The 115,343-nt window shown below is 64.4% G+C and carries 102 protein-coding genes and 7 tRNA genes (2 of these 109 cut by a window edge); 46 read left to right on the top strand and 63 right to left on the bottom strand.

Annotated elements, in window-relative coordinates; all coding sequences use genetic code 11:
* Both speB and AZ34_RS07910 read left to right on the top strand, forming a co-directional pair.
* Positions 1-790, top strand: the 3' portion of a protein-coding gene (speB, locus tag AZ34_RS07920) for an agmatinase (protein WP_035606798.1). The gene continues 152 nt to the left of window position 1, outside the view; the window shows 790 of its 942 coding nt (coding positions 153-942); its start codon lies off the left edge, out of view; it ends in the stop codon at positions 788-790.
* Between the two features lie 506 nt (positions 791-1,296).
* A complete protein-coding gene (locus AZ34_RS07910; protein WP_155831744.1) occupies positions 1,297-1,974 on the top strand; it encodes a hypothetical protein in 678 nt (225 codons plus the stop codon).
* A 78-nt stretch (positions 1,975-2,052) separates the two neighbouring features.
* Here AZ34_RS07910 and glmM read toward each other — a convergent pair whose 3' ends face one another.
* From glmM to AZ34_RS07890, 4 genes are all read right to left on the bottom strand, one after another.
* Positions 2,053-3,414 (bottom strand): phosphoglucosamine mutase, encoded by a 1,362-nt coding sequence (gene glmM, locus AZ34_RS07905; protein WP_035606791.1) that lies wholly within the window; start codon positions 3,412-3,414, stop codon positions 2,053-2,055.
* Complete coding sequence (gene folP / locus AZ34_RS07900; protein WP_035606789.1) at positions 3,411-4,259, bottom strand: dihydropteroate synthase; 849 nt, start codon at positions 4,257-4,259, stop codon at positions 3,411-3,413. The genes glmM and folP overlap by 4 nt, the downstream gene beginning before the upstream one ends.
* A gap of 168 nt (positions 4,260-4,427) precedes the next feature.
* Positions 4,428-6,350: an ATP-dependent zinc metalloprotease FtsH gene (ftsH, locus tag AZ34_RS07895; RefSeq protein WP_035606786.1), complete on the bottom strand. Its 1,923-nt coding sequence runs from the start codon at positions 6,348-6,350 to the stop codon at positions 4,428-4,430.
* A gap of 179 nt (positions 6,351-6,529) precedes the next feature.
* On the bottom strand, positions 6,530-7,189 hold the full coding sequence (locus AZ34_RS07890) for an RlmE family RNA methyltransferase (protein WP_035606784.1): 660 nt from the start codon (positions 7,187-7,189) through the stop codon (positions 6,530-6,532).
* 20 nt (positions 7,190-7,209) lie between these two features.
* On the opposite strand from AZ34_RS07890, the gene AZ34_RS07885 reads away from it, so the two are divergent.
* On the top strand, positions 7,210-7,686 hold the full coding sequence (locus tag AZ34_RS07885; protein ID WP_035606781.1) for a YhbY family RNA-binding protein: 477 nt from the start codon (positions 7,210-7,212) through the stop codon (positions 7,684-7,686).
* 57 nt (positions 7,687-7,743) lie between these two features.
* Here the strand turns inward: AZ34_RS07885 and AZ34_RS07880 are convergent, their stop codons facing one another.
* The 24 genes from AZ34_RS07880 to rpsB all read right to left on the bottom strand — a co-directional run bounded on the left by AZ34_RS07880 (position 7,744) and on the right by rpsB (position 33,256).
* Positions 7,744-8,187 carry a DUF4149 domain-containing protein gene (locus AZ34_RS07880; RefSeq protein WP_035606778.1) on the bottom strand — a complete coding sequence of 148 codons (444 nt, stop codon included), beginning with the start codon at positions 8,185-8,187 and terminating at the stop codon, positions 7,744-7,746.
* 32 nt (positions 8,188-8,219) lie between these two features.
* The gene (gene greA / locus AZ34_RS07875) at positions 8,220-8,696 is read right to left on the bottom strand and encodes a transcription elongation factor GreA (RefSeq protein ID WP_035611182.1); all 477 of its coding nucleotides are present in this window, start codon (positions 8,694-8,696) and stop codon (positions 8,220-8,222) included.
* A gap of 132 nt (positions 8,697-8,828) precedes the next feature.
* Positions 8,829-9,557 carry an alpha/beta hydrolase gene (locus AZ34_RS07870; RefSeq protein WP_035606775.1) on the bottom strand — a complete coding sequence of 243 codons (729 nt, stop codon included), beginning with the start codon at positions 9,555-9,557 and terminating at the stop codon, positions 8,829-8,831.
* A gap of 152 nt (positions 9,558-9,709) precedes the next feature.
* Positions 9,710-10,681, bottom strand: a complete 972-nt coding sequence (locus AZ34_RS07865) for a helix-turn-helix domain-containing protein (RefSeq protein WP_035606772.1) — start codon at positions 10,679-10,681, stop codon at positions 9,710-9,712.
* A 139-nt stretch (positions 10,682-10,820) separates the two neighbouring features.
* Positions 10,821-14,087, bottom strand: coding sequence for a carbamoyl-phosphate synthase large subunit (carB, locus tag AZ34_RS07860; protein ID WP_035606769.1), 3,267 nt, complete (start codon positions 14,085-14,087; stop codon positions 10,821-10,823).
* Between the two features lie 14 nt (positions 14,088-14,101).
* On the bottom strand, positions 14,102-14,779 hold the full coding sequence (leuE, locus tag AZ34_RS07855) for a leucine efflux protein LeuE (RefSeq protein ID WP_035606766.1): 678 nt from the start codon (positions 14,777-14,779) through the stop codon (positions 14,102-14,104).
* Positions 14,776-15,951 (bottom strand): glutamine-hydrolyzing carbamoyl-phosphate synthase small subunit, encoded by a 1,176-nt coding sequence (gene carA, locus AZ34_RS07850; RefSeq protein WP_035606763.1) that lies wholly within the window; start codon positions 15,949-15,951, stop codon positions 14,776-14,778. The genes leuE and carA overlap by 4 nt, the downstream gene beginning before the upstream one ends.
* Positions 15,952-16,178: 227 nt before the next feature.
* Complete coding sequence (aceA, locus tag AZ34_RS07845; protein ID WP_035606761.1) at positions 16,179-17,498, bottom strand: isocitrate lyase; 1,320 nt, start codon at positions 17,496-17,498, stop codon at positions 16,179-16,181.
* 270 nt (positions 17,499-17,768) lie between these two features.
* A complete protein-coding gene (locus AZ34_RS07840; RefSeq protein ID WP_035606758.1) occupies positions 17,769-18,584 on the bottom strand; it encodes a TrmH family RNA methyltransferase in 816 nt (271 codons plus the stop codon).
* On the bottom strand, positions 18,581-19,171 hold the full coding sequence (gene rnhB / locus AZ34_RS07835; RefSeq protein ID WP_231495487.1) for a ribonuclease HII: 591 nt from the start codon (positions 19,169-19,171) through the stop codon (positions 18,581-18,583). Before rnhB ends, AZ34_RS07840 begins: the two co-directional genes overlap by 4 nt.
* 37 nt (positions 19,172-19,208) lie before the next feature.
* A complete protein-coding gene (gene lpxB / locus AZ34_RS07830) occupies positions 19,209-20,348 on the bottom strand; it encodes a lipid-A-disaccharide synthase (protein WP_035606752.1) in 1,140 nt (379 codons plus the stop codon).
* 11 nt (positions 20,349-20,359) lie between these two features.
* Entirely contained in the window at positions 20,360-21,148 is a 789-nt protein-coding gene (lpxA, locus tag AZ34_RS07825; protein ID WP_035606749.1) for an acyl-ACP--UDP-N-acetylglucosamine O-acyltransferase, read from the bottom strand.
* Positions 21,149-21,185: 37 nt separating this feature from the next.
* Positions 21,186-21,653, bottom strand: a complete 468-nt coding sequence (gene fabZ / locus AZ34_RS07820; RefSeq protein ID WP_035606746.1) for a 3-hydroxyacyl-ACP dehydratase FabZ — start codon at positions 21,651-21,653, stop codon at positions 21,186-21,188.
* A 24-nt stretch (positions 21,654-21,677) separates the two neighbouring features.
* Positions 21,678-22,721 (bottom strand): UDP-3-O-(3-hydroxymyristoyl)glucosamine N-acyltransferase, encoded by a 1,044-nt coding sequence (gene lpxD / locus AZ34_RS07815; RefSeq protein ID WP_035606743.1) that lies wholly within the window; start codon positions 22,719-22,721, stop codon positions 21,678-21,680.
* 26 nt (positions 22,722-22,747) lie between these two features.
* Complete coding sequence (locus AZ34_RS07810; RefSeq protein ID WP_035606740.1) at positions 22,748-23,272, bottom strand: OmpH family outer membrane protein; 525 nt, start codon at positions 23,270-23,272, stop codon at positions 22,748-22,750.
* Complete coding sequence (gene bamA, locus AZ34_RS07805) at positions 23,272-25,590, bottom strand: outer membrane protein assembly factor BamA (protein WP_051509615.1); 2,319 nt, start codon at positions 25,588-25,590, stop codon at positions 23,272-23,274. The genes AZ34_RS07810 and bamA overlap by 1 nt, the downstream gene beginning before the upstream one ends.
* 53 nt (positions 25,591-25,643) lie before the next feature.
* Positions 25,644-27,035: an RIP metalloprotease RseP gene (gene rseP, locus AZ34_RS07800; RefSeq protein WP_035611178.1), complete on the bottom strand. Its 1,392-nt coding sequence runs from the start codon at positions 27,033-27,035 to the stop codon at positions 25,644-25,646.
* An 8-nt stretch (positions 27,036-27,043) separates the two neighbouring features.
* Entirely contained in the window at positions 27,044-28,252 is a 1,209-nt protein-coding gene (gene ispC / locus AZ34_RS07795; RefSeq protein WP_035606738.1) for a 1-deoxy-D-xylulose-5-phosphate reductoisomerase, read from the bottom strand.
* A 30-nt stretch (positions 28,253-28,282) separates the two neighbouring features.
* On the bottom strand, positions 28,283-29,152 hold the full coding sequence (locus AZ34_RS07790) for a phosphatidate cytidylyltransferase (RefSeq protein WP_035606735.1): 870 nt from the start codon (positions 29,150-29,152) through the stop codon (positions 28,283-28,285).
* 72 nt (positions 29,153-29,224) lie between these two features.
* On the bottom strand, positions 29,225-29,986 hold the full coding sequence (gene uppS / locus AZ34_RS07785) for a polyprenyl diphosphate synthase (RefSeq protein ID WP_035606732.1): 762 nt from the start codon (positions 29,984-29,986) through the stop codon (positions 29,225-29,227).
* 35 nt (positions 29,987-30,021) lie between these two features.
* Positions 30,022-30,585, bottom strand: coding sequence for a ribosome recycling factor (gene frr, locus AZ34_RS07780; protein WP_035606730.1), 564 nt, complete (start codon positions 30,583-30,585; stop codon positions 30,022-30,024).
* Between the two features lie 73 nt (positions 30,586-30,658).
* Positions 30,659-31,381, bottom strand: a complete 723-nt coding sequence (pyrH, locus tag AZ34_RS07775) for a UMP kinase (RefSeq protein ID WP_035606725.1) — start codon at positions 31,379-31,381, stop codon at positions 30,659-30,661.
* A 118-nt stretch (positions 31,382-31,499) separates the two neighbouring features.
* Positions 31,500-32,396 (bottom strand): translation elongation factor Ts, encoded by an 897-nt coding sequence (gene tsf, locus AZ34_RS07770; RefSeq protein WP_035606723.1) that lies wholly within the window; start codon positions 32,394-32,396, stop codon positions 31,500-31,502.
* 110 nt (positions 32,397-32,506) lie between these two features.
* On the bottom strand, positions 32,507-33,256 hold the full coding sequence (rpsB, locus tag AZ34_RS07765; RefSeq protein WP_006298655.1) for a 30S ribosomal protein S2: 750 nt from the start codon (positions 33,254-33,256) through the stop codon (positions 32,507-32,509).
* Between the two features lie 246 nt (positions 33,257-33,502).
* Between rpsB and AZ34_RS07760 the strand changes: the two genes are divergently transcribed.
* The 5 genes from AZ34_RS07760 (at position 33,503) to AZ34_RS07740 (ending at position 39,653) form a co-directional block, all read left to right on the top strand.
* Positions 33,503-34,858 (top strand): amidase, encoded by a 1,356-nt coding sequence (locus tag AZ34_RS07760; protein WP_051509614.1) that lies wholly within the window; start codon positions 33,503-33,505, stop codon positions 34,856-34,858.
* A 133-nt stretch (positions 34,859-34,991) separates the two neighbouring features.
* Positions 34,992-36,296, top strand: coding sequence for an FAD-dependent oxidoreductase (locus AZ34_RS07755; RefSeq protein WP_035606720.1), 1,305 nt, complete (start codon positions 34,992-34,994; stop codon positions 36,294-36,296).
* A gap of 77 nt (positions 36,297-36,373) precedes the next feature.
* Complete coding sequence (locus AZ34_RS07750; RefSeq protein WP_035606717.1) at positions 36,374-37,237, top strand: HDOD domain-containing protein; 864 nt, start codon at positions 36,374-36,376, stop codon at positions 37,235-37,237.
* 37 nt (positions 37,238-37,274) lie between these two features.
* Positions 37,275-38,159, top strand: coding sequence for an MBL fold metallo-hydrolase (locus AZ34_RS07745; RefSeq protein ID WP_035606714.1), 885 nt, complete (start codon positions 37,275-37,277; stop codon positions 38,157-38,159).
* Positions 38,160-38,177: 18 nt separating this feature from the next.
* The gene (locus AZ34_RS07740) at positions 38,178-39,653 is read left to right on the top strand and encodes a bifunctional ADP-dependent NAD(P)H-hydrate dehydratase/NAD(P)H-hydrate epimerase (RefSeq protein WP_035606711.1); all 1,476 of its coding nucleotides are present in this window, start codon (positions 38,178-38,180) and stop codon (positions 39,651-39,653) included.
* A 72-nt stretch (positions 39,654-39,725) separates the two neighbouring features.
* On the opposite strand, the gene rnr is transcribed toward AZ34_RS07740, so the two are convergent.
* Positions 39,726-42,125: a ribonuclease R gene (rnr, locus tag AZ34_RS07735; protein ID WP_035606708.1), complete on the bottom strand. Its 2,400-nt coding sequence runs from the start codon at positions 42,123-42,125 to the stop codon at positions 39,726-39,728.
* A 19-nt stretch (positions 42,126-42,144) separates the two neighbouring features.
* Between rnr and AZ34_RS07730 the strand changes: the two genes are divergently transcribed.
* Positions 42,145-42,229: transfer RNA gene (locus tag AZ34_RS07730), tRNA-Leu, on the top strand.
* A gap of 171 nt (positions 42,230-42,400) precedes the next feature.
* Positions 42,401-42,485: transfer RNA gene (locus tag AZ34_RS07725), tRNA-Leu, on the top strand.
* Between the two features lie 79 nt (positions 42,486-42,564).
* On the opposite strand, the gene clpA is transcribed toward AZ34_RS07725, so the two are convergent.
* Together clpA and clpS are read right to left on the bottom strand one after the other, a co-directional pair.
* A complete protein-coding gene (gene clpA / locus AZ34_RS07720; RefSeq protein ID WP_035606705.1) occupies positions 42,565-44,907 on the bottom strand; it encodes an ATP-dependent Clp protease ATP-binding subunit ClpA in 2,343 nt (780 codons plus the stop codon).
* A gap of 149 nt (positions 44,908-45,056) precedes the next feature.
* Positions 45,057-45,437, bottom strand: a complete 381-nt coding sequence (gene clpS, locus AZ34_RS07715) for an ATP-dependent Clp protease adapter ClpS (RefSeq protein WP_035606702.1) — start codon at positions 45,435-45,437, stop codon at positions 45,057-45,059.
* A gap of 196 nt (positions 45,438-45,633) precedes the next feature.
* Between clpS and AZ34_RS07710 the strand changes: the two genes are divergently transcribed.
* Complete coding sequence (locus tag AZ34_RS07710; RefSeq protein WP_231495486.1) at positions 45,634-46,173, top strand: DUF192 domain-containing protein; 540 nt, start codon at positions 45,634-45,636, stop codon at positions 46,171-46,173.
* Between the two features lie 143 nt (positions 46,174-46,316).
* On the opposite strand, the gene AZ34_RS18890 is transcribed toward AZ34_RS07710, so the two are convergent.
* From AZ34_RS18890 to xseA, 4 genes are all read right to left on the bottom strand, one after another.
* Positions 46,317-47,909, bottom strand: a complete 1,593-nt coding sequence (locus AZ34_RS18890; RefSeq protein WP_051509613.1) for a methyl-accepting chemotaxis protein — start codon at positions 47,907-47,909, stop codon at positions 46,317-46,319.
* A 134-nt stretch (positions 47,910-48,043) separates the two neighbouring features.
* Entirely contained in the window at positions 48,044-50,269 is a 2,226-nt protein-coding gene (locus AZ34_RS07700; RefSeq protein ID WP_035606699.1) for an NADP-dependent isocitrate dehydrogenase, read from the bottom strand.
* Between the two features lie 150 nt (positions 50,270-50,419).
* Positions 50,420-51,001: a superoxide dismutase gene (locus AZ34_RS07695; RefSeq protein ID WP_035606696.1), complete on the bottom strand. Its 582-nt coding sequence runs from the start codon at positions 50,999-51,001 to the stop codon at positions 50,420-50,422.
* Positions 51,002-51,117: 116 nt separating this feature from the next.
* Positions 51,118-52,473: an exodeoxyribonuclease VII large subunit gene (gene xseA / locus AZ34_RS07690; protein ID WP_051509612.1), complete on the bottom strand. Its 1,356-nt coding sequence runs from the start codon at positions 52,471-52,473 to the stop codon at positions 51,118-51,120.
* Between the two features lie 539 nt (positions 52,474-53,012).
* Between xseA and AZ34_RS07685 the strand changes: the two genes are divergently transcribed.
* The 6 genes from AZ34_RS07685 (at position 53,013) to adk (ending at position 57,122) form a co-directional block, all read left to right on the top strand.
* Positions 53,013-53,684: a MotA/TolQ/ExbB proton channel family protein gene (locus tag AZ34_RS07685; protein ID WP_035606694.1), complete on the top strand. Its 672-nt coding sequence runs from the start codon at positions 53,013-53,015 to the stop codon at positions 53,682-53,684.
* Between the two features lie 26 nt (positions 53,685-53,710).
* Positions 53,711-54,160 (top strand): ExbD/TolR family protein, encoded by a 450-nt coding sequence (locus AZ34_RS07680; RefSeq protein ID WP_051509611.1) that lies wholly within the window; start codon positions 53,711-53,713, stop codon positions 54,158-54,160.
* 58 nt (positions 54,161-54,218) lie between these two features.
* Complete coding sequence (gene lpxK / locus AZ34_RS07675) at positions 54,219-55,274, top strand: tetraacyldisaccharide 4'-kinase (RefSeq protein WP_051509610.1); 1,056 nt, start codon at positions 54,219-54,221, stop codon at positions 55,272-55,274.
* Between the two features lie 34 nt (positions 55,275-55,308).
* Entirely contained in the window at positions 55,309-55,491 is a 183-nt protein-coding gene (locus AZ34_RS07670; RefSeq protein WP_035611164.1) for a Trm112 family protein, read from the top strand.
* A gap of 56 nt (positions 55,492-55,547) precedes the next feature.
* Positions 55,548-56,327, top strand: coding sequence for a 3-deoxy-manno-octulosonate cytidylyltransferase (gene kdsB, locus AZ34_RS07665; protein WP_035606690.1), 780 nt, complete (start codon positions 55,548-55,550; stop codon positions 56,325-56,327).
* Positions 56,328-56,465: 138 nt separating this feature from the next.
* Positions 56,466-57,122: an adenylate kinase gene (gene adk / locus AZ34_RS07660; RefSeq protein ID WP_035606687.1), complete on the top strand. Its 657-nt coding sequence runs from the start codon at positions 56,466-56,468 to the stop codon at positions 57,120-57,122.
* 172 nt (positions 57,123-57,294) lie between these two features.
* Here the strand turns inward: adk and AZ34_RS07655 are convergent, their stop codons facing one another.
* Positions 57,295-57,615 carry an H-NS family nucleoid-associated regulatory protein gene (locus tag AZ34_RS07655; protein ID WP_035606683.1) on the bottom strand — a complete coding sequence of 107 codons (321 nt, stop codon included), beginning with the start codon at positions 57,613-57,615 and terminating at the stop codon, positions 57,295-57,297.
* 376 nt (positions 57,616-57,991) lie between these two features.
* On the opposite strand from AZ34_RS07655, the gene AZ34_RS07650 reads away from it, so the two are divergent.
* The gene (locus tag AZ34_RS07650; protein WP_035606680.1) at positions 57,992-59,359 is read left to right on the top strand and encodes an MFS transporter; all 1,368 of its coding nucleotides are present in this window, start codon (positions 57,992-57,994) and stop codon (positions 59,357-59,359) included.
* A gap of 56 nt (positions 59,360-59,415) precedes the next feature.
* Here AZ34_RS07650 and AZ34_RS07645 read toward each other — a convergent pair whose 3' ends face one another.
* Genes AZ34_RS07645 through AZ34_RS07635 form a run of 3 tightly spaced genes read right to left on the bottom strand, consistent with a single transcriptional unit; the run spans position 59,416 to position 61,449 of the window.
* A complete protein-coding gene (locus AZ34_RS07645; RefSeq protein ID WP_035606677.1) occupies positions 59,416-59,880 on the bottom strand; it encodes a DUF6152 family protein in 465 nt (154 codons plus the stop codon).
* Between the two features lie 50 nt (positions 59,881-59,930).
* Complete coding sequence (locus tag AZ34_RS07640) at positions 59,931-60,362, bottom strand: hypothetical protein (protein ID WP_035606675.1); 432 nt, start codon at positions 60,360-60,362, stop codon at positions 59,931-59,933.
* Entirely contained in the window at positions 60,352-61,449 is a 1,098-nt protein-coding gene (locus AZ34_RS07635; RefSeq protein ID WP_035606672.1) for an asparaginase, read from the bottom strand. Before AZ34_RS07635 ends, AZ34_RS07640 begins: the two co-directional genes overlap by 11 nt.
* A 72-nt stretch (positions 61,450-61,521) precedes the next feature.
* On the opposite strand from AZ34_RS07635, the gene lexA reads away from it, so the two are divergent.
* The 9 genes from lexA (at position 61,522) to AZ34_RS07590 (ending at position 70,307) form a co-directional block, all read left to right on the top strand.
* Positions 61,522-62,214, top strand: a complete 693-nt coding sequence (lexA, locus tag AZ34_RS07630; protein WP_035606669.1) for a transcriptional repressor LexA — start codon at positions 61,522-61,524, stop codon at positions 62,212-62,214.
* Between the two features lie 10 nt (positions 62,215-62,224).
* Complete coding sequence (locus AZ34_RS07625) at positions 62,225-62,452, top strand: hypothetical protein (protein WP_035606666.1); 228 nt, start codon at positions 62,225-62,227, stop codon at positions 62,450-62,452.
* 127 nt (positions 62,453-62,579) lie between these two features.
* A complete protein-coding gene (locus AZ34_RS07620) occupies positions 62,580-63,608 on the top strand; it encodes a D-2-hydroxyacid dehydrogenase family protein (protein WP_035606662.1) in 1,029 nt (342 codons plus the stop codon).
* A 105-nt stretch (positions 63,609-63,713) separates the two neighbouring features.
* Positions 63,714-65,255 (top strand): 3-hydroxyacyl-CoA dehydrogenase, encoded by a 1,542-nt coding sequence (locus tag AZ34_RS07615; RefSeq protein ID WP_035606659.1) that lies wholly within the window; start codon positions 63,714-63,716, stop codon positions 65,253-65,255.
* A gap of 37 nt (positions 65,256-65,292) precedes the next feature.
* A complete protein-coding gene (locus AZ34_RS07610) occupies positions 65,293-66,072 on the top strand; it encodes an oxepin-CoA hydrolase, alternative type (RefSeq protein ID WP_035606656.1) in 780 nt (259 codons plus the stop codon).
* 102 nt (positions 66,073-66,174) lie between these two features.
* Positions 66,175-66,906, top strand: coding sequence for a Crp/Fnr family transcriptional regulator (locus tag AZ34_RS07605; protein WP_035606653.1), 732 nt, complete (start codon positions 66,175-66,177; stop codon positions 66,904-66,906).
* A gap of 57 nt (positions 66,907-66,963) precedes the next feature.
* Positions 66,964-68,097 carry a phosphotransferase gene (locus AZ34_RS07600; protein ID WP_035606650.1) on the top strand — a complete coding sequence of 378 codons (1,134 nt, stop codon included), beginning with the start codon at positions 66,964-66,966 and terminating at the stop codon, positions 68,095-68,097.
* Between the two features lie 103 nt (positions 68,098-68,200).
* Complete coding sequence (locus tag AZ34_RS07595) at positions 68,201-69,502, top strand: acyl-CoA dehydrogenase family protein (protein WP_035606646.1); 1,302 nt, start codon at positions 68,201-68,203, stop codon at positions 69,500-69,502.
* Between the two features lie 94 nt (positions 69,503-69,596).
* Positions 69,597-70,307 carry a glutathione binding-like protein gene (locus AZ34_RS07590; protein ID WP_035606643.1) on the top strand — a complete coding sequence of 237 codons (711 nt, stop codon included), beginning with the start codon at positions 69,597-69,599 and terminating at the stop codon, positions 70,305-70,307.
* A gap of 70 nt (positions 70,308-70,377) precedes the next feature.
* Here the strand turns inward: AZ34_RS07590 and AZ34_RS07585 are convergent, their stop codons facing one another.
* The 13 genes from AZ34_RS07585 to AZ34_RS07525 form a co-directional block, all read right to left on the bottom strand.
* Positions 70,378-71,613, bottom strand: a complete 1,236-nt coding sequence (locus AZ34_RS07585; protein ID WP_035606640.1) for an HD-GYP domain-containing protein — start codon at positions 71,611-71,613, stop codon at positions 70,378-70,380.
* 144 nt (positions 71,614-71,757) lie between these two features.
* Complete coding sequence (locus tag AZ34_RS07580) at positions 71,758-72,384, bottom strand: DUF6806 family protein (RefSeq protein WP_035606637.1); 627 nt, start codon at positions 72,382-72,384, stop codon at positions 71,758-71,760.
* 22 nt (positions 72,385-72,406) lie between these two features.
* Positions 72,407-72,498: transfer RNA gene (locus AZ34_RS07575), tRNA-Leu, on the bottom strand.
* Positions 72,499-72,557: 59 nt separating this feature from the next.
* Positions 72,558-72,633, bottom strand: a tRNA-Gly gene (locus AZ34_RS07570).
* Positions 72,634-72,643: 10 nt separating this feature from the next.
* Positions 72,644-72,717 (bottom strand) — tRNA-Cys (locus AZ34_RS07565).
* A 72-nt stretch (positions 72,718-72,789) separates the two neighbouring features.
* Positions 72,790-72,865 (bottom strand) — tRNA-Gly (locus tag AZ34_RS07560).
* Positions 72,866-72,940: 75 nt separating this feature from the next.
* The gene (gene lon, locus AZ34_RS07555) at positions 72,941-75,376 is read right to left on the bottom strand and encodes an endopeptidase La (RefSeq protein WP_035606634.1); all 2,436 of its coding nucleotides are present in this window, start codon (positions 75,374-75,376) and stop codon (positions 72,941-72,943) included.
* A gap of 269 nt (positions 75,377-75,645) precedes the next feature.
* Positions 75,646-76,911, bottom strand: a complete 1,266-nt coding sequence (gene clpX, locus AZ34_RS07550; protein ID WP_035606631.1) for an ATP-dependent Clp protease ATP-binding subunit ClpX — start codon at positions 76,909-76,911, stop codon at positions 75,646-75,648.
* A gap of 134 nt (positions 76,912-77,045) precedes the next feature.
* Positions 77,046-77,693 (bottom strand): ATP-dependent Clp endopeptidase proteolytic subunit ClpP, encoded by a 648-nt coding sequence (gene clpP / locus AZ34_RS07545; RefSeq protein ID WP_051509609.1) that lies wholly within the window; start codon positions 77,691-77,693, stop codon positions 77,046-77,048.
* A 158-nt stretch (positions 77,694-77,851) separates the two neighbouring features.
* Complete coding sequence (tig, locus tag AZ34_RS07540; RefSeq protein ID WP_035606628.1) at positions 77,852-79,165, bottom strand: trigger factor; 1,314 nt, start codon at positions 79,163-79,165, stop codon at positions 77,852-77,854.
* A gap of 73 nt (positions 79,166-79,238) precedes the next feature.
* Positions 79,239-79,325 (bottom strand) — tRNA-Leu (locus tag AZ34_RS07535).
* Positions 79,326-79,497: 172 nt separating this feature from the next.
* Positions 79,498-82,647, bottom strand: coding sequence for an efflux RND transporter permease subunit (locus AZ34_RS07530; protein WP_035606624.1), 3,150 nt, complete (start codon positions 82,645-82,647; stop codon positions 79,498-79,500).
* A gap of 7 nt (positions 82,648-82,654) precedes the next feature.
* Positions 82,655-83,809 (bottom strand): efflux RND transporter periplasmic adaptor subunit, encoded by a 1,155-nt coding sequence (locus AZ34_RS07525; RefSeq protein ID WP_035606621.1) that lies wholly within the window; start codon positions 83,807-83,809, stop codon positions 82,655-82,657.
* Between the two features lie 87 nt (positions 83,810-83,896).
* Between AZ34_RS07525 and hpnC the strand changes: the two genes are divergently transcribed.
* Positions 83,897-84,805: a squalene synthase HpnC gene (gene hpnC / locus AZ34_RS07520; protein ID WP_419670204.1), complete on the top strand. Its 909-nt coding sequence runs from the start codon at positions 83,897-83,899 to the stop codon at positions 84,803-84,805.
* A 43-nt stretch (positions 84,806-84,848) separates the two neighbouring features.
* Here the strand turns inward: hpnC and AZ34_RS07515 are convergent, their stop codons facing one another.
* Positions 84,849-85,784, bottom strand: a complete 936-nt coding sequence (locus AZ34_RS07515) for a LysR family transcriptional regulator (RefSeq protein WP_035606614.1) — start codon at positions 85,782-85,784, stop codon at positions 84,849-84,851.
* Positions 85,785-85,942: 158 nt separating this feature from the next.
* Between AZ34_RS07515 and AZ34_RS07510 the strand changes: the two genes are divergently transcribed.
* Complete coding sequence (locus tag AZ34_RS07510) at positions 85,943-86,728, top strand: SDR family NAD(P)-dependent oxidoreductase (RefSeq protein WP_231495485.1); 786 nt, start codon at positions 85,943-85,945, stop codon at positions 86,726-86,728.
* Positions 86,729-86,885: 157 nt separating this feature from the next.
* Here the strand turns inward: AZ34_RS07510 and AZ34_RS07505 are convergent, their stop codons facing one another.
* The 6 genes from AZ34_RS07505 to AZ34_RS07480 all read right to left on the bottom strand — a co-directional run bounded on the left by AZ34_RS07505 (position 86,886) and on the right by AZ34_RS07480 (position 93,354).
* Entirely contained in the window at positions 86,886-88,340 is a 1,455-nt protein-coding gene (locus tag AZ34_RS07505) for an aldehyde dehydrogenase (RefSeq protein WP_035606608.1), read from the bottom strand.
* Positions 88,341-88,349: 9 nt separating this feature from the next.
* Positions 88,350-89,180 carry an ABC transporter ATP-binding protein gene (locus tag AZ34_RS07500; RefSeq protein ID WP_051509608.1) on the bottom strand — a complete coding sequence of 277 codons (831 nt, stop codon included), beginning with the start codon at positions 89,178-89,180 and terminating at the stop codon, positions 88,350-88,352.
* On the bottom strand, positions 89,177-89,962 hold the full coding sequence (locus tag AZ34_RS07495; RefSeq protein ID WP_035611158.1) for an ABC transporter ATP-binding protein: 786 nt from the start codon (positions 89,960-89,962) through the stop codon (positions 89,177-89,179). The genes AZ34_RS07500 and AZ34_RS07495 overlap by 4 nt, the downstream gene beginning before the upstream one ends.
* 103 nt (positions 89,963-90,065) lie before the next feature.
* The gene (locus tag AZ34_RS07490) at positions 90,066-91,094 is read right to left on the bottom strand and encodes a branched-chain amino acid ABC transporter permease (RefSeq protein WP_035606605.1); all 1,029 of its coding nucleotides are present in this window, start codon (positions 91,092-91,094) and stop codon (positions 90,066-90,068) included.
* Positions 91,095-91,124: 30 nt separating this feature from the next.
* Entirely contained in the window at positions 91,125-92,015 is an 891-nt protein-coding gene (locus AZ34_RS07485) for a branched-chain amino acid ABC transporter permease (protein WP_035606601.1), read from the bottom strand.
* Positions 92,016-92,151: 136 nt separating this feature from the next.
* On the bottom strand, positions 92,152-93,354 hold the full coding sequence (locus AZ34_RS07480) for an amino acid ABC transporter substrate-binding protein (protein WP_035606598.1): 1,203 nt from the start codon (positions 93,352-93,354) through the stop codon (positions 92,152-92,154).
* Between the two features lie 180 nt (positions 93,355-93,534).
* Here AZ34_RS07480 and AZ34_RS07475 point away from each other — a divergent pair, with 180 nt between their 5' ends.
* Positions 93,535-94,521, top strand: coding sequence for a helix-turn-helix domain-containing protein (locus tag AZ34_RS07475; protein ID WP_035611156.1), 987 nt, complete (start codon positions 93,535-93,537; stop codon positions 94,519-94,521).
* A 22-nt stretch (positions 94,522-94,543) separates the two neighbouring features.
* Here AZ34_RS07475 and AZ34_RS07470 read toward each other — a convergent pair whose 3' ends face one another.
* Entirely contained in the window at positions 94,544-96,184 is a 1,641-nt protein-coding gene (locus AZ34_RS07470) for a methyl-accepting chemotaxis protein (protein WP_035606596.1), read from the bottom strand.
* Between the two features lie 232 nt (positions 96,185-96,416).
* On the opposite strand from AZ34_RS07470, the gene hpnD reads away from it, so the two are divergent.
* The 4 genes from hpnD (at position 96,417) to hemH (ending at position 102,355) form a co-directional block, all read left to right on the top strand.
* The gene (hpnD, locus tag AZ34_RS07465; protein WP_035611154.1) at positions 96,417-97,310 is read left to right on the top strand and encodes a presqualene diphosphate synthase HpnD; all 894 of its coding nucleotides are present in this window, start codon (positions 96,417-96,419) and stop codon (positions 97,308-97,310) included.
* Between the two features lie 49 nt (positions 97,311-97,359).
* Positions 97,360-98,685, top strand: a complete 1,326-nt coding sequence (hpnE, locus tag AZ34_RS07460) for a hydroxysqualene dehydroxylase HpnE (protein ID WP_035606593.1) — start codon at positions 97,360-97,362, stop codon at positions 98,683-98,685.
* A 94-nt stretch (positions 98,686-98,779) separates the two neighbouring features.
* On the top strand, positions 98,780-101,317 hold the full coding sequence (locus tag AZ34_RS07455) for a penicillin acylase family protein (RefSeq protein WP_035606590.1): 2,538 nt from the start codon (positions 98,780-98,782) through the stop codon (positions 101,315-101,317).
* Positions 101,318-101,344: 27 nt separating this feature from the next.
* Positions 101,345-102,355 (top strand): ferrochelatase, encoded by a 1,011-nt coding sequence (gene hemH, locus AZ34_RS07450; protein WP_051509607.1) that lies wholly within the window; start codon positions 101,345-101,347, stop codon positions 102,353-102,355.
* A 46-nt stretch (positions 102,356-102,401) separates the two neighbouring features.
* Here hemH and AZ34_RS07445 read toward each other — a convergent pair whose 3' ends face one another.
* Together AZ34_RS07445 and AZ34_RS07440 are read right to left on the bottom strand one after the other, a co-directional pair.
* The gene (locus tag AZ34_RS07445; RefSeq protein WP_035611152.1) at positions 102,402-102,962 is read right to left on the bottom strand and encodes a cysteine hydrolase family protein; all 561 of its coding nucleotides are present in this window, start codon (positions 102,960-102,962) and stop codon (positions 102,402-102,404) included.
* A 50-nt stretch (positions 102,963-103,012) separates the two neighbouring features.
* Positions 103,013-103,675 carry a glutathione S-transferase family protein gene (locus tag AZ34_RS07440; protein WP_035606582.1) on the bottom strand — a complete coding sequence of 221 codons (663 nt, stop codon included), beginning with the start codon at positions 103,673-103,675 and terminating at the stop codon, positions 103,013-103,015.
* Positions 103,676-103,971: 296 nt separating this feature from the next.
* Here AZ34_RS07440 and AZ34_RS07435 point away from each other — a divergent pair, with 296 nt between their 5' ends.
* The 12 genes from AZ34_RS07435 to AZ34_RS07380 all read left to right on the top strand — a co-directional run bounded on the left by AZ34_RS07435 (position 103,972) and on the right by AZ34_RS07380 (position 115,324).
* Positions 103,972-104,394 (top strand): RNA-binding S4 domain-containing protein, encoded by a 423-nt coding sequence (locus AZ34_RS07435; RefSeq protein WP_035606579.1) that lies wholly within the window; start codon positions 103,972-103,974, stop codon positions 104,392-104,394.
* A 253-nt stretch (positions 104,395-104,647) separates the two neighbouring features.
* Complete coding sequence (locus tag AZ34_RS07430) at positions 104,648-105,574, top strand: MerR family transcriptional regulator (RefSeq protein WP_035606576.1); 927 nt, start codon at positions 104,648-104,650, stop codon at positions 105,572-105,574.
* A 4-nt stretch (positions 105,575-105,578) separates the two neighbouring features.
* Positions 105,579-106,658, top strand: a complete 1,080-nt coding sequence (locus AZ34_RS07425; RefSeq protein WP_051509606.1) for an SAM-dependent methyltransferase — start codon at positions 105,579-105,581, stop codon at positions 106,656-106,658.
* An 84-nt stretch (positions 106,659-106,742) separates the two neighbouring features.
* Positions 106,743-107,291, top strand: coding sequence for a DUF2878 domain-containing protein (locus tag AZ34_RS07420; protein WP_035606572.1), 549 nt, complete (start codon positions 106,743-106,745; stop codon positions 107,289-107,291).
* Positions 107,284-108,072, top strand: coding sequence for a DUF1295 domain-containing protein (locus tag AZ34_RS07415; RefSeq protein ID WP_035606569.1), 789 nt, complete (start codon positions 107,284-107,286; stop codon positions 108,070-108,072). Before AZ34_RS07420 ends, AZ34_RS07415 begins: the two co-directional genes overlap by 8 nt.
* Entirely contained in the window at positions 108,069-108,779 is a 711-nt protein-coding gene (locus tag AZ34_RS07410; RefSeq protein ID WP_155831743.1) for a DUF6134 family protein, read from the top strand. Before AZ34_RS07415 ends, AZ34_RS07410 begins: the two co-directional genes overlap by 4 nt.
* A 29-nt stretch (positions 108,780-108,808) precedes the next feature.
* The gene (locus AZ34_RS07405; RefSeq protein WP_035606566.1) at positions 108,809-109,369 is read left to right on the top strand and encodes a lipocalin family protein; all 561 of its coding nucleotides are present in this window, start codon (positions 108,809-108,811) and stop codon (positions 109,367-109,369) included.
* Positions 109,369-110,325 (top strand): acyl-CoA desaturase, encoded by a 957-nt coding sequence (locus AZ34_RS07400; protein WP_081767124.1) that lies wholly within the window; start codon positions 109,369-109,371, stop codon positions 110,323-110,325. Before AZ34_RS07405 ends, AZ34_RS07400 begins: the two co-directional genes overlap by 1 nt.
* Positions 110,322-111,572, top strand: a complete 1,251-nt coding sequence (locus AZ34_RS07395; RefSeq protein WP_035606563.1) for an NAD(P)/FAD-dependent oxidoreductase — start codon at positions 110,322-110,324, stop codon at positions 111,570-111,572. The genes AZ34_RS07400 and AZ34_RS07395 overlap by 4 nt, the downstream gene beginning before the upstream one ends.
* Entirely contained in the window at positions 111,565-112,368 is an 804-nt protein-coding gene (locus tag AZ34_RS07390; protein ID WP_035606560.1) for a DUF1365 domain-containing protein, read from the top strand. The genes AZ34_RS07395 and AZ34_RS07390 overlap by 8 nt, the downstream gene beginning before the upstream one ends.
* Entirely contained in the window at positions 112,365-113,633 is a 1,269-nt protein-coding gene (locus AZ34_RS07385) for an SAM-dependent methyltransferase (RefSeq protein WP_081767123.1), read from the top strand. Before AZ34_RS07390 ends, AZ34_RS07385 begins: the two co-directional genes overlap by 4 nt.
* Before the next feature lie 50 nt (positions 113,634-113,683).
* Entirely contained in the window at positions 113,684-115,324 is a 1,641-nt protein-coding gene (locus AZ34_RS07380; RefSeq protein ID WP_035606557.1) for a methyl-accepting chemotaxis protein, read from the top strand.
* Here the strand turns inward: AZ34_RS07380 and AZ34_RS07375 are convergent.
* Positions 115,305-115,343, bottom strand: partial view of an FAD-binding monooxygenase gene (locus AZ34_RS07375; protein WP_035606554.1) — the 3' portion only. The gene runs 1,887 nt beyond the window's last position; only the last 39 of its 1,926 coding nucleotides appear in the window; its start codon lies off the right edge, out of view — the gene reads right to left on this strand; its stop codon occupies positions 115,305-115,307. The two genes, AZ34_RS07380 and AZ34_RS07375, sit on opposite strands and share 20 nt — an antisense overlap.

Below are 115,343 nucleotides of genomic sequence, written 5' to 3'. Positions count from 1 at the left end.
CCACATGCTGTGCGACGCGATCCACCCCCACTTCGATGTCACGCCGCTGGGCAAAGTTGGAGAAGCGGGAGATCTGCCCTTGCCCAACACCAGCCTGTCGGCCATGCGCGCCGCGATGGTGCCGCTGGTCGACCCGCTGCTGCGTGCCCACCACATGTGCTGGCTGGGTGGAGACCATTCCATCACGCTGCCCCTGTTGCGCGCTTACCGCGAGTGGCTAGGTCGACCGCTGGGGGTAATCCATTTCGACGCGCATTGCGACACCTGGCAGGACCATTTCGGGGAACCCAGCGGCCATGGGACCTGGGTATATGAGGCGATCCAGGAAGGACTGGTCATCCCGGAATGCTTCACACAGATCGGCATCCGATCCTCGGGCGCACGAGCCGCGCGTGACTACGTGCGCGAACAAGGCGGGCAGATTTTCACGGGTCGGGATCTGCGCGGGCTGGAAAGCCCGCGCCAGTTGGCCCCCTTGCTGGCCGCGATCCGGGAGCGTCTGGCCCAGCATGACCATCCACCGATGTACCTGACGCTGGACATCGACTGTCTGGACCCGGCCTACGCACCTGGCACTGGCACCCCGGAACCTGGCGGCATGAGCAGCAACCAGGTGCTGAGCATCCTGGAGGAACTGGCTGATCTCCCCTTCGTCGGCATGGATTGCGTGGAAGTCGCTCCGCCCTACGACCACGCGGAGCTGAGCAGCCAGGCCGCCGCCGCTTTTGTCTGGACCTACCTGTGCGGACGCATCGCCCACGAGGGCGGTGCAAAAATACAACTCCGCTAAGCCGCCCTTTCGCTTCTCGCGTGCCCCCTACGCAAGCGGGGTCCATCCAGGTCTCTGGTTTTACGGACCGCTTACGCTACGCACGAAGGAACTGCATGGTCTATCTCGGTAGGGGGTATGCCTCCCCAATCGTACCCAGCCCCTGAAAGACATAGCCCTCCCAGGTATGCATTTCTCCGCGTGCGTACTGCACAAAGTCAGGGTGTTTTTTTCCAGCCTCTGAATCCAAAAAAGTACCCTGAATCAGCCGCCGGAAAAACCCTCCATTAATGCAAAAAACAATACGGCAATCCTGATGAATTCGGATGACCGGGGTTTTTCTTGCCCGTTGTTGCGGAAAAGTTGACGCACCGCTACTCTATCGATAACAGATATGCCAATCTGTTTTATAAACTGAATACTCAAAAAACTGGCCCACAGTTTTCGCAGGTCGTTCGTTGGTGTCCGCCGCGTGTCTGTCATCAGGCACGCGACTTCATTGCACGCAGGGAAAGGAGCAACACACCATGGACAGAAGCGAAAAAAACGTGGAAGAGAAACTGGAACCAGGCAAGGTCTATCGCCGAGAGGATCTGGTTTGTGATCTGGTTTTCACGGACCACCGAATTCGACAACTCGTTGCACAAGGTGCGCTGGAAAAAATCACCCAAGGCCTCTACCACTACCGAGGCGCCTCACCCAGAAACTACTCCCCCTTGACCAGCAAGTCGCTGCTGGAGGGTTTTCTGGGCATCCACGATTTTCTGCTGCTGCCCTGGCAGGAATACCTTACGCTGGGTTTGAACCTGACGCCCAAGTTCGATATGCACCTGGTCTACAACCGCAAGCGCCATGGCATATTCCGCCTGGGCGAGGTGACCTACGACATCCGTCGCCGCTCGCGCTACCCTGGGCAAATCACGGCGGAGTTCCTGTTGATCGATCTGCTGAACAACACGGACTTCTTCACCGAAGAAACCAGCACGATTCAGCGGGACGTCCGCGCCTTGATCCACAAGTTCGACGCTGGCGCATTGCTGAAGATGGCGCAGGACTACGGCAAGGTGTCCACCTACAAGTACATCAGCTCCTGGCTGACGGAAATGCAGACCATGATGTCCGTGCGCTCCTTCAAGAGCGATGAATTGAGCGCCGCGTTCTTCGGAAATTTCCACAACAGCGCGGAACAGCCCACCCCCGACTGACCCCGTTCCGGCCGCCCATGCCCGGCGCGCCCTGGACGCTGGGCATGGCGCCGGACAGCCTGGCGTCAATCAGGTCCATCAAACCTGAAAGGCCGCCGCGATGCGTTCGGCACAGGACAGGGCCTGCGTCGCGTCACGCGCCTCGACCATCACGCGCAGGAGCGGCTCGGTGCCACTGGCGCGGATGAGCACGCGACCTGTCTCGCCCAATTCCAGCTCGGCGGCCCGTTGCGCGGCCAGCAAGCCCGCATGGGTTTTCCAGGCCGTCTTCCAGTCGGGCATGCGGCGGGGATCCATGCGGACATTGATCAGCGTCTGCGGGAACAGGCGCACCTCCGACAACAACTCCGACAGTTGCTTGCCGCGCGCGCAGGCTTGCAACACCTGCAAGGCGCTCACCAGTCCGTCCCCGGTGGTCTGCTTATCGAGCGCCAGTAGATGCCCCGAGCCCTCGCCACCCAGCAGCCACCCGCGCGCGAGCAGTTCCTCCAGCACATACCGGTCCCCCACCTTGGCGCGCACGAACTGCAGACCACGCTGCTTGAGCGCGACTTCCACGGCCATGTTCGTCATCAGCGTGCCCACCACACCGGGCACCTGTTCCCCTCGGCTCAGGCGTTCATTCACCATCAGGTAAAGCAACTCGTCGCCGTTGTAGAGACGGCCTTGCGCGTCCACCATCAGCAGGCGGTCCGCGTCCCCATCGAGGGCGACGCCGTAGTGGGCACCCTGCTCCTGGACGGCAGCCACCAACGCTTCCGGATGGGTCGCACCCACGCCCTGGTTGATGTTGAGACCATCCGGGTTGCCGCCGATGGTGCTGACCTCCGCGCCCAATTCATGGAATACCTTGGGCGCCACCTGGTAGGCCGCTCCGTGCGCCGAGTCCACAACGATCTTGACGCCCTTGAGCGTCAGATCGCCCGCGAAGGTGCTTTTGCAGAACTCAATGTAGCGCCCCGCCGCGTCCTCCAGGCGCCGCGCGCGCCCCAGGCGAGAGGAATCCACCCACTGCGGCGGTTCTTCCAGGGCCGCCTCGACTTCGGCCTCCCATTCATCGGGCAGTTTGGAGCCCGCAGCGCTGAAGAACTTGATACCGTTGTCCGGATAGGGGTTGTGGCTGGCGCTGATGACCACGCCCAGGCTCGCACGCTGCGCGCGGGTCAGGTAAGCCACTCCCGGGGTGGGCAAGGGCCCGAGCAGGAGCACGTCCACGCCTGCGGAGTTGAAACCCGACTCCAGCGCGCTTTCCAGCATGTAGCCGGAGATGCGCGTGTCCTTGCCAATCAGCACCAAAGGACGCGTGGCGGCTTCAGGTTCATGGCGTTTGAGCACGCGCCCCACGGCGTGGGCCAGGCGCAGGACAAAATCCGGCGTGATGGGAGCTTGGCCCACGGTGCCACGTATGCCATCGGTTCCAAAATATTTTCTGTTGCTCATGGTTGTCCTTTGATTTCCTGGGCGCGCATGGCCGCCCACACCTGCAAGGCCTGCTTGGTTTCTCGCACGTCGTGGACGCGCACGATGGCTGCGCCGCGCTCCACGGCCAACAAGGCCGCGGCAACGCTGGGAACCAAGCGTTCGGCCGCCGCAGCCACGCCAGTCACCGTACCCAACGACGACTTGCGCGACCAACCCGCAAGCCACGGGTAGCCGAGCGCGGACAACTCGGCCTGGCGGGCGAGCAATGCGAAGTTCTGCCCCACGGTTTTACCGAAGCCGATACCAGCATCCAGCACAATGCGCTCGGGCGCGACTCCCCGCGTGCGCAGTCGGCGGGCGGTTTCCGCCAGGAACGCTCGCACCTGGGGCACCACGTCGCCTTCCATGGGCGCGGTCTGCATGGTCTGAGGGTCACGGTGCATGTGCATGAGGCAAAGCCCACAGGAGGGGTGACGCACCACCAGTTCCTCGGCGCCCTCTTGGCGCAAGGCCCAGATGTCGTTGAGGATGTCCACCCCCAGGTCCAGCGCCACCCGCATCACCTCGGGCTTGTAGCTGTCGACCGAAATCGGAACCCCCAGCGTGAGCGCGCCGCGCAGCACGGGCAGCACGCGCGCCAACTCTTCTTCCAGGTGTACGGATGGACTGCCAGGACGGGTCGATTCACCACCGATGTCGAGAACATCGGCACCGTCCTTCAGCAGACGTTCACAGTGCCGCAGTGCCGACTGAGCATCCGCATGACATCCGCCATCCGAAAAGGAGTCGGGCGTGACGTTGACGATACCCATGATCCGTGGCGCCGACAGATCAATGCGATACCGGGTGGTTTGCCAGAACATGAAGATCAAAAATACAAACGGGGCGGAAACCTGGGTTCCCTGCCCCGTCGACGATTATCGCCTCAGCTGTCAGCCTTGCACCATGGTCCAACCGTGGTCCACCCAAGGCGGCACACCACTTGAACTTGCGATCGCTGGCACCTCACTGAACTCCATGCACGGCCTCGCTCATGCGACCGTGGGTGCGTGCTGCGAACCGACGGCAGCACCGCCCGCATCACCACCGTCGGACTGGGCCGCATCCTTGGTCTTGGGCGTCCAGTCCTTGGGCGGGCGGGGCTCCTTGCCAGCCATGATGTCGTCCAGTTGCTCGGTATCGATGGTTTCCCAATCCAGCAAAGCCTTGGCCATGGCGTGCATTTTGTCGGCGTTGTCCTCGATCAGCTTGCGGGCCAGCTTGTACTGTTCGTCGATGATGCGGCGCACCTCGGCGTCGACCTTCTGCATGGTCTGCTCGCTGATGTTCGTGGTCTTGGTGACCGAGCGGCCCAGGAAGACCTCGCCCTCGTTCTCAGCATAGACCATGGGGCCCAGCGCATCGCTCATACCGTACTTCATGACCATATCGCGTGCCAGGTTGGTGGCGCGTTCGAAGTCATTTGAAGCGCCAGTGGTCATCTGGTTCATGAACACTTCTTCAGCGATGCGGCCGCCGAACAGCATGCTGATCTGGTTCAGCATGTACTCACGGTCGTAGCTGTAGCGATCCTTCTCGGGCAGGCTCATGGTCACGCCCAGCGCACGACCACGCGGGATGATGGTCACCTTGTGCACCGGGTCACACTTCGGCAGCAGCTTGCCGATCAGGGCGTGACCGCTTTCATGGTAGGCCGTATTCCTGCGCTCTTCCTCGGGCATGACCATGCTCTTGCGCTCGGGGCCCATGAGGATCTTGTCCTTGGCCTTCTCAAAGTCCTGCATTTCCACGTTGCGCGCGTTGCGGCGCGCCGCCATCAGCGCGGCCTCGTTGCAGAGGTTGGCGAGATCGGCACCGCTCATGCCGGGCGTACCGCGGGCGATGATGGCAGGCGCCACATCCTGGCTGATCGGAATCTTACGCATGTGGACGTTCAGGATCTGCTCGCGGCCGCGAATGTCGGGCAAGGTCACATAGACCTGGCGATCAAAACGGCCTGGCCGCAGCAGAGCGGAATCCAGGATGTCGGGCCGGTTGGTCGCGGCCACGACAATGACACCAAGATTGGTCTCGAAACCATCCATTTCGACCAGCATCTGGTTCAAGGTCTGTTCGCGCTCGTCATTGCCACCACCCAGGCCGGCGCCACGCTGACGCCCCACGGCGTCGATTTCGTCGATGAAGATGATGCAGGGCGCATTCTTCTTGGCGTTCTCGAACATGTCGCGCACCCGGGCCGCGCCCACGCCCACGAACATCTCCACGAAGTCCGAGCCCGATATGCTGAAGAACGGAACCTTGGCTTCGCCGGCGATGCCCTTGGCCAGCAGCGTCTTGCCCGTGCCCGGGGGGCCAACCAGCAACAGGCCACGCGGAATACGCCCACCCAGCTTCTGGAACTTTTGAGGGTCCTTGAGGAAGTCCACCACCTCGGTCACTTCCTCCTTGGCTTCGTCGCAACCCGCCACATCGGCGAAAGTCACCTGGTTGTTGCTCTCGTCCAGCATGCGCGCCTTGCTCTTGCCGAAGCTGAAGGCGCCGCCCTTGCCGCCGCCCTGCATCTGGCGCATGAAGTAGATCCACACGCCGATCAGCAGCAGCATCGGGCCCCAGCTCACGAGCAGGGTCATCAGCAGCGAGCCTTCCTCGCGCGGTTTGACGTCGAACTTCACATCGTTATTGATGAGGTCGCCAATCAGGCCACGGTCGAGGTAGGTGGCCGTGGTACGCACCTTGCGATCGTCCGTCGTGGTGGCGAGGATCTCCGTGCCACTCGGGCCTTCTTGGATGATGGCACTCTTGATGCGGTTGGCCCGAACTTCCTCGAGAAAATCGGAGTAACCCATGGAGGCCGTGGCCCCCGAGCCACGAGAGTCAAACTGCTTGAACACGGTGAAAAGCACCAGTGCCACCACCAGCCAGACGGCGAGTTTGGAAAACCATTGATTGTTCAAGTGTGACTCCTGAAAGGGATATCCTGCGGGGAACTAGTTTGGATTCATTTTAGGGCTTTCAAGCCACCGCCCGATAGCCAATCACCGAGACGGCCATTGACTGCGCAGGGGCTTCATCGCCCCCGCTTAGGCACGGGATTCCCGGGCCATGACCGGTTTTGGTGATGCATACCGACTATTCAGCCCGATTTCAGGCCCGTACCGATCAGAAATGTCTCGGATGACCGGTCACGGGAGGCCTTGGGCTTCAGCGGCTTCACGGTCTTAAAGTTGTTTTTGAACAAAAGCAGCAGTTCGTTGTAGCCACTACCGTGGAACACCTTGGCCACCAGACTGCCCGTGGGTTTGAGGTGCGCGCGACAAAAATCGATGGCCAGCGTCACCAATTCCTCCACCCGCGCTGTATCCACCGAGGCCACGCCGGACAGATTGGGCGCCATGTCGGAGACGACCAAGTCCACGGGGCGCCCCTGAAGCAGCGCCTCCAGCTGCGCCACCACCTCGGCCTCTCTGAAATCTCCCTGGATGTACTGCACGCCTTCGATCGGCTCCATGGGCAACAGGTCCAGGCCGATCACGCTGCCATTCAGTTCCCCCACCGCCGCACCTTGAGGCGCCAGACGACGCCGCAGGTACTGACTCCATGCACCCGGCGCGCAACCCAGATCGACGATGACCTGCCCAGGTTTCACCAGGCGCAGGGTTTCATCGATTTCCTTGAGTTTGTAGGCCGCGCGCGCGCGATAGCCCTCTTTCTGAGCAAGCTTGACGTAAGGGTCATTCACATGGTCGTTGAGCCATGCCTTGTTGACCTTTTTGCTCTTGGTCTGTACTTTCATATCCAAGGGATAATAGCCTCATGCCAGCCATTCAACTTTCTGTCGCCCAACGCAAGGAACACCGCGCCGAGGCCCATCACTTGGATCCCGTGGTCATGATCGGTGGCGACGGCCTCACGCCTGCCATCAAGAAGGAAACCGACGCCGCGCTCAAGGCCCACGGTCTGATCAAGGTCCGGGTCTTTTCCGACGACCGTGCTGAACGCGAAAGCATGCTGGCCACCCTGGCCGACGAATTGAACGCGGCGCCGATCCAGCACATCGGCAAACTGCTGGTGCTCTGGCGCCCCATCCCCGAGAAGGAGCGAACCATAGACGAGGACCGTCGACCGGGTCCGCGCGATGTGAAGGTGCTCAAGTTCAGCAAGAAGGGCGGACAACGCCCTGAGGTGAAGGTGCTGCGCGTGCTGGGCAACCAGCGCCTGACCCCGGGCGGCAAGATCAAACGGGCCAAGAAACCGCGCCCGGCCAGTGTGAAGAAACGCAGCCAGACCTGAGCCGCACTCACACTGCATGCAGCTGCGCGGGACAGCGCCCAGGCCCAACCCACCCACTTAGCCCGAATGGATCGAGAGGGGTCGGCTCATGCGCCAAAACGTCCACCCCGCGCACAGCCACTGCAGAACATAAAAACCGGTGCCCAGACGGTGCCACAGTGCCAGGTTCTCGCGTGCGACGATGCGGGGCGCGACCACCAGCTCGACCAACAATGCCAGCAGCAGACCCGCAAGAATGGGTAAGCGCGCCGATGCCAACGCAGACTGCGGCGCCGACCTACCCTCATCGCCGCGCGTCCGGGACGCCAGGAGCAAGAAGAGTGTGCAGGACACGGACACCCAGGTCTGTGCCGTGAACAGGCGGGCAGCCATCCGTCCCGCGATGGCGGGCGTATCCAGATGCAGGAACAGCAGGGGCACAACCAGAAAGCCGATGGTGGTCAGGCTGCCCCACCACAAGGCAGCCGCCCAGGCCGGAAGGGAAAACAGAAGGCGTTGCATGACGGTCACAGCTGGTTCGTTGCGTACCAGGTTCAGCGGTAGGACACCGCCACGATTTCGTAGCGCTTCACCCCCCCCGGGGCTTGGACTTCCGCCGTGTCACCCTCCTCCTTGCCGATGAGCGCGCGCGCGATCGGACTGCTGACGTTGATCAGGCCTTGCTTCAGATCAGCCTCGTCCTCGCCTACGATCTGGTAGGTCACGCTGTCGCCGGTGGCCTCGTCTTCCAGTTCCACGGTGGCGCCAAAAACGACCTTGCCCCCAGCATCCAGTCCGGCGGGGTCGATGACCTGGGCCGCCGACAGCTTACCCTCGATCTCTTGGATGCGACCTTCGATGAAGCCTTGCCTGTCCTTGGCGGCTTCGTACTCGGCGTTTTCGCTCAGATCACCCTGGGCACGGGCCTCGGCGATGGCATTGATGACGGCAGGGCGATCGACGGTCTTCAGGCGATGCAATTCGGTCTTGAGCTTTTCCGCGCCGCGCAGGGTGATCGGAATGGTGGCCACGTCGTACTCCGTTTTCATCAAGAAAAAAGCAAACCGCCGGGCGTTGCCGCTCGGCGGTCTCGAACCGGAATTATGCCGTGAATGACAGCGGATACAAGCCCGGGGAAGGCCAGGCCGCGATCAAGGGAGCCCTCAATCTCGCCCCGCTTCCATCATCTTGGTGGCCAGCCGCTCGGGAGCCGTGAAACACAACTCATGGCTGCCTTCGCACTCAACCAGGCGGAACAGCCCCAGCCGTTCCGACAGACGCGGATGCCAGGGCAGGCTGTGCGGCATCGCGATGTCCTGGCGGCCATTGAGGTAACTCTTGCCCATCGGCAGCGCGGCCAAAGGCGTGCGCAGTGCGATCGGCTCCGTGAAGGTGCGATAGGGGTGCGGATTGAGTTGGGCGTAACTGCGCTCGGCCAGCATCGCGTCGGCATCGTTGATGAAGGCCTCGCGCCAAACGGGATAGGGCAGGCGTACCGCGCCCCCGCTTTCGGCCGCGATGCCGTCGAACAAGGTGCGGTAGTGCGGCGGCGTAAGGTCGTTCAAGCATTCGCCATCCAGGGGCACGAAGGCATTCCAGTACACCAGCCGCCGGATGCGTTCTGGCATCAGATCCGCCACCTTGCTGATCACCATGCCGCCGTAACTGTGACCCACCAGGCGGATGTCGCTCAGATTGCGTTGCACCAGGAAGTCCGCCAGTGACTGCGCGGCTTCACTGAGGCCGGTGCGTGCGCGGTCATCACCGGGCCGATTGCCTGCCAATGTGGGACAGTGCACCACATGCCCCTGGGCCCGAATGTGTTGCGCGACGGGTTCCATCAACTCGCCCGTGTGCCAAGCCCCATGAACCAGAACGTAGGTATCCGCCATAACCATCTCCTCGTCAATGATGCAGTCGCGATGTGCAACCGCAGAACCCCAGCTTAGGCAAGCTGGCAGGGCGGCAATGGCTTGAAAGCGCCAGTCGAATTGCTCGTGCGCGCCAGCGCACCCTACCTTGGGCAGAGGATGGGCGAAGGGTGTCAGCCGTGCGTCGTGCGACGCCAGCGCGCGGGCGTCTGACCGAATGCCTGCTGGAACTCTCGCGTGAAATGGGAGGGATCAGGAAAACCGCACAGCCGGCCGATCTCCCCCACCCCCACCCTGGCCCAGCGGGGCTGGGCCAGCCACGCCCGGGCCTGCTCGAGACGCAAGCGGCGCAGCGTGCCGGCAAAGCTGGCATCCGCCGCGGTGAAGCAACGGTGCAAAGTCCGAACCGAGACCCCGAGTTCGACCGCCACACGCTCCGCCGTGAGGCCGATTTCGTCCAGCCGCTGGCGCATCAGGTCCCGGGCGCGCTCCAGCAGAGCCTGACGCCCCGACGCGGGCAGACCGGATGTGACTGCGGGTTCCAATGCCGCCGCCAACAAAGCCCCGAGATGGTCTGACAGCAGCGCCGCCGGATAGCCGCGAGCCAGCAGAGGCTGCTGACCGAGTTGCACGCACAGGGCCGACAACATGCGCCCCCAGTCCTGGTCGCGCGCAGCGACGCGCGCCTGCGTGCTTTCAGGCATCGCAAGCCAGCGCGCCGCCCAAAAGCGGGGGATTTGCACCGACAGACAGCCGACCGCTTCCGGAAAATGCAACTCATAGCTCTGCGCGGAATCGACCAGGGCGGCATCCCCTGGGCGCAGTTGCAGCAACCGCCCACCCTGGCGCAACTGCCAGGGATACCGCCACTGCGTGATCAGGTAATACGGGTGGGCGCCACCGCGCGCGATGGCGGTGGGCGTACGGTAGACGTCCTGAGTGCTGGAGATGACCTGGTTGAACACCACATCGGCCACCGGAAGGCTGGTGAGTTCACCATCGAACCGACGCGCCGCTCTGGAACTGCACCCCATCTCCAGGAAAGCCTCGCAAATCGCCCCGACCCAGTAATCCAGCCGTTGTTCGTCGGCCACCGCATCGGTGGTCCAGCGGCGCACGGAGGAGTCGGGCGGAGCGACTTGCATGCGTCGCACTGTAGAAGAATCAGCCACCCCACCCCACCCGGACTAGCCCTGAGGAGCAGGCAGCGGGGGATGATGGAAGCTTGACCTCGCTCATCCGGGAAGGGCGAAGAGCCACCCCTCCCTGCCCAAGACGCCCGGATCAGGCCAGTTGCGCGTGCAGTTCCTGCACCGAATACACATCGAGGTTGTCGATGTACTTCATACCCTCGACCGCGGCTTCCGCGCCCGCGATGGTCGTGTACGTGGTGACGCGCCCCATCAGGGCCGAGGTACGGATATGGCGTGAATCCGCGATGGCATTTCGCCGTTCCTCCACCGTGTTGATGACCAGGGCGATTTCCTCGTTCTTGATCATGTCCACGATGTTCGGACGGCCCTCGGTCACCTTGTTGATGACTTCGCAAGCCAGGCCAGCCGCCTGGATGGCGGCCGCCGTGCCCTTGGTGGCCACGATCGTGAAGCCTTGTTCGATCAGGCCACGCGCCACATCGACGGCTCGCGGCTTGTCACTGCCCTTGACCGATATGAAGGCCTTGCCCGCGCCGGGCCCGGATTTGGGCAATTTGGTGCCAGCGCCGAGTTGGCTCTTGACGAAGGCTTCGCCGAAGGTCTTGCCCACGCCCATGACTTCGCCGGTGGACTTCATCTCCGGTCCCAGGATCGTGTCCACGCCCGGGAACTTGACGAAGGGGAAAACGGCCTCCTTCACGCTGTAGTATGGCGGGGTGACCTCGGCGCCGATGCCCTGTTGGTCCAGCGTCTGGCCAGCCATGCAGCGCGCGGCCACCTTGGCCAATTGCACACCCGTGGCCTTGCTGACGAAAGGCACGGTGCGGCTGGCGCGGGGATTGACCTCCAGCACGTAGATCACGTCCTTGGTTGTCCCGTTGTCCTCGATCTGCTGGATCGCGAACTGCACGTTCATCAGGCCGACGACCTGGAGGGCGTTGGCCATCGCTGATGTCTGACGCTTGAGCTCGTCGACCGTGGCCTTGGACAGGTAATACGGCGGCAGGGAACAAGCCGAGTCGCCACTGTGCACACCAGCCTGCTCGATGTGCTCCATGACACCCCCAATGTAGGTGCGCCCCGACTTGTCACGCACGCAGTCCACATCACATTCGATGGCGTCATTGAGGAAGCGGTCCAGCAACACCGGCGAGTCGTTGCTGACCTTGACTGCTTCGCGCATGTAGCGCTCCAGGTCGCGCTGTTCGTGGACGATTTCCATGGCACGGCCACCCAGCACGTAACTGGGACGCACCACCAGCGGATAGCCCAGGGCCTGGGCCTTTTCCAGCGCCTCGGCCTCGGTGCGGGCGGTGGCATTGGGCGGCTGCAACAACTTGAGTTCGTGCAACAGCTTCTGGAAGCGCTCGCGGTCCTCGGCGGCGTCGATCATGTCCGGGCTGGTGCCGATGATGGGCACGCCATTGGCCTCCAGGCCGAGCGCGAGCTTGAGCGGCGTCTGACCACCGTACTGCACGATCACGCCCAGCGGCTTTTCCTTGTCCACGATCTCCAGCACGTCTTCCAGCGTCAGCGGCTCGAAGTAGAGGCGATCACTGGTGTCATAGTCGGTCGAGACCGTCTCCGGGTTGCAATTGACCATGATGGTCTCGTAACCATCTTCGCGCATCGCGAGCGCTGCATGCACGCAGCAGTAGTCGAACTCGATGCCCTGGCCGATGCGATTGGGTCCGCCGCCCAGCACCATGATTTTCTTGTTGTTCGTCGGCTCCGCTTCGCACTCGTCCTCGTAGGTCGAGTACATGTAAGCGGTCTTGCTCGCGAACTCGGCGGCGCAAGTGTCAACGCGCTTGTATACCGGACGGACATTCAGCTTGCGGCGCGCCTCGCGCACGGCTTGTTCGTTCGTCTTGAGCAACTTGGCGAGACGGCGGTCGGAGAAACCTTTCTTCTTCAGATCGCGCAAGGTGGTCGCGTCGAGCGCGGCCAAGGCGCTGGCGCCCTTGGCCTCGACCAGCTTGTCGATGTCCAGCTCGATTTTCACGATCTGCTCGATCTGCACCAGGAACCACTTGTCGATCTTGGTGAGGTCATGCACCTCGTCCAGCGTGAAGCCAGCGGCGAAAGCGTCCCCCACGTACCAGATGCGCTCGGGACCAGGTTCACCCAGTTCTTTCTCGAGCAGCTCACGGTCCTTGGTCTTCTCGTTCATGCCATCCACACCGACCTCCAGGCCACGCAGGGCTTTCTGGAAGGATTCCTGGAAGGTGCGGCCCATGGCCATCACCTCACCCACCGACTTCATCTGCGTGGTCAGGCGACTATCGGCCGTGGGAAACTTCTCGAAGGCAAAACGCGGGATCTTGGTGACCACATAGTCGATCGAGGGCTCGAAGGACGCGGGCGTGGCACCGCCCGTGATCTCGTTCTTCAATTCATCCAGCGTGTAGCCCACGGCCAGCTTGGCCGCGACCTTGGCGATCGGAAAGCCCGTGGCTTTCGATGCCAGGGCAGATGAACGCGACACGCGTGGGTTCATCTCGATCACGATCATGCGCCCATCCTTGGGGTTGATCGAGAACTGCACGTTAGAGCCCCCCGTGTCCACGCCGATCTCACGCAACACGGCCAGCGAGGCGTTGCGCATGATCTGGTATTCCTTGTCGGTCAGCGTCTGCGCGGGCGCGACGGTGATGGAATCCCCCGTGTGCACGCCCATCGGGTCCAGGTTCTCGATCGAGCAGACGATGATGCAGTTGTCGGCCTTGTCGCGCACGACTTCCATCTCGTACTCTTTCCAGCCCACCAGTGACTCTTCGATCAGCAACTCGGACGTCGGCGAGGCCTCCAAGCCGCGCTTGCAGATGGTCTCGAATTCTTCCGGGTTGTAGGCGATGCCGCCGCCTGTGCCACCCAGCGTGAAGCTCGGGCGGATGACGACCGGGAACCCCACGGTCTTCTGCACGGCCCAGGCTTCTTCCAGGTTGTGCGCAATGCCCGAGCGCGCCGAGCCGAGGCCGATGCGCGTCATAGCCTCCTTGAACTTCAGGCGGTCCTCGGCCTTGTCGATGGCCTCGGGCGTCGCGCCGATCAGTTCCACCTTGTGTTTGTGCAATACACCATGGCGCCAAAGGTCCAGCGCGCAGTTCAGCGCGGTCTGGCCGCCCATGGTGGGCAGGATGGCGTCCGGCTTTTCCTTGGCGATGATCTTCTCGACCGTCTGCCAAGTGATGGGCTCGATGTAGGTCACGTCGGCCGTGGCCGGGTCAGTCATGATCGTCGCGGGATTGCTGTTGATCAGGATGACCTTGTAGCCTTCCTCGCGCAAGGCCTTGCAGGCCTGGACGCCGGAGTAATCGAACTCACAGGCCTGCCCGATGATGATGGGGCCGGCGCCGATGATGAGGATGCTTTGGATGTCTGTACGTTTGGGCATGGCTTACTCGGAATTCAGTTCAGGCTGGCCGTGGCCAGCTTGGCGCCGAACCACAGGAACAAGGCGCCCACGGCGCCGGAGAGACCGGCGGAAACTCGATGGCGCGCTCGGAAGGCATCGGCCAGGCGCGCGCCCGCGACGATGAGCACTGACAGGTAAACGGCGCTGCACGCCATGACGATGGCACTGAGGATCAGGAACGGGATCGCCGGCGTTTCATAGCCGGGGTCGATGAACTGCACGAAAAACGAGAGCAGGAAGAGGATAGCCTTGGGATTGAGCAGGCTGATGACCAGGGCACGCTGGAAGGGCCGTTGCAGATGGGCTGGTGTCTCGGTGGAACCTTGCGACGGTGCAACTTGGACCAAAACGCCGCGACCGGACTCTCGCCATTTCCGCCAAGCCGTCCAAGCCAGATTCAGTCCCACCCAGACCAGGTAGGCGGCGCCCACGTACTTCACGACCATGAACAACGCTGGATAAGTGCGCAGCAAGCTGGCCGCGCCCATCGCCGTGAACAAGAGCAGGATGCTGTCGCCCAGGAACACGCCGCAGGCCGCCTGATAACCGATGCGCACGCCGCGTGCCGTCGCCACCGACAACACAAACAGCGAATTGGGGCCGGGCAGCAAGATGATGCCGATGGCCCCCAGCACATAGGTCCAGAGATCGGTGACACCGTAGAAACTCATGCGCGGGCTTCCATCAGTTTGACGAAGCGGTCGAAGAGATAGGCAATGTCATGCGGGCCGGGCGAGGCTTCGGGGTGGCCCTGAAAACCGAAAGCAGGTTTGTCCGTGCATTCAAAGCCTTGCAAGGTGCCGTCGAACAGCGAAACATGAGTCTCTCTGCTGCTGGCCGGCAAGGTCTTGGGATCCACGGCGAAACCATGGTTCTGGCTGGTGATGCTCACACGACCCGTGTCCAGGTTCTTCACCGGATGGTTGGCGCCGTGGTGGCCGGTCTTCATCTTGAAGGTCTTGGCGCCCAGAGCCAGCCCCAGGATTTGATGACCGAGGCAGATGCCGAAGGTCGGCAGGCCTTGCGCGAGGAATTCCTTCGTCGCCGCGATGGCGTAGTCACAAGGCTCCGGGTCCCCCGGGCCATTGCTGAGGAACACACCATCGGGCTGGTATTTCAACACCTCGGCCGCAGACGTCTGCGCGGGAACCACGGTGACCTTGACGCCCCGCGACGCGAGCATGCGCAGGATGTTCTTCTTGACACCAAAGTCGTATGCGACGACGTGGAACCTAGGTTGTTCCAGCACGCCATACCCGCCGTCCAACTGCCACTCGGTCTGCTTCCATTCATAGGCCCGAGCCACGCTCACCACCTGCGCAAGATCCTGCCCGGCCATGCTGGGCGCGGCCTTGGCACGTGCGATCGCATCGTCAATGCGCGCCTGCGTGACGGACTCGCCTGACTTCAGTGCGACGATGGCACCGTTCTGAGCCCCCTTGTCGCGCAAGACACGGGTGAGTTTGCGCGTGTCGATGTTGGCGATCGCCACGGTCTTCTCGCGCACGAGGTACTGCGACAGCGTCTCGGTGCTGCGGAAGTTGGACGCCAGCAGGGGCAGGTCCTTGATGATGAGGCCGGCGGCGTGGACTTTTTCGGATTCCACGTCTTCGGCATTGATGCCGTAGTTGCCGATGTGCGGATAGGTCAGCGTGACGATCTGGCGGCAGTAGCTCGGATCAGTGAGGATTTCCTGGTAACCGGTGAGGGCGGTGTTGAACACCACTTCACCGGCAGTGGCACCCGTGGCGCCAATGGAATTGCCGAGAAAGACCGTGCCGTCTGCAAGCGCCAGGATGGCGGGAGGCTGCGGTTGTTGCGCGCCTTGAAGAGACAAAAGCACTGGGGACTCCGTTGGTTACGGGCGCGCCCACGCATTGCCAGGAACTTGGCCTGTCTTTGCTGCTTTTGGTGAGGGAAGGTTCTAAGGAAATGCGCTGCGGGCGCGCTGATTTCTGAACAGCCTCGCATTATAGCGGAGCGGGTTCATGCCTTCGGTCATGAACCCGCAAGAAGCCTCGCTCTCATGCGATCCGCACCAACGCGGATCGCATGCGCGTCAACCAGGCATCAATGGAACTGCTCTTCCTCGGTGGAACCGGTCAGGGCCGTCACGCTGGAGCGTCCACCCTGGATGGCGGTGGTCACCTCGTCGAAGTAGCCGGTGCCCACCTCCTGCTGGTGCGAGACAAAGGTGTAGCCGCGCTCGCGCGCCGCGAACTCGGGCTCCTGCACGCGGTCCACATAGGCCGTCATGCCGCGCCGCACATAGTCCTGAGCCAGGTCGAACATGTTGAACCACATGCTATGGATGCCAGCCAGGGTAATGAACTGGTACTTGTAGCCCATGGCCCCGAGCTCGCGCTGGAACTTGGCGATGGTCGCGTCGTCCAGGTTCTTCTTCCAGTTGAAGGAAGGCGAGCAGTTGTAGGCCAGCATCTTGCCGGGATGGACCTTGTGCACCGCTTCGGCGAACTTCTTCGCGAAATTCAGGTCGGGTGTGCCGGTTTCGCACCACACCAGGTCAGCATAGCGAGCGTAGGCGTTGGCGCGGGCCACGGCCTGGTCCAGACCCTTGCGGGTCTTGAAGAAACCTTCGGCGGTGCGTTCGCCAGTCAGGAAGGGCTGGTCGATCTCGTCGTAGTCGGAGGTCAACAGATCGGCGGCTTCTGCGTCCGTGCGCGCGATCACCAGCGTCGGCACGCCCATCACATCCGCCGCCATGCGTGCGGCAATCAGTTTCTGGCAGGACTCGCGCGTGGGCAGCAGCACCTTGCCGCCCATATGCCCGCACTTCTTGACGGAAGCGAGCTGATCTTCCCAGTGCACGCCTGCCGCGCCCGCGCGGATCATGGCCTTCATGAGTTCAAAGGCGTTGAGCACACCGCCGAAACCGGCCTCTGCATCGGCCACGATGGGCGCGAAGTAGTCGATGTAGTCCTTGTCGCCGGGGTTGACGCCCTTGGCGTGCTGGATCTCATCGGCGCGACGGAAGGTGTTGTTGATGCTCTCCACCACCTTGGGCACGGAATCCACCGGATAGAGGGACTGGTCGGGGTACATGGACGCGTACGTGTTGTTATCAGCCGCTACCTGCCAGCCCGAGAGGTAAATGGCCTTCACACCGGCCTTGACCTGCTGCATGGCCTGCCCGCCCGTCAATGCGCCGAGGCAGTTCACATACGGCGTGGTGTGCAGCAGATCCCAGAGCTTTTCCGCCGTGCGGCGCGCGACAGTGTGCTCAATGGGAAAGGAACCGCGCAGGCGCACGACATCGGCGGCGCTGTAACCGCGCTCAATGCCTTTCCAGCGCGGGTTACTCACCCAGTCTTTCTCCAGGGCGGCAGCTTGTTGCTCACGGCTGAGTTGTTCGGTCAGGGTTTGGGGCATGGTGAACTCCTTGGGTCATGGTGGATACAGGGGAAAGCGCAGGCCATGAATAAGACTTGCGACCCGTTCAATGTAGGCCCACCCTTCCTCGCGTTGCCGCCCCGATCTTGGTGAAGAGGAGTTTTTTTATTCCTTTTAAATCAAATACTTAGCTCTCAATTTTCTCAATAAGAAAATCAATATCTCATATCAAGAAAAAATGCTGCGCCGCAGCACATGCATTTTTCACAGCACGGGAAGAAAGGCCAGGTTCGTGAAAACGGACCCAGCTCAGGACAGCTCAGGACCAGACAAGGCGCTGGCGTGCAGGCAGATGGCCGCAGCGGCCGCCACGTTGAGTGACTCCTCGCCACCCGGTTGGGCGATCCGCAGCTTGAGCGCCGCGCGCGCCATCAAGGCCTCCCCCACGCCTTGCCCTTCGTGGCCCAAGACCCAGGCGCAAGGCCAGGGCAAACGGGCGCGATGCAGGAGCTCACCCTGGTGGGAACTGGTCACAAGCAGGGGGAGCTGCAAAGCAGCCAGATCGTCCTCCGCCAGGCCCTCGACCAGATGCAGGCCAAAGTGCGCTCCCATGCCTGCACGCAGCACCTTGGGGCTCCACAGCGCTGCCGTGCCTTTGAGGGCCAGCACCTGAGCGCAGCCGAAGGCAGCGGCACTGCGCAGGATTGAGCCGACATTGCCGGCGTCCTGCACGCGGTCCAGGACGACGCCGGACAGTCCGGGCTGGACAGCCGAGTCGGCGGGCAGGTCCAGCACCAGACCCAGGCCCTGTGCGGGCGCGAACGATTCCAGACCGCTGATGCCGGCAAACAAGACATCGGGCAGCAGCACGGTGCGCTCAGCGCCAGTGCGGCTTGCATCGCCGAACTCCCCACCCCAACGCGGCCAGGCCGATTCAGCCAGCACGACCAGCGCCGGCCGCCAGCCGCGCAGCAAGGCTGCGCGCGTGAGGTGGTCGCCCTCGACCCAGACCCGCCCGGCCGGACCGGACTTGCGGTAGGCCGTGTTGTCCTGCGCCAGCCGGCGCAACTCCTTGAGCAAGGGGTTGTCGCGCGAGCTGATGTGCTGGGCCTGGGACAGGCTCACGATGCGCTCCCGGCGTGCATCACTTGCGCCACCGGAGCGAACGAGCGCCGATGCTGCGGGCAGGCCCCATGCGCGCGCAAGGCAGCCAGATGCACCTCCGTGCCATACCCTTTGTGCGCGGCAAAACCGTACTGAGGGAACTCACGGTCATAGTCCAGACACCAGCGATCGCGGTGCACCTTGGCGAGGATCGACGCAGCCGAGATCGCCGGCACCAGGGCATCCCCTTTCACCACCGACTCGGCCAGCACGGACAGGCGCGGCAGCTGATTGCCATCCACCAGCACCTTGGCCGGTTTCAAGCGCAAGCCCTCGACGGCACGCCGCATCGCCAGCAATGTCGCCTGCAGAATGTTCATGGCATCGATCTCCTCCACGCTGGCCTCGGCCACGACGCAGCACAAAGCCTTGGCCCGGATCTCGTCGTACAGCCGTTCCCGCCGCGCGGAAGTGAGCTTCTTGGAATCCGCCAGTCCTTCGATCGGGTTCAATTCGTCCAGGATGACAGCAGCGGCCACCACCGGTCCGGCCAACGGACCTCGCCCGGCCTCGTCCACACCGGCCAGCAGGCCAGGCGTGTCCCACATCAGCCGGGTCTGAGCAGCTTGTGCGGCCTGCGTGCGGTCAAGCCGGGAGGATCTGGGCGATCGCATCGGCAGCCAGGGTCGGTGTGTCGCGCTGCAATTCGGCATGCAGGGCGTCGAAGCGGGCTTGCAGTGCCGCGACACGCGCCGGGTCGTCCAACCAGGCCAGGGTGGCGGCTGCCAGTTGTTCCGGTTGCGCCTCTTCTTGCAGCAATTCGGGGACAACAAAATCGCGACAGAGGATGTTGGGCAGGCCGATCCAGGGCTGCAGCTTCTTGCCCCTCATGATCCAGGCCGTGAGCCAATGGACCGCGTAGGCGATGACCATGGGCCGCTTGTACAAGGCTGCTTCCAACGTGGCCGTGCCGCTGGCAATCAACGTCACGTCGCAGGCGGCCAGGGCCTGGTGGGACTTTCCATCGAGGATGTGGCAATTCTCTATCCCACGCCCGCCAAACACTTGCCGAGCCACCTGCTCGATCGCCGCCCGGCGACCCGGCGCGGCGGGCACGACGATGTGCAAATCGGGCCGCACCTGGTGCATCAGCGCAGCGGCCTGGAGGAAGCGAGCGGCCAGATGCTTGACCTCGCTGGCCCGGCTGCCCGGTAACACGGCGACAACAGGGGCATCGTCAGGCAAACCCAGCACGGCGCGCGCCGCCGCGCGGTCAGGCACCCGGGGAATCACGTTGGCGAGTGGATGCCCCACATAGGTCGCGGCAATGCCATGCTGTGCGAGGAGTTCGACCTCGAAGGGGAAGATGCACAGCACATGGTCCACGCTGGTCTTGATCTTGTGCACCCGCTCGGGTCGCCAAGCCCAGACGGAAGGACAGACAAAATGCGCGGTCTTGATACCAGCTTCACGCAGGCTTCGTTCGAGATCGAGGTTGAAGTCGGGCGCATCAACACCGATGAAGACATCGGGCCGCTCCCGCAACAGGCGTTGCCGCAGCTGGTCACGGATGCCAACCAATTCACGGTAGCGGCGCAACACCTCGACATAACCACTGACGGCCAGCTTCTCGCTCGGCCACCAGGCCTCGAAACCGCGTCGCAGCATTTGCGGTCCACCGATACCCACCATGGAGCCCTGCTTGCGCACTTGGGGCCAGCGGGCCTGTAATCCGTCGAGCAGCAAACCTGCCAGCAGGTCGCCGGAGGCCTCCCCAGCCACCATCGCCACGGTCTTCAACGCGCAATCCCCGCAGCGCTGCTGGCCAGAAAATCATCCATCAAGGCCACGTCGGCAGCCACCTCGGATGAGATCTGGGCCAAGGCCTGGATGCCCGCGCGCGACTGTTCCAAGGTCAGGTCTTGGCGGTAAAGCAGCTTGTGCATCTCGCGGATGGCCCTCACGCGCGTGTCCGAGAACTCGCGCCGCTTCAGGCCCGTGAGATTGACGCCACGCACTTCCAGCGGGTGGCCATCCACCACCATGAAAGGAGGCACATCCTTGTTGATGTGGCTAGCAAAGCCGACCATCGCGTGGGCACCGATGCGCATGCGCTGCAGCACGCCCGTGAGCCCGCCAACCGTCACCCAGTCACCCACCCGCACATGCCCAGCGAAGGTGGCGTTGTTGGCGATGGTGCTGTGGTCGCCGATGACGCAATCGTGCGCGACATGCACATAGGCCATGATCCAGTTGTCATTGCCAATCTGCGTGACGCCCGCATCCTGCGTGGTGCCGGTGTTGAAGGTGCAGAACTCGCGAATCACATTGCGGTCGCCGATGCGCAGCTCGGTCGGTTCGCCTGCGTATTTCTTGTCCTGCGGCGCGGCGCCGATGGAGCCGAACTGGAAGAATTGATTGTCACGCCCGATTGTGGTGTGACCCTCGACCACGCAATGCGGGCCAACCTGGGTCCCCGCGCCGATCTTCACATTCGGTCCGATCACGGCATAGGGCCCGACCTCGACCGTGGTGTCCAGCTCGGCTTTCGGATCGATGATGGCGGTCGGATGGATGCGACTCATGCTGCCCGGTACTCCCGCTTCATGGTGCTGTCCAGCCTCACTCGACGCGACGCATGGTGCACATGATCTCGGCCTCGACGGCGCGCTCGCCGTCGACGGTCGCCCAGGCCTTGAATTTGTAGATGCCGGCCTTGGCCCGCTCCAGCTCGACCTCGAGAACCAGTTGGTCACCCGGCTCCACCGGTCGCTTGAAGCGCGCTCCGTCAATGCCGGCGAAGTAATAGATGCTCTTGCCGTCCTGCTCGACATTGTTCGAGACGAAGGACAGCAAGGCCGCGGCCTGCGCCAAAGCCTCGATCTGCAGCACGCCCGGCATCACGGGCCGGCTTGGGAAGTGCCCATTGAAAAACTCTTCGTTCATGGTCACGTTCTTGAGGGCCTTGATGCGCTTGCCCTTCTCCAACTCGAGCACACGGTCCACCAAGAGGATGGGGTAGCGGTGCGGCAACAGTTTGAGAATCTGGTGAATGTCCAGTCGGGTCAGATCGGTGGTGGATTCGCTCATTCTTGTTTTCCTCTCGGAGTTCCTTTAATTCTCATCGTTCGCTTCGGGGCCACGCGTCTTTTCCAGCGCACGCAGACGGGTGCGCAGAGTCGAGAGCTGCCTGAGGGCGGCGGCGTTCTTTTCCCAGGAAGCGTGATCATCCAGGGGAAAGGCCCCCGTGTAATGTCCTGGCTTGTGCAGAGCTCGGGAGACCAGCGAAAAGGCGGACACATGCACGTTGTCGGCCAGGGTCAAGTGCCCGGCCACGCCCGAGCCACCACCGATGGTGCAGTTCGCGCCGATGATGGCGCTGCCCGCAACGCCCACGCAAGCCGCCATGGCCGTGTTGCGACCCACGCGCACGTTGTGCGCGATCTGGATCAGGTTGTCGAGCTTGACGCCGTCCTCGATCACGGTGTCCGCAAGCGCGCCCCGGTCGATACAGGTATTCGCGCCGATCTCCACATCGTCGCCGATACGCACGGCGCCAAGCTGTTCGATTTTTTCCCAGCGCGTACCATCCTCGGCTCGAACCGGCGCGAAGCCGAAACCATCGGCCCCGATGACCACGCCTGAGTGCAGAATGCAGCGCGCGCCGATCACGCAGTCTTCACCCACGGTCACGCGGGACTTCAACCATGTGTGCGCGCCGATCTTCGCGCCGCGCTCGACCACGCACAACGGCCCAATCACGGCAGTGGGGTCGACATCGGCTTCGGCATCCACCACCGCGCTTGGATGGATGCGCGCGCCAGCCGGCATGTTGGCCCTGCGCGCACGCTGCCAGAGCTGAGTCAGGCGGGCAAAATAGTGATACGGGTCGGGCGTGATAATGCAAGCAGCCCCACCGGAGCGCCCTGGAAGTGATCGCGCCAAGGCCTCATCGCGCATGGTGGGCGTGACGACGACACACGCCGCCTGGGTCGTCGCGAGTTGAGAACGGTACTTGGCGCTGCTGAGGAAACTCAGGGAATGGACGTCGGCCGATTCCAGCGGCGCGAGCCCCTCGATCCGCAGTTCGCCATCGCCGTGCAACTCGCCCCCGAGTTGTTCGACGATGTCTGCCAAACGTAAGACAACATGCCCCATGCGTGACGCTGTGCGCGTGGCAGGTCTTATTTGCTGCTGGCGTTCAAGGCCTGGATGACCTTGTCGGTGATGTCATGCTTGGGATTGACATACACCGCCTCCTGCAGGATGAGGTCGTACTTCTCTGTGTCGGCGACCTGCTTGACGACGCGATTGGCCCGCTCGAACACCTGCTGCAACTCTTCATTGCGGCGGCGACTCAGGTCTTCCTGGAACTCGCGACGGTTGCGCTGGAAGTCACGGTCCATGTCAGCCAGTTCCCTCTGACGGGTCAGGCGCTGGCTGTCAGACAAGGTGGGCGCTTCACGCTCGAACTGGTCGGCACGCGCCTTGAGTGCACCGCCCTGCGCCTGCAGTTCCTTCTCGCGCTTGGAGAATTCCTGCTCAAGGCGTGCTTGCGCATTCTTGGCCGGCGCGGCTTCCTTGATGATGCGGTCCAGATTCACGTAGCCCAGGCGAAACTGTTGGGCAGAGGCCGGCGCGCTGACAAGCCCCATCAGGCCCGCGCTGACGACCAAGAAATAGGCGACAAAGGATAGGCGCAGCTTCATCAGAATGAGGTCCCGATCTGGAATTGGAGATGTTGGATTCTATCGCCATCGAACTTGCGCACCGGCCAAGCATACGCCAGGCGCAAGGGCCCCATGGGCGAAATCCAGCTCAGGCCCAAACCCACCCCGGAACGCCAGTCCTGCGGATCAATGCTTTCGTTCGGACCGTAGACATTGCCCATGTCATAGAAGGCATAAACACGCAGCGTACGATCATTGCCCGCCCCCGGGAAAGGCGCCTGTAATTCGAAGTTCAGGTTGAACTTCTTCGCTCCACCATAGCTGCGGTCCGTATCCTCATCCCTCGGTCCCAGGCTGCCGGGCTCGAAACCTCGCACCGAGCCCAAACCGCCCCCGTAATAGTTCTTGAACACCGGATATGGACGATCACCCAACGAAAAGCCCCAGCCCAGGTCACTGTTGAGCGCGAAGGTGTATTGCTTGGTCAGCGGAAAGTAGTGCTGGTATTGGTAGGTGCTGCGCAGATACTGCACTTCCCCACCCAGGAAACTGGGGCTCCACTCCAAGGAAGCGCGCAGGTAGTTGCCCTCGGTAGGCACCAGGGCACTGTCGCGGTTGTCGCGGCCCCAGCCCAGTGTGAGCGGATAGGCCGTGCTGGTGCGACCAAAATCGTCGATGTGCCGTTCATAGGCCGTAGGCAGATAGTCGCCCTCCACGATGGTGGTGCGCTCGATGCCACCCCCAACGTAAATCGTGTCACGTTCACTCAAGGGCAGGCCAAAACGCAGACTGCCGCCCTGGGACTCGAGGGAATAGGCATCGATGTCCGTGTAAGGACGGGAAACCCGGTCGTACAAATCGAAGGAACGTGAAACCCCGTCCTGGGTGAAATAGGGATTGGTGGTGTTGAAGACCACGGTGCGGTTGTAATCGCTGGTGTCCAGCTGGATACCCAGCGAGTTGCCGCTGCCAAACGCATTGCTTTGATTGATCCCGAACTGCAGACCCAAGCCTTCATTGCTGGAGTAACCGGCTCCCAGCGTCAGGCTTCCCGTGGGACGCTCCTTGACGGTCAAGTTCAGGTCCACCTGATCGGCGGTTCCCGGCACCTCCGTGGTTTCGATGCCCACCTGCTCAAAATACCCAAGGCGGTCCACCCGATTGCGGGACATGCGTATCTTGTCGCCGTCATACCAGGCGGATTCATACTGCCGCAGCTCACGCCGTATCACCTCGTCTCGCGTGCGTGTGTTGCCCGCGATGTTGACGCGTCGCACATAAGCACGCCGCGCCGGTTCCGCGTTCAGCACCAAAGCCACGCGGTTGGTGGCGCGATCGATCTCGGGTTGGGAGTTCACACGCGCGAAGGCATAACCGAATCGCCCGAAGTGCTCGGTAAAGGCCTGAACGGTCTCCGCAACCTGATCGGCGTTGTAAGCCTCCCCGGGGCGTATGGTCACCAAGGTCTTGAACTCGTCCTCGCGCCCCAGGTAGTTGCCCGCCAGACGCACCGCCGACACGATGAAGCGCTCGCCTTCGATCACGTTGATGGTGATGGTCATTTCCTGCTTGTTCGGCGCCATGGCCACCTGGGTCGAATCGACACGAAACTCCAGATAGCCGCGTGCGAGGTAATACGAGCGCAAGGTTTCCAAGTCCGCGTTCAGCTTGGCGCGCGAATAGCGATTGGACTTGGTGTACCAGCTCATCCAGTTACCGGTGTCCAGATCGAAGAGGTTGCGCAAGGTCGATTCCGGGTACACCTTGTTGCCGACGATCCGAATCTCGCTGATCTGGGCCGGTTCACCCTCGCTCACGGTGAAGCTCAAGGCCACCCGATTGCGTTCCGTGGGCGTGACTGTGCTGACCACCTCGGCCGCATAAAGACTGCGGTTGATGTACTGGCGCTTGAGCTCCTGCTCGGCGCGATCCAGCAGGGCTTTGTCGAAAGGCCGCCCCTCCGCGAGTCCGATGTCCTTGAGCGCCTGCGTCAGCACCGCCGGGTCAAACTCACGCACACCGTTGAAGTCCAGGCTGGCCACGGTGGGGCGCTCCTCCACCACGACCACCAGAACCTCGCCCTTCACTTCGAGGCGCACATCGGTGAACAGGCCCAGGGCAAACAGCGCGCGGATCGAAGCCCCCCCTTTGTCATCGTCGTAACGGTCCCCAATCCGCAGCGGCATCGACGCGAACACGGTGCCGGGTTCGACGCGCTGCAAACCTTCCACCTGAATGTCGCGGATGGTAAAGGGATCGACGGCCCGCGCGGGCGTCGCCATCAAAAGAGCCGACCACAAGGCCAGCAAGACCACCGGTCGCAACCAGGTGCTCAAACGAAAACGAGGAAACAGCATCAACAGAACAGTCAGGGGATGGAGGTCGGCCTCTTGGAGTCAAGCCGTGCTTATCAGCCGAATAGACGGGTGACGTCATTGACCAGGGCAATGGACATCATGAGCACCAGCACGAAGACACCGACACGCTGGAGTCTGGCCTGACCGGCCTCGGACACCGGTCGGCCCGTCAGGCCCTCCCAGAGATAATACATGAGGTGCCCACCGTCCAGCAGCGGCAGCGGCAGCAGATTGAGCACGCCCAGGCTCACACTGATCAGCGCTAGGAACAACAGGTAAGCCGACAAACCCAGGCTGGCCGAACGCCCCGCGTAATCGGCAATCGTCAAGGGGCCGCTTAGATTCTTCAGCGACGCCTCACCAATCACCATGCGCCCCAAGGTCTTGAGCGTCATGGCCGACACGTCCCAGGTCTTGACCACGCCTTGCCACAGGCCCTCGAGCGGGCCGTAGCGCACCGTCAGCATTTCCGGCTGAGCACCGATGTAAGCGCCGATTCTTCCGACGGTCCGCCCAGCCTGGCGCTGCTCTGCGCCTCCTACTGGCTGCACGACCACATCGGGTCGCACCTCCAACACGAGAAACTGCCCGGCCCGATCAACGCGCCAGCGCTGAACCTGGGCCACCCCATCGGGCGCGCTCGCGCGTATCAGTTCCCGCAGCTGGCGACTATCCCGCACTGGCAGATCGTCCACGCTGAGCACCAGGTCTCCCGTGCGCAGGCCTGCGGCCTGGGCCGCCCCCTCAGGCAGCACATCACCGATTTCCGGCTTGCTGAGCGGAGCCATCAGCCCGATGCGCTCGAACAAGTCCGCGTCGACCTCACGCGCATTCAGCTGGGCCAAGCCCAGACGAAGCTGGGTGCCGTCGTCGAGCAGCAAGCGCACATCACGCCCCGCGAGCGCAGCCTGGCTCAGCAGCCAGGTCAAGTCTTCGAACGATCGCACGGATTGCAAGTCATCGGGTGCGAGGTCTGGCGCATCGAAACCGGCACGGGACACCCGCTCGCCACCAACGACACCGGCCTGCTCTGCGATCGAGCCCGGCACCGGCATGCCCAGCACAGGTACGGCCATCTGCACACCGCCCCAATTGAGCACGGCGTAAAGCAGCACGGCCAGACCGAGGTTGGCCAACGGCCCCGCCGCGACGATCAGCACGCGCGATCGCAGCGGTTGGACATTGAACGCCCGGTGACGCTCCTGCGTGGCCACAGGCGCTTCACGCTCGTCCAGCATCTTCACGTAGCCACCGAGCGGCAAGGCGCTGAGCGCGAATTCCGTGCCAGATTTTTGCGAGGTCCAGCGCAGCAGAACCGGGCCAAAACCAATCGAAAAGCGCAGTACCTTCACGCCACAGGCCACCGCCATGCGGTAGTGACCGTATTCATGGATGGCGATCAGCAAGCTCAGGGCAAGAACAAAAGCGGCGATCGTCAACACGATAGATTCCTTCAGGCAGCCTGCAGGGACAGGCGCCGCACGCACTGCTCGGCCACGGCACGCGCTTGCGCGTCCAGGGCCAATAGGTCTTGCAGCGCAGCCGGGGGAGCGGTGGCGGACAATCCGGGTGTGATGCCGTCAAGCACCGAAAAGTTCACTGCGTGGATCTGGTCGAAACGGATGCGCCGGTCCAGAAATGCCGCCACCGCGACCTCGTTGGCCGCATTGAGCACGGCCGTGGAGCCGGCCGGCGCCCGCAAAGTCTCCCAAGCCAGCGCGAGGCCCGGATAGCGGGCGTGGTCGGGCGCCTGGAAACTCAGACCCGCGGCGAGTCGCGCGAAATCAAGCGCCGCCGCGCCTGACTCGATCCGCTCTGGAAAAGACAAGCCGTAGGCGATGGGTACTCGCATGTCCGGTGTGCCGAGCTGGGCCAGCACCGAATTGTCGCGACACACCACCATCGAGTGGACGATCTGCTGCGGGTGAACCAAGACGCGAACCTGTTCAGGTGCAAGATCGAACAACCATTTGGCCTCGATCACCTCCAGCGCCTTGTTCATCATGGTGGCGGAATCAACGGAAATCTTGCGTCCCATCGCGAAGTTGGGATGCGCCACCGCCTGCTCAGGCGTCACCGCAGAAAAAGTGGCCGGGTCGCGCTCGCGAAAAGGCCCGCCCGAGGAAGTCAGCAGGATATGGTCCACACGCTGCGACCAGGTCGCGCGGTCCTCGGGCAGACACTGGAAGATGGCCGAATGTTCACTGTCGATAGGCAACAAAAGCGCCCCGCCCTCGCGCACCGCGTCCATGAACAAGGCGCCACCAACAACGATGGCCTCCTTGTTGGCCAGCAACAAACGCTTGCCCGCGCGCGCCGCCGCCAGACAGGGTGCCAGGCCGGCCGCGCCCACGATGGCAGCCATGACCACATCCACCTCTTCATGCGCGGCAATCTGGCACAAGGCTTCGTCGCCACTCAGCACTTGCGTGGACAAACCCTCCGCCTTGATTCTGTCGGCCAACATCCGACAAGCCACCGGATCGGCCATGGTGGCATAACGCGGCGCAAACCGCGCGCACTGGGCCAGCATCTCGTCCACCCGGCTGGCGGCGGTCAAGGCGTAGACCTCGAACCGGTCAGGATGACGTGCCAGGACGTCGAGCGTGTTGACGCCGATGGACCCGGTGGAGCCGAGGACGGCGACGCGTTGCTTGGTCATGATTCAGGAGGTTCTATTCGCCGCCGAGGCTCAGTGAGCAAGGCTCTGCAGCATCAGGGCCAGTGGCAAGGTGGGCAGGAGTGCGTCGACGCGGTCCAGCACGCCACCATGGCCGGGCAGCAGGCCACTGCTGTCTTTCATGCCCGCGCTGCGCTTGACCAGGGATTCGACCAGATCACCGACGATACTCATCGCCGTCAGAAAAATCAGCGCGAGGGCCAGCCCCACCGCGCCCGCGCTTGATCCACCCAGCGCGCCGTACAAGCTGGGACCAGGCAGCACTCCGGAGCGTTCAAGCGCCAGCCAGGCCAGGGACAGCACAAAGACCCCCAGTAAGCCGCCCCAGGCCCCTTCCCAGCTTTTGTTCGGACTGATGCTGGGCGCGAGTCGTTGGCGCACGAAACGGCCACCAAACGCCTTGCCGGCGAAATAGGCCGCGATGTCGGCCACCCAGACCAGCACGAGCACGGACAACAAGAAAGCAATGCCCAACTCACGCGCCCGCACAACGGCCAGCCAGGTCAGCCACAGCGCGGCCCAACCACCGATCAGACGCAAGGCGCGGGGCAGGGATGCCCAACGTGCCACCCCCGCGCGCAACAAGGCCACGCCCACCAGCACCCAAAGCAGGCCACCCAGGGTCCAGGCCCAGATCGGTGGCACCTCCAACCAGCCCCTGGCCCAGCTGAGCACACAAGCGAGCAAGCAAAGCAGGACACCAAGCCAGGTCAACCGCCCCATGCGTTCTTGCCTCGGGTCATTCAAGCGCCCCCATTCCCAGGCGCCACCGGCGATCAGCAGCAGCGCCGCCAGGCGCCAATAGGTGGTGTCAGGATGGAATAACGCCGGCAGCAGCAGGGCCAGAAGGACGATGGCGGTGATGACGCGTTGCTTGAGCATGGGTCCGAATCTCCTGACTGCTATGTTGCCGACTCCGACAGAGTTCGGGGGGATTGCATCACGCCCAGCGCTTCAAGCCGCCTGGGTCGGTCGCGGACCAGACGCCGTAGGTGACGACGGCTGCACCGGCACGCGTCCATACCGTCGCTCGCGTTTCGAGTACGCGGCCAGGGCGCGATCCAACTCCGCTTCGTCAAAGTCGGGCCAAAGCATCTCGCTGAAATACAGCTCGGCGTACGCCGCCTGCCAGAGCAGGAAATTGGAAAGCCGCAGCTCACCGCCGGTGCGGATCAGCAGATCAGGATCAGGCACATGCGACAGCGCGAGGGCACCGGCCAGCGAAGCCTCGGTGATGTCGACCTGGGCCTGCGCGAGCTTGGCTGCCGCCTGGACCAGATCCCAGCGGCCGCCATAGTTGAAGCAGACATTGAGCACCAGACGGTCATTGCCGGCCGTCGCCTGCTCGGCCGCCGTCAGCCCGGCACGCACCTTTTCCGAGAGGGTTTCACGCTCGCCCACGAAGTACACGCGCACGCCATCGGCATGCATCTGTGGCACCTCCTTGGCCAAGGCGCCCGCCAGCAACTCCATCAGGCCAGACACCTCTTCGGTCGGCCGGTTCCAGTTCTCGGAGGAAAAGGCGAATACCGTGAGCACGGCCACACCGCGTTCCAGGCAGGCCCGCATGCAGCGGCGCAGGCTTTCCATGCCCTGGCGGTGCCCTGCCAGGCGGGGCAGCAGCCGCCGAGTGGCCCAGCGTCCGTTGCCATCCATGACGATGGCGATGTGCGCGGGCACGACACGGGACGGGTCTGAGGTCGGGTTGGCCTTCATGCGCGTGTGATGCAGAAACAGGGGACAACCGCCGATCAGACGGCCATCACCTCTTGTTCCTTGGCCGCGACCAGTTGATCGATGGTGGCGACATGCTTGTCCGTGAACTTCTGAATGTCGGCCTCGGCACGTTTCTGGTCGTCCTCGGAAGCCGTCTTGTCCTTGACCAACTTCTTGACAGCCTCGTTGGCGTCACGACGCAGGTTGCGCACGGCGATCTTGGCGGCTTCGCCTTCGTTGCGCACGAGCTTGGTCATCTCCTTGCGACGCTCCTCGCTCATCGGCGGCATGGGCACGCGGATCAGGTCGCCCATGGACGCTGGGTTCAGACCCAGGTCACTCTCACGGATGGCTTTTTCGATCTTGGCGCCCATGCCCTTTTCCCAGGGTTGAACGCTGATGGTGCGCGCGTCCAGCAGGGCCACGTTGGCCACCTGGCTCAGCGGCACCATGGAGCCGTAGTACTCCACCTGCACGGCGTCCAGCAGCGCGGGGTTGGCGCGGCCAGTACGGATCTTGGACAGGTTGTTCTTGAGTGCTTCGATGGACTGGTCCATCTTGCTTTCGACGTTTTTCTTGATGTCTGCGATCGTGGTCATGTGGGGCTCCTGCACGAACAGGCGAAAAATCGGAACGGGGAAAGGGGCGAAGGGTCGACTGGCGACGTCGGTCTCAAACACTGACCAAGGTGCCTTCGTCCTCGCCCAGCACCACGCGCTTGAGCGCGCCATGCTTGAAGATCGAGAACACCTTGATCGGCAACTTCTGGTCACGGCAGAGGGCAAAGGCCGTCGCGTCCATGATGCCCAGATTGCGTTGGATGGCCTCGTCGAAGGACAGGCGACTGTAGCGCGTTGCGCTTTTGTCTTTGTTGGGGTCGGCGGTATAGACGCCATCGACCTTGGTGGCCTTGAGCACCACCTCGGCGCCAATCTCCGCACCCCGCAAGGCCGCCGCCGTGTCGGTCGTGAAGAAGGGATTGCCCGTGCCAGCCGCGAAGATCACGACCTTGCCTTCCTCGAGGTACTGCAGGGCCTTGGGTCGCACATAGGGCTCCACCACCTGCTCGATGCCGATCGCGGACATCACGCGGGCCGTCAGGCCAGCCTTGTTCATGGTATCGGCAAGGGCCAACGCGTTCATCACGGTCGCCAACATGCCCATGTAATCGGCGGTGGCCCGGTCCATGCCGACCGAGCCGCCAGCGACACCGCGGAAAATGTTGCCTCCACCGATCACTACGGCGACCTCCACGCCCATGCGCGTGACCTCGGCCACCTCCTCGACCATGCGCACGATGGTGGCATGGTTGATGCCGAAGGCATCGTCCCCCATCAGGGCCTCACCGGACAGCTTGAGCAGGATGCGCTTGTGGGCCGGCTGCGGGGTGGACATGCGAGTCTCCAAAAAGGAAAAGAGGCGGGAGCGAACAGGAATTTACCGGATTTCAACCGGCTGCCATCCGCTGCCGGGCCCTTAGCGCGGCGGCAGATGGCACTGGGTCACAGGTGCATCAAGCCTGCTTGGCGGCGGCCACCTGGGCAGCCACTTCAGCGGCGAAATCGTCCACTTTCTTCTCGATGCCTTCGCCCACCACGTAGAGCGTGAAACCCTTGATGCTGGTGTTCTTGCTCTTGACGTAGGCGCCGACAGTTTGCTTGCCATCCGCAGCCTTCACGAAGACTTGGTCGAACAGCGAAACCTCCTTCAGGTACTTCTGCACCGAGCCCTCGACCATCTTGGCCACGATATCGGCGGGCTTGCCGGACTCAGCAGCCTTCTCGGAAGCGACGCGGCGCTCGGTTTCGATCAGCGCGGCTGGCACATCGGCGGAGGTCAAGGCCACCGGCTTCATGGCGGCGACGTGCATGGCCACATCCTTGGCGGCGACCTCGTCGCCGTCAAACTCCACGACCACGCCGATGCGCGTGCCATGAAGGTAGGAGGCCAGCTTGGCGCCGGACGCAAAACGCTTGAAGCGGCGAAAGCTCATGTTCTCGCCGATCTTGCCGATCAGGCCCTTGCGCACGTCTTCCAGTGTGGGGCCGAAACCGTCCTGGCTGTAGGCCAGGGCACCCAGGGCAGCCACGTCGGCCGGGTTGTTCTTCACGATCAGCTGGGCGGCGGCGTTCGCCAGGGCCAGAAAACTGTCGTTCTTGGTCACGAAGTCGGTTTCGCAGTTGATCTCGATCAGCGAACCCACGCCGCCCTCGATGGCGGAAGCGACCACGCCTTCGGCGGTCACGCGCGAGGCGGCCTTGCCAGCCTTGGTGCCCAGCTTGACACGCAGCACTTCCTCGGCCTTGGCCATGTCGCCATCGGCCTCGGTCAGCGCCTTCTTGCATTCCATCATGGGGGCGTCGGTCTTGGCGCGCAGTTCGGCGACCATGCTTGCGGTGATTGCAGCCATTTGTTTACTCCGTCTTCAATTCGTTTGGTTCAATTCAATCCCGGGCTAAAAAAAAGGGGCCTAGACGCCCCTTTCTTCCCGTCCCTGGCAAAGGGGCGCAGGGCCTGCGATCAGGCGGCGTTTTCCACCTCGACGAACTCGTCGTCGCCTTCGGCGGACACGGCCTTGACCACGTCTTCCACCGCGTTGGCGCGGCCTTCGAGGATGGCGTCGGCGATGCCGCGGGCGTACAGGGTGACGGCCTTGGAGGAGTCGTCGTTGCCGGGGATCACGTAGTCGATGCCTTCGGGCGAGTGGTTGGAATCCACCACACCGATCAGCGGAATGCCAAGCTTCTTGGCTTCGGCCACGGCGATCTTGTGGTAGCCGACGTCGATCACGAAAATCGCGTCCGGCAGCGTGGCCATGTCCTGAATGCCGCCGATGTCCTTTTCCAGCTTCTCGAGTTCGCGCTGGAACATCAGTTGCTCCTTCTTCGACATCGCGTCCAGACCGGCTTCCTGCTGGACCTTCATGTCCTTCAGGCGCTTGAGCGAAGTCTTGACCGTCTTGAAGTTGGTCAGCATGCCGCCCAGCCAACGCTGGTCGACGTACGGCACGCCGGCGCGCTGCGCTTCGGCCGCGACGATTTCACGAGCAGTGCGCTTCGTGCCCACGAACAGGATGGTGCCGCGACGGGCCGCCAGCTGCTTCGCGAACTTCGCGGCCTCCTGGAACATCGGCAGCGATTTTTCCAGGTTGATGATGTGGATCTTGCTGCGATGGCCGAAGATGAAGGGGGCCATCTTGGGATTCCAGAAGCGGGTTTGGTGCCCGAAGTGGACACCGGCTTCCAGCATTTGACGCATGGTCACGGACATGATTGAACTCCGAAGGTTGGTTCTGAAACCCGGCCCTGATCGCGTCAGATCAACGCGGGCTTTCGAGCCCGCCAACACCTGCCGCGACACCTGGGTTGGACCGGTTTGCGATTAACTTCGCAGGGAATTGCCCCTTGGGCAAGCACAAGACACACTGGTTTGGATCACCATGACGCGCCCTGTTCTGCAAAGCCTTGGAATTATAGCAGGCCCGAATGCGGGCCAGTGCTCGTTAGGATACGCAGCATGACGAAGCACCAAGCCCACGATCTCGCGCGCCACCCCCTACCGGACCTGCATGTCGTGCGCAAACAGCTGAGCACGGGCGCCAGCACCGCGGTGGCGCAGATGGAGCTAGCCATCGAGGCGACGGGCAGCCCGAGCTGCAAGCAGGTCTTTATCCAGACCGATGTTGCGCTGACCCGCCGACAAGCCTCCACCAGTCGCCCTGGAAGCCCACTGGCGGGCCTGGCCGTCTCGGTCAAGGATCTGTTTGACGTCGCGGGCCAGACCACCACGGCCGGCTCGCTGGTGCTGCACCAGGCGCCTGCGGCCACGCAAGACAGCGTCGCGGTGGCCCGCCTGCGGGCCGCAGGCGCCGCCTTCATCGGGCGCACGAACATGAGCGAGTTCGCCTTCTCCGGCGTGGGCATCAACCCGCATCATGGCACCCCCGCCAACCCGGCCTACCTGGACCAGCCGCGCATTCCAGGAGGCTCGTCCAGCGGGGCCGCCGTTTCGGTCGCCACGGGCGCGGCCTTCATCGGCTTGGGCTCGGACACCGGTGGTTCGATCCGCATTCCTGCGGCGCTGCAGGGCCTGGTGGGGTTCAAGAACACGGCGCGACTCGTGCCCACCGAGGGCGCCTTGCCGCTATCGACCACGCTGGACACGGCCTGCGCCATCACGCGCAGCGTGCGCGACGCCATCCTCGCGCATGAAATCCTCTCGGCACGGACCGTGCCGCGACACCCCAAGCCGCTCAAAGACTGCCGCTTCGCCGTGCCTCGCACCTTGATGTTGGATGTGCTGGAAGCGCCCGTGGCCCAGGCTTTCGACCATGCGCTGCGCACCCTGCGCGACCGGGGTGCGCGGATCGAGGAAATCGCGCTGCCCGAGCTGAATGAACTGGCAGGCATCAATGCCACGGGAGGATTTTCAGCAGCCGAAAGCCATGCCTGGCACCGCAAACTGTTGCATGACCACGGGGACGCCTACGATCCGCGGGTGAAGCTGCGGATCGAACGCGGCGCCAGCATGAGCGCTTGGCAGTACATCGAGCTGATCCAGGCGCGGCATGACTGGATCACACGCATGACACGCGCCATCACCGATTACGACGCCCTGTTGTCGCCGACGGTGCCCATGCTGGCGCCCCCCATCGCTCAAGTCGCGCCTGGCGCGCAAAGGGACGATGCATTCTTCCGCGTCAACGCCCTGTTGCTGCGCAATCCCAGCGTGGTGAACATGCTGGACGGCTGCGCCATCACCCTGCCCTGCCAGACACAAGGCGAGGCGCCCGTGGGACTGATGCTCTGGCATGGCGCCCTACACGACGACAGTCTGCTCAACCTCGCCTTGCAATTGGAATCCTTGCTGTGATGCCTGATTTGCCGAGTCCGAATCGGCCACGAACCGCCCCTCAAAAACACCCTCGCCAACGCGCGCGGCCATAATCCGTCCCTCTTCACTTTTCCGCAGATTGCCCGCTCACGGCGGGTACCCTTCCCCCTTCATGGAAATCGCAGTCATCGGCGCCGGCATCGCCGGCGTCACCACCGCCTGGGAATTGGTCCAGGACGGTCATCAAGTCACGGTCTTTGACCGTCGCCTCGCCGTCGCGGAGGAAGGCAGTTTCGCCAACAGCGGGCTCATCGCGCCTTCCAGCCTCATCCCCTGGGCCGATCCGGCCATGCCGCGGCGCGCCCGTCGTCAGCAGCTCGACACCCTGGCGCCACTGCACCGCAGCCGCCCCATGTCCTTGGGTGAACGGGCTTGGCGCTGGAAGCGTGCGCTGCTGAGTTCGGGCACGGTTGCGCGGCGCATGAGTGCACTGCGTGAACTTGCGCGCTACAGCCACGAACGCCTGCACACCTTGGTGGCCGATCTGGAACTGGACTTCGAGCGCACGCTGGGCGTGCTGATGCTGGTACGCAGCGCCCGCGAGCAGGCGGCACTGCAGCCTGGGTTGCAGTTGCTTCGGGATCTCGGCATTCCGTTTCAGGAGCTCAGCCCGGAACAGGCGCGATCCGTCGAACCCGCGCTGAACCAAGAGACCGCGTTTCACGCTGCCATCGTTCTGCCGAACGACGAGGCCGGCAATTGCCGCCAGTTCGCGCAGATGCTCAAGGCACAGGCACAGGCACGCGGCGCCCAATTCGTCTTCGGCGCGGAGGTCCAACAGCTCTTGCCCGCCGCCGGGGCCAACCTCACGCATCTGCCGGCACGGCTGCTTGCCAACATGCAAGTACAGCTGGTCGGCGAGGCCCAAGCCCGCCGCTTTGACGCGGTGGTGATGTGTGCGGGCGCGGGCGCGGGCCGATTGCTCAAGCCCCTGCTGCGGCCTCTGGGTTTCAAACTGCCGCTGGTCACCACGCACAGTTATGCCATCAGTGCCCAGGTGCGCGAACCGCAACATGCGCCCCGCAGCGCCGTCATAGATCTGCGCCACAACATCACGCTCACGCGCATGGGGCAACGCATCCGGGTCGGTGGCGGCACGGTTGAACTCGGTGGGCCCCCCGATCAGCAAAACCCCAAACTCGTGCAAAAGCTCTACACGGTGCTGCACGACTGGTTTCCAGGCGCGGCCCTGCTCTCGGGCAATGTTCAGACTTGGCGCGGCGCCCAAGTGATGCTGCCCGACAACGCACCCCTGCTCGGAGCGACCACGATCCCCGGACTCTGGCTCAATTGCGCGCATGGCGCACTGGGTTGGACCGTCAGTTGTGGCGCGGCGCGTGTGCTGGCAGACGAAATCCAAGGCCAGACCGGCGCGATCGCGCTGAAGGAACTGGGCATAACGCGGCTGAAACGCTGAAATACTGCACACGGCTGAGATTGACGGCGGCGCGGGATTCTGGGAAGCTGGATCAACCAGCCACGCGCACGCCGAACATGCAAACACTCAGTCCCGAGTTGACCCGAAGGCTGACGGCAGCCATCGACAAAATGCCGGCTTTTCCGAAAAGCGTGCAGTCCATCCTGGATCTGACCCGCGACCCGAACTGCACGCCCAAGGATCTGGTGCAGGTCATCGACAAAGACCCGGTCGTCACCCTCAAGATCCTGAAGGTGGTCAACGCGGCGCAGTTCAACCTGCCCAAGCAGGTCGCTTCCATCAACCATGCCGTGGTGCTGCTGGGTTTCAACACCATCAAGCACCTGGCGCTGGGCATCGCGGCCATCGGAGTGTTGCCGCGCCACACCGCCGCCGGGCTGGACATGCAACAGTACCTGTTGCATTCGCTGACCACGGCCTGCTTGGCACGCGAGCTGGCCAACCGCATGAAGCACCCCGAGGCCGATCCGCTGGAATGCTTCATCGCGGGCCTGCTCCACGATTTCGGCAAGGTGGTCTACGCCCAACACATGCCTGACGAATTCCGCCTGGCCCTGGAAACAAGCAAGCAATTGCACATGCCCTTGCACGAGGCCTTGCACCAGACCCTGGGCGCCGACCACACCGTCACTGGAGCCCTGCTGCTGGAACGCTGGCGCTTCGCTTGGCCCCTGGTGGAGACCATCCAGAACATGCATGGTCCCCAGGTCAAGGACACACCCATGATCGCCTGCGTCTTCGCCGCCAACCAGATCAGCAAGAAGCTGCAGCTGGGGTTCGCGGGCAATCGTTACGTTGAGCCTCTGACCACGGCCATGCAGGATCGCCTGGGCGGCGATCTGGACGCCGTGATCACCCAACTGGGCGATTTGAAACCCCTGGTCGATGAGGCCAGGTTCTTCGCAAGACTCGAAACGTGAAGGTCCAGGCAACAGCGCTCGGCGCGAGGAAGTCGGCATGAAAATCAAGTTCTGGGGCGTGCGCGGCTCCATCGCCTCACCTGGCCCGCAGACCGTGCGTTATGGCGGCAACACCACCTGCATCGAAGTGCGCACCGACGAGGACGACATCATCATCCTGGACGCGGGCACCGGCATCTTTCCGCTCTCTCAATCGTTGATGGCGCGGCAACCCGTCCATGCCAACATCTTCATCACGCACTCACACTGGGATCACATCCAAGGCCTGCCCTTCTTCATCCCCAATTTCGTTCCGGGCAATGTGCTGCGCCTGCACGGCGCCTACGACCCGGTCAGCGGTCAGGGGGTGGAGCAGGTCATGGCCGTGCAACTGCAGTACAGCTATTTTCCGGTGCGCGAGGCCGAGTTGCGCGGCCGCGTCGAGTACGTCACACTGACACCCGACGAGAGTGTGCGCGTCGGTAACGCCACCATCACGCCCTGCCTGCTGAACCACCCGGTCATCAACTACGGCTACCGGATCGACGCCGGTGGCAAGTCCGTCTTCTTCACCGGCGACCACGAGCCGCCCTACAACATCTACCGTCCCAGCGACCCGGAATACGCGGAGTACCAGCACCACATCGAGGAGAAGGACGCCGCCATCCTGCGCGGCATGCAAGGCGTGGACGTGCTGATCACCGACACGTCCTATACCGCCGCCGAGTACCCGTCCAAGATCGGTTGGGGACACGGCACCTACGCCAGCAGCTTTGACTACGCCACGCGCGCTGGTGCCAAGGTGCTGTATTGCACTCACCATGAACCGACTCGCAGCGACGACGCGCTGGAAACCGTCTTCCGCCAGGCGTTGGCCAGCCACCCCTACGCCGACGGGCTGGACATCCGCCTGGCCGTCGAAGGTCAGGTGTACGAGTTCTGAAGGCTTGGGGTCCAGCAGATGCACGCCATCGTCCCGGGCATCGCCCACGCACTACACAGCACGGCCGCGACTCGGCGGATCGAGCAGGCGGCCATGACCAGCCTGCCCGCGCATGCCTTGATGCAGCGCGCTGGCCAGGCCGTGGCGCGGCTGGCGCTGGCCATCGCGCCGCATGCCCAGCGCTACTGGATCGCCTGCGGCCCGGGCAACAACGGCGGTGACGGCTTGGAAGCCGCCACCCATTTGCTGCAGCTCGGCAAGACCCCCATGGTCACCTGGCTGGGCCATGGCGCCAGCTTGCCCGCGGACGCCAGGGTGGCCTTGGACTGGGCACGCGCCGCCAACGTCGTCTTCACCAGCGCCCCGCCTGAAGAGTGCGACTGCGCGATCGACGCTGTGCTGGGATTGGGTGTCAGCCGAGCGCCCGAAGGGCAGATGGCCGAGCACATCACCCACCTCAACCGGCTGCGTGCCCGGGGCATCCCGGTGCTGTCCGTGGACCTGCCCTCGGGCCTGCATGCCGACACGGGCGACGCGCCCGGCGCCCATGTGCAGGCCAGCCATACGCTCGCCCTGCTCACGCTCAAGCCCGGGCTGTTCACCGCCGCGGGACGGGATGCGGTCGGCACTCTCTGGTTCGAGGACCTGGGTATCACACCATCCCCTGCCGACAGCCCGCAGGCACGACTCACCCCGACCCCCGGGGTGCAAGCGCGCCGGCATGCCAGCCACAAAGGCAGTTATGGCGATGTCGCGGTGATCGGCGGCGCGCCGGGCATGGGTGGCGCGGCCCTGCTGGCTGCACGGGCCGCCTTGCACGGCGGCGCCGGCCGGGTGTACGTGGGGCTGCTGGACCCCGAAGCGCCCCTGCTGGACACGACCCAGCCAGAGCTGATGCTGCGACACCCTGAAACGCTGCTGGATGCCCTGGCCAGGTTGAGCGTGGTCTGCGGCTGCGGGGGCGGCGAGGCCGTGACCGGCGTGCTGCCCGAACTGCTGCGACAAGCACCGCGCCTGGTGTTGGACGCCGACGCCTTGAACGCGATCGCGGCGGACACGGCGCTGCAGATGCTGCTGCAGGGCCGCAGCCGGCGTAACGGCGGTCACGGCGATCGGGAAACAGTGTTGACGCCGCACCCCCTGGAGGCCGCCAGATTGCTGAATTCCGACGCGCAGGGCGTGCAGCGAGACAGGTTGAGTGCCGCACAGGCACTGGCTGAACGGTTTGCCTGCACCGTGGTGCTCAAGGGTTCAGGTACGGTCATCACCGCGCCGGATGCGCTGCCTTGCATCAATACGACAGGCAATGCGCGACTGGCCACCGCCGGCACAGGGGACGTGCTGGCCGGTCTGATCGGCGCGCGGATGGGGCAAGGTCACTCGGCCCTGGAGGCGGCTTGCACAGCCGTGCATGAGCACGGCTGGGCTGCCGACACCTGGACCCCCGGGGAAGCATTGACCGCTGGCGCGCTGGCCCGTGCCTTGAGCAGCTGAGCCCTTGCCCTTGCAAAGCGACGTGGCCGCCTCGGAGCGCCAGTGCGGCCAGCCGGGCAGCCTCGCGTTGATTCAACGCTTGGTCTTGCGCGCCTTGGTCTTGGCTGCTGCCTTTTTGACGGCGGACTTGACGGAGGCCTTGAGCGCCTGAATCGGACTCAGCAGGGCCAGCGCCTCGCGCTTGGGACTGGTCTTGCGGGTGGGCGTCTTGGCGCTGCTGGTCTTCTTGGCGCCTGCGGCCATGCGTCCGGTTTTCCTGGCCGCGCCGCCCTCCTCACTGCCTGCATCCGTCCTGGGGGTGACGGTCTCCCGATGCTCCCGTCCCTCGCGGACAGACTCACGCGGCAAGCCCAGTTCGTCACCCTTCACGAGGCGGAAATCGATGCGCCGGCCATCCAGATCGACGCGACTGACCTGCACCCGCACGCGCGTGCCAATGGCGTAACGAATGCCGGTGCGTTCGCCCCGCAACTCCTGCCGCGTCTCGTCGAAACGGAAATATTCACCGCCCAGTTCGGTGATGTGCACCAAGCCTTCAACGTACATGGCGTCCAGCGTGACGAAGATGCCGAAGCTGGTCGCGGCGCTGACCACGCCATAAAACTCCTCGCCCAGGTGCTCGCGCATGTACTTGCACTTGAGCCAGGCTTCCACGTCGCGGCTGGCCTCATCGGCGCGGCGCTCATTGGCGCTGCAGTGCAGCCCCGCTGCCTGCCAGGCCAACAGCTCGGCACTGGCTTTCCTGGCCTTCTCCCCCGTGGATCTGGTGGACTTGCGGGCTGCCTCGTTCTTTTCCAGGCGTCGGGCAAGCTTGGCATGCGCTTCACCCGGGGTGGGCAAAACGGGCAGGTGGTACCGCGTCTTGGCCAGGATGGCCTTGATCACACGGTGCACCAGCAGGTCCGGATAACGGCGGATGGGGCTGGTGAAGTGCGTGTAAGCCTCGTAGGCGAGGCCGAAGTGCCCACTGTTGTAGGGTGTGTAGATGGCCTGCTGCATGGAACGCAGCAACATGGTGTGGATCTGCTGCGCGTCGGGCCGGTCTTTCACCGCCTCGGCGATGCGCTGGAACTCGGCGGGTTTGGGGTCTTCGCCAATGGTCAGGCTCACGCCCATGGCCTTGAGGTAGTTGCGCAAGATCTCGTTTTTCTCGGGGGTCGGCCCTTCGTGCACGCGGAACAGACCACTGTGCTTGCTCTGGCCGATGAAATCGGCGCTGCAGACATTGGCCGCCAACATGGCTTCCTCGATCAGGCGATGGGCCTCGTTGCGCACGCGCGGCACGATCTTCTCGATGCGCCCGCTTTCGTCGCAAACGATCTGGGTCTCGGTGGTCTCGAAATCCACCGCGCCACGCCGAGACCGTGCCGCCAGCAGGGCGCGGTACACCTCGTGGAGATGCAGCAGATCGCCCACGCGTTCCTTGCGCCGCGCCGCCTCCGCGCCACGGGTGTTGGCCAGGATGGCGGCCACCTCGGTGTAGGTGAAGCGCGCATGGCTGTGCATCACGGCGGGGTAGAACTGGTAGGCGACGATCTCGCCCTGGTCGTCGCCCACGCCTCGGATCAGCATGTCGCAAACCATGCAGAGGCGGTCCACATCCGGATTGAGGGAACACAGTCCGTTGGAGAGCTTCTCCGGCAGCATGGGAATCACGCGACGCGGGAAATACACGCTGGTGGCGCGCTCGTAAGCGTCCACGTCGATCGGCGCCCCCGTTTCCACGTAATGACTGACGTCGGCGATCGCGACCAGCAGACGCCAGCCCTTGCTCGCGCTCTTGCCCCGCCCCAGCGTGACCGGTTCGCAGTAGACCGCGTCATCGAAGTCGCGCGCGTCCTCGCCATCGATGGTGACCAAGGGCACGTCCGTCAGGTCCACCCGATTTTTCCGGTCCTGCGGGCGGACCTTGTCCGGCAGGCCACGCGCCTGCGCAATGCAGGCCTCAGAAAATTCATGCGGCACGCTGTATTTGCGCACCGCGATTTCGATCTCCATGCCGGGATCGTCCACCTCGCCCAGAACCTCCTTCACGCGCCCCACGGGCTGTCCGTACAAGGCCGGCGGCTCGGTCAGTTCAACCACCACGACCTGGCCAACCCGGGCTTGCCCCGTCGCGCCCCGGGGAATCAGGATGTCCTGCCCATAACGCTTGTCCTCGGGGGCGACCAGCCAGACACCGTTTTCCTGCAGCAGACGGCCAATGATGGCCTGGTTGGACCGCTCGATGATCTCGACGACACGCCCTTCGGGACGGCCCTTGCGGTCATGGCGCACGACCCGCGCCTTGACGCGGTCCTTGTGCAGCACCGCCCGCATTTCGCTCGGCGACAGATAAATGTCCGCGTCTCCGTCGTCGCGGACCACGAAGCCGTGCCCGTCCCGGTGGCCGCTGACCGTGCCCTCGATTTCCTCGAGCAGGGCCGCTGTCGCATGCGGGGAACCGGAAGGGCTGATTTTCTTGTTATACAATCTTGGTCTTGCCTGAGATGCCCAGATGGCGGAATTGGTAGACGCACTAGTTTCAGGTACTAGCGCTTAACGGCGTGGAGGTTCGAGTCCTCTTCTGGGCACCAAGTTTAGAGGCAAAACGCGGTCAAACCCCGTTCTGCTTCACAAACACTTCAAGCTGAAGAGCCGCAACACCACATGCTGCGGCTTTTTTCTAAGGGCAACAACAGGAAAAGGCAGCGCGTACATCTATAATGCGTGCTTCCTGAAGTTTGGATATTCAGTCCAGACGCAAGGCCCAGATGGCGGAATTGGTAGACGCACTAGTTTCAGGTACTAGCGCTTAACGGCGTGGAGGTTCGAGTCCTCTTCTGGGCACCAGATAAAAAAAGGCCGCTGCATCTGCAGCGGCCTTTTTCATTGCGCCTACCGATCGGTAGGCGCAAAACAAGGCACTTGATCAGTCGGTTGCCGTGGCTTCTTCGGGCTTGGCTTTGCCTTCCTTCTTCGGCAAGGGCTGGATGTCGAGCTTGACCTCGGTCTTGTCCTCGCCCTTCTCGTCCTTCACCACCTCCACATCCACCGCAAGGCGGCCGCCATCGACCAGTCGGCCAAAAAGCAACTCGTCCGCCAGCGCACGACGGATGGTGTCTTGGATCAGGCGCTGCATCGGGCGCGCACCCATCAGCGGGTCAAAGCCCTTCTTGGCCAGATGCTGACGCAACGCGTCGGTGAAGGTGACTTCGACCTTCTTCTCCGCAAGTTGCGTTTCCAGCTGCAGCAGGAACTTATCCACCACGCGCAGGATGATCTGCTCGTCCAGCGGCTTGAAGCTCACGATGGCGTCCAGACGGTTGCGGAACTCGGGCGTGAACAGGCGTTTGATGTCACCCATCTCATCCCCGGCCTGACGCGGATTCGTGAAACCGATGGTGGCCTTGTTCATCGTCTCGGCGCCCGCATTGGTGGTCATGACGATGATGACGTTGCGGAAATCGGCCTTGCGCCCATTGTTGTCCGTCAGCGTGCCGTGGTCCATGACCTGCAGCAGCACGTTGAAGATGTCCGGATGCGCTTTTTCGATTTCGTCGAGCAACAGCACGCAATGCGGCTTCTTGGTCACGGCCTCGGTCAGCAGACCGCCCTGGTCGAAACCTACGTACCCAGGAGGCGCACCGATCAGACGGCTCACCGCATGGCGCTCCATGTACTCGGACATGTCGAAGCGGGTCAGCTCGATGCCCAGGATGTAGGCCAGTTGCTTGGCCGCTTCCGTCTTGCCCACGCCAGTGGGGCCACTGAACAGGAAGGCACCAATCGGCTTGTCCGGCTTGCCCAGGCCCGAGCGCGCCATCTTGACGGCGGAAGCCAGGGCCTCCAGCGCCTTGTCTTGGCCGAAAACCACACTCTTCAGATCACGCTCGATGGTCTGCAGCTTACCGCGGTCGTCGTTGCTGACGTTCGCAGGCGGAATGCGGGCGATCTTGGCGACGATTTCCTCGACTTCGCTCTTGCTGATGGTCTTCTTGCGCTTGGACGGCGGCAGGATGCGCTGCGCCGCGCCAGCCTCGTCGATCACGTCGATGGCCTTGTCGGGCAGATGGCGGTCGTTGATGTACTTGGCGCTCAATTCCGCCGCCGCTTGCAGGGCGGCATTGGCGTACTTGACGTTGTGGTGCTCCTCGAAACGGGACTTCAAGCCCTTGAGGATTTCGATGGTTTCCTGCACGCTGGGCTCCACCACGTCCACCTTCTGGAAGCGGCGGGACAGAGCGGCGTCCTTCTCGAAGATGCCACGGTATTCAGTGAATGTCGTCGCCCCGATGCACTTGAGCTGGCCGCTGGACAGAGCCGGCTTGAGCAGATTGCTCGCGTCCAGCGTGCCGCCGCTGGCCGCGCCCGCGCCAATCAGCGTGTGGATTTCGTCGATGAACAGAACGGCGTTGGGTTTGTCCTTGAGCGACTTGAGCACGCCCTTGAGGCGCTGCTCGAAATCACCCCGGTACTTGGTGCCCGCGAGCAGCGCGCCCATGTCCAGCGAATAGACATTGGCTTCGGCCAGGATTTCGGGCACGTCGTTCTGCACGATGCGCCAGGCCAGGCCCTCGGCAATGGCCGTCTTGCCCACGCCGGCCTCGCCCACGAGCAGGGGGTTGTTCTTGCGACGGCGACAGAGAATCTGGATGACGCGTTCGACCTCGAACTCGCGGCCGATCAGCGGATCAATCTTGCCGTCCTTGGCCTGCTGGTTCAGGTTGACCGTGAACTGCTCCAGCGGCGAAGCCTTGCCCTCACCTTTCTCTGCGGTGGAGTTTTCCTCCGCTTCACCCGCGTTGTCGCTGGCCTTGCTGGCCTCCGGCGGGTCGCTCTTCTTGATGCCGTGGGCGATGAAATTCACCACGTCCAGGCGCGTCACGCCCTGCTGATGCAGGTAATAGACTGCGTGCGAATCCTTCTCGCCGAAGATCGCGACCAACACATTGGCGCCGGTGACTTCCTTCTTGCCACTGCCGGTGCTCTGCACATGCATGATGGCGCGCTGGATGACGCGCTGAAAACCGAGCGTGGGCTGGGTGTCCACTTCCTCGGTGCCCGCGACTTGCGGGGTGTTGTCCTTGATGAAGTTCGTCAGGCTCTTGCGCAGGTCATCGATGTTGGCCGCGCAGGCACGCAATACCTCGGCCGCGCTGGGATTGTCCAGCAAGGCCAGAAGCAGATGCTCCACGGTGATGAATTCATGGCGTTGTTGCCGAGCCTCGACAAACGCCATGTGCAAGCTGACTTCCAGTTCCTGGGCAATCATGTGATTTCCTTTGCCTTGCCGGACCCGGTATCGCGCCAACCGGGCCACTCGTTGATCTGCGGCCTACTTTAATCCGATTCCAAAAGCCATCCAAGCCACAGGGCGGAAGAAATGGCGAGAAATAGAAACAGAAAAAGAAACCTACTCTTTCATTCCACGGGTTCAGCCACGCACTGGAGCGGATGTCCCGCCTTGCGGGCCGCCTCCAGCACTTGGTCGACCTTGGTCGCCGCCACGTCCTTGGTGTAAACGCCACAAACGCCCCGCCCATCCAGATGGATCTTGAGCATGATTTGCGTCGCCGTTTCCAGGTCCTTGTTGAAATATTCCTGTATGACCACGACCACGAATTCCATCGGGGTGTAGTCGTCGTTGAGCATCACCACCTGGAACATCTGCGGTGGCTGTACCTTTTGGGGCCGTCGTTCCAGTACAACGGCGTCGCCAGCCGCGCCGGGGCTGTCTCGATGGGGCTTGACGACAGGCTGTTTGGGAGGAGCCGAGGGATTGCTTGCCATGTTCTTCGCCATGGCTTCATTCTATCGAGCGCGTCCACGGCTTGCCATTCACGGTGGGGATACACAGAGACGGATTTTGGGTCTGATGCGCGTACTTCAAGCCTATCGGACGACAAGGCGTATTTCGGCGGTCGCCAGCTTGATCCACAAGTGCGCTGAGGATGTCGCACAATCGCGCCTGGAAGCCGTATTCATCCTCAGAATTGTCATGTCCGAGCTCAAACCGCCCATCCGCATCCTGATCAACTCGCAGCGCCACCAGGTCACCGGCATGCCCTCCGCGCCTCGCCTGACGGGTTTTTTCCTGTGCCTGCTGCTGGGCTGCTGGCTCGTCCTCGCGCCTCACCCGAGCCGAGCCCAGGGTGTGGCGCAACGGGATCTGCCGCGCACCACGCTCAACGCCGGCATGTACCTGATCCAGGCCCAGGTCGCATCCACGCCCGAGCAGCGCGCCATCGGCTTGATGCACCGCAAGGAGATGCGCGCCAACGAGGGGATGCTGTTCATTTTCGAGCGCGCCCAGATGCAGTGCTTCTGGATGCAGAACACCTACATTCCGCTCACGGCGGCCTTCATCGCCGACGATGGCACCATCGTCAACACGGTGGACATGCAGCCCTTGACCACCAACTCGCACTGCTCCAATCGACCGGTGCGCTACGTGCTGGAGGTGCATCAGGGCTGGCTCGCGGAACACGGCTACGGACCCGGCAAGCGCCTGACTGGGGGACCTTTCGGTCGAAATTGAGGTGGACGCCGACAGAGCGGCGTCAACGGAGATCCTTGTTCACGGAAGCCAACCCGGGCACCGCGCTGTCGCGTGGAATCCACGCCTCGCGCTCCTGGCCAGGCGCGCAAGCTACAGCAAAAAGGGGGGGGGTGGCCCGAGATTCAGGTCAGGCGCAGAGGCCCGCCCGGCGCCCCTTCCGGCGGCGCCAGCTTGAAGACATGGACTGAGCGCACCATGTCCTGTGCCTGGGCCCGCAAGCTGACGGCGGCGGCGGCCATCTCCTCGACCAAGGCAGCGTTCTGCTGCGTCGCGTCGTCCATCTGAGAGATCGCCTGCGTGGCTTGTGTCACGCCCGTGCTTTGCTCCTGGCTGGCGGTAGCGATTTCGGAAACGATGCCGCTGACGCGCTGGATGCTGCGAACGACGTCGCTGATCGTCGTGCCCGCGCGGTCCGCCAGGGCGCCACCTTGTTCGACTTTGCCCACCGAGTCGCCGATCAAGACCTTGATCTCCTTGGCAGCGTCGGCGCTGCGCTGGGCGAGGTTGCGTACCTCACCCGCCACCACGGCGAAGCCCCGCCCAAGTTCACCGGCACGCGCCGCCTCGACCGCCGCGTTCAAGGCCAGGATATTGGTCTGGAAGGCGATTCCGTCGATCACGCCGATGATGTCGGCGATCTTCGCCGAGCTTTCGTTGATGCCCCGCATGGTCTCCACCAGTTGCGCGACCACCTCGCCGCCTTCAGTGGCCACACGCGAGGCATCGCGTGCCAGCTCGTTGGCCTGGCTCGCGCTGCCAGCGTTGCGGTCCACGGTAGCCCCCAGGTGCTCCATCGACACCGTCGTCTGCTTCAGCGCGCTGGCCTGACTCTCGGTGCGCGCGGACAGATCCTGGTTACCGGTCGCGACCTCGCTGCTGGCGACCTGGATGCCATCCGCCGCCTGGCGCACGGTCTCGACCACGCGGGTCAGCGAGGTCTGCATGCCATCCAGCGCGCGCATCATCTCGGTGGCCTCGTCCTTGCCGATCAGGGAAGGACGGCTGGTGAAGTCCCCTTGGGCGATGCGCCCGGCAAATTCCCGGGCCTGGTCCATGGGTGCCACGATGGAACGGCCCAGCCAGCTCGCGATGGCGATGCCCAGCACGCAGGACACGGCAAAGGCCAGGACAAAGACCACGAAGATCGCCGCTACCGCGCCATTGACCTTGTCGAACACCCCCTGGCTGGTTTGCGCCAGCACGGTGTCGACCTTGCTGAGCTGATCGAAGGCCTGGGTCCAGCCCGCCGCCTCGGCGGCCTTGAGATCCTGCAAGGCCTCCTTGCTGTCAGCGTACCCACTGGCTTCGAGTGTGTCGGCGAATCGCGCCAGTTTTTCGCGGTAGTTTTTCATGTGCACGGCAAAGGCCGCGAGATCGTCCCGGGATTGCTGGGTCTGGACCCTGGCCTGAAAATCTTGCATGGCCTGGTCGATGGTGCGCTGCGCCCGATCCCACTGCGCTCGGGCCGCCTTGATGTCTGCAGTCTCGAAGATCGAAGCCGCCATCTGAGCCGCCGCACCATGGCTTTCCAGCAAGGCAAGGCGCGCAGTGCCGACGATGGTGTTGATCGGCAGCAGTTGCTGCGTGATACCCGCCAGCCCCTGGCGCGCGACATGCAGGCCGAAGCCTCCGATCGCGACCACGATCGCCGACAGCAGCAAAAGCACAGCGAAGCCCAGCTGGAGACGAGGACGAATCCTGAATTGACGCAACATGGATAACCTCTAGGATCAAGACGCGGTGAATTGTCTGGCGCCCATATGACAGCAAGAATCCTGCCCGACGGAAAAAACAAAAGCCGGATGCGGAAGCATCCGGCCCGTGGGGCGACAAGAGCGCGCGAAGACGGTCAGGCGATGGTGGCGAGCGCGGCGTTGAAGGTCGGGCTCGGACGCATCACGGCCTCCAGCTTGGCCATGTCGGGCTTGTAGTAACCGCCAATGTCCACGGCCTTGCCTTGCACGTCCGTCAGTTCCTTGATGATGGCCTGCTCACCGTCGGCCAGTGCCTTCGCCAGCGGCGCGAACTTGGCAGCCAGGGCCTGGTCCTCGGTCTGCGCGGCCAGTTCCTGCGCCCAGTAGAGCGCGATGTAGAACTGGCTGCCGCGGTTGTCGAGCTGACCGGCCTTGGGCTTGGGGTTCTTGTCATTGTCCAGGAACTTGCCCGTGGCGGTGTCCAGCGTCTTGGCCAACACCTTGGCCTGCGCGTTGCCGCTCTTGATGCCCAAATCTTCGAGCGACACGGCCAGGGCCATGAACTCACCCAGCGAATCCCAGCGCAGGTGGTTTTCCTCCACCAACTGCTGCACATGCTTGGGCGCGGAACCGCCCGCGCCGGTCTCGTACATCCCGCCGCCGGCCATCAGCGGCACGATGGACAGCATCTTGGCGCTGGTGCCCAGCTCCATGATGGGGAAGAGATCGGTCAGGTAGTCGCGCAGCACGTTGCCGGTGACGGAAATCGTGTCCTGGCCCTTGCGGATGCGCGCCAGCGAGAACTTGATGGCCTCCACCGGCGGCAAGACCCGGATGTCCAGACCCTTCGTGTCGTGATTCTTGAGGTAGGTCTCGACCTTCTTGATCACGTTGGCGTCGTGGGCACGCTGGGCGTCCAGCCAGAACACGGCTGGCGTGCCGCTGGCGCGCGCGCGTGTGACTGCGAGCTTGACCCAATCTTGAATGGCGGCGTCCTTGGTCTGGCACATGCGCCAAATGTCACCCACTTCCACCGCGTGCTCGAAGATCACCACGCCTGACTCGTCGCTCACGCGCACCACACCGTCGGCAGGGATCTGGAAGGTCTTGTCGTGCGAACCGTATTCCTCGGCGGCCTGGGCCATCAGGCCCACGTTGGGCACGCTGCCCATGGTCACCGGGTCAAGCGCGCCGTTGGCCTTGCAATCGTCGATCGTGGCCTGGTAAATACCGGCGTAGCAACGGTCGGGGATCACGGCCTTGGTGTCGTAGGACTTGCCATCCGCGCCCCACATCTGGCCGCTGTTGCGGATCATCGCGGGCATGGACGCGTCGACGATGACGTCACTGGGAACGTGCAGGTTGGTGATGCCCTTGTCAGAATTCACCATGGCCAGGCCAGGACCCTTGGCATAAAGCGCCTGAATGTCTGCCTCGATGGCCTTGGCGGTCGCTTCGGGCAAATCCTTGAGGCGGGCGTACAGGTCACCGATGCCGTTGTTGGGGTTGAAGCCGATCTTCTTGAGGTCGGCCTCGTACTTGACCAGCACGTCCTTGTAATAGGCCACGACCACCTGGCCGAAGATGATGGGGTCGGAGACCTTCATCATGGTTGCCTTCAGGTGGGCCGAGAACAGCACGCCCTGAGCCTTGGCGTCGGCCACCTGGGCTTCGAGGAAAGTCGCCAGCGCCTTCTTGCTCATGACCGAGGCGTCGATCAGTTCACCCGCCAGCACCGGCGTCTTTTCCTTGAGCACGGTGCGCGCGCCGTCCTTGGCGATCAGTTCAATCTTGACGCTGCCCGGTTTGGCGATCAGCGCGGACTTTTCACTGCCGTAGAAGTCACCACTGCTCATGTGCGCCACATGGCTCTTGCTCGTCGCCGACCACTTGCCCATGCTGTGCGGATTCTTGCGCGCATAGTTCTTGACCGCTAGCGGGGCGCGGCGGTCGGAATTGCCTTCTCGCAGCACCGGGTTCACTGCGCTGCCCGACACCTTGGCGTAGCGTTGGCGGATCTTCTTTTCCTCCTCGGTCTTGGGCTCGTCCGGATAGTCCGGCACCTTGTAGCCCTTGCCTTGCAGTTCCTTGATGGCGGCCTTCAGCTGTGGGATCGAGGCGCTGATGTTGGGCAGCTTGATGATGTTCGCGTCCGGCTCCAGGGTCTTCTTGCCCAGCTCAGCCAGGGTGTTGGGCGTGCGCTGCTCGGGCGTCAGGAAGTCGGAAAACTCCCCGATGATGCGGCCGGCCACCGAGATGTCGCTGGTGTCCACCTTCACGCCCGCGGGCGCGGCGAAGGTGCGGATGATGGGCAGGAAGGAAGCCGTCGCCAGCAGCGGGGCCTCGTCGGTCAGCGTGTAGATGATGGTCGGAGTGCTCATGGAGATGTCTCGGGTGGTTTTCCCAGGAAGGAACTTGTGCTCACATTGTAAAAGCCCCGGCCGTGTGCCACCTTGTGGTCAGCAAAAAGGGCCTGGGGGAATCGCCCCGCAGGCCCTTGTGGCATCTGCCCACCAGGGGCAGCCTCGCAATCAGGCGAAGTTCTTGGCCGCGAAATCCCAGTTCACCAGCTTGTCGAAGAAGGTCTCGACGAACTTCTGGCGCAGGTTGCGGTAGTCGATGTAGTAGGCATGCTCCCACACGTCCACGGTCAGCAGGGCTTTGTCAGCGGTCGTCAGCGGCGTGCCGGCGGCGCCCGTGTTGACGATGTCCACCGAACCATCGGCCTTCTTGACCAGCCAGGTCCAGCCCGAGCCGAAGTTACCCACGGCGCTCTTGACAAAGGCTTCCTTGAAGGCAGCGTAGCTGCCCCACTTCTTGGTGATGGCCTGGGCCAGCGCGCCCGTCGGTTCGCCGCCGCCGTTGGGCTTCATGCAGTTCCAGAAGAAGGTGTGGTTCCAGATCTGGGCAGCGTTGTTGTAGATGCCACCGCTGGAACTCTTGACGATCTCTTCCAGCGTCTTGCTCTCGAACTCCGTGCCCTTCTGCAGGTTGTTCAGGTTCACCACATAGGCGTTGTGGTGCTTGCCATGGTGGAACTCCAGCGTTTCCTTGGAGTAATGCGGAGCCAGGGCGTCGATGGCGTAAGGCAGGGGAGGCAGGGTGTGTTCCATGGTGGTTCCTCGCGTTGTTGTGGATGATGAACGGAATCGAAAGCGAAAGTTGATTGTAGGAAATTAATCCTCAGGCCACGGCACTGGCAAGCGCAAGACCCTGATGGCGGCGCTGATCATGCAGACGCTCGTGGCCTATCCTTCCCGGTCTCACTCGCGCCCGCGAGCGCCCCATCAGCTCGCGACATCACCGTCACGGCGACGCAGCCATCGGCCAGGGTCGCACGCAGCCACTGCCCGGCATGGGTCTGGGCCGCGCGTGTCACAGCTCGCCCCTCGGCGTCGGCCAGCCAAGCATAGCCTCGCTGCAGGACCAGGGAAGGATCAAGCAGTTGCAAGCGCAGCGCCGCCTGGTCCAGGCGCTGGCGACGCAATTGCACATCGCGCCGCAGCACCTGCGGCCAGACCTCGGCCCGGCGCTGCAGGGCTTGGCGCTGCATCAACAAGAGACGGGCCGCCGCATGCTGCAGACCTTGACCCAGGCCATGGACACGCAGGCGCTGACGCGCCAGCCGAGCTGAGGGACGGCCGAGGCGACTCAAGGCCAGATCCAGGCGCTGGGCCGCGCGGTCCAGACGATCCTGCACGGCATCGTGCAGTTGCTCTCGCAGCAGCGCCAGCGCACTCAGCCAATGGGCCCGGGGTTCGGCGGCCAGCTCGGCTGCGGCCGTGGGCGTGGGCGCGCGCAGGTCGGCCACGAAATCGGCCAAGGTGAAATCGGTTTCATGTCCCACGCCGCTCACCACCGGCACAGGGCTGCGGGCGATGGTGCGCACCAGTTGCTCGTCGTTGAAGGCCCACAAGTCCTCCATGGAGCCACCCCCGCGCACCAGTAGGATCACGTCGATCTCGCCTTGGGCCGCCAAGGCGTACAGACGCTGCAAGGCACTGACCAGCTCACCCGGAGCCGTCGCGCCCTGCACGGCGGCGGGCGCGATGCGGACCGGAACATGCGCGGCCCGGCGGCGCAAGGCGGTCGCCACGTCACGCAGGGCGGCGGCGCCCAGGGACGTGACCACGCCGATGCCTCGCGGCAGCCGCGGCAGGTCCCGCTTGCGTGCGGCATCAAAGAGGCCCTCGGCTTCCAGTTGGGCTTTGAGGCGCAGGAATTGCTCGAACAAGGTGCCCGCGCCGGCGCGGGTCATGCTCTCCACGATCAGTTGCAGGTCGCCCCGGGCTTCGTACACCGACAGACGCCCCCGGACCTCGACCTGATCCCCCTCGCGGGGCGCGAAGTCCAACAGGCTGGCGGCACGGCGGAACATGGCGCACCGCAGTTGCCCGCCGTCGCGGCCGTTCGGGTCCTTGAGCGTGAAATAGGCATGCCCGCTGGCGGCCAGGCTGTAGCCCGAAATCTCGCCGCGCACCGCGACGGGATTGAAACGCGCATCCAGCGCATCAGCAACGGCGCGGCACAGCGCCCCAACTTGCCAAACACGCGGCGCGGATGCTGGAAAGGCCTGCTCAGACATCAGTTCCGATGCGCCCTGCGCACCCTCCGTGCCCCGCCAGGCCGCGAATAATCTGGCCGGATGCGCGCTGCTGCGCGACCTGAGGCTTGCGACTACTCCACACCTCGCCGAACCCGCACGCCATACGCAAAATCCCTGAGGCACGATGCGCAAATCGTTCATGCACCGTGCAAGTCATTGATTTCATTTGATTTTCCACTGCCCATTTTGTCATCGTTTTGACGCACGCCAAGTATTTACGGGCCTCCGGAGGCCCTGTCATCGGTTTGCCCACAAAGTTATCCACAGAATCTGTGAGTGGTGGTGGCGCGCACGCGCCGCAGGATCGCAAACGCAGCCCCGGCGCGCCGAACGGGCGTCGGACCCGCCGCCGAACCGTCGGGCCGGATCGGATGGCAGCCACGCCAAGCTGCCTGGAGGCCCGCGATGGGTGGGCCATAATCGCGCAGCTTTCGTGCACCGAGCGCATGCCGCAAGGCTGCTGGCGCATCGCCAACGCGACCGCTGCGCACCGTGTCTTTCCTTGTTGGAGAACCCTTTTGTTTTCGATCATACAAGCCGCCGGCTGGCCGATCTGGCCGCTGATCCTCTGCTCCATCCTCGGACTTGCCCTGGTCATCGAACGGGCCCTGAGCCTGCAAACCGTCAAGGTCACGCCCCCCAATCTGCTGAACGAAGTGCTGCGGGCCACCCGCCGCGCCATGCCCTCCAGCGACGTGATCGCGCAACTGGAACAGAACTCCCCCCTGGGTGAAATGCTGGCCTCCGGCCTGCGCACCGCGCAGGCCGCGCAATCGCATGCCAGCACGGCGGAAGAGCTGCGCACGGCCTTGCGCGAAGCCGTCGAAGACAGCGGCCGACTGGTCGCGCACAAGCTGGAGCGCTACCTCTCCGCGCTGGCGACCATCGCGTCCATCGCGCCCCTGCTGGGCCTGTTCGGTACCGTGATCGGCATGATCGAGATCTTCGGTTCACAGGCGCCGACCAATGCCAGCGGCGGCGGCAACCCCGCGCAACTGGCACATGGCATTTCCATCGCGCTCTACAACACGGCCTTCGGGCTGGTCATCGCGATCCCTGCGCTGGTGTTCTGGCGTTATTTCCGCGCCCGCGTGGACAGCCACCTGCTCACGCTGGAGCTTGCGGGCGAACGCCTGGTGCAGCATCTCGTCGCGCTGCGTCAGGGCAACGCCCACAACACCGGTCTCTGACACGCACTGCCTCGGAATCACCCGCCATGCGCATCAATCTGCGTCGCCATACACGCACCGCCAGCGAAGAGCCAGAGATCAACCTCATCGCCTTCATTGACGTGCTGCTGGTGATCCTGATCTTCCTCATGCTCTCGACCACCTACAACAAGTTCACCGAGATGAACCTGCGCCTGCCCACGGCGGAGGCCGAGACGCCGCGCGACCGCCCCCGGGAGATCCTGATCACCATCCACAGCGATGGCGGCTACAGCATCAACCGCGCGGCCCTGCCGGGCCGCAATGTGCAGGACGTGATCGCGGCGCTGCGCCAGGTCATGGGCAACGCAACCAACGGCAAGGACGCCGTGCTCATCATCAGCGCCGACGCCAATGCGCGCCACCAATCCGTGGTGAGCGCCATGGAAGCGGCGCGTTACGTGGGCTTGTCGCAGATCACCTTCGCGGCGCAATCGCCCGAGTCGGCCGGTCGCTGAGCGTCGTCGTCGCAGCTGGTGTAACGCCCTCCTCTCCCCTCCCCGCCCCGCCTGCCCCATGCGCGCGCCCGTCTTTTGGCAAGCCCCACCTCCCGGCCAGCACCACCGCTGGCCCCAGCGCTGCGCCATGCTGCTGTGGCCGCTGTCGCTGCTGATGCGCCTGCTGGTGCGGCTGCGGCAGGGCCTCTACCTCAGCGGCGTGTTGAAACGTCACAGCGCGCCCGTGGTGATGGTGGTCGTGGGCAATGTGGTCGCGGGCGGCGGTGGCAAGACGCCCACCGTCATCGCCCTGGTGGAACACCTGCGTGCGCGCGGCTTGAAACCGGGCGTGATCTCACGTGGTTACGGGCGTTCTAAGAGTGCCGATGGCGAGGACTGCCGCGAGGTACGACCTGACAGCCCGGTCGACCAGGTGGGCGACGAGCCGATGCTGATACAGCGACGCACCGGCGTGCCGGTCTTTATCGCGCGGCGACGCATCGACGCCGCCCGCGCCTTGCTGGCCGCGCACCCAGAGGTCAACATCCTCGTCAGCGACGATGGCCTGCAGCACCTGGCTCTGGCGCGCGACATCGAAATCTGCGTCTTCGACGACCGGGGCCTGGGCAACGGCCTGCTGCTGCCCGCCGGCCCTTTGCGCGAACCCTGGCCTCGGTATGTGGACCTGGTGCTGCACACCGGGCAACAGCCCGCCTTCACCGGCCATGCGGCGCGGCGCGCGCTCGCAAACTCAGCCGTGGACGCGCGGGGCCGCAGCGTCGCCTTGGACAGTCTGCCGAGCCCTCTGGTGGCCGTGGCCGGCACGGCACAACCCCAGGCATTCTTCGACATGCTGCGCGCTCGTGGTCTGAGCCTGGCGCACGCCGAAGCCCTGCCCGATCACGCAGGCATTCCCGAGTACGCCCACTGGCATGCGGCCTTGAAGCAGGCCCACGCCGCGGGACCGGTCACCGTGCTTTGCACGGAGAAGGACGCGGCCAAGCTCTGGACCATCTGCCCCGAAGCGCTTGCCGTGCCCCTGGTCTTCGAGCTGCCGCCGGCCTTTGTGGGCGAGTTCGACCGCCTGCTGCACGACGCCTTCGCGGCACATCTATCATCCGCGTACACGCACTGAAACCGCGCCCTGGACGCGCACCCACACCATGAGCCTGGACACCCGATTGATGGAACTGCTGGTCTGCCCCGTGACCAAGGGGCCGCTGGAATATGACCGCGTCAGGCAGGAACTGCGCTCGCGCAGCGCGCGTCTGGCCTACCCGATCCGAGACGGCATTCCCGTGCTGCTGGAAAACGAGGCGCGCACCCTGTCCGACGAAGAACTGGAACGATGAAAACTCCCGGGTGGCGCGACGCCCCACTCGCGCCACCCGCTACACGCTGCCCTCCGATGTCCGACACCACCGTCCTGATTCCGGCCCGGCTCGCCTCCTCCCGCCTGCCCAACAAACCCCTGGCCGACATCGCCGGTCTGCCCATGATCGTGCGCGTCGCACAGCGCGTGCGCGGCGGCCTGCCCGGCCATGTGCACGTCGTCGTGGCCACGGACCACGCCAGCATCCAGCAAGCCTGCGAGCGGCACGGCGTGCAAGCCATCCTCACACGTGCTGATCATCCCAGCGGTAGCGACCGACTGGCCGAGGCCTGCGAACTGCTGGGCTTGCCTGACGAAGCCACCGTGGTCAATGTGCAAGGTGATGAACCCCTGATCGACCCGGCCCTGGTGCGGGCCGTGGCGGACCTGCTGGTCCAGCGGCCGGAGGCGAGCATGAGCACGGCGGCCCATCCGATCCACGACGTGGCCGAATTCGGCAATCCCAACGTGGTCAAGGTCGTGCTCGACGCCAAGAACTTGGCGCTTTACTTCAGCCGCGCGCCCATCGCCTGGTGGCGTGACGGATACGCGCAAGGTCTGAAGGCGCTTCCGCCGACGGATGGAACGCTCGCCATGCCGCTGCGCCACATCGGCATCTACGGCTACCGAGTGGGTTTCCTGCGTCAGTTCCCGAAGCTGGCGCCTGCCCCCATCGAAAACAGCGAGGCGCTGGAGCAGTTGCGCGCGCTCTGGCATGGCCATCGCATCGCCGTGCACATCACGCAGGATGCGCCCGGACCCGGCGTTGACACCCCCGAGGATCTGGAGCGGGTGCGCCAGCTGTTCGCACGTTGAGGTCACGCACCGAGGATTACCCTGAGTGCGGGCGGCAGTCCCAGTGTCGTCAGTTTGACATGCTATCCTCAAGCATCCCCCGCAGGCTGCACCCTTGTGGTGCCCAGCCGGCGTCATCACTCTTCCCGAGGACACCCCATGAGACTGATCCTGTTGGGCGCACCCGGCGCCGGCAAGGGCACGCAAGCGGCCTTTCTCTGCAAAAAATACGGCATCCCACAGATCTCCACCGGTGACATGCTGCGCGCCGCCGTGAAGGCCGGCACCCCGCTGGGCTTGCAGGCCAAGGCCGTGATGGAGTCGGGCGGCCTCGTCAGCGATGACCTGATCATCAACCTCGTGAAGGAACGCATCGCCCAGCCTGACTGCGCGGCGGGTTTCCTCTTCGACGGCTTCCCGCGCACCATTCCGCAGGCAGAGGCCATGAAGGCCGCCGGCGTCAAGTTGGACTATGTGCTAGAAATCGACGTGCCCTTCGACGCCATCATCGAACGCATGAGCGGACGCCGCTCGCACCCGGCCTCGGGCCGCACATACCACATCAAGTTCAACCCGCCCATCGCGGCAGGCAAGGACGACATCACGGGTGAACCCCTGGTGCAACGCGATGACGACAAGGAAGAGACCGTCAAGAAACGTCTGGACGTGTACAGCGCCCAGACTCGCCCTCTGGTGGATTACTACAGCCTATGGGCTGCCAAGGAACCCACCGCCGCACCCAAGTACCGCAAGATCAGCGGGCTGGGCAGCGTGGACGAGATCACGCAGCGGGCGCTGCAGGCATTGACCGCCTGACACCGCGTCACCCACCAATATGCAAGGCCTGCATGGTTCACCATGCAGGCCTTTTGTCTTTTTCCCTTTGTCTCACGCGCCTGGATCCGGTTCGCTGACCCGGCACCCGTTATGGGCAGACGACTTCCGGCACCTGCCCCCTGCGCCTAGGTCATGGAAGCCCAACGGCAAATCAGGAAGACGCGACCAGCAGAAACTGGTCCTTGTTCGCCCCTTCCAGCCAAGCCGGCGCACGACCGCGCCCGGACCAGGTTTCGCCGGTTTCAGGGTTTCTGTACTTCGCGTCGACGGCATCAGCGGGGCTGGCAGGGGCGGCGCCAGCCGGCGGCTGACTGATCTCTTTCGCCGTGAATTTGTGCTTGGCCACCAGTTCGCGCACCGTCCGCAGGGCGGCGTCACGCTCCTGCTGACGGAGTTCGGCAATGCGCTTCTCGTAGCTGGCCTTCTGCGCTTCCAGTTGCTCCAGGCTCAGGTTGTGGATCTCGATGCTCATCGTTTTTCCTTCCGGTAAAGTTGCAAGGTGAGTGCGAACTTGCTTCGCTCAAATCGATACTGATGATTTGATCAGTATATGGCATTTTATACAGCATAATGCGCTTTGCAAGCCGGGCTGTATTCAAGGACGCAACGACGCTAGGCGACGGTGGACGACGAACCACCAGGCTGACGGGTCAGTTTTCGTCCTGCCCGAGTCGCACGCTACCGCTGAACCGAGCTTGAACACACGGAGGCTGTCGAAATCCCCCGCCCTGCTTCGTCGTCAAGGCAGACGGCTGGCCCATAGCATCCGGTGGATCCATTCGTCCAGGCACTGGCGTTCCGCCAGTGCCCCATGGCTTCGCCGCCATGGCCGTCAACAGATCACTGCAATGCCTATCCTCTTCCATCACATCCTGGGCAACAACCTCGTCGCCAACATCACCAACTTCACCGTGTGGTTCGCGATCACCTTCTGGGTCTTCCTGGAAACCCATTCGGTGTTCGCGACCGGCATGATCGCCGGCATCTACCTGGTGTTCACCGCCGCCTTCGGCCTGTGGTTTGGATCTCTCGTGGACCACCATGCCAAAAAGCGGGCCATGCTGGGATCGAGCGCGGTGTCCTTTGTCTTTTACGCGTTGTCCTTCGGCGTGCTGCAGGCCGCGCCGCAAGGCGTTTTCACCGATCCTTACGGGTTGTGGCTCTGGGCCTTCGTGCTGCTGGTCATGCTGGGTGTGATCGCGGGCAACATCCGTTCGATTGCCTTGCCGACCTTGGTGACGATGCTGATCCCCGAGGACCGGCGCGACCGGGCCAACGGGCTGGTGGGCATGGTCACGGGCATCGGATTTCTGACCACCTCGGTGATTTCGGGCTTTCTGGTCGCCCACACGGGCATGTTCGGCACCCTGCTGCTGGCGCTGGGGCTGACGGTGCTGGCCTTTGTCCATCTCGGCATGCTGAAAGTGGATGAAACGCCGGCCCAGCCGCTGGATGCGCCCTCGCCCTCCACCGCGCAAACGCCGCCACAAGACAAGCCTGTCAGCAAGATCGACCTTGCAGGCACCATCGCGGTGGTGGCGGCCGTGCCGGGCCTGTTCGCGTTGATCCTGTTCGCCACCTTCAACAATTTCCTGGGCGGCATCTTCATGGCGCTGCTCGACGCCTATGGCCTGTCCCTGGTGTCGGTGGAGGCCTGGGGCTTGACCTTCGGCGTCCTGTCCACTGCCTTCATCATCTCCGGCATCGTCATCGCCCGGACCGGACTGGGCAAGAACCCGCTCAAGACGTTGATGATGGTGAACGTCGTCACTTGGCTGGTGTGTTGCGTCTTCACCCTCCAGTCCTCGTACTGGCTGCTGGTGGCCGGGTGTTTCATGTGGATGCTGCTCGCGCCTTATGCCGAAGCCGCCGAGCAGACGACACTGCAAAAGGTGGTCCCCCTGGAACGGCAAGGCCGCGTTTTCGGCTTTGCCCAGTCCATCGAACAGGCTGCATCTCCCCTCACGGCCTTCCTGGTCGGACCGTTGACGCAGTTCGTGGTGATCCCCTTCATGACCGATGGCGCTGGAGCCCAGGCCATCGGCAGCTGGTTTGGCAGCGGACAGGCACGGGGCATCGCCCTGGTGTTCACCGTGGCCGGTTTCCTCGGCCTGGTGATCACCCTCGTGGCGTTCAACTCGCGTTATTACCGCGAGCTTTCCGCTGCCTATGCCGGGGCGCCGGGCCAGGATGCGGCTCAGGCCCGTCCTGCATGACGCAGACCAGCCTGGCGCGGAGGATCTCAGGCAGGCTGTGAGGGTCTGTGACGACTTCAGGCCGGACTCGAGCGCAAGCCGTACACCTGCTCGCCCACGAACAGGTATTCGGCCCGCAAGAGAGCGTCGCCCTTTTCGTCGATGAAGCTGAAGCCCAGCACACCGACCGCATCGCCCACCTTGAGCGGCGTGACGCCCCAAGCGTTCATGCGCGACAACGGGGCCAACTCGACCTCCCAGCGGCGGTCCTGGCGACGGGGTAACTGCGCCTGCGCCAGCAGCGCGACACCATCCACGGGCGCGCTCTGAGGCGGCAGGCGGCGCTGCTTCAGGTCGGCGGGCAGGCTGGGCGAGGCGGGCCGCTCGAGCACGAATTCCGCGTGGGGGTTTTGCCAGCGCACGCTGACCACGCGGCCTTGCAGCCAGAGCGGGCGCTGCTGGTCAAAACTGCTCCACCCGTGGTGGGCTTGCACGACACCGGGCAGGGACAGCGCGGCCAGAACGAAGTGACGACGTTGCATGGGGCATCTCCTCAAAGCAGATGATCAATCAGGCACAAAAGCAGGGTGGCTCACAGGTAGGCGATCCAACGGCCGCAAGCCAGCACGGCGAGCCAGATCAGGGTGGACAGGACCATCTGCGCCCGCGCGAGCGCGTCCAGCTTGTCCAGGGAACCTCGACCATGGAACCAGGCCGCATTACACGCCGCCGCCAATAACAGCAGCATCTTGAAGGTGAATGCGCGGTTGGCGATCAGCTCGGCGGGCTGGGCGGCGAACATCAGCCCGCCCGACAACACGGCCAGCCCGAAGCCCGCCGCGGCCAGCGTCAACGCAAGTCGGGCAAGTTCATGCGCGGGCAAAGCCCGGCCCCAGCCAAACACCCGCATTTCGAGCAGGACCAGATTACCCAGCAACAAGGCAACGCCGACCAGGTGCAGCACCTCCAGCGCGGGATAGGCCCAGGTGCTGGACAGCAGGCGGGAGGAAAAATCAGCGCCCATCGAGCAATTCCAGCATCAGGGCCAGGCGCGCCTTCAGCGGGCTCAGGTCCGTGGTCGAGAACCCCTCGTCCTGCCCCGCAGTCGAGCGGACGCGGGCCCGCAGCCCGCCCTCGGCGCAGCGGGTGGCGAGCAGCACCCGCACGCCGCATGACTGCGCGTGACGCAAGGCAGCTTCCAGTTCATGATGAACCGTGCCATTGCCCGTGGCCGCGACCACCAGGCCGCGCAGGGGCGGACTACCCAGCCGCCGCGCCAGATCGGCGTCACACACGGCTTGCACCAGGGCTGCACTCGCGGCCGCATGGCTGTACAGCAGTTCAACGCGTGGCCAGACTGCGGCATCCAGCGCGGCCGCCAGCAGGGGGGCGCACGCCTGCCCAGTCACAGCCACGCCCCGTGCATCCCGCGTGCCCAGCCCTTGTTGCATGCCCTGCGGCTCCTGCTGCGGGGACCAAGACACGCCGCGCCCCGCAGTCCCTGCCGGGTCGTTCACCAAGCACCCCGCATCGGGCTGCCCGATAGAGCGAAATGCATCGAGCCGGGTCGCGTGCACCTTCTGCACCGCGCGCGCGCGCATGACACGGCCTGCGCACACAACCAGCACGCCCTGCGCCTGCGGATCGACCATCACGCGCAAAGCGTCGCGCAGATTGCCCGGGCCATCGGCGTCCGGTGCATCGGCGGGCCGCATCGCGCAAGTCAGCACCAAGGGCTTGCCCAGTCCGCGCAGCAGGGGTCCCAACAGTAACTCCAGGAGCCAGGCGGTTTCTTCCAGCGTGTCCGTGCCGTGGGTGATCAGCACACCGCGCACCTCGGCCTGCGCCAGCCCATGCTGGCAACGCCGCAGCAGCGCCTGCCAGACCGGCAGGTCCATGTCTTTGCTGTCGATCTGGGCCACCTGCTCGCTCTGGATTGCGAGCCCGGTCAACGCGGCCGGGATGGCCAGGCCCGCCAGCAGTTCCTCGACGGGCTTCTGCCCCGCCACATAAGCCCCGGCGCCCTTTTCCGGCGTGGAAAGCCCGGCAATCGTGCCTCCGGTGCCAAGAACCACGATTTTTTGCGCCTTGTCGGAAGTTTTTACTTGCATTCTCTTGAAAACTGTTGAAAAATACAGTTACTGGATATGAAGACAGTTGGTTAGCACTACAGGAGCCACACCATGGACTTGCCGAACGATGCCCCTCCCGCCAAGCTCACGGCCCGCCAGCAACAGATTCTGGACCTGATCCAAAGCGCCATCGCCAACACGGGCGCGCCGCCGACGCGCGCCGAAATCGCCAATGAGCTCGGTTTCAAGTCCGCCAACGCGGCAGAAGAGCACCTGCAAGCCCTGGCACGCAAGGGCGTGATCGAACTGGTCAGCGGCACCTCGCGCGGCATCCGGCTCAAGAGCAAGGCGCTGCGTGCCACCCTCTCTTCGTCCTTGTCCAGTATCGGTGAAAAAGTGGCGGCGGGCGCGGCGCAACTGGCTCTGCCCCTGGTGGGCCGCGTGGCCGCCGGTTCGCCCATCCTGGCGCAAGAACATGTGGATCAGACCTACTACGTTGAAAGCTCCCTGTTCCAACGCAAGCCGGATTACCTGCTCAAGGTACGCGGCATGTCCATGCGCGACGCAGGCATCATGGACGGCGATCTGCTGGCCGTGCAGACTGCCAAGGAAGCCAAGAACGGCCAGATCGTGGTGGCCCGACTGGGCGAGGAAGTGACGGTCAAGCGCTACCGTCGCAACAAGGACGTGGTGGAACTGCTGCCCGAGAACCCGGATTACCAACCCATCGTGGTCGAGCCAGGTGACGCTTTTGAAATCGAGGGTCTGGCCGTGGGCCTGATCCGCAACACCATGCTGATGTGAGGAAAGCACCATGTCCGCGATGACCCTGCCCTCTCCCCGGTTCTTCTCCCTCGCGAGCGCACCGACCTTGCGATCGCCGCTGAATACGCCTGCACGTCCGGCCGTGCGCGTGGTGCGCGCCCGGTCCAACCTGCCGGCCCACGACCCCTCTTGCACCGCGCAGCGCATGGTCATTTCCGGCCGCATGGCCGAGGTCTGTGCCGAGCTGGAGCGCATGACTGCTGGCGCCTATCGCTGACACCAAACCAGGGCGACGCGCTTCGTTGCCGCCACCGAACAAGGCATACGGATACGGTTCTGCCCTTGAGCCTTCACAGTCACGCGAACGACGGTAGACCCCAAGCAGCCCATGCACAATAAGGTGCATGAACATCGCCATATTGGACGACTATCAGGATGTTGTCCGTCAACTTGATTGCGCTCGCAAGCTGGACGGCCTGCACTACAAGGTCTACACCAACACCGTCAGGGGCCTGGGGCAACTCGCCATCCGTTTGCGTGACGCAGAAGCGCTGGTGCTGATCCGCGAACGCACACACATCACCCGCGCCCTGCTGAACAAACTTCCCCAGCTGAAATTCATCAGCCAGACTGGCCGCATCGGCTCGCACATCGACCTGGCGGCCTGCACGGAACGCGGCGTGGCCGTGGCAGAAGGAGCCGGCAGCCCCATCGCTCCAGCGGAACTCACCTGGGCCCTGGTGATGGCCGCGACACGTCGTCTGCCTCACTACATCGGAAACCTCAAGCAGGGGATCTGGCAAAGAACCGGCTTCGACAAAGCGAGCGGTGGTCCCGTCGACAGCGAGGCTGGCTGGCCGCCCGCCTTCGGCCTGGGCACGTCCCTGCGCGGCAAGACCCTGGGGATTTGGGGCTACGGCAAGATCGGCCAGATGGTGGCGGCTTACGGCCGGGCTTTTGGCATGCGAGTGTGGATCTGGGGCAGCGAGGCATCACGGCAGCAAGCCGTGCACGACGGTTTCGCAGCCGCTGCCAGCCGCGAGGACTTTTTCGCGGGCAGCGACGTGCTCAGCCTCCACTTGCGCCTGAACGACGCCACGCGAGGCATCGTGACCGCACAGGACCTCGCGCGCATGCAAGCCACAGCCCTGCTGGTCAACACCTCGCGCGCTGAACTGCTCGAACCAGACGCCCTGCTGCATGCGCTGCGCCAAGGCCGCCCCGGCATGGCGGCCATCGACGTGTTCGAGTCCGAACCCATCGCGGTGGACCATCCCCTGCTGAGCCTGGGCAACTGCATCTGCACCCCGCACATCGGTTATGTCGAACGCGACAACTACGAGCTGTACTTCGGCACAGCCTTCGACAATCTGCTCCACTTCATGCAAGGCCAGCCCAGCAACATCGTGAACCCCGAGGTGCTGGCGCACTGACATGCGCGTCGACCTGAGCGCTGAAACACGCGTGACAAGCCGTCACCACGCAAGCACACGCCGACTGGCCCCGGCCACCGCCATGCCGCCCCGATAATTCCCGCCATGAGCCCATCCCCACTGGAATCCTCGCCCTTGTTCCCCCGCGTCGCCGTGATCGGTGCCGGCGCCATGGGTCGAGGTATCGCGCAGATCGCCGCCCAGGCAGGCAGCCGAGTGACCTTACACGACACCAACCCCGATGCCGTGACAGCCGCGATGCAATCGATAGGCGAGCAATGGGACAAGCAGGTCGGCAAAGGCCGGCTCACGGCCGACGCTGCCTCCGCCGGCAAGGCATGCCTGCGCGGCGCCACCCAACTCGGCGAGCTGGCTGACTGTGACCTCGTGATCGAGGCCGTGGTCGAGAACCTACAGGTCAAGCAACAACTCTTCATCGAGCTGGAGGCCATCGTCAAGCCCCAGACCGTGCTGGCCACCAACACCTCCTCGCTGTCGGTCACGGCGATCGGGTCCGCGCTCCAACACCCGCAGCGCCTGGCCGGTTATCACTTCTTCAACCCGGTGCCTGTGATGAAGGTGGTCGAAGTCATCCCCGGCCTCAAGACCGACCCGCCCGTCTGCAAACAGCTGACCGTGTACGCGCGCCAGATGGGCCACCAGCCCGTGCAGGCACAGGACACGCCCGGCTTCATCGTCAACCACGCTGGCCGTGCCTACGGCACCGAGGCCTTGCGCATCGCCAGCGAGGGCGTGGCCGACTACGCGACCATCGATCGCATCCTGCGCGATCAGGTGGGCTTCAAGCTTGGGCCTTTCGAACTGATGGACCTGACGGGGCTGGACGTGTCGCACCCGGTGATGGAATCCATCTACCGCCAGTACTACGAGGAAGCGCGCTACCGCCCGAGCGTGATCACGGCCCAGCGCCTCGCGGGTGGCCTGCTGGGCCGCAAGACCAGCGAAGGCTTTTACCGTTACGTGGAGGGTCAGCCCGAATTGCCGCCTGAACCGCCCGTGCCCCCGGTGGCGGAGCTCCCGCCAGTCTGGGTGTCCCCGCGCGCCGCGCGCCGTGCCGAGCTGTACCAGTTGCTGAAAGACCTGGACGCGAAGATCGAAACCGGTCAAACGCCTTCGACGGCGGCGCTCACGCTGGTGGCCCCCCTGGGCCATGACGTGACCACGATCGCGGTGGTCGAACGCCTGGACCCTGCACGCACCGTCGGCATCGACCTGTTGCTCGAGGACGCCGTGACGCGGCGCCGCGTGCTGGCCACCAACCCGGCGACCCGCCCCGACATGCGCAACGCCGCCCATGCGCTGTTCGCGCGCGATGGCAAGGCCGTCAGCGTGATCCGCGACAGCGGTGGTTTCGTCACGCAACGCGTGGTGGCCGGCATCGTCAACGTGGCGGCGGACATCTGCCAGCAGCGCATCTGCACGCCGGCCGACCTGGAAATGGCGGTCACCTTGGGCCTGGCCTACCCGCTCGGCCCCCTGGCCTTGGGCGACCGGTGCGGCCCCACCAACGTGCTGGAAGTGCTCTTCAATCTGCAGACGGTGTATGGTGACCCGCGTTACCGACCCAGTCCCTGGCTGCGTCGGCGCGGCGCCATCGGCCTGTCCCTGCTGCATGAGGAAGAATGAAGCCCAACCACGACAAACAACCTCGGACGAAGCAGGCATGAGCGCGCAACTCAAAAGCAGCACCCACGGTCTGACCATGGTGCTGACCGTCTCCAACCCAGGCCAACGCAACGCACTGGGCCCCGCCATCTACGCTGCGGGCATTGAGGCCTTGAATGTGGCCGAAACCAACCCGGATGTGCGCAGCGTTATTCTGATCGGTGAAGGAACCACTTTCTGCGCGGGCGGTGATCTGAACCGCCTGCAAGCCAACCGACAACAGCCGCCCGCAGTGCAGACTCAGAGCATTGATCAGCTGCACGGATGGATTGAAGCCATCCGTGCCTTTCCCAAACCGGTCATCGCCGCCGTGGAAGGGTACGCCGCCGGCGCAGGGTTCGCGCTCGCGCTGTCCTGCGACTTGATCGTTGCCGCCAGCGACGCGGTTTTCCTGACCTCCTATGGCCAGGTGGGCCTTTCCCCCGACGGCGGCACCAGCTGGCAGCTCGCGCGCAGCTTGCCCCGCCAGTTCGCCAGCGAGCTGCTGCTCGCGGGCGAACGCATCGGCGCCTCGCGCCTGCACGCCCTGGGTCTGGTCAATCGCGTCTGCGAGCCTGGGCATGCCCTGGACACGGCGCTGGCGTTGGCAGTTCAAGTCAACGCCCAAGCCCCCAACGTGCTCGCCAGCGGCAAAGAACTTCTGGAGACTGCCGTACACAACAGCCTGCACGCGCATCTGGCCGAGGAACAAGAACATTTCGTGCGCAACCTGAATCACCCGAACGCGGGCATCGGCATTGCCGCTTTCCTGAACCGGCAGGCGCCCGAATTCGAATGAACCAGCGCGCATGAACCCAGCCGCCTTCTGAGCACGCCCCCGTCGCGCACAGGACAAGTTCAGCAGCCCACGCAAGTGCCCGAGTCACCCAGCGGACAGACCATGGACGAACCCAAACTTACCATCGAGGAACGGACCGCGATCAACGCGGGCCGATGGTTTTCCTCTCTCTCACCAACCCTCCGCCACGACATCCTGCGATGCGCCTACGTCATGCGTCACAAAGACGGCGAACTGCTGGCCGCGCGAGGCGATCCGCCAGAAGACTGGATCGCCTGCGCCAAGGGGGCCATCCGCGTCAGTTCGACCACGCTGGCGGGCAAGCAGATCACCCTGGCCTACGTGGAACCGGGTGTGTGGCTGGGCGACACAGCGCTCTTCGACGGCGATCTGCGCACTCACGATGCCTATGCCCATGGCGAGACGAGCACCTTGCGCGTGGCCAAGGCCGATTTCCAGAAGTTGCTGGACACCCATGCCGAACTCTACGCGGCCCTGCTGCGCCTGCAGGCGCGACGCATCCGCTCGCTTTACGGCCTAGTCGAGGACTTGAACACCCTGCCCCTGCGCGCGCGTCTCGCCAAGCAGCTGCTGCATCTGGTGCGCAGCTACGGCACGCCGTCCTTGAACGCGGCGAACGAGACCCGCATTGGCCTGCACCTGGCGCAGGAGGAACTGGCGCAGCTGCTGGGAGCCTCCCGTCAGCGCGTGAACCAGGAACTCAAGGCCATGGAGCGCGAGGACGCCATACGCATCGAGCCCGGTGGCCTGGTGGTGCGCAGCCGCGAGGCGCTGATGCGCATCGCCGAGACAGAACAAGTCCGGGACACCTAGATACAGCGGGCGGCAAGCCGGGCATGAGCGACAGACCAACAGAGACGCGAGGAGACCATGCCCCCCAACGACAGTGAACGTGACAACCCTTATGTCGGCACGCGGCCCGTCCCGGCCACCCATGCCTTCGACACGGCGGCCCTGCAAGTCTGGTTGACGCAGCATCTGCCCGGATTCAGCGGTCCGCTGACCGTGGAGTCCTTCAAGGGCGGGCAATCCAACCCGACCTACAAACTGATCACGCCCACGCGCAGCTACGTGATGCGGGCCAAGCCAGGCCCTGTCGCCAAGTTGCTGCCCTCGGCCCATGCCATTGAGCGGGAATACGCCGTGATGCGCGGCCTGGCCGGCACCGAGGTGCCCGTGCCCGAGATGCTGGCCTTGTGCGAGGACGAAACCGTCATCGGCCGTGCCTTCTACATCATGGCCTTCATGCCCGGGCGCGTGCTGTGGGAGCAATCCCTGCCCGGCCTGTCGCCCACCGAACGCCGCGCCATCTACCTGGAAATGAACAGGGTCATCGCGGCGCTGCACAAGGTGGATTTCAGTGCGCGGGGTCTGGGCGACTACGGCAAGCCGGGGGCCTACGTGGAGCGCCAGATCGCGCGTTGGGGCAAGCAATACCGCGCCTCGGCGGATGGTGCGGGTGAACTCTCGCAGGCCATCCCCGAAATGGAACAGCTGCTGGACTGGCTGCCGGCCCACTTGCCCGCCAGTGCCCGCGATGACAGCCTGGTCAGCATCGTGCACGGCGACTACCGGCTCGACAACCTGATGTTCGATGCCACCGAGCCCCGGGTGATCGCCGTGCTGGACTGGGAACTCTCCACCCTGGGACATCCGCTCGCGGACTTCGCCTACCACTGCATGGCCTGGCACATCCCACCGGGCGACTTCCGTGGCATCGGTGGCCTTGACCTGAAGGCCCTGGGCATTCCGCTCGAAGAGGAATACATCGCGCTCTACTGCGAACGCACGGGCAACCACGGTGGACGCGTCACGCCTGCCACGCTGCGCGCGGACTGGAATTTTTACCTAGCCTACAACCTGTTCCGCATCGCGGCCATCCTGCAAGGCATCGCCAAGCGCGTCGAAAACGGGACGGCCGCCAGCGCGCAGGCACGCAAATCCGCCGCCGGTGCGCGGCCCATGGCCGCGCTGGCCTGGCAGTTCGCGAAACAGCGGGGCTGACACCCCGGAACGCCGTCTGAACGCGGGCCTCTGCATGCAACACCTCCCGCCACGAGCCGGCACAGAACACGACCGCCCACACCCAGAGACTTGAGGAGACACCATGGATTTCGACTATTCACCCCGAACCCAGAAGTTACGCGCGCGCCTGCAAGACTTCATGGACAAACACATCCACCCGAATGAGGCCACCTACCATGAGGAGCAGGCCGCCAACACCGCGGCGGGGCGCCGCTGGACGCCCCTACCCCTGATCGAAAAACTGAAGGAACAAGCCCGTGCCGAGGGGCTATGGAACCTCTTTCTGCCGCGCGACAGCGCGGAGATCGCCGGGGTGGCTGGCACCGATTGGGGCGGCGCGGGCCTCACCAACCAGGAGTACGCGCCGCTAGCCGAGATCATGGGCCGCGTGCCCTGGGCCTCCGAGGTATTCAACTGCTCGGCGCCCGACACCGGAAACATGGAAACCATCGCGCGTTACGGCAGCCCCGAGCACCGTGCGCAATGGTTGCGCCCCTTGCTCGAGGGAAAGATCCGATCCGCCTTCGCGATGACCGAGCCCGACGTGGCTTCCAGCGACGCGACCAACATCGCCACGCGCATCGAGCGCGTGCCAGGCCAGAGCGGCGAGGACTATCTGATCAACGGCCGCAAGTGGTGGACCTCCGGCGCGGGCGATCCGCGCTGCGCCATCTACATCGTCATGGGTAAGACCGATCCCGAGGCCCCGCGTCACTCGCAACAGAGCATGGTGCTGGTGCCGGCGAACACGCCAGGCATCACCGTCATGCGCCCCCTCACCGTGATGGGCTACGACGACGCACCCCACGGCCACATGGAGGTGGATTTCAAGAATGTGCGCGTGCCAGCCTCCAACATGCTGCTGGGTGAAGGTCGAGGCTTCGAGATCGCCCAGGGGCGCCTGGGGCCCGGGCGCATCCACCACTGCATGCGGCTGATCGGTCAGGCCGAACGCGCGCTGGAATCCATGTGCAAGCGGGCCTCGTCGCGCGTGGCCTTCGGCAAGCCCGTGGCCGCCCAGACTGTGACGCAGGAGCGCATCGCCGAGGCGCGCTGCCAGATCGACATGGCGCGCCTGCTCACGCTCAAGGCAGCATGGATGATGGACACTGTAGGCAACAAAGTCGCTCAGACGGAGATTGCGATGATCAAGGTGGTGGCGCCCAGCATGGCCTGCCAGGTGATCGACTGGGCCATGCAGGTCCATGGCGGCGGCGGGCTCAGCCAGGACTTCCCGCTCGCCTACAGCTGGGCACACGCGCGCACGCTGCGGTTCGCCGACGGACCGGATGAGGTGCACCGCAACGCGATCGCCAAATGGGAACTGGGCAAATACGCCCCAACTGCCAAGGTCGTGGAGCCGCCAGTAACCCGGGGTTGCTGACGCGGTTCACGGAAACGACGCACAATGTCTGGGTGAGCGTTTGCGCCAGTTGTGGCAACGCACGGCTGATGTTTTCGAAGTTCCCGGAGTTCTCATGATCGACGTCTATTCCTGGCCCACGCCCAATGGCCACAAGGTGCACATCATGTTGGAGGAATGCGGCTGGCGCGAAGGACGCGACTGGCATGCCCGCCCCATCAACATCGGTGAAGGTGACCAGTTCAAGCCCGAGTTTCTGAAGATCAGCCCGAACAACAAGATTCCTGCCCTGGTCGACAGCCAAGGGCCGGATGGCCAGCCCATCAGCTTGTTCGAGTCCGGCGCCATCCTGCTTTACTTGGCCGGCAAATTTGGACTGTTCCTGCCAGCCGATGCGCGCGGCAAATACGAGGTGCTGCAGTGGCTGATGTTCCAGATGGGCGGTGTTGGCCCCATGCTGGGCCAGACCCATCACTTCCGCCTCTACGCGCCGTTGAAGATTGACTACGCGATCAACCGCTACACCAATGAGGCCAAGCGTCTTTATGGTGTGATCGATCAACGTCTCGCGCGCAGCCCATGGCTGGGAGGCACCGACTACTCCATAGCCGACATCGCCGTCTTCCCCTGGCTGCGCGGCTGGCAGGGCCAGGGCATTACCTTGGGTGACTACCCACATCTGGAAGCCTGGTTCCACAAAATCGAGGCCCGCCCGGCCGTGCAACGCGGCCTGCAGGTCCTCGCGCATCTGCGCAAGGCCACGCCTACGCCCAGCGACAAGGAACGGGAAGTGCTTTATGGCGCGACGCAATACCAGCGGCGCTGATTGAGCCGCCTGTAGCCTGTCCCGAACAACTGAGTCATGAGCCGCAGGGCGACGGACGCTCACCCGGCCTTCAAGCCACGGCCCAGAACTGATCCAGCCCCTCGAACTCCCATTCGACCGGGTCCTCGCGACCGACGATGCGCTCGATCACGCTGGACGAGGAAAGATCCACGGTCTGCGGCGCGATGTGGGCGGTCCGATCCACCGAATAAAACACCTTGACCACCGGCTTGGTCAAGGCTTTCGGCGACTGCTCCACGACCACCGCCAGCACCGCCCCCCAGCGGTCGGAAGACAAACGCAGCAGCGACCCCACTGGGTAGATTCCTAGGCTCTTGACGAAAGCCTGGAACACACGCTGGTCAAAATGCCCCCGTGACCATTCGGCCATCTTGTGCAAGGCGTGCGCGGGATCCCAGCCCGCCTTGTAGGGCCGGTCGGAGGTGATGGCGTCATACACATCGCATACCGCGCCCATCTTGGCGTACAGGCTCAACTCTTCGTCCTTGAGGCCTTCTGGGTAGCCCGAGCCATCCACCTTTTCGTGGTGATGCAGACAGACATCCAGCGCGACGGGGTCAAGATTGCCGACGCTCTGAAGCATGCGGTAGCCATCGATCGTGTGTTTCTTCATCACGTCGAACTCTGCGGGTGTCAGCTTGCCCGGTTTGTTGAGCACCTGAGGAGGCGTGGTGGCCTTCCCCAGGTCATGCAGCAGGCCTGCCAGGCCGGCCGACCGCGTCTGCGTATCGCTCAAGCCCATCTGCCGAGCCAAGGCAATCATCAGGGCACAAACAGCGACGGAATGCATGTAGGTGTAGTCGTCGGCGGTCTTGAGCCGCGCCAGGCTGATCAACGCGCTGGCGTTGCGCGAGACGGAGTCGGAGATTTCTTCCACCAATTGCTGGGCCCGGGACGCGTCCACCGTCTTGCCCATGCGGGCTTGCTGGAACATGGACATCACTGCCTGCTTGGACTGGTGGCAGATCTGGGCCGCGCGAGACAACTCGTCCTTGATCGGAACCGGCTCGGTCACACGGGGAGGGAGGGTGGCCTCCCTGAACTCCTGCTCGACCTCGAAGGCGACCTGCTCCTCGGTTTCGATCTCGGTGCCTGCGGGAACATCGAGCCCCTTGCGGCTGTCGATCCAGACCTCACGAATGCTGCTGTCGCGTATGCGCTCCAGATCCTTGGGGTCGGTCAGCAGAAAGCTGTCGCGCCAAAAGGGATGCTCCTGCCAGGAGCCCCGCAGTTCTTCGACCCACATCCCCAATTTGAGCGACTCGACGCGTATGCATTTGAGCATCACCAGCTCCCCCACACTCCTGCACCCATACTAACATCAAGCCAGTCAAAGAGGGATCACCAGGATTGGGGAGCACCTTCCAGCGCGGGGCGCGGTTGCCCCGGCGATTGGTACGACAGCGGGCGAACCAGGGCCCGCCAGGAATCAATGCAAGTGACGCGGCTTGCGACCGCCGCCATGGCCACCTGACCCACCCGCCCCGCGCGGGGGCTTGCCAATTTCCAGTGAGTTGACCAAGGCGTCGTAGCGGCTGCGGAAAAGATTGTCGATTTCGCCCACCAGCCCGCCGAGTTCGGCGGCGTCGAAGTGCCGCTCCATGACGTGGATCACGTCCTGCACCAGCAGATCGCGCTGCACTTGCATGATGGCGCCCGGATTGGGGCCGACAAACAGCATTTGGAAATCGTCCCGAGACTCCGTCTCCGGATCAGCCTCTTCCTCGTCGAACTCTACGTCGTAGAACGTGATCTCGATGGCCGCACCCGCCTGTGAGAGCTCATTGAGGCTCATGCACATTTCGTCAAGAGACTGGCGGAAATCCTCGTCGCCCAGCACCGTCCAGCACAGGCGCAGCATGTGCTCCTCGGCCTCGAAGCGGATGCCGGGTTCATCCTCGTAATGGCTATGCGCACCCTCGGCCAATGTGCGCGCGCCAGCGTATTTCCAGAGCGGCTTGAGCGCTTCCTGAATCTGGTCAAAGGCCACGTCTGCGCGCAAAGGCACATCACCGTGCACATGAATTTCAAACGGAGCGTCGTAGCTGCTGGCCATAAAAAGGGTGGGTGTGAGTGCTTGGTGCCTCGAACCGGGGTCGAACCGGTACGCGCCCTTTCAGGCTGCGGCGGATTTTAAGTCCGCTGTGTCTACCAATTTCACCATCGAGGCTGCAGGAAGAGGATCTGCCCGATTGTGAAGCAAACGGCGCAAGGCAGAGGCCGAGGCAATGGAGCGGGAAACGAGGCTCGAACTCGCGACCTCAACCTTGGCAAGGTTGCGCTCTACCAACTGAGCTATTCCCGCGTTGTGCATCTGGAGGCGCGATCCGGAGTCGAACCGGACTAGACGGATTTGCAATCCGTTGCATAACCGCTTTGCTATCGCGCCTTCAAAACTTCCAACCCCGAGCCACCGGGGCTGAATAAAAAAGGGAAGCATGGGCTTCCCTTTTCGGAATCTTGGAGCGGGAAACGAGGCTCGAACTCGCGACCTCAACCTTGGCAAGGTTGCGCTCTACCAACTGAGCTATTCCCGCGTTAAGAGACCAGGATTATAGACCGAATTTCGCACTCGTCATGAAGACGAGTGCGAAATTATTTTGGTCTCGTGCTCAATGTTTGATGGACCCCTGGACGGCCTCGGGCGCGGCGGGCGCCACGGCTTCCAAGGCCACGGGCTGATCATCCGGCAAAGGCGTGGGCAGCCGCTCGAGAGCGATTTCCAACACCTTGTCGATCCACTTGACCGGCACGATGTCCAGGCCGCTCTTGACGTTGTCCGGGATTTCCTGAAGGTCCTTCACGTTTTCCTCGGGAATCAGCACGGTCTTGATGCCGCCACGCAGCGCGGCGAGCAGTTTTTCCTTCAGCCCACCGATGGCAGTGACTTCCCCACGCAGAGTGATTTCGCCCGTCATGGCCACTTCACCACGCACGGGTATGCCCGTCATGGCCGAGACCATGGCGGTGGTCATGGCGGCGCCGGCGCTGGGCCCGTCCTTGGGCGTCGCGCCATCAGGTACGTGGACGTGCAGATCGCGTTTCTCGAAATACTCGTCCGGGATGCCCAGGCTGCGAGCCCGGCTGCGCACCACGGTGCGCGCGGCCTCCACCGACTCTTTCATCACATCGCCCAGGGAACCGGTGCGGGTGATGTTGCCCTTGCCGGGCATGAGCGCGGCCTCGATGGTCAGCAGATCGCCGCCCACCTCCGTCCAAGCCAGGCCCACGACCTGTCCGACCTGGTTTTGCTGCTCGGCGCGGCCGTAGGTGAACTTGCGCACGCCCAGGTAGTCATGCAGGTTCTCCGCCGTGACCTGAACCTGGGGGGTGAGTTTTTTGAGCTGCAGGCCCTTGACCACCTTGCGGCAGATCTTGGAGATCTCGCGCTCCAGCGAACGCACGCCCGCCTCTCGGGTGTAGTAGCGCACGATGTCACGGATCGCGTCTTCCGTGATCAGCAATTCCTCGTCCTTGACGCCGTTGTTCTTGAGCTGCTTGGGGCTCAAGTAACGCTGGGCGATGTTGACCTTCTCGTCCTCGGTGTAACCCGACAGTCGAATGACTTCCATGCGGTCCAGCAGCGCCGGTGGGATGTTCATGGAGTTGGACGTGGCGACGAACATCACGTCCGATAGGTCGAAGTCGACCTCCACATAATGGTCACCAAACTTGTTGTTCTGCTCCGGGTCCAGCACCTCCAGCAGTGCGCTCGAGGGGTCGCCTCGGAAATCGGTGCCGAGCTTGTCGATCTCATCCAGCAGGAACAGCGGATTGCGCGTGCCAACCTTGGCCAGCGATTGCAGCACCTTGCCGGGCATGGCACCGATGTAGGTTCGGCGGTGGCCGCGGATCTCCGCCTCGTCGCGCATGCCCCCCAGGGCCATGCGCACGTACTTGCGCCCCGTGGCCTTGGCGATCGATTGCCCCAACGAGGTCTTGCCCACGCCAGGCGGGCCGACCAGGCACAGAATCGGGGCCTTGACCTTGTCCACGCGCTGCTGCACCGCGAGGTACTCGAGAATCCGGTCCTTGACCTTCTCCAGGCCGAAATGATCCTGGTTCAGCACTTCCTCGGCATTCGCCAGATCGTGCTTGATCTTGGTCTTCTTGCTCCAAGGCAGGCCGACCAGGGCATCGATGTAGTTGCGCACCACCGTGGCCTCGGCCGACATGGGCGACATGAGCTTGAGCTTCTTGAGCTCGTTCTCGGCCTTCTTACGCGCCTCGGCGGGCATGCGCGCCAGCTTGATCTTCTTCTCGATTTCCTCGAGGTCTGCCCCGTCCTCGCCTTCGCCCAGTTCCTTCTGGATGGCCTTGACCTGTTCGTTCAGATAAAAATCGCGCTGGTTCTTCTCCATCTGGCGCTTGACGCGGCCACGGATGCGCTTGTCGACGTTGAGGATGTCGACTTCCCGCTCGATCTGCTCGAACAGGTTTTCCAGCCGGTCCTTGACTTCAGACAGACTCAGCACGGTCTGCTTGTTTTCGAGCTTGAGCGGCAGGTGAGCGGCAATGGTGTCGGCGAGGCGGCCCGGGTCATCGATGCTCGAGATCGAGGTCAGGATCTCGGGCGGAATCTTCTTGTTGAGCTTGACGTACTGGTCAAACTGCTGCATCACGGCTCGGCGCAAGGCCTCGATTTCGCTACTCAGCTTTTCGCCCAGGCCTTCCGTCGGCGCGGCTTGCACCGGCACCACGGTGGCGGTGAAATGGGTTTCACCTTCCGTGATGCTCTGGACGTTGGCGCGCTGCTGGCCCTCGACCAGCACCTTCACCGTGCCATCCGGCAGTTTCAACATCTGCAGGATGGTGGAGACGCAGCCCACGTCGAACATGTCCGACACCTGAGGTTCATCCTTGGCCGCGGCTTTCTGCGCCACCAGCATGATGCGGCGCTCGGCTTCCATAGCCGCTTCCAGGGCCTTGATGCTCTTGGGGCGCCCCACGAACAGCGGGATCACCATGTGGGGGAAGATGACCACGTCGCGCAGAGGCAACAGCGGCAGTTCCAGGGGTTCGGGCGGCAGATGGGTTTGACCGGACATGGCGGGTCCTTGCAGTGTTTTTGTTGAGCAGGCGGTGACTGGTTGATAGATGCGGGGGGTTATCCTGTTTTTCCAGCCCTGCAATGCATATTAAGCCGCCTGGAATATTAAGAAAGATTCGGCCGTCCAAATCCACGAAGGAAACAGCGGAAAACCGATAGCTTTCCACGTTCCCCCGTTTTTTGCCTGATTTTCAGGCAAAACATGCAGGCCAAGACCGACCAGCCTCTGCCAAGTGGCCTGGCCAGGCCATGATCCTGGCATCCCGTTCAGGCCTGTTTGGCCGCCTCGCGGTAGACCAGCAAGGGCGGTTTGTTTTCCTCGATCGTGGACTCGTCCACCACGACCTTCTCCACATTGTTCAAGGTGGGCAAGTCGAACATGGTGTCGATCAAAGACTGCTCCATGATGGAGCGCAGCCCGCGCGCACCGGTCTTGCGAGCCAGACTTTTCTTGGCGATCGCGGCCAGGGCCGTGGGGCGGATTTCCAGCTCCACGCCCTCCATGCCGAACAGCTTGGCGTACTGCTTGACCAGCGCGTTCTTGGGCTCGGTCAGGATCTGCACCAGCGCATCCTCGCTCAACTCGGCCAACGTGGCGACCACGGGCATGCGCCCCACCAGTTCGGGGATCAGGCCATACTTGATCAGATCTTCCGGTTCGACTTCCTTGAACACTTCCGTCAGGCTACGCTGCGCCTTGCTCTTGACGGCAGCACCAAAACCGATGCCGGACGATTCCGTGCGGCGCTCGATCACCTTCTCCAGACCGGCGAAGGCACCGCCGCAGATGAAGAGGATGTTGGTGGTGTCAACCTGGATGAAATCCTGGTTCGGGTGCTTGCGTCCGCCCTGCGGCGGCACCGAGGCCATCGTGCCCTCGATCAGCTTGAGCAGAGCTTGCTGCACGCCCTCACCCGAGACGTCGCGCGTGATGCTGGGGTTATCGCTTTTGCGCGAGATCTTGTCGATTTCGTCGATGTAGACGATGCCGCGCTGTGCCTTATCGACCTCGTAATTGCAGTTCTGCAGCAGCTTGGCAATGATGTTCTCGACATCCTCGCCCACATAACCGGCCTCGGTCAGCGTGGTCGCGTCAGCCATCACGAAAGGAACGTTGAGCTGGCGCGCCAGGGTCTGCGCCAACAGGGTCTTGCCGGAGCCCGTGGGGCCGATCAGCAGGATGTTGCTCTTGGCCAGTTCCACCTCGTCCTTGCGCGCGGTCTCTTTGTGCTGCAGGCGCTTGTAGTGGTTATAGACCGCCACGGCGAGGGTGCGCTTGGCGGCGTCCTGGCCAATCACGTAGTTGTCCAGATTGGCCTTGATCTCGGCCGGGGTGGGCAGACTGCCGCGCCCCGCGTTCTGGTCAGTGGGCGCGGGCAACTCATCGCGAATGATTTCATTGCACAGTTCGATGCATTCGTCGCAGACGAACACCGAGGGGCCGGCAATCAGTTTGCGCACCTCATGCTGGCTCTTGCCGCAGAAAGAGCAGTACAAGGTTTTTTCGCTGGATGTGCTTTTTTTGTCGGCCATATGTTCATCACCTTCCTTGCCCACCGGGATTTCCCGGGCAGATCATAACCAAGCGCGCGACCTGTTCGGGCGGGCGTTCCAGGCCCCAAAAAAGGTCCTGGATTGGCCTCGCAAAAACCGCGCCGCCCGGAAACTCAGGGCCGTTTCGCGATCACCTGGTCGACCAGGCCGTAGTCTTTGGCCTCGTCGGCGGACAGGTAGTAGTCGCGTTCGGTGTCGCGCTCGATCTTTTCCAACGGTTGACCCGTGCGCTCGGCCAGGATCTTGTTCAACTGCTCGCGCGTCTTGAGAATTTCGCGGGCGTGGATCTCGATTTCCGTCGCTTGGCCCTGGGCACCGCCCAGGGGCTGGTGGATCATGATCTTGGAATTGGGCAGGGAAAAGCGCTTGCCCTTGGCGCCCGCCGACAGCAAGAAGGCCCCCATGCTGGCTGCCATGCCGATGCACAGCGTGGACACGTCAGGCTTGATGAAGTTCATCGTGTCGTAAATGGACATGCCCGCGCTCACGCTGCCACCCGGAGAGTTGATGTAGAGCGAAATCTCCTTGTCGGGGTTTTCGCTTTCGAGAAACAGCAGCTGCGCCACCACCAGGTTGGCGGTCTGGTCGTTCACCGGCCCCACCAGGAAGATCACACGCTCGCGCAACAGGCGCGAATAGATGTCATAGGAACGCTCGCCACGCCCCGACTGTTCGATCACGATCGGCACCATGCCCAAGGCTTGCGTTTCGTTGGCGCCGTGGTAGGCGGAAGGATGAGCGACAGAGTTGCGCAGATTCATGTTGACTCCAAATGAGAGACCCGGACTGTATCGCCATTTATATAACGGAAATCCGGCAAGGCCCGTGAACGGCGGACAGGCCGCCGCTCAAGCAAATGGGGCCTGCCGCCGGGACTGCAAGCCCCGGCTCAGGCCCCACCCGCGAGCGACGCCCGGGATCAGCCGGGCTGGCCCATCAGATCGTCGAAGGAAACCGCCTTGTCCGTCACCTTGGCCTTGGACAACACGAATTCCGTGACGTTGTTCTCGATCACCACGGCTTCGACCTCGGCCATGCGGCGGTTGTCGCTGAAATACCAGCGCTTGACCTCGTCCGGACGCTCGTAGCTGGCAGCCAGTTCGTCGACATGGGCCTTGATCTGCTCGGGCGTGGCTTCCAGCTTGTTGGCGCGCACCAGTTCGGCCACCACCAGGCCCAGGCGCACGCGGCGTTCGGCCTGCGGCGTGAACAGTTCGGTGGGGATCGGCGCCTTGTCGGCGTCCTTGATGCCGCGGGCCTTCAGGTCCGCGCGGGCGCCTTCGACCATGCGATCCAACTCCGCCGCGACGATGCTCTTGGGCAGATCCAGCTCGGCCTTGGCGATCAGGGTGTCCATCACCGCCTGCTTGTTGCGCGCCACCAGGCGGGCCTTGACCTCGCGCTCCAGGTTCTTGCGGATGTCGGCATGCAAGGCCGCCACCGTGCCCTCGGCCACGCCCAGGGATTTGGCCAGGGCATCGTCCACCACGGGCAGGTGCGCGGCTTCGATCTTCTTGACCGTGACCAAGAAATCGGCAGTCTTGCCCGCGACGTCCTGACCGTGGTAATCAGCCGGAAACGCCAACGGGAAGGTCTTGCTCTCGCCAGACTTCATGCCGCGCACGGCATCTTCGAACTCCTTGAGCATCTGTCCTTCACCGACCAGGAACTGGAAGCCATCGGCCTTGCCGCCCTGGAAGGGCTCACCGTCGATCTTGCCCTCGAAGTCCACCGTCACGCGGTCGCCGTCCTGGGCAGCCTCGTCCTTGCCGCGCTGGGCAAAGGTACGGCGCTGCTTGCGCAGGATCTCGACGGTCTTCTGGATCGCGGCGTCGCTGACTTCGGCATTGACCTTCTCGATCTCGGCGCCCGCGAGGTCGCCGATCTTGACTTCGGGATAGACCTCGAACACCGCGTCGAAGCTGACCTGCCCCTCGGGCGCGTTTTCCTTCTCGGTGATGCGCGGCTGGCCCGCGACGCGCAGCTTGGCTTCGTTGGCGGCGGCGGCGAAAGCCTCGCCCACCTTGTCGTTCATCACCTCGTACTGCACCGAGAAACCGTAGCGCTGAGCCACCACACTCATCGGCGCCTTGCCGGGACGAAAACCGTCCATGCGCACGGTGCGCGCCAGCTTCTTGAGGCGGGCGTCCACCTCGGTCTTGATCACATCCACCGGCAGGTTGAGGGTGATCTTGCGCTCGAGCTTCTCGAGGGTTTCAACGGTAACGGCCATGGTGTGCTCCAAAAAATTCAAACAAGGCCCAAGGGGCCATGGCGCCGTAAAGCGCCGGGCTGATGTATCGGACTGGTGCGCGGGGGGGGACTCGAACCCCCACACCCTTGCGGGCGTCAGGACCTAAACCTGGTGCGTCTACCAATTTCGCCACCCGCGCAAGGAAAAACAAAAGGCGGTCATCACAAGTCCAGGAGACCTGCAACACCGCCTCACGAAATCGGTGAACCGCATATTTTAACCGTGTCGATGTCCCCGGCTGCGCCCGCCGGGTCCGTAGAGCACCGCGCCTGTTCTAACGGACTGCCCCCGGCGCGTCCCTCAGGCGCCGGTCACGGCAATGCGGGTGTTTCGCGGCGCACACGGAACCAGGCGGCATACATGGCCGGCAAGGCCAGCAGCGTCAGCACCGTCGCCACGACCAGCCCTCCCATGATGGCGATCGCCATCGGCCCCCAGAAGACACTGCGGGACAAGGGAATCATGGCCAACACGGCCGCTGCCGCCGTCAGCACAATCGGACGCAAACGTCGCACCGCGGACTCGACGATCGCGTCCCAGGCCGGCACGCCCCGCGCACGGTCTTGTTCGATCTGATCGATCAGGATGACTGAGTTGCGCTGAATCATGCCCATGAGCGCAATCACCCCCAGCAGCGCGACGAAGCCGAAGGGCCGGTTGAACAGCAGCAAGGCCGCCGCCACTCCGGCGATGCCCAGGGGGCCGGTCAGGTAGACCAGCAAGGCGCGGCTGAAGCTCTGCAACTGCAGCATCAGCAGGGTGAAGGTGATGAAGAGCATGACCGGCATGCCGGCCGCGATCGAACTGGACCCCTTGGAGCTTTCCTCCACGGTGCCCGCCACCTCGATGCGGTAGCCGGGCGCCCAGCGGGCCTCCAGGGCCCGCAGCGCCGGCAGCAGCTCAGTCGTCACGGTCGCGCCCTGCAGGCCCTCCGCGATGTCCCCCTGCACCGTGATCGCGTAGTTGCGGTTTTCCCGCCACATCACACCGGGCTCCCAGTTGAACTGCGGCTTGGCGATCTGGGTCAGGGGAATCACGCGCCCTGCGGCCGTGGGCACATAGGCATTGGCCAGATCGCTGACCGCGTCACGTTCGTCCAGAGGCTGTCTCAGCACGATGTCGATCAGCTTGTCGCCTTCGCGGAACTGCCCCACCGTTGCGCCAGCCAAGGTGGTCTTGGTGGCCTGGGCGATGGACTGGCTCGTCACCCCCAGGGCACGCGCCTTGTCCTGGTCGATTTCCAGTCGGATGACCTTGACCGATTCGTTCCAGTTGTCGTTGACGCCACGCATGTTCGCGTTCGCGCGCATCTCCGCCTTGACTTCATCGGCACGCGCACGCAAGGTGGCCGGGTCCGGTCCGACCACGCGAAATTGAACGGGATAGGCCACCGGCGGTCCGTTGGGCAGGAGCTTGACGCGCCCGCGCACCTCCGGGAACTCCTGCGCCAGCACGACCGGCAAGCGCAGACGCAAGGCCTCGCGGGCCTTCAAATCCTTGGACAAGACGATCAACTGGGAGACATTGGTCTGCGGGAACACCTGATCCAGCGGCAGGTAGAAACGCGGTACGCCGGAGCCCACCCAGGTGCTGACCGCGCCCACGCCCTCCTCGGCCATGAGGCGCCGCTCCACACGACGTGTCACTTCCTCGTTGGCGGCAAAGGAAGTGCCCTCGGGGAACCAGAGGTCCACCAGAACTTCAGGGCGCACCGAATCGGGAAAGAACTGCTGCTGAACACGGGTCATGCCGACCAGGCCCAGCACGAAGATGAGCAGGGTCGCGCCTATGGTCAGCCAGCGGTGCCCCACGCACCAATCCACCGCGCGGCGGAAGGCCCGGTAGAACGGCGTGTCGAAATGTTCATGCTGCTCGGCACCCACCGGCGTGGGCTTGGTCTTGAGCAAGACATTGCCCAGGTAGGGCACGAAATAGATGGATGCGAACCAGGACAGCACGAGGGCAATGCCCGTGACCGCGAAGATGGCGAAGGTGTATTCGCCGGTCGAAGACTTGGCCATGCCGATGGGCAGGAAACCCGTGGCCGTGATCAGCGTGCCGGTGAGCATGGGCATGGCTGTCATTTCATAGGCGAAGGTCGCGGCACGGGCCTTGTCGTAGCCCTCCTCCATCTTGCGCACCATCATCTCGACGGCGATGATGGCGTCGTCCACCAGCAGGCCCAGCGCGATGATGAGCGAACCCAGCGACACCTTGTGCAGGCCGATGCCCCAGTAGTTCATGGCCAGGAAAGTCACCGCCAGCACCAGGGGAATCGTGATGCCCACCACCAGCCCCGGGCGCATGTCCACATACCAGCGCCGCCACAAGGGATGCTGACCGACCAGCGGGGGCTCCCGTCGGTGCAGGCCCAAGCTCAGGAAACTCACCGCCAGCACGATGACCACAGCCTCGATCAGCACCTTCACGAATTCATTGACCGACTCGGTCACGGACCTCGGCTGATCCTGCACCTGCATCAGGCGCACGCCGGCCGGCAAAGTCTGCTCGATGCGCTTCGCGACAACCTGCAGTGCCTTGCCCAAGGCAACGATGTCGCCCCCCTTGACCATGGACACCCCCAGGGCAATGACTTCATGCCCGTCGTGACGAACCTTGACCGAAGGGGGGTCAACGTAACCGCGCGTGATGGTGGCGATGTCACCCAGGCGCAGCTGGGCACCAGAGGCACCACGGATCGGCATGGCGCGCAGTTCCTCCAGGGCGTTGAACTGCCCCGCCACCCGCACCTGCACCACGTCCAGCGGCGTCTGCACCGCGCCCGCGCTTTCAACCGCGTTCTGCTGCCCCAACTGCGCCAGCACCTGGTTCATGTCCAGCCCAAGCTGGGCCGCCGTCTTCTGGGAAATTTCGACGAAGACCTTTTCGTCCTGCACCCCGAACAGCTCGACCTTGGCCACGTCCGGCACGCGCAGCAGTTGCAGGCGGGCGTCATCGGCGAAATCCTTGAGTTCGGCGTAACTGAAGCCCTCAGCGCCCAGCGCGTAGATGACCCCATAGACGTCGCCGAAGTCGTCGTTGAAGAACGGTCCCTGGATGCCCTGCGGCAGTTGATGGCGCATGTCACCGACCCGCTTGCGCACTTGGTACCAGGTGTCCGCCACCTCGGACGGGGGCATCGAGTCCTTGAGGTTGAAGACGATCTGCGACTCACCGGGTTTGGAATAGCTGCGGATCTTGTCGGCGTAGGGCACCTCCTGCAGGGTGCGCTCCAGCTTGTCCGTCACCTGCTCAGCCACCTGCTGTGCCGTCGCGCCCGGCCAGTTGGTGCGCACCACCATGGCCCGGAAGGTGAAGGGCGGATCTTCGTCCTGCCCGAGCTGGAAATAGGCCGCCATGCCCAGCACCATCAGCACTACCATCAGATAGCGCGTCAGCGCGGGATGCTCCAAGGCCCAGCGCGAAGGGTTGAAGCCCTTTTTCGGTTCCATCTGCGTCATGACCGCTTCACTCCGCAGCCTGGGCTGATTTCGGTTGGTAGATCGTCACCTTCTGGCCGGGCGAGAGCACATGGACACCCGTGGCCACAACCAGTTGCCCCGGCTGCAGACCGGACGCGATCACGGCCTCGTTGCCATCGGCCGTCGCAACCTGCACGGGCTGGGAGCGCACGGTCATGCTGGCCGTGTCCAGCACCCAGACCGCCGTCACTTGGCCGTCTTGGCGCAGCGCGCTGCTGGGCAACTTGATGGCCTGCGCCAAAACGCCATTCGCACCTGGGCCTTTTGCCGGCGCGGCAGCGGCCGGCAGCACCGCCACGGTCGCGCCCAGGGGCGGCAGCTTGCGGACGGACTCCGCCGCCTCGATGCTGGCCTTGACCAAGAAGGTGCGCGTCACCGGGTCGGCACTCGCAGCCACTTCACGCACACGGCCAGGCAGCACCTCCCCGCTGGCCCAGACCCGCAACTGGACCGACATGCCATTGACCATGGTCGCCACCTGGCCCTCAGGCACGGAAAAGACCACGTCGCGCGGACCATCTTGCGCGATGCGCAGCACCGGCGCGCCCGCGGCCACCACCTGGCCCGGTTCGGCCTCGATGGCGGTGACCACCCCTGCCGCGTCGGCCACCAGCTTGGCGTAACGGGCCTGGTTGCCTTGCGTCGTCAACTGCGCCTCGGCCTGGTCGAGTTGGGCCTGCGCCGCCTTGAGTTGCGCCTCGCGCCGGTCCAGTTCGGCGTCGCTGATGAAGTTCTGCGCCCGCAGTTCGCGGTAACGCTGCAGATCGGCCGCCGCCAGGTCGCGGTTGGTCCGCGCCGCCGCAGCCTGGGCCCGGGCCGCGTCCGCCGTCAGCTGATAATCCTGCGCATCCAGCTGCGCGAGCACGTCACCCGCGTGCACCTGCTGGCCCAGATCCACCTGCCGCTGCACGATCTTGCCCGCGACCCGAAAGCCCAGGCGAGACTCGGTGCGGGCCCGCACCTCGCCCGCGAATTCGCGCGTGGCCAGCAAGGGACTGACCCCCACGGTCAGCACCTTGACGGCACGCACGGGCTCTTCCACCGGGGCAGGTTTCGAGCAAGCGGACAGCACAAAGGCGGCCATCAGCACCACGCCGATGCCGCCCGCCCGGGGCCAGGAAGATGAAAAACGATGCCGCATGAGAATGATTCCGCTGATGGAGTGCTAATGACTGACCAGTCAGTAATCTATTAAAACCCCCATGGCTTGTCAAGCCATCCCCCTGTCGTGAACCCTGCTTCCTCCGTCCAGCACTACGAAAACTTTCCAGTCGCCTCGCTGCTGTGCCCGCCCCGCTTGCGCGCGCCGGTCCGGGCGCTGTACCACTACGCCCGCACGGCCGACGACATCGCCGACGAGGGCAATGCCCCGGCGGCACAGCGATTGGCCGACTTGGCCGCCTACCGGGCGGAACTGCTGGATTGCTTCACGCCCGCCGCGCCAGGCACCCCTGCCCTGACCCCGTGGCGCTGGCCCCACATCTTCGGCCCGCTGCGGCGTGCCGTCCATGACTTCCAGCTTCCGCCAGCACCGCTGGCCGATCTGCTTTCGGCCTTCGTGCAGGATGTGGAGCAAACCGACCAGGCGACGCGCCAGGGCGGTGCACGAGCGGCCTATGCGGATCGCACCGAACTGCTGGATTACTGCCGGCGCTCCGCCAATCCGGTGGGCCGTCTGCTGCTGCACCTGCACGGGGTCACCGACGCAGCGTCGCTGGCGCAAAGCGACGCCATCTGCACGGCCTTGCAACTGATCAATTTCTGGCAGGACCTCAGCCTCGACATCCCGCGCGGCCGCCACTACCTGACGGCGGCGGACCGCGTCGCGCATGGCGTGAGCGATGCGGACCTCCAAGCCCTGCGGCCCACGCAGCAGACCCGGGCCCTGATCTCCGACTGCTGCGCCTGGGCGCGTGCATTGATGCGACAAGGCGCCCCGCTGGTGCACCGCGTGCCCGGCCGCATGGCCTGGGAGTTGCGCTTCGTCGTGCAAGGTGGCCTGCGCATTCTCGACAAGATCGAAGCCCAGGACTTCAACACCCTGCAGCAACGGCCGCGCATCACCCAGGCCGACGCGGCGTTGCTGCTGTGGCGCGCCGTCGGAATGCGCGCACCTGCCTCGAAACTGCGGCCTTGAGCTGGCCGCCTCGGGCGACCCCGCAGGCCTTGGGCAAGCCGGGTCAGCCTAAGGGTGAGGGCGCAGGATCTGCGGGAACCCGCTCCAGCTTGTCGCGCAGCAACTCGGCCAGCCAGTTCATGAACAGCTGCGCCCGGCGCGGCAGTTGCCGGCGGTTGGCGTAGACCAGCGACACCGGCATGGCCGGGGCGCGCCACCGCGGCAGCACCTCGACCAGCAGGCCCTGCTCGATCAGGGGCCGCATGCCCATGGCTGGCGCCTGGATCAGGCCCAGGCCCGCCACGCACGCGGCCGAATACGCCGCCGTGTCATTCACCGTCAGCGCGCCGGCCATGGGCACCGTGCGCACCGCGCCCTGCTCCACGTACTCCCAGCCCCCGGGCCGCGCGCCCAGGGTCGGCAGGTAGTGCACGAGGCGGTGTTTCGCCAGGTCCTCCAGCGTTTGTGGCGTGCCGTGCCGGGCCAGATAGGCTGGGCTGGCGCAGTTGATCTGAGCCATGTACCCCAGCGGGCGGGCCACCAGGGCCGAGTCTTCCAGCGCGCCGATGCGCAGCACGCAGTCGAAGCCCTCGCGCACCAGGTCCACGCGCCGGTCCGTGCTGCTGAGTTCCAGTTCCAGCTCGGGATGCAGCGCGAGGAATTCACCGAGCCGGGGCAGCACCTGCTGGCGCGCCACGCCACTGGGCATGTCCACGCGCAGGCGCCCACGCACCGCTTCGCCGCCGGTGCGGAAGAGGGACTGGGCCTCGTCCAGCTGAGCCAGCAGATCCTTGCAGCGCTCGTAGAACACCTGGCCATCCTGCGTGGTCTGCACGCGCCGTGTCGTGCGGTGCAGCAGCCGCGTCCCCAGGCTGGACTCCAGTTGCTGCACCGCCTGCGAAACGCTGGCCTTGGGCAGGCCCAGGCTGTCCGCCGCCTGGGTGAAACTGGCCAGTTCGGCCACGCGGGTATAGATCTGCAATTGCTCGGGGCGCAGCATGGTGGGCTCCTGTTGACAACGTGGCTGGGGTAGCTGGTGCCAATTGCTCACTCCGATTGTTCGCTATTGACGAACAAATTTATCAAATTCAGCCAATTTATCCAATCCATATGCATCAATAAAGTCATACCTGTCTCAACCCTCACTGACCAAGGAGCATGACCATGAGCCAGACATCCAGCCCCATCGCCCTCATCACCGGCGGCAGCCGCGGCCTGGGCCGCAACGCCGCCCTCGCCTTGGCCGCCCAGGGCACCGACGTGATCCTGACCTACCGCAGCCAACGGGCCGAAGCCGAGGCCGTGGTGACCCAGATCCGCGAGCAATACCAAGCTCAGGGCCGCCGCGCCGCGGCGCTTGAACTGGACACCGGCAACACCCAGGGCTTCGCCGATTTCGTGAACCGCCTGCGTGCCGTGCTGGCCGAGGAATGGCAACGCGAGCACTTCGACTACCTGCTCAACAACGCAGGCATCGGCGTGCATCAGTCTTTTGCTGAGACCACCGAGGCCCAGTTCGACCAGTTGATGAACATCCACCTCAAGGGCGTGTTCTTCCTGACGCAGAAACTGCTGCCCCTGATCCAGGATGGTGGCCGCATCCTCAATGTGTCCACCGGGCTGGCGCGCTTCGCGTTGCCGGGTTATGCGGCTTATGCGGCCATGAAGGGCGGCGTCGAGGTGCTGACACGCTACTTGGCCAAGGAACTGGGCCCGCGCGGCATCGCTGTCAACGTGATTGCCCCGGGCGCCATCGAAACCGATTTCGGCGGCGGCACCGTGCGCGACAACGCCCAGGTCAACGCATTCGTTGCCTCGCAAACGGCCCTGGGCCGCGTCGGCCAGCCCGATGACATCGGCGGCGCGATCGCCGCCCTGCTCTCGCCCGGCAGCCGCTGGATCAACGCCCAACGCATCGAGGCCTCGGGCGGCATGTTCCTCTGAACGCCCCAAAAGAAACCGCGCCGATTGGGTTCCAAGAAGGCGCGGAGCACCCGTAGCAAGCAGTTCAAGGTTGCGCCGAGAAGCGCAGCCGTACTGCCGTACGGTGAGCATCCCAGGCGCAAGATCGGCCCGCGCTGTCGCTTGATGCGAGCCTTCTTTAGAAGGGGTAGTGGCGCGGTGTGGTCTGCACGGTGATCCAGCGCAGTTCGGTGAACTCGTTAACCCCCTGCCGGCCGCCAAAGCGCCCGATGCCCGAGGCCTTAACGCCACCGAAAGGCATCTGGGCTTCATCGTGCACCGTGGGTCCGTTGACATGGCAGATGCCGCTGTCGATGCGCCGCGCCACGTTCATGGCGCGTGCGATGTCGCCGCCGAACACGGCCGAGGACAGACCGTACTCGTTGTCGTTGGCGCAGGCGATGGCTTCTTCCACCCCCTTGACGCGCACGATGGCCTTGACCGGACCGAAGGTTTCCTCGTGGTAGATCTTCATGGCCGGCGTGACGTGATCCAGCAGGGTCGCGGGCATCAGGGTGTTGGTGGCCTTGCCGCCGCACAGCAGCTTGGCGCCTTTCGCCAGCGCGTCGTCGATCAAGGCGTTGCAATGCTCGACCGTACTCATGCCGATCACCGAGCCCAGCACCACGGGTTCGGGCTTGCGCGGGTCGCCCAGGGGCAGGTTCTTCGCCTTGTCGGCGAACTTCTTGACGAAGGCGTCGGCGATCTTCTCGTCCACGATCAGGCGCTCGGTACTCATGCAGATTTGTCCGCTGTTGGCAAAGCAGCCAAAGGCCGCGCCGTTGACCGCGTCGTCCAGGTCGGCATCGTCCAACACGACCATGGGCGCCTTGCCACCGAGTTCGAGCACCACGGGCTTGAGGTACTTGGCGCAGGTCATGGCGATGATGCGGCCCACCCGTGTGCTGCCCGTGAAATTGACGCGCCGCACCGCCGGGTGCGCGACCATGGCTTCGACCACCGTGCCCGCGTCGGCCGGTGCATTGGTGATGTAGTTCACCACGCCGGGCGGGAAACCCGCGTCCATGAAGGACTCAATGATCAGCTGGTGCGTGCGCGGGCTGTTCTCCGAACCCTTGAGCACCACCGTGTTGCCGCAGGCCAGCGGCACGGCGATGGCGCGCGTGGCCAGGATGACGGGCGCGTTCCAGGGCGCGATGCCCAGCACGACGCCCGCAGGCTGGCGCACGGCCATGGCCAGGCTGCCCGGCACATCGGAAGGAATCACCTCCCCCGCGATCTGCGTGGTCAGCCCCGCCGCCTCGCGCAGCATGCCCGCGGCCAAGTGCACGTTGAAGCCGGCCCACATCGCCGTGCCACCGGTTTCGGCACCCACGGCCTCGATGAACTTCGGCGTCTTGGCTTCCATCGCGTCGGCGGCCTTGAGCAGCAGCATGCGTCGCTCGGTCGGACCGGTCTGGCTCCAGGTCTTGAAGGCCTCGGCGGCGGCCTCAACGGCCATCACGGCATCGGCCGGGGACGCCGCGGGCGCGCGGGTGGCCACCGTGCCATCCAGCGGATTACGACGCTCGAAGGTGGCGCCTTTTTCGGCCGTGACTTTCAGGCCGTTGATGAGCATGGACAGATCGGACATGGTTTCTCCTTAAACAGGTGCCGCGGCGTCCGCGACGGAAGTGGCGAGGGTTTTGCGGCGCTGCACGGCGTCGCTCGCCGTGGTCTGGTCGGCGGCATCCGCCCCCAGGTAGGCCTCGCGGATGACGTTGCTGCGTTCCAGCAGGCGCGCCGGACCGCTGGCGACCAGCACGCCACGTTCCAGTACATAACCCCGGTCGGCCACGGCCAGCGCCTTCTTGACGTTCTGCTCGACCATCAGCACCGTGGTGCCGGCATCGGCGATGCGGCGGGCGATGGCCAGCAGTTCATCGACCATGCGCGGCGCCAGACCCAGCGAAGGTTCGTCCAGCATCAGCAGACGGGGCGCGCTCATCATGGCGCGGGCCACGGCCACCATTTGCTGCTCGCCACCGCTCATGGTGCCCGCGAGTTGTTGAGCGCGTTCGCGCAGCTTGGGGAAATCGGCCAGCACCTGCTCGATGCGGCGTACGCGTTCGGCCTTTGGCACCAGCCAGCCACCGAGTTCCAGGTTCTCCAGCACTGTCATCTGCGGGAACAGTTGCCGGCCCTCGGCCACCAGAGTCACTCCTCCGCGCACCACCTCATGTGTCTTCTCCGGCAGTTCCTCGCCATCGAGCAGCACCAAACCCTGACGGGGTATCAGCCCCATCAAGGCTTTGAGCAAGGTGGTCTTGCCCGCGCCATTGGGGCCGAGGATCACCGTCAGTCCGGGCTTGACCTCGAAACGCAGATTGCGCAGCACGAGGAAGGCGGCATAGCCCGCAGAAAGTCCGTGCACCTGCAGGTGCGCGCGCTTGGCGTCGCCGAGCACAAAGGGAGTATCACGCCACCACATCATGCTGCGGCCTCCTCGGTTCCGGTTGCAGGTTCCGCCATCTCGTCGCCCAGGTAGGCTTCGATGACCTCGGGGTTGCGCACCACGTTCGCGGGTGTGTCGTCGGCGATCTTGCGGCCCTGGTGCAGCACGATCACGCGCTCCACATGGCGCAGCAGCGTGGTCACGGCGTGCTCGATCCAGATCACGGTCAGGTCCAGCTCGTCGCGCAAGCGTCCGATCAGGCGCGCCATGTCTTCGATCTCGGCTTCCGTCAAACCAGCCGCCACCTCGTCGAGCAGGAGCAGCTTGGGCCGTGTGGCCAGCGCCATGCCGATCTCCAGCAGCCGCTGCTGGCTCGGTGTGATGGCCGCGGCAGGCAGGTCGGCCTGCGCCGACAGGCCAATCAGCTGCAGGATGCTGGCCGCGTCACGCAGCGCCCAGGGCACGTCCTTTTCCTCGCCCCAGAAGATGTATTTGCGCGGACGCCGTCCCGCGAACTTCAAACCGAAGGCGATGTTGTCCACCGCCGTCATGTCGGCGAAGACGCGCGGCGTTTGAAAGGTGCGCGCCACGCCATGCGCCGCGTACCGGTGCGGCCCTCTTCCGGTCAGATCGTGGCCCTGGCACAGCAAGCGGCCTTCGGTCGGTGCCTGCACGCCGGAAATGGCATTGAAGAAGGTCGTCTTGCCCGCGCCGTTGGGGCCGATGATGCCGACCAGTTCGCCCGGCATGAAGCGGGCGCTGACGGCATCCACGGCGGTCAGGCCACCGAAGCGCACGGTCAGGTCTCGCGCTTCGAGCAGAAAGTTCTGGCGTCGATCGCCGCCGGTCCGCCCCAAGGCGGCCGGAGCCCCTGCAGAGGGCGGTGCGGTCAGTGCGGTGTCAGGCGTTGGGACGGAGGAGAGGTTAGACAAAGTAGCTCTCCCTGGCGCGCTTCAAGGCACGCTGCTTCTCGCGTTCTTTCTCGCCGGACAGGTCGCGCTTCAGATCCCGGGCCCACTCGCGGCTGTCGGTCCACCAGCCCTTGAAGGTAGCCCAGCGCAGAGAGGCCAGACCGCCCGGCAGGTAGAGCACGCAAAGGATCAGCAACAGGCCCAGCGACATCAGGTAGATCTGCGGGAACTGCAGGCGCAGCGATTCGGCCAGCACGCTGAAGATGATGGCTGCCAGCAGCGGCCCCCAGAGCGTGAGCACGCCACCGATCAGGGTGATCAGCACAGTCTGAAAACCGATGAAGGGGTTGAACACGGTGTGCGGATCGATGTAAGTCCAGCGCACCGCCATGGCTGCGCCGACGGCCCCCGCGAAGGCGGCCGTCAAGGCGAACCCCGCAATCTTGACCAAGCGCGTGTTCACGCCCAAGGTCTGGGCGCGCTGCTCGTCCGCGCCGATGGCCAGCAAGGCCAGGCCGAAGCGCGTGCGCCGCACGACGATGGACACGGCCACCGCCAGCACGGCCAAGGCCAGCACCGTGAGGTAGATGGTCTCGCGCTCTGGAACGACCATCAGCACCCGGCCCACCGTGCCCGTGACCGACTTCTCGAAATAGGTCACGGCATGCAGGATAAGTTCCGTCATGCCGAAGGTCAGCACCGCGAAATACGTGCCGCGCAGGTGCAGCACGGCCGCGCCCATCAGGATGGCGACGACCACCGCGATGCCGGCGCCGATCAGGATGACCGTGATCCAGGCGAATTCCCCGAGCAACATGGCCGAGGTGTAGGCCCCGATGCCGAAGAAGGCTGAGGTGGCCAGCGAGAGGTAGCGCGTGCTACCGCAAAACAGCCCCCAGCTCGAGGACAGGGCCACGTACATCAGGCAGGTCAGGGCCATGGAGGATACGAACTCGCTGGCATAAGACGGCAAGGCCAGGGCCCACCCTGTGAAGGCCAGCAGCACCAGCAGGTCGCGGATGAGGATTTGTCTTGAAGTCATCACGGACACCAGGATTCGGTCAACGCCGCGTCAGGCCTTGCGGCTCTTGCGCGTGAACAGGCCTTCGGGTCGCAGCAGCAGCACGGCGATGAACACCGTGTAAGACAACAGCGCCTTGAGCGAAGGATTGGTGAAATGCATGCCCAGGGCCTCGATCACGCCCAGGAACAGGCCGCCCACCAGCGCCCCGCCCATGCTACCGAAGCCGCCCAGGGTGATGACGATGAGCGCCGTCACCGTGTAAGGCTGGCCCATGAAAGGCGTGATGGTGTAAGCCATGGACAGCAAGGCCCCGGCCACGCCCGACAGACCCAGACCGATGCCGAACATCAGTGGATGCAGCTTCTTCGTGTCGATGCCCATGAGCTGCGCGCCCGTGGACGACTGCATCAGCGCGCGCACGCCCTTGCCCAGCAGGGTCTGGCGCATCAGCACGATGAGCGCACCGGCGAACACCAGGGCCAGGAAAAAGATCAGCAGCTTGTTGGCCGCGAACTGCATGCCGCCGAATTTCACCGGCTCGGTCAGGTAGTCGTAACCACGCAGATCACCGCCCCAGACCCAGGACACGAAGTTCTGCACCAGGAACATCAGGCCAAAGGCCACCATCAGGCTGCGCGCCTCGAACACGTCGAGGTTGGGCGAAGTCTGCGTCAAGCGACGGAAGCAGAGGAAGTGCAAGGCCATGCCCAGCGCCATCAGCACGGCGAAGGACACGGGAATCATCAGCAGCGGAGAGAGACCGAACTGCGTCTGCACCAACCAGGTCAGGTAGGCCCCGACCATGAGGAATTCGCCGTGCGCGATGTTCAGGATGCGCATCAGCCCGTACTGGAGGTTCAGCCCGAGAGCAATCAATGCGTAGATGCCCCCGGTGATCAGACCGGAGACGATGAGTTCAAACCAGGCGGTGAAGGACATTCTGAAAGGGAAATTGATGCGCCGGGGCAGCCGTGGAACTGGCTTAGCCAGGCCACTGGCTGCGTCCCTCCTGCCACCGAAGGTTGGCGTTCAGGGGGGAAGGCGCGCAGCGCCTCAGGGGGGACTACCGATCACTTCACCACTTGGGCTTCGCGATGAGCTTCGCCGTCGCGCGCGCCGGTGGCCATACCACTTCGAACTCGCCCTTCTGCCACTGACCTACCGTGCCCGGCGTTCCCACGTTCTCGCTGCCGTTGAACTTGATCTCGCCGATGATGGTCTGGTGCGTGTTGTTCGCGACGAAGTCACGGATGGCCTTGCGGTCCAGGCCCGCGCTCTTGACGGCGTTGGTCAGAATCTCCAACCCCGCCCAAGCCGCGCCACTGGCCCAGCGGTCGGGCTCCTTCTTCTGGCTGGCGACATGCGCGTCGAAGTAGGCCTTCGCGCCAGGGCTGGTCTTGCTGTTCCACGAACCCATCCCCATCACCCCTTCCGCGCCCGCAGGCGTCATCACGTTCTTGTACAGCGGGAAAGCCGTGCCCACCGAGGCGTAATAGAACTTCGGATTGAAGCCCACTTCCTTGGACTGCTTGCTGGCCAGGATGGTGTCCGGCGGGTAGGACAGGCCGATGAAGGCATCCGGGTTCTTGTCCTTGATGGCGCGCAGCACGGGCGACAGGTCTTGCGTGTTGCCGGGATAACTTTTTTCCTCCACCAGCCGGATGCCGCTGCCCTTCACGGCTTCCTTCAGCGCGGCGTAGTTCTCCAGGCCAAACAGGTCATCGACGTAGATCACCGCCGCGGTCTTCGCGCCCTGCGATTTCAACAGTTCCACCAACGCGCCGATCATGGCCGCCGGCTGCTGCAGCAGCAGGAAGAAGTAGGGCAGCTTCAGATCGACCAACTTCTTGGACAGCGCGGTCGGGGCCAGGAATGGGTAACCGTAGCGGTTGGCCAGCGGCGCGACTGCGAAGTTGGCGCCGCTGCCCCAGGGCGGCAGCACCAGATCCACCTTGTCGCTGCCCATGAGCTTTTCATAGGTGCGCACGACGGTTTCCACATTGCTCTGGTCGTCGCTGCTGATGAGCTCGATCCTGCGGCGCACCCCTTGGACATCCAGGCCACCCGCGGCGTTCTGCTGCTCTGCCCAAAGCAGGTAATTGGGTTCCTGGCTGGTCTGCGCGCCACCGGTCCAAGGCCCCGTGCGTGCCATGGTGTAGCCGATGCGCACGGGTGCGTTGTTGGCCAGCAATTGGGGCGCGAAGGTCGCCGCGCCGAGGGCTGCGGCGGCGCCCTTGATCAGGGTGCGCTTGCGCTGTTGAACAGGGGTCGGGGCCATGCTGTGTCTCCTCAGGGGTTGTTGGTCTGTCAGGCCATCTTGTCTGCTCAGCATCCTAGGGGCCTGCGGGCCACCCGGCTTTGCTGAGCGTGCACAAAGTAATTGCCCCAACGCGCACAAGCATCGGGGTTAACCCGCGCCGACCTTGTCCGAGAGATTGGCGGTCCCATAATGCCCCGCATGAACGCCGCCACCTTGAGCACCGATGCCCACGCCCCGAGCGAACGCGCATCGATCTGGCGCGACTGGAACTGGACGCTCTTTGGCGGACTGGAAGCGGACCTTTATGGCGACACCACCTTCGATGGCCACATCGCCCGCGCGCACGCGGGTGACGTCATCCTGACGCGGCTCGAAGCCCAGCGCCATCGCGTGCATCGCACCGCGCGACTGGCGCGCGCGGACATCGCGCCCGGCTACCTCAAGATCGTCGCGCCTCTGCAAGGACGCGCGCGGGTCGAACAGGACGGCCGCGAGGCCTGGGTCGGCCCGGGCAGCTGGACGCTGTACGACACCACGCGCAGCTACACCGTGGACAACCCGGGCCAGGTGGAGCACCTGATCGTGATGCTGCCCAAGACGCCGTTGATCGAGCGCGGGTTGCGGCTGGACCCCCTGGTAGCCCGGACCGTGGGCGCTGCCCGAGGTGGCGCGGCCACCGGCATCGCGCGCGTGGCGCTCTCGACCATGCGCAGCACCTTGCAGGAACTGCCGAACATGAGCGCCGACGCCGCGCACGGCGCGGGTGAACTCATCGCGCAACTCGTGCGGCTGTCCCTGATCGAACTCTCCGGGCATGAAACCCGCCATACCCAGCGCGAGGCATTGAAGGAGCGCATCCACGGCTACCTGGCCCTGCACTTGCGCGACCCCGCGTTGACTGTCGAACGCATGGCCGCGGCGCTCCACTGCAGCAAGCGGCACCTCTACAACGCCTGGGCCGACGAGGAACACACGCTGTCCAGCCACATCCAGAAGCTGCGTCTGGAAGGCTGCATCCGGGAGCTGAGGCACTCGTCCGAAGGCGCCTCGCCCAAGGAGCGCGCCATCACCGACATCGCCCTGTCCTGGGGCTTCAGCAACCCGGCGCATTTCAGCCGGGTGTTTCGCGACCATACGGGCCTGAGCCCAAGCGAGTTCCGCGCGACGCGGCGCGCCCTCAACTGAGTCCGCCGCGCGTGCTTGCCGCTCAGGACGTGAGCAGCAGAGGCCGAACCGAGCCCGCCGTCACTGCGCCCGCCGGCGCTGTTCGGCCACCCGACGACGCCAGGCGGAACTGACGCACGATCTCGGCCAGGCGGTCCGCCTGCTCGCGCATGGACTCGGCGGCGGCCGTGGACTCTTCCACCAACGCGGCGTTCTGCTGGGTCATGCGATCGATCTCCTGCACTGCCTGATCGACCTGGCCAATGCCCTGGGACTGGCTGTCGGCCGCGGTGGTGATCTCGCCCATGATGTCGCGCACGCGCTGGACGCCGGAGACGATCTCCTTCATCGCCGCGCCCGCGGCTTCCACCTGGCGAGCGCCACCGTCGATGGCGGATACGCTGGCTTCGATCAGGCGCTTGATTTCCTTGGCTGCCTCGGCGCTGCGCCCGGCCAGGCTGCGTACCTCCCCAGCCACCACCGCGAAGCCCCGGCCCTGTTCACCCGCGCGGGCGGCCTCCACCGCCGCGTTCAATGCCAGGATATTGGTCTGGAAGGCGATGCCGTCGATCACCGCGACGATGTCCGCGATCTTCTTGCCGCTGGTGCTGATGCTGTACATGCTCTGCACCGCCTCTTCCATCTCCTTGCCACCACGCTGGGCCGACTGCGTGGCCTGCGAGACCAGCTGGTTGGCGTTCTGCGCGGCATTGGCCGTGTGCTGGACATGGCCCGTCAGCCCGCTGATGGAACTCACGGTCTGCTGGACATTGCTCGCGGTCTGCTCGGTACGGCTGGACAGGTCATGGTTGCCCGTGGCGATTTCGCGGCTGGCCGTGGCAATGTTCTCGCCCGCGTCGCGCAACTGGCCCACCATGCCGGCCAACTCGGCGCGCATCTGCTCCAGCGCGCGCAGCAAGTCGGCAACCTCGTCGCGACCCTCAGCCTGCTGGCTCTGCGTCAGGTCGCCGCTGGCGATGGACTGTGAAAGCTGCCGCGCCAGCTCGACCGGCTGGCAGATGGCGCGCATGTTGAGCAGGGTCAGGGGCACGACGATCAGCAGGCTGACAGCGACCAAGCCTGCGAAGATGAACAGCATCTGGTCCAGCAGTTCGTTGCGGTTGGTGTTGGCGAGCTCGGCCTCCTTGCGCAGCGTTTCGTCCAGCTGGGTCAACACCTTGTCGGTGGCGGAAAGCTCGGTCACCGCGCGCATGCTCATGCGGCTGGCGGCCGTCGCCGTGTCGTAGACACTGCTTTCAATCTGGCGCGAAAGGTGGCCGAACATGGCTCGGTATTGCTTGAAGTGCTCGGTCGCCTTCGTGACCTGATCCTTCTGCTCGCCCACGAGGCCCTGGCCCAAAGCACCCAGGGATTGCTCGATGCGCTGCGCCACCTCTTCCCATCGCACACGGCTCTCGGCCACGCGCTGAGGCTGCTCGTACTGGATGATCATGTCCTTCTCGAACTGGCGTGCCGTGGCCATTTCCAGCCGCAAATGAGACACGCGGTCCACCGCAGCCAGGGATTCGTTGATGACCTGACCGCTGATCTGATGAATGCGGAACATGCCCAGCATGCCCGCGCCTCCCACCAAGAGCAGCAGCACCAGCACAACGCCGATGGCGGCGTACATGCGGAAACGGATGGTGAATTGGCGCATCAGCGCGAACAGCCGGTGACTCATCTGGATCGTCTTTCTTCTGATCAAGCGAAAGGGAAAGGGCCGGTTTGCGGCCCGGGGCCTGCCAACGCTTCAGGCTCCCATGCATGGTACATAGATTGTCGGCATTGCCTGGAACTTGTTAACAAGGCGTTTCGTCTTCATGGGCATCAGTGAAAACCCTTGGTTGACTCCCGATGCATGTCAAAGCGGCCTGGTCTACGCCCTGTGGTCTGGCGTGGGACAATGCCCGGCCATGCCGGTTCATGTTCCCCCGTCTTCCTCCCCCGCGCAGTACGTCCAGGACAAGGCCGCCGCCTCCGGCAGCAGCTTCTACTACGCCTTCATGTTTCTGCCGCCCCCCCGGCGGGCTGCGATCACCGCCTTTTACGCCTTCTGCCGCGAAGTGGACGACGTGGTCGACGAGGTGAGCGACCCGGGGGTTGCCCACGCCAAGCTGGCCTGGTGGCAAGCCGAGGTGGGGCGTGCATGGCAGGGTCAGGCCACGCACCCTGCCGTGCAGGCGCTGATGCCCCATGTCAGCGGCTACGGCATCGAACAGCGACACCTGCTGGCCGTCATCGAGGGCTGCGAGCTGGACCTGCAGCAGAGCCGCTACCTGGACTACCCGGGCCTGCAACGCTACTGCCATCTGGTCGCGGGTGTGGTGGGCGAAGTGGCGGCGCGCATCTTCGGCGGTCCGCGCGAGGCAGACATCGCCATGGATGACATCCGCACGCGCTACGCCCATACCCTGGGCCTGGCCTTCCAGCTCACCAACATCATCCGCGACGTGGGCGAGGACGCCCTGCGCGGGCGCGTCTACCTGCCCATCAACGAACTGCAGCGCTTCGACGTCAAGGCCCATGAAATCCTGAATCGCCAGTATTCGGAACGTTTCATCGCCCTGATGCGCTTCCAGGCCGAGCGGGCCCAAGGCCTGTACGACGAGGCGCTGGCCCTGCATGCCCAGCTGCCCGCCACCGAGCGGCGCGCGCAGAAACCCGGCCTGATGATGGCCAGCATCTACCGAACCTTGCTGCGCGAGATCGAACGCGACAACTTCCAGGTGCTGCACCAGCGCGTCGCCCTGACGCCGCTGCGCAAGCTCTGGCTGGCCTGGAAGGTGCAGGCCCTGGGGCGGATGTGAAGGGCTTGCGCATGCGCCAAACCCATCCGCACCGCCTGCAGCCCCCACCGTGAAGATCGCCATCGTCGGAGCCGGCTGGGCGGGTCTGGCCGCTGCCATCACGGCCACCTTGGCCGGGCATCAGGTCACGCTGTACGAAGCCGCGCGCACGCCGGGCGGCCGCGCGCGCGGACTGGACGCCACCCTGCCTAACGGACGGGTGGTGCGCCTGGACAATGGCCAGCACATCCTGATCGGTGCCTACACCGAGACCTTGCGCCTGCTGCGCACGGTGGGCGTGACCACCGACAACCAGCCGGAAAGCCACGGAGAAACAGCGCTGCTGCGCCTGCCTCTGACCTTGATCGGTCCCGACGGCCAGGGGCTGCGCCTGCCCCACCTGCCGGCCTCGCTGCCCGCATCCTGGGGCGTCCTGGCCGCCGTGTTGCGGCATCCCAGCTGGCCCTGGCGCGAACGCCTGGGCCTTTTGCGCGCCGCGCTGCGCTGGCAGGCCCACGGTTTCCAGTGCGATGAGGCCTTGAGCGTGGCCGAACTCTGCGCCCAGGCACCCACGCGCATTGGCCCGCGCGTGCAGGCCGAGCTGATCGAGCCCCTGTGCGTGTCCGCGCTCAACACCTCGATGCACGAGGCCAGCGCCCAGGTCTTTCTGCGCGTGCTGCGCGATGCATTATTCGCCACGCCCGATGGCGCCGATCTGCTGCTGCCGCGCGTGGACTTGGGCACGCTCTTTCCCGAGGCTGCGCTGCGCTGGCTGAGCGCGCGCGGCACCACCGTGCACCTGGGCCAGCGCGTGCGTGAACTGCAGGCCCTGCAGGGCCAGGACCTCACCCTGCTCGCCTGCCCCGCACCCGAGGCCGCGCGGCTGGCCCACGAACAGAACGCGGTCTGGGCAGCGCAGGCCCAGGCCCTGCAACACACCGTCATCAGCACGGTCTACGCCTGGCACCCCGAGGCGCGGCTGCGCGCGCCCATGCTGGCCCTGCCCAGCTCGGCGCGCCATCCCGCGCAATTCGCTTTCGACCGAGGGCAACTGGACGCCTCCGGCCAGAGCCAGGGCCTGCTGGCATTTGTGGTCAGCGCGAGCACCGGCGAGCGCGAGGACATCGAGGCCCAGGTGCTGCAACAGGCGCAGGCTCAGTTGGGCTTGACGCTGCAAGCCGTGCAGACCATCGTCGAGAAACGCGCCACCTTCGCCTGCACGCCCGGCCTGTCGCGCCCGCTCGCCACCATCGCCCCCACCCTGTGGGCCTGCGGCGACTACGTGGCGGGCCCCTACCCCGCCACCCTGGAAGGCGCCGTGCGCAGCGGCGTGGCCGCTGTCCAGGCCTGGGGCGAGGGGATCGTCCCCTCGGCAGGCAAGCCAACCGCACAGTGATACAAACGCGCAGTCGGACATCCCGCCCCGATTCCAACGCACCGCCCCTCGTTCACCGCCCCCAGTGGTCCACGGTCCATTCCAGACACTGCGCATGAAAACCCTGTTCAAACTCCTCGCCGTCTCCCTGCTGACCCTGTTCCTCGCCCTCTTGCTGGCGGCCGCGCTGGGCTATGGGTACGCGCGCAGCAAGCTGCCGCAACGTGATGGCGAGCTTTTCCTGCGTGGCCTCACGGCGCCGGTGCAGGTGCGCTGGGACGAACGTGGCGTGCCCCACATCCAGGCTCAAAACGAGACGGACCTCTACCGCGCCCTGGGTTTTCTGCACGCGCAAGACCGTCTGTTCCAGATGGAACTGATGCGCCGCCTGGCCAAGGGCGAGCTGGCCGAAATCCTCGGCCCCAAATTGCTGGAAACGGACAAGCTGTTCCGCACCCTGGGCTTGCGCACGCAGGCCGAGGTGCGCGTCAGGGCCATCAATCCGCGTCACCCCTCCTGGCCCGTGCTGCAGGCTTACCTGGATGGCATCAACGAATTCCAGGAAACACGCCCCCTGCCCCTGGAATTCGAGATCCTGGGCATCCACAACCCACTGCCCTACTCGCCCGAGGACACGCTGGCCGTCACCGGCTACCTGGCCTACAGCTTCGCCGCCGCCTTGCGCACCGAGCCGGTGTTGACTTTTGTGCGCGACCGGCTCGGCCCCGACCACCTGCGCATCTTCGACGTGGACTGGAACCCGCTGGGCGTGCTCAGCCCGCAGGCCCAGCTCCTGGGCCAGGCCCGGCCGGACGATGGCAAGGCCACGCGCGGCGCAGCGCTCGCGCCGCCTTCTCCTTCGGCCTTGAGCGACGCCGACTGGCGTACCTTGGCCCGCGTGGGTGAAGTCAGCCAGCAAGCCATGGAACTGGCGGGTGTACCTTTGCTGGAAGGCAGCAATGCCTGGGCCCTCTCGGGGCGGCGCACGGCCAGCGGCAAGCCCATGCTGGCGGGTGACCCGCACATCGCCTTCAGCCTGCCCGCCGTCTGGTGGGAGGCGCACCTCAGCGTCCCTGCGTCGGCCAACACCCCGGGCTTTGAACTCTACGGCCACTTCCAGGCTCTGAGTCCTTATGCCCTGCTGGGCCACAACGGCAAGTTCGGCTGGAGCCTGACGATGTTCCAGAACGACGACATGGACCTGGTGGCCCTGCGCCCGAACCCCGCAAACTCGCGTCAAGTCTGGTACCGGGGGCTATGGGTCGATCTCGGTACACGCCAGGAAGTGATCGAGGTCAAGGGCGGTGAACCCGAAGCGCTGCAAATCCGGCAATCGCCCTACGGCCCCATCATCAACCAGGTCTATGCCGACACGCTGGGCGGCGATGCGTCGGCCACGCCCGTGGCCCTCTGGTGGACCTTGTACGAGGCCGAGAACCCCATCATCGAAGCCTTCCACGAACTCAACCGCGCCGACACCTTGGCCAAGGCCCGACAAGCCTCCAGCAAGCTGCATGTGCCTGGCCTGAACATCGTCTGGGCGAATGCGGCGGGGGACATCGGCTGGTGGGCCGCGGCCAAGCTGGTGCAACGGCCGGCCGGCGTGAACCCCAGCTTCATCTTGGACAGCGCGCAAGGCCAGGCGGAAAAGCCCGGCTACTACCGCTTCGCCGACAACCCGCAGGAGGAAAACCCCGCGCGCGGCTACATCGTCTCGGGCAACCAGCAGCCCCTGCCGCGCAGCGGCGTGCCGGTCTACGGCTATTACAACAATGCCGAGCGCGCGCGTCGCCTGGACTTCGTGCTGAGCAACAAGCGCGAGGGCTGGACCGTGGCCGACAGCCAGGCCCTGCAACTCGACGAACAAAGCCGGTACGCGGCGCGCATCCTGGGTCCGCTGCTGCCCTTGCTGCGTGCGGCGGCAGAGCAATCCGAGGAAAACACGCTCGAACAGAAAGTGCTGGTGAACCAACTCGCCGAATGGGATGGCCGTCACGAGGCTGGCAGCATCACCGCGACGGTGTTCAACCAGTTCGTCTACGAGCTGGCGCGTGCAGCCCTGGCCGATGAACTCGGCCCCGCCCTCTTCAACAACCTGCTGCGCACACGCGCCATCGACGCCGCGCTGCCGCGACTCGCCGCCGACGTAAATTCGCCCTGGTGGGACGACCGCGGCACACCCTACGAGCAAGAGACCCGAGCCGACACCGTGGCCCTGGCCTGGGAAGCCGCCCTGGCGCATCTGGTGAAGCTGCATGGGCAGTCGGCCATCAACCGCTGGGCCTGGAGCAGCAACCACCAGCTCACCCACAACCACCCGCTGGGTCAGGTCAAGCCGCTGAACCTGCTCTTCAACGTCGGCCCCTACCCCGTGTCGGGCGGACGTGAGCTGCCCAACAACCTGAACCATGGCGTGGGGCCCGCACCTTGGAGCGTGCACCACGGACCGTCCACCCGCCGCGTCATCGACTTCGCCGCGCCCGGTCAGGCTCAGGGCATCAGCCCCGTGGGCCAAAGCGGCGTGCTGTTCGACCGCCACTACAAGGACCAGGCCGTGGACTACGTGCTCGGCCGCTACCAGACCATGCACCTGGACGCCGACGATGTGCGCAAGTCCACGCGCAGCATCCTCATCCTCCAACCGGATGAATGAACCCGACGAATGACACCGACCTCTCTCATGCCCACCCCCAAGACCGCCGTCCTGCTCTGCAACCTCGGCACGCCCGACGCCCCCACGCCTGCCGCGCTGCGGCGCTACCTGGGTGAGTTCCTGAGTGACCAACGCGTGGTGGAAATTCCGCGCCTGCTCTGGTGGCCCATCCTGCACGGCATCATTCTGCGAGTGCGCCCGGCCAAGTCTGCAAAGAAGTACGCCAGCATCTGGATGCGGGACGGTGACAAATCGGGCTCGCCCCTGCGGGTGTGGACCGAACGGCAAGCCGTTGCCCTGAATGCGCAACTCCAGGCCAGCAGCCCGGACGTGACCGTGCGCTACGCCATGCGCTACGGTTCGCCCTCCATCGCGCAACAGCTCGACGCCCTGCAGGCCGAGGGCGTGCAGCGCATCCTCATCCTGCCCGCCTACCCGCAGTATTCCGGCACCACCACGGCCAGCGTGGTCGATGCCGTGGCGCAATGGACGGGCAAGATCCGCTCCCTGCCCGAGCTGCGCTTCGTCAACCGCTACCACGACGACCCTGGCTACATCAGCGCCCTGGCCGCGCGCATCAAAGCGCATTGGCAAACGCACGGCCGCCCGGATGGCACAACCGGCAAGCTCGTGCTCAGCTTCCACGGCCTGCCCGAGCGCAACCGCACGCTGGGTGACCCGTATTACGACGAATGCCAGCAGACCGCGAGCCTGCTCGCCCAGTCGCTGCAACTCAACGCCGAGCAATACCTCGTCACCTTCCAGTCGCGCTTCGGCGCGGCCAAGTGGCTGCAGCCCTATACCGAACCCACGGTCATGGCCCTGGCCCGATCTGGCGTGCAGCGCGTGGACGTGGCCTGCCCCGGCTTCACCAGCGACTGCATCGAAACCCTGGAAGAAATCGACCAGGAAGTGCGGGAAGCGTTCCTGACTTCGGGCGGGCAGGAGTTCCGCTACATCCCTTGTCTCAATGACGAGGTGGAGTGGGTCAAGGCTTTAGGACAGATCGGGCAAAAGCATCTGAGCGGTTGGTTGTGATCTCGATGAGACCGTCGAGACGCGAGTCGCATTGCGAGGGTCAGACTCAGAAAAGCTGAAGCTTTTCTCGCAGTTCGGCGCTTGACAGGATCTGCGCATACTCACCGTTCAGATTGGCCAAGGCCATGGCATGCACGTCTTCCGCGCTGCGCATGACGCCGTTGTAGTCGGATTTCGCGAACGCGAACGTGGCATCCGATGCGACGTAGGTTGTAAACCCCAGATTCCCCGCGGTGCGCGCCGTGGCTTCGACGGAGTTGTTGGTGCTGACACCCACGATGGCCACGGACTCGATGCTCCTGACACGGAGCCAGCGTTCGAGCCCCGAATGGATGAAGGCGTCCGGGACGTTCTTCTCGACGACATGCTCCGAGTCCAAAGGCCGCAACGCTTCCTGGAATTGAACGCCCGGCTGACCGGGCCAAAACGGAGAGCCGGGCGTTCTTGAGACATGCCGCACATGAACAATTGGGGCCTTTGCATTCCGCCAGGCCTCCAGTGTCATCGCGATGGCTTGCTCTGCCTGAGGATTGTTGCGAGCCCCTGCTGATGGGTCGCGCATGCCGCGTTGCATGTCGATGATGATGAGGGCGGTCATGGGTGTCATCAACATGGCCTCGGTCTGATGTTCAAGGGTAGCGCATCCGTCGCCATGCTCTAAGCCGCATTCTTCTTCAAGGCCTGATACGCGGGCCTGGCCAGACACCCCTTCAACCAAGCACTTGTCAGAGGAAAGTTGTCCATCAACGTCCGCGTCGCTCTCACCCAGAGCAACACGCTCGCGACGCACAGGTCGGCCACGGTGAATCGGTCGGCGGCAATGTGGGCCTCGCCGCGCGCCTGTTGTTGCGCCAGATGCTGCTCCAGCACACGCAAGGGCACGTGCAGGCGGCGCTCGGCCTGGTCGGCAAGCTCAGGCTTGCGCTGGGTTTCCGGCATGCTCAGGCGGTGCATGAGCACGGTGAGCGCGTCCTTCTCCACTTCCGTCATGGTCCAGAAAGACCAGCGCAGGGCTTCGGCGTCCTCGCGCGGCGTGGCGGGCGTGATGCTGCTGCCATCAGCTTGACCATGGTAACGCGCGATGTAGAGCGCGCAGGCCATGCTTTCCCAGATGACGATGTCCCCCCCTACGCTGTCGGGCCGATGGTCGACCACCACGGGCACACGCCCGTTGGGGTTGAGCGACAGGAACTCTGGCGTGCGGCTGTTGCCCTGGCGGTAATCGGTCTGGACATGCTCGAAAGGCAGGCCGAGCTCGGTCGCGGCCCACAGAGGTCGCAGCGCACGGGACGCCAGGATGCCGTAGATGGTCAAGGGCATGAAGTTCCTCTTTGAAGCGCCCGCACCGACCTGCCGGCGACGGCCGGCATGCAATCGATCTGAGCGGGACTGGCATGGATTGTCTTATGCATTCCAGGGTTCCGGCATTCATGCACGGCGCACTCCTCCGCAAATGAAGCGCCTTGAGCAGCTGCGGCAAACGTGCATCCGTGCAGTACGGAGAGGGACCGCGCAGCCTAGAATCGCGCGCAGCAACCCACACCCCACGCATGCCATCCCATCGCGCCGCGCCCCCTTTTGATGCCCAACCGTCGGAGCGCGCCGGGTTGCCCACGATGCGACTGGACAAATGGCTCTGGGCCGCGCGTTTCTACAAAACCCGCGCGCTGGCCGCCGAAGAAATTGGCAAGGGTCGCGCACGCGTGAATGGGCAGCTTGCCAAGCCCGCGCGCGACGTCAGGCCAGGCGATCGGCTGACGCTGCGGCAGGGTGTCGTCGAACGCGAGGTGATCGTGCGGGGCTTGAGCGCCCAGCGCGGGCCAGCCCCGGCGGCGGCTCTGCTCTATGAGGAAACGCCCGAATCCATCGCACGCCGCGCGGCCGCTGACGAACAACAGCGGCTCGCGGCGGAGCCTGCACTCTCGCTCGGCCAGGGCCGCCCCACCAAACGCGATCGCCGTCAGCTCGACCGCCAGCGCAGCGGGTCGCCAGCGGGTGCCAGCGGCTGGGGCGAGCGCTGGAGCGCTTCCCTGGATTGAACTCGGCATAGGCCAAGGGCCGCGTGGGCGGCTCACATCGGCCTGTGGCCGAACACAGCGAGGCGGTCCGAGGCTCACTGCTGGGCTCGAGGTACTGAACAAGCGCTGTACAGGCAGCTCAACACCCCCTGAAAGCTGTATTTCTGTACATATTTGCACCAGTTTTGTATAAATTTTTAAGAAAAATAACCTCAAACACCCCTACGGATTCGGTATTCGTATACATTTTGTACAACTTTTGTACAAGAACCGCATGCCCACCGATCCGTGGCAAGACGCCACCGCCCAGGAGTTCTTTCCGATTCGCACCGTGTCCACGCTGACCGGTGTGAATCCGATCACCCTGCGCGCCTGGGAGCGCCGGCACGGGCTGATCCGCCCGACCCGGACCGCGACGGGGCACCGGGTCTACACCCGGGCCGACATCGACACCGTGCGCCGCATCCTGGCCCTGGTGGATTCGGGCGTGACCATCAGCCATGTGCGCGAGGCGCTGGCAGCGCAGGCACGCGCGCCCTTCTCTCCCGCCGCCGACGATGGCCCTTGGGTCCGCGCGCGCGCGCAGATGGTGGATGCCATCTCGCGCTTTGACGAAGCCCGGCTCGAGACGCTGTACAACGAACTGCTGGCGTTGCATTCGATCGAGGAGGTCACGGCCCGCCTGCTGCTGCCGCTGCTGGTGGACTTGGGCCAGCGCTGGGACAACAACCACCCAGGCGGGATCGCGGAAGAGCATTTTTTTGGCATGTACATGCGCATCAAGCTGGGCGCGCGTCTGCACCACCGCAGCCGCGCCGTGGTCGGCCCCAAGCTGGTGGCGGCCTGCCTGCCCGGCGAACACCATGAAATTGGACTGCTGCTGTTCGCGTTGGCCGCGCATGAGCAGGGCTACCGCATGGTGCTGTTGGGTGCCAACATGCCTCTGGAACAACTGAACTACGCCGCGCGACGCACCCAGGCTGCCGGCATCGTGCTGTCAGGATCGATCGAAGCACCACGGGCACTGCATGTGGAGGCCCTGCCCGCCCTGGTGCGCGACGCCGCCGTCCCCGTCTTCGTCGGCGGCCCGACCTCGGTGCATCAGGAACATGAACTGCGCGCCGCGGGCGCCATTCCGCTCGGCACGGACATCACCCACGGGCTGCGCAAATTGCATCTCACCCTCAACCCCTCGGAGTAAACCCATGACCGCCCTGACCCGGAACGCACCGCCCTCGAAGACGCCAGTGTCCCTCGCACTGCGTTGGGCCGAACAGGGCATCCTGCCCGACGCCCTGATCCGCCACGGCATTCGCCGCCTCACGCGCCAGCGCTTGCAGGAGATCGGGGTCAACGACGCCGAGGCCGGCGCCGAACGCGCAGCACGTTTCATCGCCGCGCTGCCTCACATGCCCGTGGCCCTGGTGCCGGAGGCTGCCAACGCCCAGCATTACGAGGTGCCGGCCGAGTTCTTCCGCCACGCCCTCGGCAAGCACCGCAAGTACAGCTCGGCCTGGTGGCCCGAGGACGTGGGCACACTGGACGAAGCCGAGGCTCGCGGTCTGGCCGCGACCTGCGAGCACGCCGATCTGGCCGATGGGCAGCGCATCCTCGAACTCGGCTGCGGCTGGGGTTCGCTCACGCTTTGGATGGCCGAGCACTACCCGCAGGCGCGCATCACCGCCGTGTCCAACTCCAACTCGCAGCGCGAGCACATCATGGCCGAGGCAAAACGCCGCAATCTGGCCAACGTGAACGTGATCACCCAGGACATGAACCGTTTCGAGGCGCCGGAGCAGTACGACCGCGTGGTGTCGGTCGAGATGCTGGAGCACATGCGCAACTGGGACGAGATCTTCCGCCGCGTCCACGGTTGGCTGCTGCCCGGTGGCCGTTTCTTCATGCACGTCTTCGTGCACCGTGCCGTGCCCTACGCCTTCGAGGTGCGCGACGACAGCGACTGGATGAGCCAGTTCTTCTTCACCGGTGGCATGATGCCCAGCGACGACATGGCCCTGCATTTCCAGCGCGACCTGCGCCTGCTGCGCCGCTGGCGCTGGGACGGCACCCACTACGAGAAGACCGCCAACGCCTGGCTACGCAACATCGATGCGAAACGCGCCGAGGTCATGCCGGTGCTGGCCGCCACCTACGGCCCGGAACAGGCGGCCATGTGGTTTCAGCGCTGGCGCATCTTTTTCATGGCCTGCGCGGAACTGTTCGGTTACGAGCAGGGTCAGCAATGGTGGGTCAGCCACTACCTGTTCGAGCGTCCGGCCGCCTGAGTCTGCACTGGCCGAACAACCACGAGACGACGACCCGCGTTCACACCCCCACGTCATTGACCGCATCCTGATTCAGAGGCCTCCGTGCGCAAACTCATCAACTTCCTGATCTATCAGACCGGCTGGCTGGTCTGCGTGCTGGGCGCCGCCCGGGGCTGGCCTTGGGCCGGCGTGGTTTTCGTGCTGGTGGCCCTGGCCTGGCACCTGCGCCAGGCCGAGGACCCGCGCGCGGAGCTGCGCCTGGCCATGATCGCGGCCCTGGTCGGTGCGCTCTGGGACACCCTGCTGGCCGCGACCGGTATCGTGCAGTTCACCAACGGCGTGCTGATCGAAGGCACCGCAGCGTACTGGATGGTCGCGCTGTGGGTTCTGTTCGGCATGACGCTCAACGTCAGCCTGGCTTGGCTCAAGCAGCACCTGCTCGGCGCCGCCATCCTGGGCGCGGTGGGTGGTCCGCTGGCCTACCTGGCAGGCGCCCGCTTGGGCGCGCTGTCCCTGCCCGATAACAACCTGGCCCTGCCACTGCTGGCCATCGGCTGGGCCTTGATCACCCCTTTGCTGTGTTTGATCGCGCGCCGCCACGACGGCTATCGCGCGAGCACCCCCACGAAATTGGAGCCCTCCCATGTTTGATTGGAATGCCGCCCTCTGGGCCTTGCTCGCCATGAGCCTGCTGGGTGGCGCCGGCTGGCTGCTCAGCCTCGCCAGGCACGATGTCAGCATCGTCGACAGCCTGTGGCCGCTGTTCTTCCTGCTGGGCGCCTGGGTCCATGTGTCCGCCCAGACCGGCTTGGACTCGCCCGGCCCGCGCGCCTTGTTGGTGCTCGGCCTGTTGCTGATCTGGGCCTTGCGTCTTTCGCTCTACTTGACCTGGCGCAACTGGGGGGAGCCCGAAGACCATCGTTACCAAGCCATCCGCGCGCGCAACCAGCCCGGCTTCGCCTTCAAGAGCCTCTACCTGGTCTTCGGCCTGCAGGTTCTGCTGGCCTGGATCATCGCCGCGCCGCTGTTCGCCGCCCTCGCCCAGCCCGCGCCCCTGGGCTGGCTGGACGCCATCGGCGCCCTCGCCTGGCTGATCGGCATGTTGTTTGAAACCGTGGGCGACGCGCAGCTTGCCCGCTTCAAGGCCAATCCGGCGCAGCGCGGTCGCGTGCTGGACACCGGCTTGTGGCGCTACACCCGACACCCCAACTACTTCGGTGAAGCGCTGCTGTGGTGGGGCTTTTTCCTGATCGCCGTCGCGGCCGGTGGCTGGTGGACCGTGTTCGCCCCGCTGCTCATGACCCTGCTCCTGCTCAAGGTCTCGGGTGTGGCCCTGCTGGAGCAAGACATCACCGAGCGCAGGCCGGCCTACGCCGACTACATCCGCCGCACCAACGCCTTCCTGCCTTGGTTCCCGAAGGAGCGGGCGTGAGCCGCGGCCCTTGGCCACATCGGACAGCCCGCGCGAGGCTGCGGGCCAGGCTGGCCCTGGGCTTGAAGATGGGCCTGCGCTCCGGTCTGATCGCCACGTCGCTGACGCTGGGCGCGGCCACGGCCTGGGCCGATGAACGCGTGTGGCAATTCCGCGTGCTGCTTGACGGCGACGAGGTCGGCACCCACAGCTTTCGCGTCAGCGAGGACCCGGCGCGCGGCGCGCGCGAGGTACGCAGCGAGGCGCAGTTCACGGTCCGATTCTTGTTCGTGAATGCCTACCGCTACGCGCACGAAGCCCGCGAGCAGTGGCAGGGCGATTGCCTCGCGCGCATCGAGGCACGCACCGACGACAACGGCGACATCCTGACCGTGCGGGGCGAACGGCGCGAGAACGGTTTCGCGGTGGAAGGGCCCAAGGGCCGCGATCTATACGCAAACTGTGTGATGAGCTTCGCCTACTGGAACCCGCGCATGCTGCGTCAGACCCGGCTACTGAACAGCCAGACCGGTCTGTGGCAGGATGTGCGCATCGACGCGCGAGGCGAAGAGACCTTGGCCGTGCGCGGAACCCCCATCAAAACCCGCCGCTACGCGCTGCGCGGCGAGGACCTGCAGATCGACCTCTGGTACACCGACGCCGACGACTGGGTGCAACTCGAGTCGCGGGTGGCGGGCGGCCGCACCTTGCGCTACCAACGCCTTTGAAGCACTCCCTACCCACACCCGAAACGACCATGCTGCAACGACTCAAACCCCTCCTCGCGACGCTTGGCCTGAGCGGCCTTGTCGGCTTGCTGGCTGGCTGCCAAAGCAGCCCCGTGGCGCCCATGCCCACGGTGCCTCAGGTGGACCTGCCGCGCTTCATGGGCGACTGGTACGTCATCGCCAACATTCCCACCTTCATCGAGCGCGGCGCGCATAACGCCGTCGAGAGCTACCGTCTGGACACGGACGGCACCATCGCCACCACGTTCCGATTCCGCGCCGATGCCTTCGACGGTCCCGAAAAGGTCTACAACCCGCGAGGTTTCGTGCTGGATGCCAGCAATGCCTTGTGGGGCATGCGTTTCGTCTGGCCCATCAAGGCCGACTACCGCATCACCTACCTGGACGCCAACTACAGCCAGACCGTGATCGCGCGCCAAGCGCGCGACTATGTCTGGATCATGGCGCGCACACCCTCGATATCCGAGGCTGACTACGCCACCCTGGTGCGCCATGTCACCGAATTGGGCTACGACGTCAACCGGCTGCAAAAAGTGCCCCAGCGCTGGCCCGCGGCCAAGGAGCAATGATGCGCAGCCTGCTTGCCTGGTTTGACAACCAATCCATTGACGAAAGCCCGCCCGCTGGAGGCCCTCCCGCGCGCCGCGTGGACTGGCTGCGCGTGCTGCCGTTCATCGGTCTGCACCTGGGTTGCCTGGGCGTTTTCTGGACCGGCGTGAGCACAACCGCCGTGATCGTGGCCCTGGCGCTCTACGCCTTGCGCATGTTCGCGATCACGGGCTTCTACCACCGCTATTTCTCGCACAAGGCCTTTCGTGCCTCGCGCGCCATGCAGCTGATCTTCGCTCTGCTCGGCGCCAGCGCTGCCCAGCGCGGACCACTCTGGTGGGCCTCGCACCACCGGCACCACCACGCGCACGCGGACCGTGTAACCGACGCGCATTCCCCGCACCACCAAGGCCTGCTGTGGTCCCACATGGGCTGGTTCCTCGCGCGGGAGAACTTCGCCACCCGCATGGCCCAGGTATCGGACCTGGCGCGATATCCCGAGCTGCGCTTCCTCGACCGCTTCGACGTGCTGGTGCCGGTGCTGCTGGCCGTGAGCCTCTACGGCGCGGGCGAATGGCTGGCCGTCGCCTGGCCCGCGCTGAGCACCGATGGCCCCATGCTGCTGGTCTGGGGCTTCTGCATTTCGACCGTCGTGCTCTACCACGCGACCTTCCTGGTCAACTCGATGGCGCACAAGGTCGGCAGCCGGCGCTACGCCGTGCGCGACACCTCGCGCAACAACTTCTGGCTGGCCCTGCTGACCTTCGGTGAAGGCTGGCACAACAACCACCACCGTTACCCAGGCTCGGCGCGCCAGGGGTTTTACTGGTGGGAAATCGACCTCACTTATTACGGCTTGCGTGCATTGGCCGCCCTGGGCCTGATCCGCGACCTGCGGCCCGTGCCTGCGGCCATCCGCGCCGGTGGGCGCACGGCGCACCCCGAGCACGAAGACCAGGCGGGAGGCTCGGCATGAAGATCGCCATCGTTGGCACCGGCATCGCTGGCAACGTGGTCGCCCACCATCTGGCGCGCGAGCACGACATCACGGTCTATGAAGCCGGCGCTCATGTCGGCGGCCACACCCACACCCATGACGTGCAGTTGGGCGGCCGCAGTTACCAGGTGGACACGGGCTTCATCGTCTACAACGACTGGACCTACCCAAACTTCATCGCCCTGCTCGACGAACTCGGCGTGGCCACGCAACCCAGCAGCATGAGCTTCTCGGTGCGCGACGAGCGCAGCGGTCTCGAATACAACGGCACCACGCTCAACACCTTGTTCGCGCAACGGCGCAACCTGCTGCGCCCGTCTTTCCTGCGCATGATTCGCGACATCCTGCGCTTCAACCGCGAGGCGCCCGCCCTGCTGCAGGACGGTGCCGAGGACATCACGCTGGGTGATTACCTGGAGCGGGGCCGCTACACGCGCGGCTTCATCGAGCACTACGTGGTGCCCATGGGCGCGGCCATCTGGTCCACCGACCCGGTGAACATGCTGGCCTTCCCGGCCCGCTACTTCGTGCGCTTCTTCCACAACCACGGCATGCTCTCGGTCAACGAGCGCCCGCAGTGGCGCGTGATCCGCGGGGGCTCGGCGCGTTACGTGGAGGCCCTGGCGGCACCGTTTCGCGACCGTATCCGGCTGAACACCCCGGTGCAGTCGATACGCCGAGAAGGAAACCACGCCTGGGTACAGGCGCAAGGCCAGGCAGCCGAGCGCTACGACGCGGTCTTTCTGGCCTGCCACAGCGACCAGGCCCTGCGCCTGCTGGCCGACCCCAGCGCAGCCGAAAGCGAGGTGCTGGGCGCCATCCGCTACCAGCCCAACGAGGCCGTGCTGCACACCGACGCGCGCCTGCTGCCGCGCACGCGCCGTGCCTGGGCCGCATGGAACTACCACGTGCTGCCACAGGACACAGGCCGGGTCGCGTTGACCTACAACATGAACATTCTGCAGTCGCTGGATGCGCCCACCCCCTTGCTGGTCACGCTCAACCACAGCGACGCGATTGATCCGGCCAAGGTGATCAAACGCATCCCATACGAACACCCGCTCTACACCCGCGCGGGCGTGGCCGCCCAGGCGCGCCACGGCCAGATCAACGGACCCTTGAACACCTATTACTGCGGTGCCTACTGGCGCTACGGCTTCCACGAGGATGGCGTGGTCAGTGCCCTGACCGCCCTGGAGCATTTCAAGGCGCGTGCCCATGTTTAGCGCGCTCTACGTCGGGCGCGTGCGGCACCGCCGCTTCCAGCCCAGGCCCCATGACTTCCGTTACGGCCTCTACATGGTCTATCTGGACCTGGCCGAGCTGGACCGTGTGTTCGCGGGCCGCTGGTTCTGGTCCACGCGGCGCATGGCTCTGGCCCGCTTCCGGCGCGAGGACTACCTGGGCGACCCAGCCTTGCCACTGGACGAAGCCGTGCGCCAGCGCGTGGCGCAGGCCACGGGGCGGCGGCCGACCGGCCCGATCCGCATGCTCACGCATCTGCGCTACTTCGGTTATGTCTTCAACCCGGTGACGTTCTATTACGTGCACGACGCGGCCGATACCCGGCTGGAGACCATCGTCGCCGAAATCACCAACACACCCTGGAAAGAACGGCACTGCTATGTACTGCCGCAGGACGAGCAGGCCCCCAGGCCCGACCTGCACCGTCACCGTTTCACCAAGGACTTCCACGTGTCGCCCTTCATGCCCATGGAGCAGGACTACGACTGGCGCTTCACCCCACCGGGCGAGACCCTCTCCGTGCACATGGAGAACCTGCAAGCGGGGCAAAAAATCTTCGACGCGACCCTGGCGCTCGAACGCAAGCCACTGACCGGTGCCAACCTCGCGCGCGCCCTTTTGTTTTACCCGGCCATGACCGTGCAGGTCATCGTCGGCATCCACTGGCAGGCGCTCAAGCTCTGGCTCAAGCGCACACCCTTTCACATCCACCCTCGCAAGCGCGCGCTCGATCCGGTGTCGGCGCCCGCCGCGGCACAGCAGGAAACCCGGCCATGAACACCCTCGCGAACAACGCCCCCACCAGCGCACCCGCCTCCATTGCCGGCTACACACCCAAGCCCCACTTTCTCGATGGCTTGGCCCAGCGCGGCGTGCGCGAGCGCTTGGCGCAATTGCGCCATGGCCGCGTCAGCCTGATCGATCAAGGCGAGCGCGTGGACTACGGCATGCCCGACGCACGTTGCCCGCTGAGCGTGCAACTCGAAGTGCTGGACCCGCGTTTCTGGGGCGAGCTGGCCTTTGGCGGCTCCATCGGGGCCGGTGAAGCCTATATGGCAGGTTACTGGCGTTGCGATGATCTGACCAGTCTGGTGCGCATCTTGCTGCAGAACCGGGACGTGCTCGACGGCATGGAAGGCGGGCTGGCCCGGCTGACCGCGCCCCTGCAAAAGATCCTGCACTGGGCCAACCGCAACACACGCAGCGGATCACGCCGCAACATCGCCGCGCATTACGACCTGGGCAATGAACTCTTCGCCCTCTTCCTCGACCCGACCATGATGTACTCCTGCGCGTACTACGAGACGCCGCAGACCACGCTCGAGGACGCCCAACAGGCGAGATTGCACCGCGTCTGCCAGCACCTGAAGCTGGGGCCGGACGACCACCTGTTGGAAATCGGCACCGGCTGGGGCGGGATGGCCATCCACGCGGCCAAGCATTATGGTTGCCGCGTGACCACCACGACCATCTCGCGCCAACAGTACGAACTGGCGCGTGAGCGCGTGGCCGCCGCCGGTTTGCAGGACCGCATCACCTTGCTGCTGGAGGACTACCGCGACCTGGAGGGCCAGTACGACAAGCTGGTGTCCCTCGAAATGATCGAGGCCGTGGGCCACCAGTTCTACGGCGACTACTTCGCGCAATGCGCGCGCCTGCTGAAGGACGATGGTTTGATGCTGCTGCAGGCCATCACCATCGCCGATCAGCGCTACGAAGCAGCGCGCAAGTCCGTGGACTTCATCCAACGCCACATCTTTCCGGGCAGCACCATCCCGTCCATCACGGCCATGCTCAACGCCATCACGGCCGAGACCGACATGAAGCTGGTGCAGCTCGACGACATTGGCCCTCACTACGCCACCACGCTGCGTCACTGGCGCGAGCGCTTCATGGCCCGGCTGGACGAAGTGCGCTTACTCGGTTATCCGGACACGTTCATCCGCATGTGGGATTTCTACCTCTGCTACTGTGAAGGCGGCTTCGAGGAACGCGCCCTGGGCGACGTGCACATGCTGCTCGCGAAGCCCGGCGCCCGGTGAATCTGCCTAGGCAGGTGCCGCCACATCACACCTTCCCCATCTTCCATTTCATGTCCATACGCAACAAACTTCTGCTGGCCTTTGGCTCGGTGGTGGGTATCGTTTTGCTGGCCGTCGGGCTCTCAATCTACCTGCTGTCCGAGGCGAACGCGCGCTTCGACAACTATGTCTCCGGCATCAACGCACGGGCGCTGACCGCCGCGCAAGTGCGTGCCGCGGTGGATCAACGCGCGATCGCCGCGCGCAACCTGGTCCTGGTCACCCGGGCCGAGGACATCAACGAGGAACAACGCATCGCTCAGCAGGCGCACCAGGAGGCCACCGTGGCCCTCAAACGCCTGACCGAGCTGGCGCAGGATCCAGAAGCCTCGCTCCAAGCGCGCGAGTTCATACGCAACATCGCGGCGGTGGAGGCCCAATACGCCCCCGTGGCGCTGAACATCGTGGACCTGGCCGTGCGCGGCCAGCGCGAGGAAGCCATCCGCAAGATGAACGAAGAGTGCCGCCCGCTGCTAGCGCGCTTGATCCAGGCCACCGACAGCTACGCCAAGTTCACCGCCTCACGCGCCGAGCAGCGGGTGGCAGCGGCACGCGAAGCCTATGAAAGTCAACGCATGCTGCTGATCGCGGTGTGTGGACTGGCGATCGTCCTGGCGGTGGTGGCTGGCTTGCTGATTGAGCGCAATCTGCAACATGACCTGGGCACGGAGCCCGCGGAGATGCGCAAACTCGTCGGCACGGTGGCGGCGGGTGACTTGTCGGCGTCGCTCGCGGTGCGTGAAGACGATCAGCGCAGCGTGCTGGCGACCATTGCGCGCATGCAGAACAGCCTGCGCGGCATCGTCGCCACGGTCCGTGAAGAGGCTCGAGAAGTCTCGCTGGCCTCCGAGCAGATCGCCGCAGGCAACGCGGAGCTTGCCTCCCGCACCGAAAGTCAAGCCGGCTCCCTGGAGCAAACGGCGGCGGCCATGGAGCAGTTTGGCGCAACCGTGCGCAAGAACGCCGACAACGCGGCCCGAGCCGACGAACTGGCGCGCCAGGCCCGTGATGTCGCGATGAACGGCGGCGAGGTCGTGGGCCAGGTGGTGCAAACCATGCAGGGCATCAACCAAAGTTCACGCAAGATTTCCGAGATCATCGGCGTGATCGACGGCATTGCCTTCCAGACCAACATCCTGGCGCTGAACGCGGCGGTCGAAGCCGCACGCGCGGGTGAGCAGGGCCGCGGCTTCGCGGTCGTGGCCAGCGAGGTACGCAACCTCGCCGGCCGCAGCGCCGAGGCCGCGAAGCAGATCAAGACCCTGATCACCGGCAGCGTGGAGCAAATCACGCAAGGCACGCAACTGGCGGAAACGGCTGGCGAGACCATGGAACGCATGGTCAGCAGCATCCGCCAGGTGAGCGAGGTGGTGGAAGAGATCGCCAATGCCAGCAAGGAGCAAAGCGCGGGTGTCACGCAGGTCAGCGAGGCCATCGTCTTCATGGACCGCGTCACGCAGGACAATGCGGCCATGGTGGAAGAGATGTCCGTCTCCGCGCGCGGCCTCCATGAAAAATCACAGACCCTGGTGCGCACTGTGGCCAGCTTCCGCCTGCCCGCGGATCAGGCGATCGACGCCAACATGCCCAGGCTGTCTAACGTCCATGGCGCTGCGCCGGGGCAAGGCGCGCTCAAGCGGCTGGCCGCATGAAACCCGCGAAGAAGTCTGC

The sequence above is a fragment of the Hylemonella gracilis str. Niagara R genome (assembly GCF_000600295.1).
Classification (GTDB): Bacteria; Pseudomonadota; Gammaproteobacteria; order Burkholderiales; family Burkholderiaceae_C; genus Hylemonella; species Hylemonella gracilis_A.
The sequence above is the reverse complement of the archived record's forward strand: the minus strand, read 5'-3'. Positions and strand labels throughout refer to the sequence as shown.

Bases quoted from the DNA above. Each gene is read 5' to 3' on its own strand.
- AZ34_RS07910 (WP_155831744.1), top strand. From the start codon at position 1,297: ATGGACAGAAGCGAAAAAAACGTGGAAGAGAAACTGGAACCAGGCAAG.
- glmM (WP_035606791.1), bottom strand. From the start codon at position 3,414: ATGAGCAACAGAAAATATTTTGGAACCGATGGCATACGTGGCACCGTG.
- folP (WP_035606789.1), bottom strand. From the start codon at position 4,259: ATGTTCTGGCAAACCACCCGGTATCGCATTGATCTGTCGGCGCCACGG.
- AZ34_RS07890 (WP_035606784.1), bottom strand. From the start codon at position 7,189: ATGAAAGTACAGACCAAGAGCAAAAAGGTCAACAAGGCATGGCTCAAC.
- AZ34_RS07885 (WP_035606781.1), top strand. From the start codon at position 7,210: ATGCCAGCCATTCAACTTTCTGTCGCCCAACGCAAGGAACACCGCGCC.
- AZ34_RS07880 (WP_035606778.1), bottom strand. From the start codon at position 8,187: ATGCAACGCCTTCTGTTTTCCCTTCCGGCCTGGGCGGCTGCCTTGTGG.
- AZ34_RS07870 (WP_035606775.1), bottom strand. From the start codon at position 9,557: ATGGCGGATACCTACGTTCTGGTTCATGGGGCTTGGCACACGGGCGAG.
- AZ34_RS07865 (WP_035606772.1), bottom strand. From the start codon at position 10,681: ATGCAAGTCGCTCCGCCCGACTCCTCCGTGCGCCGCTGGACCACCGAT.
- carB (WP_035606769.1), bottom strand. From the start codon at position 14,087: ATGCCCAAACGTACAGACATCCAAAGCATCCTCATCATCGGCGCCGGC.
- leuE (WP_035606766.1), bottom strand. From the start codon at position 14,779: ATGAGTTTCTACGGTGTCACCGATCTCTGGACCTATGTGCTGGGGGCC.
- aceA (WP_035606761.1), bottom strand. From the start codon at position 17,498: ATGCCCCAAACCCTGACCGAACAACTCAGCCGTGAGCAACAAGCTGCC.
- rnhB (WP_231495487.1), bottom strand. From the start codon at position 19,171: ATGTGGGACACGCCTGGCCTGCTGGCCGGTGTGGACGAGGCCGGGCGA.
- lpxB (WP_035606752.1), bottom strand. From the start codon at position 20,348: ATGGTGGCTGGGGAGGCCTCCGGCGACCTGCTGGCAGGTTTGCTGCTC.
- lpxA (WP_035606749.1), bottom strand. From the start codon at position 21,148: ATGAGTCGCATCCATCCGACCGCCATCATCGATCCGAAAGCCGAGCTG.
- fabZ (WP_035606746.1), bottom strand. From the start codon at position 21,653: ATGAGCGAATCCACCACCGATCTGACCCGACTGGACATTCACCAGATT.
- lpxD (WP_035606743.1), bottom strand. From the start codon at position 22,721: ATGGGGCATGTTGTCTTACGTTTGGCAGACATCGTCGAACAACTCGGG.
- AZ34_RS07810 (WP_035606740.1), bottom strand. From the start codon at position 23,272: ATGAAGCTGCGCCTATCCTTTGTCGCCTATTTCTTGGTCGTCAGCGCG.
- bamA (WP_051509615.1), bottom strand. From the start codon at position 25,590: ATGCTGTTTCCTCGTTTTCGTTTGAGCACCTGGTTGCGACCGGTGGTC.
- ispC (WP_035606738.1), bottom strand. From the start codon at position 28,252: ATGACCAAGCAACGCGTCGCCGTCCTCGGCTCCACCGGGTCCATCGGC.
- AZ34_RS07790 (WP_035606735.1), bottom strand. From the start codon at position 29,152: ATGCTCAAGCAACGCGTCATCACCGCCATCGTCCTTCTGGCCCTGCTG.
- uppS (WP_035606732.1), bottom strand. From the start codon at position 29,986: ATGAAGGCCAACCCGACCTCAGACCCGTCCCGTGTCGTGCCCGCGCAC.
- frr (WP_035606730.1), bottom strand. From the start codon at position 30,585: ATGACCACGATCGCAGACATCAAGAAAAACGTCGAAAGCAAGATGGAC.
- pyrH (WP_035606725.1), bottom strand. From the start codon at position 31,381: ATGTCCACCCCGCAGCCGGCCCACAAGCGCATCCTGCTCAAGCTGTCC.
- tsf (WP_035606723.1), bottom strand. From the start codon at position 32,396: ATGGCTGCAATCACCGCAAGCATGGTCGCCGAACTGCGCGCCAAGACC.
- rpsB (WP_006298655.1), bottom strand. From the start codon at position 33,256: ATGTCCGTGACCATGCGTCAAATGCTGGAAGCCGGTGTCCACTTCGGG.
- AZ34_RS07760 (WP_051509614.1), top strand. From the start codon at position 33,503: ATGACGAAGCACCAAGCCCACGATCTCGCGCGCCACCCCCTACCGGAC.
- AZ34_RS07755 (WP_035606720.1), top strand. From the start codon at position 34,992: ATGGAAATCGCAGTCATCGGCGCCGGCATCGCCGGCGTCACCACCGCC.
- AZ34_RS07750 (WP_035606717.1), top strand. From the start codon at position 36,374: ATGCAAACACTCAGTCCCGAGTTGACCCGAAGGCTGACGGCAGCCATC.
- AZ34_RS07745 (WP_035606714.1), top strand. From the start codon at position 37,275: ATGAAAATCAAGTTCTGGGGCGTGCGCGGCTCCATCGCCTCACCTGGC.
- AZ34_RS07740 (WP_035606711.1), top strand. From the start codon at position 38,178: ATGCACGCCATCGTCCCGGGCATCGCCCACGCACTACACAGCACGGCC.
- clpA (WP_035606705.1), bottom strand. From the start codon at position 44,907: ATGATTGCCCAGGAACTGGAAGTCAGCTTGCACATGGCGTTTGTCGAG.
- clpS (WP_035606702.1), bottom strand. From the start codon at position 45,437: ATGGCGAAGAACATGGCAAGCAATCCCTCGGCTCCTCCCAAACAGCCT.
- AZ34_RS07710 (WP_231495486.1), top strand. From the start codon at position 45,634: ATGTCCGAGCTCAAACCGCCCATCCGCATCCTGATCAACTCGCAGCGC.
- AZ34_RS18890 (WP_051509613.1), bottom strand. From the start codon at position 47,909: ATGTTGCGTCAATTCAGGATTCGTCCTCGTCTCCAGCTGGGCTTCGCT.
- AZ34_RS07700 (WP_035606699.1), bottom strand. From the start codon at position 50,269: ATGAGCACTCCGACCATCATCTACACGCTGACCGACGAGGCCCCGCTG.
- AZ34_RS07695 (WP_035606696.1), bottom strand. From the start codon at position 51,001: ATGGAACACACCCTGCCTCCCCTGCCTTACGCCATCGACGCCCTGGCT.
- xseA (WP_051509612.1), bottom strand. From the start codon at position 52,473: ATGTCTGAGCAGGCCTTTCCAGCATCCGCGCCGCGTGTTTGGCAAGTT.
- AZ34_RS07680 (WP_051509611.1), top strand. From the start codon at position 53,711: ATGCGCATCAATCTGCGTCGCCATACACGCACCGCCAGCGAAGAGCCA.
- lpxK (WP_051509610.1), top strand. From the start codon at position 54,219: ATGCGCGCGCCCGTCTTTTGGCAAGCCCCACCTCCCGGCCAGCACCAC.
- kdsB (WP_035606690.1), top strand. From the start codon at position 55,548: ATGTCCGACACCACCGTCCTGATTCCGGCCCGGCTCGCCTCCTCCCGC.
- adk (WP_035606687.1), top strand. From the start codon at position 56,466: ATGAGACTGATCCTGTTGGGCGCACCCGGCGCCGGCAAGGGCACGCAA.
- AZ34_RS07655 (WP_035606683.1), bottom strand. From the start codon at position 57,615: ATGAGCATCGAGATCCACAACCTGAGCCTGGAGCAACTGGAAGCGCAG.
- AZ34_RS07650 (WP_035606680.1), top strand. From the start codon at position 57,992: ATGCCTATCCTCTTCCATCACATCCTGGGCAACAACCTCGTCGCCAAC.
- AZ34_RS07645 (WP_035606677.1), bottom strand. From the start codon at position 59,880: ATGCAACGTCGTCACTTCGTTCTGGCCGCGCTGTCCCTGCCCGGTGTC.
- AZ34_RS07640 (WP_035606675.1), bottom strand. From the start codon at position 60,362: ATGGGCGCTGATTTTTCCTCCCGCCTGCTGTCCAGCACCTGGGCCTAT.
- AZ34_RS07635 (WP_035606672.1), bottom strand. From the start codon at position 61,449: ATGCAAGTAAAAACTTCCGACAAGGCGCAAAAAATCGTGGTTCTTGGC.
- lexA (WP_035606669.1), top strand. From the start codon at position 61,522: ATGGACTTGCCGAACGATGCCCCTCCCGCCAAGCTCACGGCCCGCCAG.
- AZ34_RS07625 (WP_035606666.1), top strand. From the start codon at position 62,225: ATGTCCGCGATGACCCTGCCCTCTCCCCGGTTCTTCTCCCTCGCGAGC.
- AZ34_RS07620 (WP_035606662.1), top strand. From the start codon at position 62,580: ATGAACATCGCCATATTGGACGACTATCAGGATGTTGTCCGTCAACTT.
- AZ34_RS07615 (WP_035606659.1), top strand. From the start codon at position 63,714: ATGAGCCCATCCCCACTGGAATCCTCGCCCTTGTTCCCCCGCGTCGCC.
- AZ34_RS07610 (WP_035606656.1), top strand. From the start codon at position 65,293: ATGAGCGCGCAACTCAAAAGCAGCACCCACGGTCTGACCATGGTGCTG.
- AZ34_RS07605 (WP_035606653.1), top strand. From the start codon at position 66,175: ATGGACGAACCCAAACTTACCATCGAGGAACGGACCGCGATCAACGCG.
- AZ34_RS07600 (WP_035606650.1), top strand. From the start codon at position 66,964: ATGCCCCCCAACGACAGTGAACGTGACAACCCTTATGTCGGCACGCGG.
- AZ34_RS07595 (WP_035606646.1), top strand. From the start codon at position 68,201: ATGGATTTCGACTATTCACCCCGAACCCAGAAGTTACGCGCGCGCCTG.
- AZ34_RS07590 (WP_035606643.1), top strand. From the start codon at position 69,597: ATGATCGACGTCTATTCCTGGCCCACGCCCAATGGCCACAAGGTGCAC.
- AZ34_RS07585 (WP_035606640.1), bottom strand. From the start codon at position 71,613: ATGCTCAAATGCATACGCGTCGAGTCGCTCAAATTGGGGATGTGGGTC.
- AZ34_RS07580 (WP_035606637.1), bottom strand. From the start codon at position 72,384: ATGGCCAGCAGCTACGACGCTCCGTTTGAAATTCATGTGCACGGTGAT.
- lon (WP_035606634.1), bottom strand. From the start codon at position 75,376: ATGTCCGGTCAAACCCATCTGCCGCCCGAACCCCTGGAACTGCCGCTG.
- clpX (WP_035606631.1), bottom strand. From the start codon at position 76,911: ATGGCCGACAAAAAAAGCACATCCAGCGAAAAAACCTTGTACTGCTCT.
- clpP (WP_051509609.1), bottom strand. From the start codon at position 77,693: ATGAATCTGCGCAACTCTGTCGCTCATCCTTCCGCCTACCACGGCGCC.
- tig (WP_035606628.1), bottom strand. From the start codon at position 79,165: ATGGCCGTTACCGTTGAAACCCTCGAGAAGCTCGAGCGCAAGATCACC.
- AZ34_RS07530 (WP_035606624.1), bottom strand. From the start codon at position 82,647: ATGACGCAGATGGAACCGAAAAAGGGCTTCAACCCTTCGCGCTGGGCC.
- AZ34_RS07525 (WP_035606621.1), bottom strand. From the start codon at position 83,809: ATGCGGCATCGTTTTTCATCTTCCTGGCCCCGGGCGGGCGGCATCGGC.
- AZ34_RS07515 (WP_035606614.1), bottom strand. From the start codon at position 85,784: ATGCTGCGCCCCGAGCAATTGCAGATCTATACCCGCGTGGCCGAACTG.
- AZ34_RS07510 (WP_231495485.1), top strand. From the start codon at position 85,943: ATGACCATGAGCCAGACATCCAGCCCCATCGCCCTCATCACCGGCGGC.
- AZ34_RS07505 (WP_035606608.1), bottom strand. From the start codon at position 88,340: ATGTCCGATCTGTCCATGCTCATCAACGGCCTGAAAGTCACGGCCGAA.
- AZ34_RS07500 (WP_051509608.1), bottom strand. From the start codon at position 89,180: ATGATGTGGTGGCGTGATACTCCCTTTGTGCTCGGCGACGCCAAGCGC.
- AZ34_RS07490 (WP_035606605.1), bottom strand. From the start codon at position 91,094: ATGACTTCAAGACAAATCCTCATCCGCGACCTGCTGGTGCTGCTGGCC.
- AZ34_RS07485 (WP_035606601.1), bottom strand. From the start codon at position 92,015: ATGTCCTTCACCGCCTGGTTTGAACTCATCGTCTCCGGTCTGATCACC.
- AZ34_RS07480 (WP_035606598.1), bottom strand. From the start codon at position 93,354: ATGGCCCCGACCCCTGTTCAACAGCGCAAGCGCACCCTGATCAAGGGC.
- AZ34_RS07475 (WP_035611156.1), top strand. From the start codon at position 93,535: ATGAACGCCGCCACCTTGAGCACCGATGCCCACGCCCCGAGCGAACGC.
- AZ34_RS07470 (WP_035606596.1), bottom strand. From the start codon at position 96,184: ATGAGTCACCGGCTGTTCGCGCTGATGCGCCAATTCACCATCCGTTTC.
- hpnD (WP_035611154.1), top strand. From the start codon at position 96,417: ATGCCGGTTCATGTTCCCCCGTCTTCCTCCCCCGCGCAGTACGTCCAG.
- AZ34_RS07455 (WP_035606590.1), top strand. From the start codon at position 98,780: ATGAAAACCCTGTTCAAACTCCTCGCCGTCTCCCTGCTGACCCTGTTC.
- hemH (WP_051509607.1), top strand. From the start codon at position 101,345: ATGCCCACCCCCAAGACCGCCGTCCTGCTCTGCAACCTCGGCACGCCC.
- AZ34_RS07445 (WP_035611152.1), bottom strand. From the start codon at position 102,962: ATGACACCCATGACCGCCCTCATCATCATCGACATGCAACGCGGCATG.
- AZ34_RS07440 (WP_035606582.1), bottom strand. From the start codon at position 103,675: ATGCCCTTGACCATCTACGGCATCCTGGCGTCCCGTGCGCTGCGACCT.
- AZ34_RS07435 (WP_035606579.1), top strand. From the start codon at position 103,972: ATGCGACTGGACAAATGGCTCTGGGCCGCGCGTTTCTACAAAACCCGC.
- AZ34_RS07430 (WP_035606576.1), top strand. From the start codon at position 104,648: ATGCCCACCGATCCGTGGCAAGACGCCACCGCCCAGGAGTTCTTTCCG.
- AZ34_RS07425 (WP_051509606.1), top strand. From the start codon at position 105,579: ATGACCGCCCTGACCCGGAACGCACCGCCCTCGAAGACGCCAGTGTCC.
- AZ34_RS07415 (WP_035606569.1), top strand. From the start codon at position 107,284: ATGTTTGATTGGAATGCCGCCCTCTGGGCCTTGCTCGCCATGAGCCTG.
- AZ34_RS07405 (WP_035606566.1), top strand. From the start codon at position 108,809: ATGCTGCAACGACTCAAACCCCTCCTCGCGACGCTTGGCCTGAGCGGC.
- AZ34_RS07400 (WP_081767124.1), top strand. From the start codon at position 109,369: ATGCGCAGCCTGCTTGCCTGGTTTGACAACCAATCCATTGACGAAAGC.
- AZ34_RS07395 (WP_035606563.1), top strand. From the start codon at position 110,322: ATGAAGATCGCCATCGTTGGCACCGGCATCGCTGGCAACGTGGTCGCC.
- AZ34_RS07390 (WP_035606560.1), top strand. From the start codon at position 111,565: ATGTTTAGCGCGCTCTACGTCGGGCGCGTGCGGCACCGCCGCTTCCAG.
- AZ34_RS07385 (WP_081767123.1), top strand. From the start codon at position 112,365: ATGAACACCCTCGCGAACAACGCCCCCACCAGCGCACCCGCCTCCATT.
- AZ34_RS07380 (WP_035606557.1), top strand. From the start codon at position 113,684: ATGTCCATACGCAACAAACTTCTGCTGGCCTTTGGCTCGGTGGTGGGT.